Here is a 115,343-nt window from a genome sequence, read left to right as displayed (position 1 = left end):
ATACAAAGCAAATTAGCCGCTGCGTGTAAGCAATTATCGTTTGATGTGTCCGAAGAAAAACAACAATTGCTTATTAAATATCTGGAAATGGTTCATAAGTGGAATAAAGCCTATAACTTAACGTCAGTACGAGATCCATTGGAAATGGTGACGGTACATCTTGTTGATTCAATAGCTGTGTCACCATTACTTGAAGGTAAACGTTTTATTGACGTTGGAACTGGAGCGGGATTACCCGGTGTTCCGCTAGCTATCATGAATCCTGATGCCCATTTCGTATTGCTAGATAGTCTAGGGAAACGTATTCGATTCTTAAAACAAGTTGCTTTTGAATTAAAACTTGCCAATATAGAGCCAATTCAATCGCGTGTGGAAGAACATGTTCTAGAAGAACCTTTTGATGCTGTTATAACGCGCGCATATGCTTCTTTAGAGCAAATGATAAGCAGTTGTCAGCATTTAATTTCTTCAGATGGACAATTCCTAGCATTGAAAGGGGTTTATCCTGAGCAAGAGCTAGAAGCAATTGTGGAACCATTCGCTGTTGCTGAATCAGTTCCGTTATCTGTGCCGGGACTAGATGCCCAGCGACATGTAATTCGAATTAAGAAACACTAATTTTTGGAAGGCTTACATTGGGCAAGGTAATCGCGATCGCAAATCAAAAGGGGGGAGTGGGGAAAACGACCACTGCCGTCAACGTTGCGGCATCGATGGCTGCGACAAAACGCAAAGTTCTGTTAATCGATCTTGATCCTCAAGGCAATGCCACGATGGGAAGTGGCATCGACAAATACGAAGCAGACGCAACGGCTTATGAATTGTTAATTGAAGAAAAGCCCGTCCAAGAAGTGATTGTCAATTCACCCACTGCTAAATATGATTTGGTTGCTGCCAACGGGGATGTTACGGCGGCAGAAATTAAATTAATGCAAGTTTTTGCTCGTGAACTGCGCTTAAGAAATGCATTGCAGCCCGTTCGCGACCATTACGATTATATTTTTATTGATTGTCCACCTTCCTTGAGTCAGTTGACGGTTAATGCGTTAGCTGCTGCGGATTCCGTAATTGTTCCTATGCAGTGCGAATATTTTGCCTTGGAGGGATTAACAGCATTGCTTGATACAATCGAAAAGCTTGCCTCTGTTGTAAATCCATCTTTACGTGTTGAAGGTGTACTTCGCACTATGTACGACCCAAGAAACCGTTTAGCCAATGATGTATCTGAGCAACTTAAACGTCACTTTGGTGATCAAGTGTATCGAACGGTCATTCCCAGAAATGTTCGACTAGCAGAGGCTCCAAGCTTTGGCACGCCTGCCATGTACTATGAAAAGTCATCTACCGGTGCCAAGGCGTATCTAGCTTTAGCAGGTGAAATACTTCGCCGTGAGAAAGCTAACCAAACAGCATAATTAATTAGAATAAGAGACAAATAGAGAGTAAGCATGTCGGCGAAAAAACGAGGTTTAGGAAGAGGTTTAGATGCATTGTTGGCAACCAGTCAACGGGATCCTGCATCTACGGATGCTTCTGAAACTGCGGCTCCGAAGGGAGAATTGCAAAAGTTACCCATCGAATTTTTGCAACCTGGAAAATATCAGCCTCGTAAAGACATGGTTTCAGAAGCATTAGAGGAACTTGCCGCATCCATTCGCTCACAAGGTATTATTCAACCTATCGTGGTGCGTCAAATCGCGACTGAAAAATACGAAATTATCGCAGGGGAACGTCGTTGGAGAGCCAGTCAATTGGCAGGGCTAGATGAAATTCCTTGTTTGATAAAAGAAGTGCCGGATGAAGCTGCCGTAGCTATTGCGTTGATCGAAAATATTCAGCGTGAAGATTTAAATGCTATGGAAGAAGCGCAAGCCCTCCATCGGTTAATGAATGAATTTGAATTAACCCACCAAGAACTTGCGGAAGCCGTAGGGAAATCAAGAACCGCTGTGACTAACTTGCTGCGTTTAAACAACTTAAATGATGATGTTAAGTTGATGCTTGAGCGTGGTGACATTGAAATGGGTCATGCTAGAGCGTTGTTATCTCTTGAAGGAGAAAAGCAAAGCGATGCCGCAAAAATTGTTGCCCAAAAAGGTATGACGGTTCGCGATGCTGAAAACATGGTTCGGAAGTTACTTCAACCCCCGCCGAAAAAAGAAAAGCCAAGTATCGATCCCGATGTTAAAAAATTAGAAGGATCATTATCAGAAAACTTAGGTGCTCCTGTCTCTATCAGCCACAATGCCAAAGGTAAGGGCAAGCTGGTGATCAATTTCGCTGACTTAGATCAACTCGACGGAATATTGGAAAAAATTCAACGCGAAAGATAAATTTTTTATCAATCTCCATTTCCTACAACTTAAATACTGATTATTGAAATCGGAAATACGCTTTTTTGTTGAAAAGCGACTATAAAACAGTATACTTTTCGCGCCTTGAGTCTCGTTTGGATTAGAGTGGGGAATTTGGTGCCATCAAAATTGGCTATGCCGGGAATTAAATTTGCCAAAAAAGTGCTGGCATTGCAATCTTTGATTGTTATTTTTTGCACCGTAGTAGCATTATTTTTTGGAGTAACCTCCGCGTTATCTGCGCTACTCGGTGGATTGGCGGCTGTTTTGCCTAATATCGTGTTTGCAGTCCTCGCCTTTCGCTTTGTTGGCGCTAGTAAAAATCAACTCGTCTACAACAGCTTTAAAACCGGATCCAAACTTAAACTCATATTAACGATAGTGATATTTTTATTGATATATCGCTGGCCTGATGTGCAGGCTGGTCCGTTATTTATAACTTTCGTTATTGCGTTGCTTGGTCATTATGTAGTCGGTGCTAAAAACCACTACTCTGTGTAAGACTTGTTCACCATGACAAGCAACAGTTGGACGTAAAGCTCGTTTCGAATAAAGAATTCTAAAATACACAACTTGGGTAAATAAATGGCTTCTGAACTATCAAGCACTGATTATATCCTGCATCACTTGACTAATGCTGCCATGTGTACGACCGAAAATGGTATTGCCTTTAACAAGGCTTGTGCCGACGCCGGTTTTTGGACATGGCATATTGACACATTGGCATGGTCTATAGCGCTAGGATTATTATTCCTTTCTATCTTCCGCTCAGCCGCAAAAAAGGCTGATACAGGTGTTCCTGGCAAATTCCAATGCTTTATCGAAATGGTTATTGAATTTGTTGATGGCACGGTTAAAAGCACATTCCACGGCAAAAGCCCGGTTGTTGCACCTTTAGCCTTAACGATTTTCGTTTGGGTATTGCTCATGAATGTCATGGACATTATCCCTATTGATTGGCTTCCGTGGTTAGCGGGCCAAGTTGGTTATCACGGCTTCGGCGTTGATCCTCATCACGTCTATATGAAAGTCGTACCAACAACCGACTTAAATTTAACGTTTGCACTGTCTCTTGGTGTGTTTGCGTTAATGATTTACTACTCATTTAAAATCAAAGGTTTTGGCTTCGTTAAAGAGCTTTCAATGAATCCGTTTAACCATTGGTTATTTATTCCAGTAAACCTTGTGCTTGAATTAGTGACATTGTTCGCAAAACCACTATCTTTAGCATTGCGTTTATTCGGTAACCTTTATGCAGCTGAGCTTATTTTCATTTTGATTGCAATGATTGGTGTATTCCAATTGCCATTGCATTTTATTTGGGCGGCGTTCCATATTTTGGTTATTCCGTTGCAAGCATTCATTTTCATGATGCTAACCATTGTTTACTTAAGCATGGCGCACGAAAAACATTAATTTTTTGTCACGATTTCAATCGTATTGCGCTTTGCAGTACCTGAGAATTTTAAACTTTTAACTTTAACTTTAACTTTTAACTATAAGGTGAAATCAAGTGGGTGAATTATATATTGCCGTTGGTATTTTGATTGGTTTATGTGCTTTGGGTCCGGCTATCGGCTTCGGTATCCTAGGTGGTAAGTTCCTAGAAGCTTCTGCTCGTCAACCAGAATTGGCTCCACAACTTCAAACTCGTATGTTCATCGTTGCTGGTCTTATCGACGCAATCGCGATGATCGGTGTTGCTATCGCGCTATACATGTTGTTCGTTCTAGGTGCTAACTAATTTTAGACTGAACTATTTAGTGTAACGAACAGAGGAGATGGCATTGTGAATATCAACGCTACTCTAATTGGACAAACGATTGCTTTTGCGGTTTTTGTACTTTTTTGTATGAAGTATGTTTGGCCGCCATTGTTAGCTGCAATCGAAGCTCGTCAGAAAGCGATTGCCGATGGCTTAGCTGCATCTGAACGTGCTGAGAAAGATTTACAACTAGCGCAAGAAAGTGCCTCTTTAAAACTTAAAGAAGCTAAAGCTGAAGCAGCAGATATTATTGAGCAAGCTAAAAAGCGCGCTTTGCAAATCGTTGATGAAGAAACTCAACGAGGTCATGAAGAACGTGAAAAGATTGTTGCCCAAGGTCATGCTGAAATTGAAGCTGAACGTAATCGTGCAAAAGAAGATCTTCGTAAGCAAGTTTCTGCATTGGCAATTGCTGGCGCCGAAAAAATTCTTGAGCGTGAAATCGATGCTGCTGCACAAAGCGATATCGTTGACAAACTCGTCACTGAACTATAAGGGAAAGAGCTATGTCTGAATTGACAACCGTTGCTCGCCCTTATGCTAAAGCTGCATTTGACTATGCACTTGAAAACAGTGCCGTAGAAAAATGGCAAGAAATGCTGTTTTTCTCTGCTGAGGTTGCAAAAAACGAGGCCGTTGGCGAATTGTTATCCGGTTCGCTAGCCGCGACGAAACTCGCGGATTTGTTCATTAATATCTGTGGAGAGCAGGTTGATGACAAAATACAAAACTTTATCAAAGTTTTAGCCGAAAATGGTCGTTTAGCAGCTTTGCCAGCAATTTTGGCATTGTTTAACGAGTTAAAAGCGACGTATGACAAAGAAGTTGATGTGGACGTAACGTCTGCCGCGGAATTGTCTGCTAAGCAGCAAGAAGAACTTGGCGCTTCTCTTGAAAAGCGTCTTGCACGAAAAGTTAAGCTGCATTGTAACGTTGATCCCTCATTGGTAGCAGGTCTAGTCATTAAGGCTGGCGACACTGTTATCGATGGCTCGGTCAAGAGTAAATTGGGCCGTCTATCAGACGCGTTACAAGCATAACGGGGAAAAGAGCATGCAACTGAATTCCACTGAAATTGCCGAACTGATCAAAAAACGAATTGAACAGTTCGAAGTAGTAAGTGAAGCTCGCAACGAAGGTACTATTGTTAGTGTAACTGACGGTATTATCCGTGTTCACGGTCTTGCAGACGTAATGCAAGGTGAGATGATTGAGCTTCCAGGCAATCGCTACGCTATTGCTTTGAACTTGGAACGTGACTCCGTTGGTGCGGTAGTTATGGGTCCTTACGCTGACTTAAAAGAAGGCGTAAAAGTTAAATCTACTGGTCGTATCTTAGAAGTACCAGTTGGTCGTGGTTTATTAGGGCGTGTTGTTAACACCCTGGGTGAGCCAATCGATGGTAAAGGCGCTATCGAGTCTGACGGTTTTGAACCGGTAGAAAAGATCGCACCTGGCGTAATCGAGCGCAAGTCGGTCGATCAACCTGTACAAACAGGTTATAAGTCTGTTGACTCAATGATTCCAATTGGTCGTGGTCAGCGTGAGTTGGTTATCGGTGACCGCCAAACGGGTAAAACTGCGTTGGCCATCGATGCTATCATCAACCAAAAAGGGACAGGCATTAAGTGTGTGTATGTTGCTATCGGTCAGAAAGCTTCTACTATCGCAAACGTTGTGCGTAAGTTAGAAGAGCACGGTGCAATGGATCACACTATCGTGGTTGCTGCATCAGCTTCTGAATCGGCTGCACTGCAATACCTGTCGGCCTACTCTGGTTGTACTATGGGTGAATACTTCCGTGACCGTGGTGAAGACGCGTTAATCGTATACGATGATTTGTCTAAGCAAGCTGTTGCTTACCGTCAAATTTCATTGTTGCTACGTCGTCCTCCTGGTCGTGAAGCTTATCCTGGTGACGTTTTCTACTTGCACTCTCGCTTATTAGAGCGCGCTGCACGTGTTAACCCTGACTACGTAGAAAAGTACACTAACGGTGAAGTAAAAGGTAAAACTGGATCTTTAACCGCGTTGCCTATCATTGAGACTCAAGCAGGTGACGTTTCTGCATTCGTACCAACAAACGTAATCTCCATCACAGATGGTCAGATCTTCCTTGAAACTAACTTGTTTAACTCGGGTATTCGCCCAGCGGTTAACGCAGGTATTTCAGTTTCTCGTGTTGGTGGTGCAGCACAAACTAAGATTATCAAGAAACTGGGCGGTGGTATTCGTCTAGCCTTGGCTCAATATCGTGAATTGGCGGCATTCTCTCAGTTTGCTTCTGATTTGGATGATGCGACTCGTGCACAGTTAGAGCATGGTGAGCGTGTTACCGAGCTAATGAAACAGAAGCAATATGCACCTTTATCTATCGCGGATATGGCTGTGTCACTATTTGCAGCGGAAAAAGGCTTCTTGAAGGATATTGAGTTAAACAAAGTTTTAGACTTTGAATCAGCTCTACATTCTTACATGAATGCTGATTTTGCTGACTTAATGGCTCAAATCAACGACGGCGGTAATTATAACGGCGAAATCGAGAGTGCATTGCAAGCGGCGTTGGAAAAATTCAAATCAACGCAAACTTGGTAATGGCATTCGCCTCTTTATGAAAAGGGGCGATTAAGCTGTAAACGCTGGAGAAGAGTATGGCTAATGGCAAAGAGATAAAAGGCAAAATTGGCAGTATTAAAAATACGCAAAAAATCACCAGTGCTATGGAGATGGTTGCGGCTTCTAAAATGAAGCGTGCACAAGAGCGTATGTCTGCTAGCCGACCGTATGCAACGAATATGCGTAAGGTAATTAGTCACCTAGCTCATGCAACACACGAATATAAACATCCTTTCCTACAAGAAAGAGAAGTAAAGCGTGTGGGTTTCATTCTTATTGCAACAGACCGAGGTCTTTGTGGTGGTTTGAATACCAATGAGTTTAAGGAATTGGCTAAATCTATCCAAGCATGGCAGAAAAAAGGTGTAGAGCTCGACTTTGCAGCCTTGGGCGCTAAAGCAGTTGGTTTTTTCAACCGCTTTGGTGGCAACATGGTTGCAGCCGAATCTGGCCTTGGTGATACGCCGGCATTAAACGATATTATTGGTGTTGTTCGAGTGATGCTTAACGCCTTTGAAGAAGGCAAGCTGGATCGCTTGTATGTGGTTTACAACAAGTTTGTCAATACCATGTCACAAGAACCTATAATCGAACAATTATTGCCTTTGCCAAAATCCGAAAGCGATGAATTAACACACCACTGGGATTATATTTACGAACCCGACGCGAAGCCAATTTTGGACGCTTTGCTGGTTCGCTTTATTGAGTCTCAGGTGTATCAGGGCGTGGTAGATAATATCGCCTCTGAACAAGCTGCAAGAATGGTTGCAATGAAAGCTGCGACAGATAACGCAGGTGGCTTAATTGACGAGTTGCAACTGATTTACAACAAAGCCCGTCAGGCAGCAATTACACAAGAAATTAGTGAGATTGTTGGCGGCGCAGCAGCGGTGTAGGCAAAGGTTTAGAAATTAATGAGGACTAATTATGAGTCAAGGTAAGGTCGTCCAAGTTATCGGTGCGGTTGTGGATTTTGAATTTCCACAAGAAGATGTACCGGCAGTATACGACGCTCTTAAAATCACCGAAGGTGATTTAGAGGGTTTGACCCTAGAAGTACAACAGCAGCTTGGTGGCGGTGTTGTAAGGGGTATCGCGCTTGGTACTACAGACGGTCTGCGTCGTGGTACTTTGGCACAAAACACAGGTGAATCTATTAAAGTTCCAGTTGGTAAGGCTACTCTTGGTCGTATCATGGACGTATTAGGTAATCCAATCGACGAAGCGGGTGAAATTGGTGAAGAAGAAAGAATGTCAATTCACCGCGAAGCGCCTAGCTACGAAGACCAATCTAGCTCGGTTGAGCTATTAGAAACGGGTATCAAAGTAATTGACTTGGTTTGCCCATTCGCGAAAGGTGGTAAAGTCGGTCTATTCGGTGGTGCCGGTGTAGGCAAAACCGTAAACATGATGGAGCTTATCCGTAACATCGCTATCGAGCACAGTGGTTACTCTGTATTCGCAGGTGTTGGTGAGCGTACTCGTGAGGGTAACGACTTCTATCACGAAATGAACGACTCTAACGTACTTGATAAAGTATCGTTAGTTTACGGTCAGATGAATGAGCCTCCAGGTAACCGTTTGCGTGTTGCTTTGACAGGTTTGACAATGGCAGAGAAATTCCGTGACGAAGGTCGCGATGTACTTTTCTTTGTTGATAACATCTACCGTTATACATTAGCAGGTACAGAAGTATCAGCACTTCTAGGTCGTATGCCGTCTGCGGTAGGTTATCAGCCTACTCTTGCAGAAGAAATGGGTGTACTTCAGGAGCGTATTGCGTCGACTAAGACAGGTTCAATCACTTCAATCCAAGCGGTATACGTACCTGCGGATGACTTAACTGACCCATCTCCGGCAACAACCTTCGCTCACTTGGATGCAACAGTTGTACTTTCTCGTGACATCGCTTCTTTGGGTATCTACCCAGCGGTTGACCCACTGGATTCTACTTCTCGTCAGCTAGATCCATTAGTCGTTGGTCAAGAGCACTATGACGTAGCGCAAGGCGTTCAAACAACGCTTCAACGTTATAAAGAGCTTAAAGACATCATTGCTATCCTAGGTATGGACGAATTGTCAGAAGAAGATAAGCAAACCGTATCTCGCGCGCGTAAAATTCAACGTTTCTTATCTCAGCCATTCTTCGTTGCAGAAGTATTTACAGGCTCACCTGGTAAGTACGTTTCTTTGAAAGACACGATTGCTGGCTTTAAAGGTATTCTTGCGGGTGACTATGATGATCTGCCTGAACAGGCCTTCTACATGGTTGGTTCTATTGATGAGGCAGTAGAGAAAGCAAAATCTATGTAATATTTTGGGTCGTATTGTCCCGTAACGTAGGGCTCTGCTCTTGTATGACTTATACAGTCCGCGTAGCTTTCTAATTACAAAACAATGCGACCTCGAAACGATATTATATTGAGGAATTGGTTTTCTCCTGATTTTTGAAACAACCTTTGGAGGGTACTATGGCGGCAATGACGGTACACCTAGATGTAGTAAGCGCAGAGCAAGAGATTTTCTCTGGTCGCGTTGAAACTATTCAGGTGACAGGTAGTGAAGGTGAACTTGGGATCCATCCAGGTCACGCTCCTTTAATCACTACGCTTAGGCCCGGTATGGTGCGCTTGGTAAAACAACATGGCCATGAAGAGCTTATCTACATCAATGGTGGTGTGTTGGAAGTCCAACCCGGCACTATAACAGTGTTGGCAGATACAGCGATTAGGGCTGAAGATTTGGATGAGCAAGCGGCTCAAGATGCGAAGAAACGCGCTGAAGAGCATATGGCTAATCCAGGTGCGGACTTCGACTATGCTGAAGCAGCACGTGAATTAGCAGAAGCGATTGCACAGCTAAGGCTTATTCGAAACCTTCGTAAGTAAGACATAAAAGCAAATTAATAAAAAACCCCAGTGTAGGCGACTATACTGGGGTTTTTTGTATTTAGTTAACTAAAAGATTAGTTGTTGATTTTCATGCCGATGTTATCAGTAATGAAGGTTGCAGGTGCAATCGGCATTACTTCTGGATTTGCATCATCCAATAGGTGGAAACTAATTTTATTGTTCCAGATGAACTTTAAGAAGGTCTTGAAAACACCGATTGTCAACAATTCACCCGGGCAACGGCGATAACCAAAGCCAAATGGTGAGAAGCCAGCAGTTTCAATTACAGGGCAAGCTGTACCATCTGACTTTCTGGCGTAATCAGTACCATAGAGATTATTTTCAATGGAGCGGCCATCAGACGTATGTATAGCACTTTTAGTGAATGGGCAGCGTGCTGAGCCAGATACCTGCTTAAAGGCTTCTACATCAATTGAATCGCTCTTAGGTGCAGTACGGAAGCGATCAGGATTAAAGTCGAATGGGTCATCCCAGTGGTGCGCGCTTAATGCTAACGGTTTGTGAGCGTGAGCATTAATTTCATCCACTAATTCACTGTATTTTCCGGTTGCATAATACCGAGAAATACTGCCGCCATTGGGTACGATTTCACGGAAAAACTCAAGTGCTAGGTAGTCTAACGGAGAGAATCCACTGCTATCGGTGGCGTTATAATCGCTACTCATGATGTTTTGATACTGTGTTTTAACGCTCTGCGCTTTATCAGATGTGTTGTCGTCACGTAACAAATTCATCATTTTGTAGATAGTGTGGCCCCATTGACTCAATGCCAAATAGTTATGGAAACACTCAAAGGTAATATCAACGTCGCGGAATGCACCTTCTCCATCGCCTGCGTTTTCCAACCAATGATATACAAAGGTATCTTTAAATTGGTCTGGATTGCTTCGAACTTCCTGTACTCGTGACGAAATCCAGTCGATGAGCTTGGCTCGATTTGCGCGAACGTATTCGTAGCTTGTTTTAAAGCTCAAAGATTGTTCTGGATTATCAAGATTAAGCGGCGTGAAAATCGCCCAGCAATTAATAAAATCTAGGCCAATTTGTTTGGCGTAATCAGGAATGTCTTGAGGTGCAACTTTTAAATGTAAAGACCAATACAAATCTAGGTAGTGGTCACGATAAATATCCATTAATGGGCTGTTGGTGTTTGCAGGTGCAAACATGCACTCAAAAAAGGTTTGCACTTTTGGCTCATAGTTTTGAGCGTAGAGATCTGGAGTTAAGCCAGACACATAAGCCTTTTTCTTGAGATTGTTGGCGCCTCTATCCTCATAATTCTGAAGGAAAACAGTCGTACCATCAGATTCATTCCTTGCCCATTCATCCCATAAAAGCCCTTGCATATATTTAGGTAATGCGTCTTTCTTTTGTAGATCTTTTTCGATCATTGGGAGTGTGAGCGTGAGGTTTTGGCTTCGAAGAAGGTTAAGTGACTCTAGGATAACTTTTTCGGTGTATTCGGGGTTATCAAAAAGTTCAAAAGGTAGGTTAGATTCGAGGTATTGTGCAATTTGAACGGTGTCATCAGCTCTAACGCTTTGTTTCACCTTAGTTGATACTTTAATGACTTCATCTAACTTCTTGTGGTCTAACATAATCCCTATCTCCATAAAGGTTAGTTTAAAAAACAGCGGAAGGTCCAATTAAATCCACTGCGTATTTATTAGACCATAATTCAATTGCTATGTATCTTACTCAGGCGAAATTACGGAGTTAGAAAAAAGGAATAAAAAATACGTTTAGATTTCTTAAATGAGGGGGGATTGATGAAGGATTTGCACTTTTGGGAAAAGGTAAAAGAAGTGATTAATTTACTTTTTGAAACAAAATAACGTAATCGCTTCAGGAGAATTTGAATTTATTAAATCGACCACATACCTGTTCCAAACTAGCAGTCACCCCATAGAGAATTAGGAGCAACCCTTAGCCGCAGAGAAAGCAGCCGTGGGGCCTTTCATGCAAGTGTCCACGGCGCGTTTAGGGGGGACTGACAATTAAACAGCGCTATTTAGAGCTTCTCGTAAAGTTGAGCCATTTCAGATTCAAACTGAGAAAACTTGGTATCTAAGCGCTGTTTGTTTTTAGCTTTATCTTCTTTACTCATAAAAGAGTATTTAATGCTGTTATAAACATAGTCTTTTATTTCTTCATAATTGGGCTTGTAGCGAGTAGCTAACAAAACATACTCATTTGTTAGGTTATTTCTTGAAACGCCTGAGTCATCTGTAGAAATGACCATCGGTACACCATAATCTTCATAAATGAGATAAGGGTGTTCTTCATGGGATACGCCTAAAATAAACTCATTACTGGTCAAGTTTATCTCTACAGCCGCGTTCTCTTTTAAGTCTTGCAATTGAGCTAATGCGTCCTGTTCGTATGGGATATCGATGCCGTGTCCAATTCTATTTGCCCCTGCAATTTCTCGTGCTTGTTTCATATGAAACAATAAGTCCTTTGGACGAACCATGCCTAATGTTAGCTCTCCTGCGTGCAATGCCTTTTTAACATGTGGATATTTTGCTGATAGGTAATTAAACATATACATATGCAAGGTATAGTCACGAAGCGCAACATGATTGTTTTCAGGGGCTACAATGTTGACACCGACAAGTAATTCCGATTTATCAGTGGCTAAAAAACCTGAGTATAACTCTGTGAATACTTGTAATGGATCCTGCACTCTGGCGGTGTAAGTTTGATACCGCATGGTGAAATTTTCATCATCAATGCCTTCATGTAGTGCTCGAACCTCTTCAACAAAGTCATTCACGCCTTGATTAAAGTGAGAAGTTTTAGCGTAAGCTTCCACGATGCTATCAAAAGTGGCATTGGCGTCTTGTTGGTTATCTACCTTTAAAAGTGTGTTAATAAATTGCTGGCGTTCAGAATCCGATAATAAATGCTTGCTCTTGACGCCTGTGCGGCTGTACTGAGTTTCAATGTAGCTAACATTCTCGGCTAACGCTCTAGCTTTAATGATTTTTACGCCGATATTTTGGTTCACGTTAGCCGCGGCACCAAAATAACCAAAAGTGTTGAAAAAGTTTGAGTCTGGTGGGACTTGCTCATGAAAATGGTTGCTGAAGTCTTTGTCTGACCATAGCGTCAGCAGTTTACGGTAAAGGGGATCTTGTTTGAGTAGCTCATCGACAGTCAACGTCTGGCATTTTGGATCTGCTTTTGATGCGTCGGTGATAATTTTGAAGTTACAACTATCAATATGCCAGCCCTTTTCTTTTACCCAATCTAAATAAGTTTCGGCATAGATTGTCCCGCTATAGTGATGATGTAAATCCCCCCCTTTGGGCATCCGTGTAAGGAAGAGATTAAGCTTGGATATTTCTGGTTTTTCATGTTCACTACCGACAATATCTTCAAAAAGCGCTTTGGTTTTACTGAAGTTATCATTTAATGCTGGAGAACGTGCGTTTGTGCTCATATTGGATGCACAACCAGCCATGAGTGAAGAACAGAGTAAAAGAGTGGTTAGCTTTATTTTTATCATTTAATCTCCTAGCAAAAGCGCTTTCATTTATTTGTCTTATTTTTTGCTTTCCATAGCGTGTTTTTCATATTGAGTTTTTTAATTTTATCTAAAGACTATAGATCAAAATCTTATGGTTCGAATACCTATTTACGGCGAAATTGATGTGAGAATCCTATTTTAATTCAATAAGCTAATACAAACTCAAGGAAATTTCGTTTATCGCCCGACTATTTTTATAGATAAAAAAAATCCCCTACAGAGTAGAGGATTTTCGTGTAAGTATACGGGATTTGTTTATTGGCAGCTACCTAGATACCAAGTAGATCCATCGTCGGAATGCAGGGTGTTATTCCCGTAAGTGGAACCCGGCATGCTATCGTTAGAGCCATTTGCGAAGTAATCTGGCGCCAATGCGTTTCCTTCACTGTAAGCTCTACCAGCAACTTTATGGTAGTAGTTCAATGTCGTAACCTCTTCACAGTTGGGGCTTGTACCACCACCAGTGTCACCGCCGCCTGTGTCGCCACCAGAACCACCTCCGGTGCTTCCGCCAGATGAACAAGCTACTGCTGGGCCTCTACAAGAAGCATCATTATCCTGCCATACACATTGACCCTGTCCTGTAGGTTCTTCGTTAAGCTTAAATGCTGCGGTACCGTATTCGAGGTAACAGGTAGAGTATTCCACATAGCTCAGTCTGCCCGCCGTGATATGTTGATCTAATGTTGCCACTTGACCAGCGTCGATATTAAAGCTCACGCTATCTTGGCTGGAAAGGTTTGTGCTATCTGTTGCTACTACGGTTGCGCTGTTGTTTCCTCCCGGTAAATTACACGCTTCAGCAGAGAAACTTGATTGGTTCATTTGTGCGTTCACATTGCCATTAGCAAATTGAACAACCACCGAACTCAAGTTCTGATTAATATCAGCAACGGAACCCGATACTGTGGCGCATTGTTGATTAACCGCTACGCTAACATCACTAATGGTTGGTGCTGTATCAGGTGGTGGTGGGCCAACATAAACTGACTCGACAATAAATTCGCTGTCCTTGCCTTCGTTGTCTGTTGCGCCAACTGTGACAAAGTAAAGTCCATCCGGTAGTGCATCACTGTAAATGGTAAAATTACCACTTGCATCAACGGTGCCTGACTTAGCATTTGTTGTACCGTTTCTGTCATCAAAAATGGCATTGACGGCCACAACCGAACCTTCAGCATCTTGTGCATTACCAGTGAGCACAATAACATCGCTATTTGTACTGACATTGATGTTGCTTAATTGTGGGCCTTGGTTACGATCAACACGATTGTTGTTTTCTTTAAAATACTGCCCTAAATAATCTGCATAGTTGATGCTCGCAGAAGAAATATAGGAGCCACTCGCACCTGCGCCACCTGACCAAGCATGATCCGCGTTTGTTAATACTAGTTTAGATACTCGTCCATCTTCCCAAAGCGTTTCTACGGCACTACGAGAACCATCAGAAATAGTATTAGTGCCAGCGAGTCTATCAACACCATAAACCGCTGCCATGCCCTGCGAGTTTTGATCGTTGTAGCAAAGGTTTACTGTTGTGTCTCTATCACCTTGTGCGATGGAAGCAATTTGCGTATCGAAATGGTTGGCATAGCTGCCAGCATAAGAAACGCATCGTGAACGCACGTCTGCTTGTTCGCATGGGCCAAGTGCTCCGCTAGAACTCGTACCTATACTTGGTCCGGCGCTCACACCCATCCCAGCGAAAACATCTGGGGCTAAACAAGCCGTTGTGTTGGCAAAAGCTGCACCAGAAGATAACCCTGCGATATAGACTTGGTCTGAATCGATGCCATAACTTGAATCACTTTTTAATGCATTAGCTAAGGAAATTAGGTTTTTGTAATCGCCGGCACTGCGCGATTTTGTTCCTTGCCAGTAAGACCAACAACTGAATCCTGCTTTGTTTACTGCATCGGGAACGGCAATAACCATTCCGTGTTTATCTGCTGCTGCCTCCAAGTTGGCTGTAAGGTAAGCGTCAATTGATTGTGTACAACCATGCAATACAATCATCAAAGCTTTTCCGTTTCCAATATCCGATGTGGTATCGGGAACGTATAAATTAACTTTATTAAACCCACCTACCGCTAAACCTCTCTGCCAGTCGGCAGCGATAGCATTTTGTCCTGCAAGAGCTAGACCGCAAAGGAGAGATACCTTTGCTAGCTTCATTGGTAATGTTGTTTTCATTTTTCACCCCTCTAGTTTATTGGTGGGAATTGCTGTGATGATGTCTGGTTACTAACATTCCCATGAAACTACGGTATTAATTTTTTTGTTACATATCATTAACACTTTAGTACAGCGAGGGGTTAAATATTTACTCTTGCAGTGTTTTCTAGAGATGTGGTTGAAGACGTATTATTAATAAAATTAGTGTGTTAGCAGAAAGTTGGTTGGAGTCGAGCACAAAAAAACAGTCCCCAAAATGTGGAGACTGATTAATTCTATTGATTAGAAATGAGAAATAATGAGTTGTTAAATTGCTGTTATTTATTCAGCTTCATGTAATCAATAGTTAAGTTAGTGAGTAATTCAACACCCAATTTCATACCACTATCGTCAACATAAAACTCGGGGGTATGGTGTGCAGGCGCATCACTCATCGGTGTATCTTTGGGCTTGCCACCAACAAAAAGATATAATCCGGGGACTTCTTTTTGGAAGAAGGAGAAGTCTTCTGCGCCAGTCGTTGCTTTCGTATTGATAACATTTTCCTGCCCCGCCGTTTTGACTAATGTGGGTAGCATTGTATCCATCAAACTAGGTTCATTAAATGTCACCGGATAACTGTAATCGAGTGGTAGCGTGACCTCGGCTTTTGCTCCCATGCTTTCTGCAATTGCATTGACTTTACGCGGTAGTGACTCGTAAATGTGTTCTCTAGAGGCATCACTCAATGTACGGATAGTGCCAACCAGCTCAACTTCATTAGGGATAATGTTTGATCTCACACCACCATGAATAGAACCGACAGTGACAACGGCTGCTTCATCAACTAGTTGAATTTCTCTGCTAACGATAGTTTGTAAGCCCATAACAACTTGAGCAGAAGTAACAATGGGATCGACGCTTAGCCACGGATAAGCGCCATGAGCTTGCTTTCCTTTAATGACGACTTTGAATGGATCGACCGCTGCCATAATGCCGCCGTGTCGATACTTTACTTTGCCAACATCGGTTCGAGAGTTAATGTGCAGTCCGAAGATCACGTCAACTTCAGGGTTCTTCAAAACACCTTCTTTGACCATAACTTCCGCGCCGCCAGTTTCGCCCTCTGGTGCGCCTTCTTCTGCAGGTTGGAAAATGAATTTAATTTTACCGCGAAGCGATTCTTTCTTTTCATTTAGAATCGTTGCGGCGCCCATTAGCATTGCCATATGAGTATCATGGCCGCAAGCGTGCATGACGGGCACTTCTTTACCGTTAAACTCGCCTTTTTGGGTGGATTTCCAAGGTAAGTCAACTTGTTCTGGAACGGGGAGTCCGTCCATATCTGCACGTAATGCAACAACAGGACCGGGTTTACCAGAGTCAAGAATGGCAACCACCCCAGTTTTTGCGACACCTGTTTGCACATCCATTCCCAAGCTTCGCATGTACTTTGCAATGTACTCAGCCGTTTTGAATTCTCGGTTCGAGAGTTCAGGGTTTTGGTGGAAGTGATGACGCCATTCTATGACTTTTGGTTCCAGTTGAGTCGCCATAGAAGCAACGTCAGTTGCTGCGAGTGAATAAGCGGTAGGCAGAGTTGCGAGCAAACCCACGAGATATTTATACTTCATATTATTATTTCCTAGTTCTCGGTTTATTGGCTAAATCAATATTTCCTAGGCACGGCTGCGTACCTGCTAACATCATCGCAAATTGCTAAAAAATCGCCAACTGCATTTAGGTGGAAAACCCAGCAGCAGAGGTAAAGAGCGGATACTTTTATTTATTGATAGATATGTATTTAACCGAAAACGCTGATCATCCATGTTAAACCGAATTGATCCGTGACTTCGCCGTATAAACCGCCCCAGAAGCTGGATGCAAGCGACGTGGTAACTTTCCCACCTTCTGACAGGCCTTTAATAATGCGCTGTGCTTCCGTTTCTGACTCCGCATTAAATGATAAAGAAAAACCAGAAAAGTTCGGTTTACCGGTACATCCTCCATCCGAAGCCATAAACGCCGTTTCCCCAATTTTAAAATTAGCGTGCATAACTTTATCGCCAAAACCTTCGGGACACAGAGATTGGTCGGGGGACTCGCGATATTTCATTAACATGGAAACTTCAATACCGAGAAGTTTTTGATAAAAAGTAAGTGCTTGCTCACACTTCCCTTCAAAATTTAAATGGGTTTCTACTTTCATTAAGGCAACAACGCGTGAAGTTATTTTAGTTATTAGAAATTGTGTGTCATCCTAGCTTTGACGTTTTCAAAAGAAAAGAGTAGGCCAAGAAGAAAAATGAGTATGACTATTCGAGAATTGTTCGACAACAATATCACTTGGGCAGAGAAAATCGATAAGCGCGATCCCACTTTTTTCGATCAGCTTTCCAAACAGCAGTCTCCCAAATTTTTGTGGATTGGGTGTGCGGATAGTCGAGTGCCTGCGAACGAAATTGTTGGTTTATTACCGGGCGAACTGTTTGTGCACCGAAATGTAGCTAACATGGTTGTACATACGGACTTGAATTGCTTGTCGGTGATGCAATATGCCATTGATGTGCTTCAGGTCGAGCATATTATTGTATGCGGTCATTATGGATGTGGCGGTGTGGTTTCTTCGTTAAAAGATGAATCATTCGGCTTAATCGATAACTGGTTGGAACATATTCGCGATGTGATTGCGAAACACAGTGATGAGCTATCGACTTTGAGTGGTCGTGAAAAGGAAGATAGGCTGTGCGAAATAAACGTGTTAGAGCAAGCTGAAAATGTTCGACGGACTTCTATCTATAAAGCGGCTATAGAGCGAGGTCAAAATTTAACAATCCACAGTTGGATATACAGTATTCAAAATGGGCGCTTAAAGGATTTAGGTTGTTAACTGCTCAAATTCACACATAAAAAAGGGATGGCACCTAAGGCTATCCCTCATATTTATTTAGTCACTATATTTGTAAAAATTCAGACTATTCAAACTTCATTTGTCTGCCCAATAACGCCATAGTGGCTTCTTTAATGGGTTTATTTTCGTAAAGCACTTGGTAAATTTGCTCGGTAATAGGCACTTCAACCCCAAAACGTTGTGCAAGTACGTACACTTCCTTGGTATTGCGATACCCCTCAACCACTTGACCAATAGCTTGCATTGCCTCTTCAACGCCTTTTCCCTGCCCTAACGCTAAACCAAAACGACGGTTTCTAGATTGGTTGTCGGTACAGGTTAAAATTAAGTCACCTAAGCCTGCCATTCCCATAAAGGTTTGTGGATCCGCGCCCACTTTGGTGCCCAGACGCGTCATTTCAGCCAGACCTCGGGTAATCAGCGCGGTTCTTGCGTTGGCACCAAAGCCAACACCATCAGAAATCCCAGCACCAATAGCCACAACATTTTTGACTGCTCCGCCAAGCTGTACACCGATAACGTCGTTACTTTTATACACTCTAAAAGATTTCTGACAGTGTAGTTTGTTGGCGAATTGTTCCAGAAAGTCGTTATTTTGAGAAGCCAGAGTAATAGCGGTTGGCATACCTGCGGCCATTTCCTTCGCGAAAGTTGGACCTGATAACACTGCCATAGGCATGTGATCGCCTAATATTTCTTGAGCGACTTCTTGAAGTAAACGCCCTGTTTCTGGCTCAAGCCCTTTCGTGGCCCAAATTAAACGATGCTCAGAGCGAACATAGGGTTTAATTTGTTTTAAAAGATCAGAAAAAGAGTGACTGGGTACGACCACAAGTAAATCTTTACTGGCGCTAACAGCTTTTTCCAGATTGTGCTCAATGGCCATATCTTCTGGAAATTCATACCCTGGTAGGTAATGCTCATTTTGGCGAGTTTGACGCATGTTTTGCATTTTTTGCTCATCTCTTCCCCACAGTAACGTAGGGACTTGATTGCGAGACAAGCAAAACGCAAGAGCCGTTCCGTAAGAGCCGGCTCCGAAAACAGAAATGCGTTCTGATTGCGTTGTTGAGTGCTGCATTGACGATTATGCGTTTAGGGTTGGCGCTTCAGCCGCTTGCGCTTGTTCTTCCTGACGCTTTTGCACATAGGCTGCGAAGATAGCATCAAAGTTTACTGGCGCTAAATTAAGTGGAGGGAAAGTACCACGGTTCACTAAGTTAGAGATGCACTCGCGGGCATAAGGGAACAACATATTCGGGCAGAAAGAACCTAAAGTATGGGGTAATTGCTGTTCTGGAATGTTGTCGATAGTGAAGATACCTGCTTGTTGAACCTCACATAGGAATGCGGTTGCACCATCTAATGTTGCAGTAACAGTTACAGCAAGAACCACTTCGTAGTTAACGTCATCTAATTTGTTGCTGCGCGTATCAATGTCGAGTTTGATTTCAGGTTTCCATTCTTTTTGGAAAACTAAAGGCGAGTTTGGCGTTTCAAAAGAAAGATCTTTTGTATAAATGCGTTGTAACGCAAATTGCGTGCCTTGCTGCTCTGCTGCCGCAGCTTCGTGGTTATGTTCTTCAGCCATAATTCTGGGTCCTGTTACTGGTTTGATGCTATTGAATTAAGCCAACAGCGAATCAAGTTTCTTTTGTTTTTCAAGTGCCATCATATCGTCACAGCCACCTAAGTGCTGATTATTGATAAAGATTTGAGGCACAGTGTAACCACCATTCGCTCGGTCGATCATGGTGTCGCGCAACTCGGGTTGCAAATCAATTTTATACTCTGTGTATTCAATGTTTTTGCTGTCAAGGAGCGACTTAGCGCGTGTGCAAAATGGGCAGTAGCCCTTTGTATAAATCTCTACTTTTTTCATCAGTTTCACTTTTTAATTGGTAAACCTTCGCCTTGCCAAGTATTCATACCACCTTTTAAAACTGAAGCCTTAGCAAAACCCGCTTTTAGCAATTGCATTGCTGTACGCTTTGCTGATACACCCATAGCGCAGACCACAATAATGGGTTTGTTTTTTTCGTTTTCAAGTTTACTGAAGTCAGCTTTCGACACCGCTTCTTGTCCTATTTGCCTCGCACCTAAAATATGCCCTTTCTTGAAGTCACCGGCATTGCGGATATCCAAGATCACAGCTTCTTCTTTATTGATGAGCTGCGTTGCCTCTAGAGTAGAGACATATTTTAAGGGGGAAATAATGGTTTCGATGTAGCTATAAATGAGGAATATAGCCAAAACAACCCATAAGGTTGCCAAATACGGATGATTACCGATAAACTCGACAAGCTGTTGCATAAATCAATATAGCCTTACGTTAAAGTCATCTGAAAAAAGTCTGCAAAGTATATAGAAATTGTACACAGACGCTAGTTTAAAAAGGCCGTTAAGCGCTTTTTCCCTGTACCCAAACAAGAATAAAATGCGACAACGTAGTGGTGCAAAGGTGTTTGAAACCTAATCAAACATGTGCGACGACATGTCCGAAGTTAAATTGAAGTACGAAAAGAATTGTTTGGAGAAACGTGTTCATGAATCCAGTTAAAAAACCTTTTGTGTTAGTCATTTTAGATGGATGGGGTCATCGCGAAGAATTGGAGAATAATGCCATTGCCAACGCGAAAACGCCTGTCCTTGATCATTTATGGGCATCTTGCCCTCATACTCTAATTTCAGGATCGGGATTGGATGTTGGCTTGCCAGATGGGCAGATGGGTAATTCCGAAGTGGGCCATGTTAATTTGGGCGCTGGTCGTGTGGTGTATCAAGATTTCACGCGCATTACTAAAGCCATTCAAGACGGTGAATTTGCAACAAACCCTGTTATTGAGTCGAATCTACAAAAAGCCGTCGCGCAAGATAAGGCGGTGCATATCATGGGATTGCTTTCTCCAGGTGGTGTGCATAGCCATAATGATCATATTTTTGCTTTGATTAAAGCGGCTGCTGAAAAAGGTGCAAAGAAGATCTTCTTACATGCCTTTCTAGATGGGCGAGATACGCCACCACGAAGCGCTGAGGCGTCCTTAAAGCAAGCTGATGCATTGTTTGAAACCCTAGGCGTGGGTAAGACCGCATCGCTTATTGGGCGTTATTATGCAATGGATAGAGACCAACGCTGGGATCGCATTCAAAAAGCTTACGATATGTTGACGTTAGGTAAAGCTGATTACACCTCAGCGAGTGCAGTGGAAGGATTAAGTGCAGCGTATGAGCGCGATGAGAACGATGAATTTGTGAATGCGACGCTTATCGGTGATGCTGAGCCAATCCAAGAAGGGGATGTGGTGTTCTTTGCTAATTTTAGAGCGGACCGTGCCCGACAAATTTCTCGCGCCTTTACCGATGCAGATTTTACTGGCTTTAAGCGTGAAGTCGTGCCTAAGCTTACGGGCTTTGTGTCACTCACTCAATACGCTGCGGATATCCAGTCTCAGGTTGCCTTCCCTCCAGAAGAACTGAAAAACGTGTTGGGTGAATGGCTTGCCAATCATAAGCGTACTCAGTTGCGTATTTCTGAAACCGAAAAATATGCTCACGTAACCTTCTTCTTTAGTGGTGGACGTGAAGACACTTACGAGGGCGAAGAGCGCGTTTTGGTTTCTTCTCCTGATGTTGCAACTTATGACTTGCAACCGGAAATGAATTCTGAAGAACTCACTAATAAGCTGGTGGATGCGATTAAATCTCAAGAATATGACTTTATTGTGTGTAACTATCCCAATGGCGATATGGTTGGTCACACAGGGGTATATGAAGCTGCTGTGAAAGCATGCGAAGCTGTAGATACCAGCATTGGCCGCGTTGTTGAGGCGCTAAAAGACGTGGGCGGTGAGTGTTTAATTACGGCTGATCACGGTAACGCTGAGCAAATGTTAGATACTACAACTGGTCAAGCGCATACGGCTCATACTAGTGAATTAGTGCCTTTCATATATGTTGGTCGGGATGCTCAGTCTCGTGAAGGAGCTACTTTAAGTGATGTTGCTCCCACAATACTGCATTTAATGGGAATGGAACCACCAACGGAAATGACCGGAAAACCAATCATGATCTTGCCTAGCGCATAACCTGCTGGACTACATTCTTTGAATATGAAGTGGCTAAAACAGAACTGGACAATGAAGCAAGCAAGGCCGCTTAGCTTCACTGTTTTAGTCACTTTATTTCTTTCACTATTGGCCTTTTTGTTGGGGCCTCATTTTGCCTTTGCTCAAGAAGATGATTCTGAACAACCCGAAAAAGCTCTTCAAGAAATTCAATCTCAAATAAAAAATCGCCAATCTCAATTACATGCTCGACTAAACGAAGCTAAACGTTTGCAACAACGTTTGAGAAAAGCTGAATTAAGTATCTCCTCATTAACGCAAGATATTGTGGTGAGTGATAGGCGCATAGAAGACAATTTGTCGGAACAAAAACAGTTAGTGAAGGAAAAAGCGTTATTGCTCAAGCGTAAAAATAACCAGCAAAATTTACTGGCGAAGCAAATGCGCAGTGCGTATATGAGCGGTAACAACGATTACACTAAAATGCTTTTGAATCAGGAGGATGCGGGTAAGTTTGAGCGTATGTTAGTGTACTATCGTTATCTAAATTTTGCGCGCCAAGATCAAATTAAACAATTCGAAGCACTCGTGTCAGAACTCCTAGATGTCGCCAAAAAGTTAAAAGAATCTAACGAAAAGCTGCAAGCAGAAAAAGAAAAACAACTACAACAAAAGCAAACCTTGCTTGCACAGCAAAAAGAAAGAGAAGACACGCTCGCCGCTCTTAACAATGTCATCGATAATGAAGCGGCTCAGATAGAGCAATTGCAAATTAATGAGCAAAATTTAGTTCAAGCACTGGAGGATGCTCGTAATGAGTTGGAACGAAATGCCCAAGAGTTAACGGGCATCGAGCCGTTTAGGGGAAAATTGCTGAAACCTGCGGATGGTCGCTTAAGAAAATTGTTTGGTAAACGCAGGCAAGGACAAGTGCGTTGGAAGGGGGTTTTATTCTATGGTGACTCAGGAAATCCCATCCGTGCTATTCATCATGGGAAAGTGTTGTTTTCCGATTGGTTACGAGGCTTTGGTTTGATGACAATTTTAGATCATGGCGACGGTTACATGAGCCTTTACGGACATAATCAAGCCTTGTTAAAACAAGTGGGTGATTATGTTGAAGCGGGCGAAACTATTGCTTTGCTAGGTCAAAGTGGTGGTCAAAACCAACCCTCTTTGTACTTCGAGATCCGGCATAAAGGACAGCCTGTTAATCCATCAAAATGGCTACAGAAATAATTGCAAAGATTAGTGGATTATATGATCTGTTTATCTATAATGAGGCCAAGGTTGATACTAATTCTTATCAACGATAATCAAAGCCTAAAAAAATAATAGAGCTTAATAAAAGCCGTGCGCAACAATAATATCTGTAAGGCAGTTGTTTCTGTTTGGAAGCAACTTGTTGGAACAGAAAAAGTCACGTTTAAATGTGAACTTAAAAAAACGCTTTCTGTTCGGCTGGATAGTAAATTATTCCGGTCACAGTGGGCGTTTATCTTTTTTTTAGCCGCCTCCTTCATTTGCCATCAAGTAAAAGCCGCAGATATTGCATTAATCATCGACGATATTGGTTATAAATCCGAAGACATCAATGCATTTACATTGCCGAGTGAAGTGACTTTTTCCATTTTGCCTCATACCCCCTACTCCATCTCATTTTCTCAATTGGCAGAGCAACAACAACGCGAAGTGATGATGCATGTTCCTATGGAAGCATTATCGGGTAAATCCCTTGGACCGGGTGCATTAACAGCAAATATGTATCCTCAAGATATTAAGTCGAGCTTAGCGGCTGCTCATGAAAGTGTCCCAAATGCGATTGCAATTAATAATCATATGGGCAGCAAATTGACGCAGTTAACATTGCCGATGACAGCAACAATGGAATATCTCCACGATACAGGTTTGTATTTTGTTGATAGTCGCACAACGAAGTACAGTCGCGCTGAGAATATCGCAAACAAGATGGGAGTGCCGAGCCTGCACCGACATGTGTTTTTAGATCACATCCCAGAGCCACGTCATATTGCTATGCAATTTAAACGACTACGTCGTATTGCCAATAAATACGGTCAAGCAGTAGGCATTGCCCATCCACATCCGCAAACATTGTCTTACCTTAAACAGCACTTACCTGAATTAGCTGAGGAGGGAGTAAGGTTAGTACCTCTTAGTGAATTGATTCTTGGCAAGCACGGTCAGCTAGCGATGAATCGGTATCGGGAAAATGCGCGTTTTTCTAAGCTTCCCGAGTCGCAAGAATAAACCCTTTAGAACATTGTTTTATTCATATCTGCATTTTTCTCATGTTTTTTATTTGTACGATCTTGTATCTCAGACTAAATGTTATATTATATCATCCCGTTTAAACTCATGGTTTGTTCAATTTAATAGAGCTATGCAAATTAAAACACGCATTCTAGATAAATTTGGTATTTGGGCTTCCAGCCTTTGTGCTGCTCATTGCCTGTTATTACCTGTGTTGTTGCCACTCATTCCATTAATGAGTGCAAGCTTTGTCGCACAAGATTGGTTTGAACGTAGCATTTTGATTATTTCGTTGATTGCTGGTTTTTGGGCTGTCTTCTCAGGCTTCTATCGTTATCACAAGCAAGTTTACCCCATTGTGAGTATTGCGTTAGGTGGCATGATTTATTGGAATAAAGATGTATTTGGTGAGACTTACGAGCCCTTCACAATAGCTGTGGGCGCAATGCTCATCATTTTTGCTCATGTCGCTAATTTGAAGCTTTGCCAACGAGCTAAACAAATCAATTCTTAATATCTCCGCTGTGTTTCCGTGACATCTAATGCCGTAAATACCAAATTAACCCAGTCTATTGGTGAACTAATTTTTATTGAGTGAGTCAAAATAGCAGTAGTTAACTGTTTGATTTTGTAGTGCTTAACGTTTCCATCTATCCTCCACCTGCGGCATTGCGCCGGACTCCCATCTCTAAACCTTTCCCGTGGGGATATGTCTCAGTTGCGATTATTTTCCATATTTTTATCGTCTTATTGCTACAGTATGAGCGAGATACCACTCAGGGTAATGAGCTTTCAAATTCGTTACCGGTGCAACCTATTCAGAGTTACCTTGTTGATGCAGCGTTGTTTAAGCAAACCTCATCATCGGATAATCTGGAACCTGAACAGGTTTTGGAACAAGAAAAAACTAAAGCCTCATTGCCAGCGATTGAATCCACAAAGGAAAAAAACACTATTCAAAAGCGTACTGATGAAAAGACTAATCAAGAGTCGCCGAGTGCCGAAATGCAAAAGCCTGTTCAACCCCAAACTCAAGCGGACGCTACAAGTTTGCCGTCGAGACCACCTGCCGAGTTATTTAAGCAATTTTCTGGTGCTACAAATACCGGTAAGTATCTGGAAAATCTAAATCGAAATGCACTAAATGCATTGTCGCAAGCAAGGATAAATGAGTACTTCACTAACAAAGACACGGTTAGACTGCCTGATAGGAAATATGAACCTAAAAGGTTTGGTATCGGACGACCAAAACCTGCTCGGGTGAATTGTGATAGCAGGATCAATAAGACTATCGCGGTGCTAGGAGGGATAATGGGTGGGCAAGTAAGTTGTTCAAAGAAAGATGATTATCAGAAGTATATCGATGCGAGGTTGAAAGGCTTACCTCAGGAGGACATATTAAAGGCTCAACCTGAGGCTGCTAATCCAAACACACTAAAGTTGCCCAAGTATCATCGGAAAATCGGTGATAGTAACCGTTAACTTCACGCCCAACTTGTAAGGTGTCACAGAGCTTTTCCGCGATTTTAAAGGTAATACGCCTTTCGTTCACGTCAAATTCGACAACATTTACCGCTTTAAAATCAAAGAAGCGTTGAACACGAGGGTAAGCGGCTTTGTAAAAGCTTTCTTTCACGGAAAAAATTAACGTGAATACTTCCTGAGGCAGCAATGCCTTTGTGTGCAAAATATCAAGGTTTTCTAACGGCATGATATGTTTGCCGATTTTGTCCATTGTATCGGGCTCAACAGTTAATTCGACATCAATACCTAAGCCTGTCACATTTGGGTCGTTGCTCACAATTGCGGTGGCAAGTCCGGTAGTATGACTTATTGCACCCATAATACCTTGTGGCCAGATAGGCTCACGGTGCTGACCTATCCGTATAATTGGAGAATCAAGTTCAAGTTCTTCAAGGGCCTTTTGAGCACAATAACGCCCAGCCAAAAACTCCGAGCGTCTCTTGACGACCGATTTCTTGACTGTCTCGGGGCATCTAACTTTAAACATATCAAAAAGATGGTCCTGATAAGCTTCTTGATTGAATTCGCAAAAATGTTGCGACAGGCTTGGATGTCCCCACCAGTTAGCTTGACCATGATTAATTAAAAAGGGCAAGCTTGATATGTAATTTTGTCTGCTATTCATTGTTAATATCCTTACACCATCTTGACAAACCATTATGGTTTTTGAGCAAGACCGATACCACAATCCCTAAAGCACTTATTTGTTGCTTCCTGAAACACATTTAGGCACTCAATTGGGTTAATAAATTTAACCTTGTAGACGTGGCTCAACTTAACACGAATTGCGCTGTTTAGTAAAACCGCATTTGCCTTAAACGCATCCTATTGTTTTGCAAACACTGGAATAACACTTGCTAATTTATTTAAGTCTTTAACGTTATCGGTTGCAACGGCATCTATTGCGACCGCAGAACCGGGCATTCCCCATACTACACTTGATTCTTCATCTTGTGCGTAAGTATGTCCACCCATTTGTAGTATTTTTAACAAACCAACTGCACCATCTTTGCCCATTCCCGTAAGAAGAATGCCTAAAGCATCTGCTTTGGCTTGTTCTGCAACAGACTCAAATAATACATCAACACTCGGGCGATGTCGGTTTACTGGGTCAGATTCTTCTAATTTACACTGATACCCGACCGCCCTTCGTTTAATTTTTAAGTGCTTACCACCTGGGGCAATATACACATGACCGGGTAAAATACGTTCTCCTTCCTCAGCTTCTTTTACCGTGACAGGTAAATACTCGTTTAAGCGCCTAGCGTATGAAGCCGTAAAACTCCCCGGTAGATGTAAAGCAACCACGATAGACTCGCATCCGGTAAAGCGTGTATTCGATAACATAGCTCTTAATGCTTCTAATCCACCCGTTGAACCACCTATAGCAATAATTTTATTACTGGGTTGAGAGGGAATATTAATTGCCATTGCGCGCTGAATGTCAATGGGTTTAATTTTCGCTTTTTCTTCAGCTGTTAGTCGGTTTTGAAATCGTAATAATTTACTTTTGGGAACCGAAGCCGCAGTCATGACTTTGCTGATAATTGTATGTTTATATTCTTCCAAAATTTTATTGAGATGAACTGGTTTTTCAACAAAGTCGATGGCACCTGTCTCTAGGGCTTGCATGGTAATTTGTGACCCTTCTGATGTGAGTGTCGAAATCATCACAACGGGCATCGGGCGCAGCCGCATGACATTTTTCAAGAAGGTAATACCATTCATGCGAGGCATCTCTACATCCAAGGTGAGTACGTCTGGGTTAAGATCCTTAATCATTTGTCGGGCTTCGTGGGGATCGTTGGCACAACCTACAACCTTAAGGCGGTTATCCGAACTAAAAATGGTTGTTAGGAGCTCTTGTATTAGCTGAGAGTCATCAATGATGAGAACTTTTATTTTTTTCATTATTTAGTCAAACAGGTCGATATCACCTGCAACCTCCTCTTGTTTGCTCAGCTCGTTTTTATATCGGTTTTCTCGAGCTAGGATCGTATCGTTGTGCATATGTTGCAAGCGTTTCACTTTCACCGTGCCTTCTAAAGGAAAGAACATCACTTTTCTTGGATGGGGGCCTCCTAAATCCGATGCCGCCAGTTTATACCCCTCCATTGTCATAAATTTATGTAAAAAGCTGATGTTGCGTTGCCCTATAGATGTCATATTTTTGATAATTTGTCCCCCGCCAAAGGCTTTGAAAACAAGCCGATTTTTATCTCCGCCATTTCGTAAGATGTCGTTGACTAAACGCTCCATTGCAACATCACCATATCGGAATGAATCACTTAATAAATCCATATTCGAACCACTTGGCAACATGAAATGGTTCATTCCACCAATGCCAAGTGTCGGGTCGCTAACACACACTGAAATGCAAGAACCCAAAACGGTTGTAATCACTTCATTTTCTTTTGTGACGTAGTATTCCCCAGGCAGTATCTTGGCGACTTTAGATTTATTTTGTCTGTCAAAGTAACGATTAATGTGTTCAAAGCCAGGTAAGCAAAGAGGTAGAGAATTAGATGAATTAAGCATGTACCACCCCTTTTAACGTTTGCGATAAATCGTCTTACCGACGTTATCAAAGTCGGTGTTATCTTTACCGATAGATTCGGAGTGTCCCAAAAATAACAAACCTGAAGGAGCTAAGTGATCAGCGTACTTTTGGATGATTTTCTGCTTAGTTTCATTCTCGAAATAAATCATCACATTGCGACAAAATATAATGTCGAAGGTTTTATTGAGGCGCCAATTTCTTATCAAGTTGAGTTGTTGATATTTAACCAGATCGCGATAGCAGGATTTGATGCGACAAAATCCATCGTTTTTTCCCGTACCTTTAAGAAAGAACTGACGCTTAGTATTCTTGTTGTAGGTTTCGATGGATTTTAGAGGGTAAATAGCATTACTGGCTTTCGAGAGTACATCGGTATCCAAATCGGTTCCCAAGATACTAAAAGGGAGTTGATATTCTTTGGCCAAATTGAATAAGTTAATGATGATGGAATACGGTTCTTCGCCAGAGGAACAGCCTGCCGACCATATGGATAAGCTTTCTAGATTTCGCTCTTTGATTTGTTGTTTGAGGTACTCGAAGTGGTACGGCTCTCGATCAAATGAAGTGACATTCGTGGTAATCGCATTAATAAACTCCTTAAACTCAATAGGATCGTTTTCAACGCGTTGTAAATACTCGGTAAAATTCGGTAAATTAAGTTTGCGCAAACGTTTAGCCAAACGGGCGTAATACATTTCGTACTTATCATCTGTAACGTGAATACCTGAATACTCATGCGCCAAGCTGCGTAGCCGATTAAAGTGTTGGCGACTAAATTGAAACCCTTTTTCTTTTTCAAATGGTGTATTAACTGGCATTGGCACACTTCTCAAACAAATCGTCCAACCCTGCAACATGAAGGACAGACAACAAAGTGTCAGTAGGCTCGATTAAATCAACGCTTCTTTGAGTTTTTTGCAAGTGAACAGCCAAGGCGTAGAGTAGTTGCACGCCTGTGGTATCGATATTTTCTATGTTTCTTGCATCAATATTGAGGTGTTTCAGCGCTTCAATTTTCACTATGGCACATAAGTCAGCATGGAAACTTTCTGCCATTTGCACTAGCAGGCGCTCTGGCAGCATCAATGTTCCAATATCTGCATCGAGTGAAAAATGCTCAATATTGAGGTGAGGGCTGTCAGTTTGCTCCGGCTCGGTAGCTTCTTCCTCTTGAAGACTGTGTTCGAGCCACTCAAGGGGATCATGCCCCAAGCGATTCTCTGGATGTTGATCCTTGTTTGTCATCAATCTTTTCCCCACGTTGAATAATATGCTGAGCAAGGGACGCAAACTCGCGACTCGAAGAGCTGGTTGGTGCGTAAGCCATAACAGGTTTGCCATAACTGGGTGACTCCGCTAACACTGCGCGTTCGGCGATATGAATAGGGACTAGGTCATCATCAAAGTAATGTGCCAACTTCTTCAGAACATCTTCGCTTAATTTGCGTTTTTGTAGTCGGCTGACGACGAACCACTTCCGTTTATATCGCCCAAGAACCCGCTCAAAGTTCTGTACGGTCGACATCAACATCGACAAACCAGACATGCCGAAATAATCTGCGGTGACAGGCACGACTAATTCATTCGCCGCCGCGAGCGCGTTAACGACCAAAAAACCCGACGATGGTGGGCAATCCATTACTATAAAATCATAGTCATTAACTGGCTGATGTATGGCTTTTTTTAACAACAATCCTCGCCCCTTTCCTTTTGGCATCGATTCTAATTTTTGAAGCGTTGGTCCAGCGGGAATAAAGCTCAGTGTGTCTGATAACGAAATAGTGACCGCTTCTAAGGAGGCGTCGTCTTTGAGCAGGGCATCGATGCCCGGGCGGTTATTGTTGAAAAACCCAAAACTTTGTCCTAAATGACCCTGCGGATCGATGTCGAGCACAAGCACTTTATAATCTTGTTTTGACAGCGCATAAGCTAAGTTGGCACAAACAGTTGTTTTACCAACGCCTCCTTTTTGATTCACGCAAGCCAGAACTCTCATGAGCTATGCCGATGTTGAATCAGTAATCACCATGTCGTTCAATTCAGAGAGTTCTTGCTCTTCTAGAATTGATTCCAAGGTGAGAATGATGATGATGTGGTCGTTATATTTAAACATTCCTTGTATAAAACTGGTGTCAACCTTAGTTCCTAATGTAGGAGAGTGTTTTACTTGTGTCGGCTCCACGGAAATAACATCTGACACTGAATCAACCACTACGCCTATCAACAAGGTTTCTTGCTTGTTTTCAATCGACATCACGACGATAACCGTTTGTGAGGAAATGTCGCTATGGGCGTAAGCAAACATTTCTCGTAGGTCAATCACTGGCACCATCGTGTTTCGGAAATCAATCACGCCAACACAATGTTTTGGCATGTTTGGCAAGCGCCGGTGTTTACCGAGCGCTCTGATTTCTTGCACTTTAGTGATGTTCAGACCGTACTGCTCATCGGAAAGTGTGACGCAAAGCAACTGTATGTCATCTTGATTCATAGCGTATACATCACTCTATTTAGAATTCTTGCCACTCATCATCTGAATCGCCTTTTGAAGAAGCGGAGATGTCACTGGGTGAAACTTGCTTCTCATTAGGTGCAGGACGACTACTTGGTGAATGCGCTATCGGTTTTGGACGAGAGACAGGGCGATGGCTACTGGCATCGTCATCTGTTCTGAAGAAGCTCACAATATCCACCATTTCATCAGCTTGTTGCACGGATGACTGGCTTGCGGAAGACGCCTCTTCTGCTAATGCCGCATTTTGTTGTGTAATGTCATCTAATTCAGCAACCGCTTGATTGACCTGACCAATTCCAGCCGCTTGTTCATTAGTAGAGTTTGCTATATCGGAAATGAGCGTGGTGAGTTCTTCTACATGGTTCAATATATCTTTCAGCGACTCACCACACTTGTTCACTTGTTCGCTACCCGTGCTGACTCGATCGGAGCTGACATCAATTAACTCCTTGATTTCTTTCGCTGAGATGGCAGAGCGTTGTGCAAGATTACGTACTTCGTTGGCAACTACAGCAAAGCCTCGTCCTTGTTCCCCTGCTCTTGCGGCTTCAACGGACGCGTTAAGCGCAAGTAAATTGGTTTGGAAGGCGATGTCGTCAATAACACTGATGATCTCCACAATCTTATTGGAGCTATCAGTAATTGCAGACATTGATTGCACCGCTTCGCTCACAATGGATTCGCCTATTTGCGCTTGCTGTTTGGCGCTGCTTGCTGCTTTGTTAGCGGTACTTGCGTTATCTGCTGTATTGCGGACGTTACTTGTTAGCTCCTCTAAACTGGCGGCTGTTTCTTCCAGATTCGACGCTTGTTTTTCTGTTCGGCTAGACAACTGATCGTTACCAATCGAAATTTCATGATTTGATGAACGAATCGAATCAGTGGATCGTTTAATGCTTGTTAAAATATCATTGAGCTTATCAATGGTGTTGTTTAATGCGGCTGAAACTTCACCAAAATTACCTTGGTAATGATTCACAATTTTGCAGGTTAGTTCTCCTTCAGAGAGTTTCTTGACCGTTGCACTGATGTCTTTAATAAAGGCATTAATGGTTTGCGATAAATTATTCAATCCTTCAGAAATCGTCAAAAAGAAGCCTTCTTTGTTACCGGTATCAATGAGGGATCCAAGATGACCAATACTGACGTCTTTGACTAAGCGCTCCACTTCTTCTTGAATGTTGATTTGCGATGTAATATCGCTCCATTCAACTACGGTGCCTAGGCGTTCACCGCGGTTATCTTTAACCGGGTTTGCAATTAAGTTGAAAGCGCGCCCGCCAACGGAAATTTGCGCTTGGTAAGTGGACTCTAAACGGGATAATAACGATTTTTGATGCTCGGGGTTTTTGTGGAAAATATCCACGTTTTTACCAATCAAGTTATCAGGGTCGAAGTGTGGTAGGTCTTTGCGTAAGTCACTTGCTGCATTACGCAGCATGGCCAAAACTGACTGGTTGATGTAAACAATATTGTTTTGATTATCAGCCACCATAACGTTTGTTGTAACGTTGTTTAATGCAACCCGAATTCGCACATTTTCTTGTGCTTGAACTTCTGCATGTTTTTCATTTGAAATATCTGCCCACTCAAGTGTAGTGCCAAGGCGATTGCCTTTTTCGTCAATAACAGGATTCGCAGTAAGCTGTAAATACAGTCCTTCGAGGTTTATTTCGGTTGTGTAAGACTGACTGAGTTTATCCAACAATCCTCGCTGGTGGCTTGGATCTTTGTGAAAAATATCAATGCATAAACCTTCGAGTTTTTCTGGGTCAAAATCGGCTCGAATAGTCTTAAATTTATCAACATTAGTCCGCATCATGTTGCGTAAACTGTCGTTTAAGTAAACGATTTTGTAATCCGCGTCCGCAAGCATCACATTCGTTGAGACTGAACCTAACGCTGTACTAATACGCAGGTTTTCCTCAATTAACTTTTTACGCTCAGCTCTATCTGATAAATCTGTCCACTCAACTATAGTGCCGGTACGCACCCCTTCTTCGTCATAAACGGGGTTGATACATAGCCCGAAAGTTAAGTTACCGACAGTTATTTCAGAACGGTATTCCGTTGTTAGGCGGCTAAGCAATTGGCGTTGGTGACTGGGGTCCTGATGGAAAACGTCAATGTTTGTGCCGACTAAGTTTTGTAAGCTAAAGCCGGTGAAGTGCTGCGATAGCGTATGTTCATGTTGTTTGAGCATCGAGCGCAGGCGGCTATTGATATAAACAATGTTGTAGTCAACGTCGGCAAACATTAAGTGTGTATTTGCTTTGTCGACCGCTGTTTGCGCTGAAAGCAACGAATGTTTCGTATCTTGTGCTAACACATCACTTTCTGAAAGAGAGACTTTTACGGTTCGAATAAGATCACTAAATGCTCGATGCGCTTGAATAAGTTCTTCATTATTGGAATCAATGGCCCTGACTTTAACTTCTTGCAATTCGCCTATTTCGATTCGGTTTACGATGTCGCGAATTTGTTGTGTTAGTTGCTTCCAGTGTTGTTGAGCACCTGTGTTAGACATTTGACTATGCCAAACGGCTACTACAATACCTATCATTGATATGACCATGATATATATTGGCATTTGTGGGTTGGCACCTATGCTCCAAGCGATCGCAATATTGACGAGAAAGGCTAGAGCAATTAAAGCTGTTGCGACCATGGTTTTATTCCTCATAATGTTCAATTAGTGGCTGCTTGCGTTCATTTAGTTATTCGTTTGCGATAGTTCTAAATCCAAAAGGGTATCGATATTCAGCAAAATCAACATGTTAGAGTTGTCATCGGCAATACCCGCAACAAAGCGCTTATCGATGCTTAAATCAAACTCAGGATGAAATTGACTATTGTTGCTATCGGTTTCGATGACTTCGGAAATTGCATCAACAACAATCCCAATGGTTTTGTGTCCTTCACTCAATTCGACATCCATTATCAGAATCACGGTTTCTGCGTCATGGGCCTTTGCGGTCATGCCTAGCCGAGTGCGTAAATTCACAATCGGTACAATTGCTCCGCGTAAATTTATCAATCCGGTGACGTAATCTTGCGCGTATGGTATGCGAGTACATTGCTCCCAAGTCCGAATTTCGCGAACTTTGAGAATATCCACAGCGTAGTCTAGGTCGCCAAGTTTGAAGCTAAGCCATTCCGCTTTTTGCGTATCTTGCAGGTCGTTAAAAGCGTCTTTGGGGGCTATATCCTGTTCAGTTGACATGTTCATTAGTGCATCCTCACGCGCTGAATTAATGCTCCAACGTCGATAATGAGGGCGACAGAGCCATCACCTAAAATAGTGGCACCTGATAGCTCTTCCACCTTGGCGTAGTTTGCTTCTAGAGACTTCACAACCACTTGCTGATGATTAGTTAATTCGTTGACAACGATGCCACACTGCTTACCATCACTTTCCACAACGACGATGAGATCTTGTTCAACTTCTTGTTGCTCACCAATGGGGCAGCCGAAGGTTTCAGCGAGGTGAATAATAGGGATAAAGTTGCCACGCCATTTAAAGGAAACCCCTTTATCTCCGACTTTATTAATGTCTTCAGGTTTGGTTTGAATGGATTCAATAATCGACAACATTGGGATGATGTAAGTCTCTTGATTTACCTTCACGAGTTGACCGTCCAGAATCGCGAGTGTGAGCGGTAGGCGTATCGTGAAAGTTGAGCCTTGCTCGGGCACCGAACGCACATCGACTGTGCCTCCAAGCGCCCTGATATTACGTTTGACCACATCCATTCCAACACCACGTCCTGATAGGTCAGTTACTTCTTGCGCGGTTGAGAAGCCCGGAGCAAATATCAATTCATGAATAGCCTGATCGTTTAGTTGGTTATCCGGTGGAATGATGCCGTTAGCGATGGCTTTTTCACGGATGCGCTCGGTATTAAGTCCTGCACCATCATCAGATATTTCAATAATGATATTGCCAACTTGATGAAAAGCTCTGAGGGTAATGGTTCCGCTCTCTGGTTTGCCTTTTTCTTGTCTGATTTCTGGGGGTTCTATACCGTGATCGACACTATTGCGTACTAGATGCACAAGTGGATCGGTAAGCTCCTCAATAACGGTTTTATCAACTTCGGTTGTTTCTCCGATGATCTTTACGGCAATGGATTTATTTAATTTCTTAGCCACATCTCTGACCATTCTTGGAAAGCGGCTAAAACAAAAATCAATGGGCAACATACGGATACGCATGACCCCTTCTTGAAGCTCCCGAGTGTGTCTTTCTAGTTGTGAAAGCCCTTCGGAAAGGCGATCGAATTGAGGGTATTTTTCGGCATCGCCGTAAATACTCAGCATTGATTGCGTAATAACTAACTCCCCCAATAAGTTGATCAAACTGTCGATTTTCTCTAAATCGACACGAATTGATTGGGAGGTCCGTTTTTTATCAGCGGGTTTGCCATTTTCCGAGTTCCGGGGGGCTACATTGCTAACCGACTTTTGTGGTTCCAATGTTGTTGATACTTCTGTTGGAGTGTCGCCTGATGTAGTTTCTACTGTAGCCTGAACACGGTTTTCTGTTGCTGAAGGGATGGCAATTTCCGTAGAGCTATTTTCACTATCCTGAGTCGCTTTGATGGGGTCGTACTTGAGATCCGCATCAACATCTATCCACAAGAAAATATCATCAAAGGTTTCCGTGGTGACTGTTTCGTTTGGGGTTAACGTTAGGTCCCAAGTGAAGTAAGAGGATACAGGGTCTAGTTCCAGTAAATCTGGGATGTTTTGTGTATTACACTTAGGGTTGAGTTCGCCAAGTTCAGCTAATTCTTCCAAGTAACGAATGGGATCATTCCCTGATGATAGGATGTCGGCGTGAGGTCCAAAATAAATACTCCATTCCCCGGTTTCGGTAAGTTCAGAGGATGCATCTGCGATGTCTGCTTGAAGCGTAATATCGTCGATGTCACCTTCAATATTGAGCAGCCTAACCAATTCCTGCTGAACAACCTGCATTTCACTTGCATTAATTTCGTCTGCATATTGGTAATGTGAAACAAGATTACGAAGTACGTCCAAAGAGGAGAAAAGGCAGTCGACTAGCTCTTGTGACATCGCGATTTCATTTGCTCTTACTTTATCTAGTAGAGTTTCCATCACATGCGTGAAACGGGTGAGCGAGTCCATTCCAAAGGTAGCACTTCCCCCTTTCAGAGAGTGTGCAGAACGAAAAATATCGTCGATCATTTCTGGATCAACATCTGCTTCGGTTTCATTTAAACTCAGCAAATTCCGCTCAATGGCGTCGATGGCTTCAGCGCTCTCTTCGAAAAATACCGCTCTGAAACGCTCTAACGGATCAGACATAAACATCTATCTCCTGAGGGTGAAATTAACCACTCAAACGCTAACGTAATACCTTTTTGACAACGGCGATTAACTTCTGCGGATCGAAGGGCTTTACAATCCAGCCAGTCGCTCCTGCTGCTTTACCTTGCAGTTTAAGGTCGGTGCCAGACTCTGTAGTCAACATGAGTATAGGCGTAAATCGGTATTTTTCTTCTTTACGCACATTGGTGACAAATTCAATCCCATTCATAATGGGCATATTGACGTCCGAAATAATAAGGTCAAATATGTCAGCTTTGGCTAAGTCTAATCCTTCTTTACCATTGACTGCTTCTGACACCTCATATCCTTCACCTCGGAGTGTAAATACAACCATCGCTCTCATTGAGGCAGAGTCATCAACAGTGAGAATTTTCTTCATGTATTTTCCCTCGATAGTCACTACAAGATTTCTCGGTACTTAACCGACTATTAATTAAAGGTAGCACAAAGATATTTTTTTTATTAATTACTCAGATTAAGTTGATTGATCGCATTGTTTGACTATTTTTTGTTATATGGTTCCAGAGATGTTAATTAATTTCGGAAATTTATTTTCTCCAAAAATGGTTGGTTAAAAGGACTCAAAATATAAATTTTGAGAGAGGGTAATAGTTTGAAACATGATATTTTAATAGCAGATGATGACGAACATTTAAGAGAAGTGCTTGACGTAATGTTTCGCGATAGTTTCAACATTTATTTCTCAGAAACTGGGCAAGAAACCATAGAAATAATTAAGAAACATAATTTTCATTTTGTCATTTTAGATATACATTTGCCCGGGAAATCAGGGATTGAAATTTGCCGTGAAGTGTCGGTTTTAGAGATTGCAAAACAACCACAAATTGTCATTTTAAGTGCTGACTCTAACGAGAATTTGGTGCGCGAAGCCTATGAATTAGGTGTAGGGGATTACATTTGCAAACCCTTCAACGTTACCGCCTTCAAAGAAAGGATGCTACGTTTCTCACGAGACATTGACAAAATCCGCGAACTTGAAAGTAAAGATAGTGACATCAAGGGGATAGCAGAAACGGTGATGATGCAATCGGCTTCTTATGGCAGCGGATTAGAACTGATTGCTCGAATGAATAAATGCCATTCAGCTCGTACTTTAGCAAATGAATTAATGATGTACATGCTAAATCAAGGTTTTCATACGGCTGTTCAATTACGATCTAAAACTCGGCTATATAGTTATGATGCAGATGTAAATGAATGCAGTGATATTGAAATGCAAATATTTGACCTATTGAAAAGTCATGGACGGATTTATCACTTTGGTAAGCGTTCAATTTTTAATGATAACCATGTTTCTGTGTTAGTTAAAAATATGCCATTGGCAGGAACTCGCTCTTACGATAATCTATTAGATTTATTAGCCAAAATGGTGCCGGCAATTGATGCAAGGTTTATTGCAATCTGCGAACACCAAGCGTTAATAGAGGCAAAAAAATCACTCGATGGCGCGGTAACATTAATTGGCGAAAATTTAGAGTCGATGGACAAAGAACAACGCGAAATACTCATTAATATTGAAAACAAAGTGTCACAAAGTTTTCATCAATTACATTTAGATGAAGAACAAGAAGCATACTTTGTTAACCTAATTGAGACAGAAATTACAAAGCGTGAAGCTACGGACAGTTTAGAGAAGGTTCAAGAAACCTTAGGTAAGTGCCGTGAAGCGTTAAATGTTGTTGAGGAAAAACAAGAACAGCCAGTGGTTGAGGAAGTCAAAGATGCCGATGTTGAGCTTTTCTAGTCTAGCGATTCAGTTTGTACTGATTTTCCGCAATTAGCTGTTTAGCCCGCTTGGGGAAGTTTGAAAAAATCGCGTCGACTCCCCACTTCTGCAACATTTCAATGTCTTGCGGTAAATCTACCGTATAAACGCGCACCGCTAGCCCAAACTGATGTGCATCTTCTACCAAAGATGGTGTAAGGGCGTTGACGTCAGCATGAACGGCATTCGCCCCCATATTGACTGCGAAACTGGCTAGGTCCAAATACAAAGATGATGTTAGCGCGGCGATCTCCACTCCCAGATCCCATTCCTGTATGACTTTCAAAATATGATGATTGAATGCAGAAACAATAATTTGCTCTGGTGCAAACTGATATTCGTTGATGGCTGACGTAAGCAAATGTTTAAAAGCATCAAATTGAATGAGCGTTTTCAACTCTATATTTACCGCGCAGCGCCCACTAATACATTGCATAACTTGCGTTAACGTTGGAATAAATTGGTTTTCAGGCAAAGCATGCTGTTGTAATGCCTGCATAGGAGTGGATGCAACGGAGTGATAATCATCCCCTGATTTGTAATACCTATCGTGTGTGACGGCTAAATCATCAAGCGCTTGTTGGACATCAAGCTCAATACCGTCAGCCCCTTGTTGTATAGCTGCTTCTATCGCCAGTAATGTGTTTTCTGGAAATTCACCGCTTGCGCCACGATGTGCAAAAACCTGCATAGTTACTTCTCTTGGCTTTTCTTGTGAAGTTTGTGGGTGTTGACTGTTTCATATATAGCAGCACTGAGCACAAAAAGCCCGCCTGCGAGGGTTTGCCATGTAGGGTTTTCGGAAAGCACTAAATAAGCAAACACAACGCCGTATAAAGGCTGAATACAAGCGATTAAGGAAAAGGTTTTGGCTCTGATATGCGTTAAGCTAGATGCGACTAAAGCGTGAGGAGCGGCGGTACATAAAGTACCAAGCAATAATAGTAAAAAGTAATCGTAAGGTTTGGCTTGGGTCAATGAGCCAGACGCAAAAGCGACGAGGCTAATCGCCACCACCAAACTTTGCATTGCCATCGCATGTGGACCTGAGTATTGAGTAAAATGTTTACGATGCAAAATGTTTCGAAGCGCGTAGAAAAAAGCGGAAAAGATACCAAGCAGAATGCCCCAAGTGACTTCGTTACCAAGGTCGGCTTCGGGCACGATAAGCACAATACCAATAAGTACAACAATAGCGCTCATAATATCTTGCCAAACTAACTTAACCGGCTCGAAAAAAGGCTCGATAAAAACCGTTATCATAGGAAAAGTAAACAGGGCGATCATGCCAATAGCAACGGTGGAGTATTGCATGGCAGCGAAATACGTAACCCAATGCACGGACATCAGCAGACCTAGCCCAATCGCAATGCCATAATCTTTATAGCTAAAAAGTCGTAGTGATTTTTTGGTGATTTTCAGTAGTAGCGCTAACGCAATAAACGCAATAACGGAACGTGCGAAAACAATATCTGTAGACGAAAGTGGAATCAGTTTTGAAAATAAAGCGGTAATTCCAAGAAGAAAGACCCCTAAGTGGGCGGAAATTAGCCCTTTTTTAACATCTTCCACTTTCTATCACCGTTATTTTAAGGTGCCGCAGCGTTCGCCTAAACGTGTGCTATCACCGGGTTGATGGTTACTAAACTCAATTTGATTCGGTTGATACAGCATGACAATAGTTGAGCCTAGTTTAAAGCGACCCATCTCTTCGCCCTTCTTCAATTTAATTTTTTCCACATCATTCGTGTATCGCGTGTGAGAAACGGCTTGGTTGCGCGGTGCAACTGTACCTGCCCAAACCGTTTCAATACTGGCAACAATCGTGGCTCCAACCAAAACCATTGCCATTTTCCCGTGTTCTGTTTCGAAAATGCTGACAACTCGCTCATTACGGGCAAATAAACCCGGTACATTGTCTGTTGTTAGCGGATTAACGGAAAACAGTTCTCCGGGAACAAATGTCATGTCGGTGAGTTCGCCATCTAATGGCATGTGGATTCGATGGTAATCTTTTGGCGATAAATAGATGGTCATAAACTCACCATTATAGAACTCCTTGGCGAGTGATTTATTTCCCCCTAGCAAAGCTTCTACAGAATATTCGTGACCTTTCGCTTGGAAAATTTGGTTGTCATCAATTTTACCATATTGGCTAATTGCGCCATCAACAGGAAAAATGAGCGCATCTTTGTCTTCATCGATAGGACGAACATCTTTTTTTAGTGGGCGGGTGAAAAACTCGTTAAAGGTGGCGTAGTCTTCTGCTTTTTCCTTAACCGCTTCTTGCATATTGACGTTGTATTGCTTGATAAACAACTCTATCAAGCGAGTGGTTAACCATCCTGCTTTGGCGCTAGCAAGGAAGCCCACTAAACGAGAGAGTAAATGCTTAGGTAAAATATACTGGAGTTTGACTTTTAGCGTATCAGGTAACACGTTCTTTCCTCTTTATTGCAGTCGTACATTGCGTGCTAGCGTGAACTGCATATCCTCATAATTTACGTTTACTGATGGAATAAGATGGGCGTTGTTCATCCATCGATTCCAAAATTCGGTGGTAGCTATCGTAACGGCTTGCATCTATTTTACCTTCTTCTACTGCTTCACGAATGGCGCAACCGGGATCATCTTTGTGTTTGCAGTCGCGGTACTTGCAGCCGCCAATATAGTCACGGAACTCTTTGAATCCCCAAGTTACCTTTTCATCATCAAGATGCCAAAGTGCAAATTCGCGCACACCGGGGGAGTCGATCACCTGCCCACCTAATGGAAAGTGTAGAAGTTTAGCTGCCGTTGTTGTGTGTTGGCCTAAACCGGAGTTTTCCGACACTTTGCCCGTTGCTTCTTCTACGTCGGGTAAAAGTTGGTTAATTAAACTGGATTTTCCGACGCCGGACTGACCAACAAAAATACTGGTTTTATCAACGAGCTGATTTTGCAGTGCGGTTAGCCCTTCTTGGGTTTTGCAGCTTGCAAAAATAACGTCGTAACCAATGTCATGATAGGTCTGCATCGCTTCTTCAATCAGTGGCAAGTGTTCTTCATCAGCAAGATCAATCTTGTTCAATAGAATAACGGGCGTGATGTTGACGTCTTCAGAGGCTACAAGATAGCGATCGATAATATTCAACGATAACGCAGGCAGCAGAGAACTGACAATGATGATCTGATCAATATTGGCGGCAACAGGCTTTATTCCGTCGTAGAAATCTGGACGTGTAAGGATACTGCGCCGTGGTTGCACGGCTTCCACCACGCCTTTAATGCTGCTGGATTCATCTTTGGTTGGGCGAAATAGCACTTCATCGCCACAGACTAAACTGTCGATGGTGCGACGAATGTGACAGCGGTACACTAACCCTTCGCTATCTTCAATATCAGCATGTTGACCAAAACGGCCAACAACAATGCCTGAAAGCTCTTTTAGCAATGCGCCATCTTCAGGTAAATCTTCTGTAGCTTGCGCGCGCTTTCGCAAGTTTTTGCCAACTTGCCGCTTTTGCCGATGTGTGAGTTTGTTTCTTTTTGCCACTTTACTGTTAAATTAAGTAATATTACGCATGTTGGAAGTTAAGGCATGAAAGCCGCCTACTTCAAACTCTTAGCAGAGTGTTGCGCTGCCCTCAAATTGAGCGTTGAAATTTGAGAGTGCATAGTAACCATTGGAACAATATATTGCACTCTTAAAATGGGTGTGAACATCAATCAAGGTATTCTAAATGTCGTACAGTGAAAGCAATTTGGTGTGGGTGGATATGGAAATGACAGGGCTTAATCCCGAAACGGATAGAGTCATTGAAATTGCCACAATTGTAACTGACTCTCAGTTGAACATCGTTGCTGAAGGACCTGTATTAGCCATTCACCAAGATGAGGCGGTTTTTGAGGCCATGGACGATTGGAATACCAAGACTCATGGTGAGTCGGGTCTTGTTGATAAGTGCTTGAAAAGTCACATTACCGAAGAGGAAGCGGTAAAACAAACAATTGCCTTTCTAGAGAAATATGTGCCAAAAGGTAAAGCGCCATTATGCGGCAATAGCATTGGTCAGGATCGCCGTTTCATGATTCGTCACATGCCGTTATTAGAAGATTATTTTCACTATCGCGTGGTTGATGTGAGTACCGTAAAAGAATTGGTGCGTCGTTGGAAACCAGAAGCGCTCGATGGCTTTAGCAAAAAAGGCACGCATACCGCTTTAGAAGATATTCGCGAATCAATTCAAGAGCTAGCTTACTATCGAGAGAATGTTTTTTGCATTTGATGGATTTCTCGTCAAACGCAATATTATTTAAAAATAATGCTTGATTCTCTGAATTAACTTCGTAAAATGCACATCCGCTGTCGGGGATAACTGCCCAAGTTAATCAAACTCGATGGCGCGGCTAACCAAGCCACTCATCTTTATGCGGGAATAGCTCAGTTGGTAGAGCACAACCTTGCCAAGGTTGGGGTCGCGAGTTCGAATCTCGTTTCCCGCTCCAAATTTCTTCTCTAAAAATGCTCAACAACATTAATTTTTTGGTTGATTATTCGTCATTTGTGTTTATATTTTGGTAAATAAATTACCTACTTGGTGTTTTGTTTATCGCTATGAGCGAAGCAAATTTCTTGGGTGATTGAGATACTTGATTGACCGAAATGCGTGTTATTGCACTCAAGATAATCAAGTCAGAAACATTTCTGAGCAATTCGTCTAAAAGCACATTTTAATTGTTGACTAACGGCGAATTTAAAACTAAAAGTTTGCACAGAATTGGAAGCTTCATAAGCCTAATTGCAAGCTTGAAGCAGAAGCGATTTTTTTAATGGACGGGTGTGAGTTTCGAAGCCTTACACCTAAATGTTAAGTGATTTCTTTTGTTGAGATAAACACTATGGCGAAAGTAACTAGAGAGCAATTGCTCAATTCCGCTTTTAATGACCCCCGCAATTACCCTTATGGTTTCGCACGTTCGGGAGACTTTTCGATTTCAGAAAGCCAAGCCTTGAGTCAATACGGTCGTCTGATTTCAGCGTTAGTCTCTGGACAACTATCTTGTGCAAATGAAGAAGATGAGAACCTACTAGCGGTAGCGCAAGGGGAAAAGAGCCCTTCAACGGTTGTAGAAAGAGCTTGGGTCAAATATCAATCGAGAATCAACCGTCCAAAAGCCGGAAGCATTTACGGTACAAACCGCAATAATTCTCCGGCGAGCGATGATTCTGATGAGTCGGACTTTATCGACGACGATGTGGTAATGGATGAGGATTAATCGAAATTAAAATAAGTCGTTCATAATAAACAAGGTCTCATTAAGAGACCTTGCTAACTTTCCTACTCACCGACAGTAATCGGCGGCGGTAACGCTTTTTTAGGCGGTTCAGTCTTTATATTTTTTGATTCCAATGCAGATTGGGTTTTTTGCCATTTTTCCAAATCGTTTATGCGCTTCAACAAAGCGTTGTTCACTTTATCCATCGTGGCTAATTTCTGGTTTAACGCCGAAATGGTCTTGCCTTGGGAAGTGACCTGTTGCTTATTGGTACTAACTTCGGTACTAAATTGTGAAATATCCTTACTTTGTCGATTTATTTGCTCTTGCACCAAATCTAGGTTCGTCATACTCGTGCCAATCTCTGATTCAAGCGACTTGATCTGCTTTTCAATATCCCCATCGTTAGCGACTAAGGTATCAATTTTGCCGCCCATTTCCTTAATTTCAGATTGGTTTCGGCGCCAAGCGGATGCCCAGAGTTTGTCCATCTGGTCCCATAACTCTTTAGTTTTAGCGTTAAGTTGGTTCACTTTTGTTTGAATCGCTACTGCTGACTCTCCCATTTCCTCACCGGTGGCTGAAAGCTGCTTTTCGAGTTCAACAATGCGCTCTTGGGAATTAGCAAGCGTTTGTTTGAGAACAACTTGTTGCTGGTAAAGCCAGTAGCTACCACCAAACCCCGCAAATATCAGCAAAACTAAGATGGTAATGAGAACAGGTGATGAGCCTCCAGAAGATGTCGGTGCGCTCTGTGGTACTGGTGGAATGCTCGTTTCGGAACTGGTTGCAGAAACGGAAGCACTGTAATTCCCTTTACTCCTAGATTGACGAAAAGCCTCTCTGTCCTCTTTGTCCAGAGTAATTTTCGGCATGTCGTCATCGAATCTGTTTGAAGGCATAGTATTTCTCTATTAATTCACTGTTCGCTGGAATATTAGCCTTTTAGCAATTGTGCTGCTTGTTTGGCAAAGTAGGTTAGGATGCCATTGGCCCCTGCCCGTTTGAATGCTAACAAAGATTCTAATATAACCGCATCTTCCTGCAACCAACCATTCGCAAAAGCAGCTTTATGCATAGCGTATTCACCACTAACTTGATAAGCGAAGGTAGGGATTTGAAGCTCACTTTTGCAGCGGCGCACGATATCCAAATAAGGCATACCTGGCTTAACCATGACCATGTCAGCGCCTTCTTGAATATCAAGGGCAATTTCCTTAATCGCTTCGTCTGTATTGGCGGGATCCATTTGATAGGTTTTCTTATCCGCGCCTTTTAAGTTAGCAGCCGAACCAACAGCGTCACGGAAAGGCCCATAATAGCTCGATGCATACTTTGCAGAGTACGCCATAATACAGGTGTTGATGTATGAATTAGTTTCTAATGCATTGCGAATAAGGCCGATACGGCCATCCATCATATCCGAAGGAGCGACAACATCCGCCCCAGCTTCCGCATGAGACAACGCCTGTTTGATGAGCACGGCACAGGTTTCATCGTTTAACACATAACCGTTAGCGTCAATCAAGCCGTCTTGACCGTGAGAAGTGAATGGGTCGAGTGCAACATCGGTAATCACGCCAAGCTCCGGGAAGGAGGCTTTTACTGCACGAGTTGCTTGCTGTGCCAATCCTTCAGGATTATACGCTTCTTCGGCATTGAGTGTTTTTAATTCAATAGGTGTGACTGGAAATAAGGCAATTGCAGGGATACCAAGGTCCACCAGTTGGGCGCACTCTTCTAAAAGTAAATCGATAGATAACCTTTCAATGCCGGGCATCGACGCTATGGTTTCACGTTGGTTGTGCCCTGGTAGTACAAACATTGGGAAAATGAGGTCGCTGGCATTTAGGTGGGACTCTGCCATTAAATCTCGGGTGAAAGGTTGTTTGCGCATTCTGCGCATTCGGGTGTTAGGGAATTGTTGCAAGGGGTTAACCTCTCTCAAAAATTTTCGTAAAAATCGGGATGCTCATCGTTTAAAACATTCAGACTGTTAAATTATGAGCCTTCCGCATCTTTTGAATATGTTTTGTAAACGACGCGATTACGTCCTGCCTGCTTTGCTTCATAGAGTGCTTTATCAGCCGTTTCTAACAATTGGGTTTGTTCGTCATCGCCTGTGTGAATGGCGCTGCATATCCCCGCACTGACGGTTAGCTGGATCGTATCTTCCTCATATACTACCGTGTGTTGAGCAATTTGTTGGCGAATTTTTTCAACAAGTTGTGTCGCTCCTTTCTCATCGGTTTGTGGTAATAGTAGAGCAAACTCCTCTCCTCCAAATCGACAAGCTTCATCTCCCGGCCGCTTAAGACTGTTTTTTATCATTTGAGCAACATGATGTAAGCAGACATCGCCCGCCAAATGTCCATAGGTATCGTTGATTTTCTTGAAGTGATCAATGTCGAGCATGACCACTGATAATTCAGTTTGATTACGTCGGCTAAGGCGCAATTCCGCAGGATATTTTTTGTCGAAGAAGCGGCGGTTTTTGATACCAGTTAACGAGTCTATGGTATTGAGTGCCTCTAGCGCCTGATTCTTTTCTTCCAATTCGCGCAAAGTTATTTCTAGCTCCAGCGTGCGCTCTTGCACTTTGTACTCTAGTTCTACATTAGCTTCTTCTTGGACTTCAATAATCCGCTCCTTGGCTAATCTTGCTTCATGCTCTTGCTTTAAAGCGGTTTTCTGTGCATCGACCAATTCGCTGGCTTGTTGACTAAAGCTTCTAGCCAATAGTAGCGCTAACAGTAATGTTTCGATCAGTGTGCCCGCCATTAGAATATAACGGATGGCGAAGTCGCTGGTATACAGTTGAAGCCCGTGGACGGAGGCAAAAAGTGCGGTCATCAATATGGTAAACCAAGCCAGCGCATAAACACGGCTAACTTTAAGCCCTGCTCGCCAAAGCCAAATACCCGCACCAATAATATAGAAAGAGGTCACGGTAACAAATAGCATGAGCACATTGGCGGCTAAGCGGGAGTCAGTTGTAAAGCTGACGATTAAGCATATTAGGTAAACACCACAAAGCACTTCCAAGGAGCGACTAATTACGCGGCTATATTTGGCTATATCGAGAAGTTGCCTGATAAACAACAGGGCGAATAATAAGCTTGAACTCGCAAATATGCCGATGCTGTGATTTTGCAGCCAGATGTTTCCGGGCCAAAAATATTTGTATCCTAATCCATGCATACTGATCAACATCAGTGTTACGGAAATAGCATAACCGGAATAAAGCAGAAAGTTTGTGGAACCAGAACTAATAAAGAAGAAAAAGTTACTGACTGCCATCGCCAGCATGAAACCAAAAAATAGGCCGAGTGCTAAGTTATGCTCACCATTAAAAACGAGATAACTCCTTTCTCGCCAGAGATGGATAGGCAGTTGCGAGGGCAATTCATTACTGAGCTTTATAAAAACGGTTAAATCGCTTTTCTCGTGTTGAGGAATCGGGAACAAGAAACGCTCATGGGCGATACCTCTTGAACGGAACGGCATTTGGTCGCCAGTAAAGTAAGAGGCGAGAATATTGTTGTTTTCTAAAAACCAAATATTGAGAAAATCCAACTGTGATTGATCAACCTCTAAAAGCCAGTTGTCCATCGGATCAAGCGCGGGCAAATTGAATTTAAGCCACAAGGTTTGATTGTCTATCGGGCTGAATAAGGAGTCGTTCTGTTGGCTGGTCCATTGTCGGTCAGATAAAGAAAATACAGTGTTGATGCTGGTTTCTTCAGAATCCGCAACATAGTAACTGACGCCTCTATCGATAGTTTGATCGGGTAAAGGCGTTGTTCTTGGATGGAAGCTTGTAAATAGTCCCCAAAAGCTAAAGCAAATAATCACACCCATCAACCAAGTGGGGATTTGTGATAATACTTTGTTGATATGACGGGGAGCCATCATGGCACATTACTCCAAGTTAAATAGGCTCAAACTATTTTGATAACTTATGTTGGCAACCTGTTCTGTACTTAAGTTTGCCGGGAGCAGCGAAGCTACCTCTTGTAAAATATACGGTAAGTTTGCTGGATCGTTGCGTTTCGAGTTCGCTTTTAACGTTTTTGGCATGAGATAAGGTGCATCTGTTTCCAATAAGAGTCGCTCTACTGGCAGATGAGATACCGCGTCTCGCAACGCTTGCCCTCGTTTGGGATCGCATAACCAACCCGTAATTCCAATATATAATCCGAGTGCTAAATATGCCTGCATTTGTTCAGTGTTTCCCGTGAAACAATGTGCAACACCACCCACTAAATGAGGGCGGTAGGCTTCAAGCAATCGAATTTGCTCATCAAAAGCGTCCCTTTCATGCAAAAATACAGGGAGTTTGCATTCGCAGGCTATTTCCAATTGTGCTTCGAAAACCGCCAATTGTGCCGTTTTTGGTGAGAAATTACGGTTGAAATCTAAACCGCACTCTCCTACTGCAACGGCCTTGTTATCTGACAACATCTGCCGCATTTGTTCAACAAATTGCGGTTTGCCTAAGCCGTCGATGGCCTCTTTTGCATAATGAGGGTGAATACCCACTGTGGCATACAGGTGTTCAGGCAAAGTATGCGCCTGAGTTAGCGCATCTTTGCTTTCCTGCATATTTGTGCCGGTGATGATGAGTTTACTAACCCCAACTGCCGCGGCGGTATGTACAGTTTCTTGCCAATCGTCAAGATAACGATTGTTGGTTAAGTTAACCCCAATATCACACAGTTGCATAAATAGGCTCGGTTATGATTTACGTTCAACACGAATGCGGTTTGTGCTTGACGATTCTTTCAAGAAATAAGCCCCTAAAAGCCCTTTTTCTAAAACGACACTGTTGCCTTTACGCAGCAAAATACTTTTTGAATCCGTCTGTTGCCAAACTTGACCGTTATCGAGTGTAATCGTCAACTTTCCGCGGCGATCTTTTTTAATTTCAGTCACCTGTGCTGACAAAGAATCCAAGTCTTCACGTTTAATGGTTTCGAGAATGGGCTTACCGAAATTATCTACGGGATCGTTCGCTTGGTTTGAAGCGTATTGAGGCACTTGCTGATAAACCTGTGCGCTTTGATTTCGGCCTTGAGGCGGCCCTTGACGGTTTACCTGTGTAGGGAGTTGGCTATCCTGATAACCGTTTGCTTTTTGATTGAGCTGATCGTAACAAACAAGGCGTTTCAGGCTGTTATCAACCTGACTGCATTTTTTCATTGCTGTTGCCAAAGATTCCGCAAAAGCGACATTTGAAAATGCACATACAAGCGCCAATGCATACAATTTTAACTTCATAACGTTTCTTGTTCCTCTTCTTCTTGAGTTTTGGACTTTCCGTATAGACTTCCAGCATAAACACCAAGTTCAAATAAAAGCCACATTGGGATTGCTAGCAAAGTTTGAGAAATTGGGTCCGGCGGTGTCATCAACATACCAATGACAAAAACAGAAACGATTACGTAGGGTCGTTTCTCTCGTAAGCTTGCTGGTGTTGTAAAACCGCTCCAGCATAGTAAAAAGATGGCTATGGGGATTTGGAATGAAATACCAAAGGCGAAAAACAGCTTGAGCACAAAATTAAGGTAGCTATTTATATCAGTGTTAATTACTACGCCTTCTGGGGCAACGCCCACAAAAAAGGGAAAGGCGAGAGGAAATATGACGAAATAGGCAAATGCAATCCCGCCGTAAAATAGCAAGCTGGAAAATAACATCAGTGGGCCAACAAGGCGTTTTTCGTTTTTATATAAACCCGGCGCTATGAAAGCCCAGCATTGATACAGCACGAAAGGGATTGCGATAAAAAAGGAAAGCACTAACGTAAGTTTAAAAGGCGCAAAAAACGGCGACGCAACATCGGTAGCTATCATTTGTCCACCCTCGGGTAATGCCTCAATGAGTGGCTTTGACAGTAGCTGATATAAGTCTTGCGCAAAATAAGCGAGTGAAAGAAAGATAACAAGCACACTCAACACCGCGCGCAAAAGGCGAGTGCGTAATTCAATGAGATGAGCTATTAAGGGTTGGGGCTGAGTCACGAACCTTTATCGTCTTTCTTATAGGGTTTTTGCACCGATTCGGCAGCGGCTTTGAGTTCTTCAACTGAGGCTTTGACGTCTGGAGACAAATTCTCAAATTGCTGCTCTTCTGCTTTTTTCAAGTTGTCGTGCAATTCTTGAATACGCAATTGTTGCTCGATTTCGTTTTGAAACCCGGCTGCCATATTACGCACTTTGCGTATGGTTCTAGAAGTGCTTCTAATGGCTCCTGGCAAACGCTCAGGACCAAGTACCAACAAGGCAATGATGGCGACAATAAACAACTCCCAGAAGCCAATATCGAACATGGTTAATCTTGTTTCTGCTGTGTATTTTCTTTGTTTTGCGTCGTTTCAGCGTTTTGTTTATCTTCTACTTTGCCCTGAAAGTCTGCGTCTTTGTTATCTTCATCGGAAACAGCTTTTTTAAAGCCTTTTACCGCTGAACCTAAATCTCCACCCAGAGTGCGAAGCTTCTTTGTGCCAAATAATAAAACTACAATTACAAAGATGATTAGCAGTTGCCAGATACTGATTCCGCCCATCACAAACTCCAAAAAAATTAAGTGTCGCTATTATACGTAGCTATAAAAAAAGGTCACTGCATTTAGTGTATTGTTGGCTTTTTCTCCTAGATTTTATCTGTTAAGGTGAATCAAACGGATGATTTTTAGGTCGGAACCGTAAAATAAGCATATAGTTAAGCAGTACCTTTTCGTACATGTTGCACACTCAAAAACATCGGACTCTGAAGCGTTGCTCTGCTGTATTTCTCGTATGGGCGTCAACAGAATGAGGTGAAGTTTTGAAAAAGATTCTGCTTACCACAACCTTGCTTTGCTTCGTATTTTCGTCGAATACGTTGACTGCTCAAGAAAACCCGCCACCTTACCCTTGGCTGGATGACCTTCACCTTAGTTTAACTTCTTCTGTACACGATACCGCAAATTGGCTCGATACTTTTTTTGTTAACGACTCTTTGGAGCTTGATCAAGATGCTCACGGGTACGCTCGCATTCGATTGGCTTGGGAGCCAAGAAGTCGAAATTTTGCGGAATTTGAGTCTCGGCTACGCGTAAGTTGGAAATTACCTAAATTTAAAAATCAGGTTAGCGTGGTATTTAGTGACTATGATGAAGACTTAGATCAAGCGCCAGTGAAAGCCGCGCAAAATGACGTCATTGAAGATCAAAACCGGTTCAATTTGGCACTGCGCTGGATCCGCAATACTGACAATTCTAAAATTTGGTCGCATCGTATCGGTATTGGGCGTCAACTTCAGCCATTTGTTAGAACAAGGTTGATTAAAAAGTTTGCAATGGGTGAAGGGAACAATTTACGAACGGAAGTGTCTGGTTATTACTATGCAAAAGATGGCTTTGGGTCTCATTTAGGCTTGCAGTATGAGCATGGAATCAGTGAAAATTCGGTTCTTCGGTTTGATAACCACTTGTATTACCGTGGCGACGATAACGATTGGTTATGGCGCCAAAGTCTTTATATGATGCATCAAGTTAATGAGCGCTCGGCGTTTATTCATGGTGTGTATGTTGAGGGCGAATCTGAACCTAATTATCAGGTAACAGAATATTTGGTCAGTTCTCGTTGGCGCAAGAATGCGTTGCGGGAGTGGCTGTTTTTTGAAGTGGAGCCGTTTGTGCTCTGGAGTCGAGAAGACAATTTTTCTGCATCTTATGGTGTTGCTTTGCGCGTAGAAGGATTCTTCGGGCATCTTTAGCTTCCACACGTCATGGGTTTTAATCAGCACAGGGAAAGCTGAAACTTGGCGTAACCGGACAGCGTTCAAATAATAAAAGGTGTAGTAAATACATGAGTGATTTTGAAGACATTCGTCCTTACAGCGACAATGAAGTAAGGGCAGTGTTGGATAGGCTTGTTAACGAGCCTGAGTTAATAAAAACTATTTTGGATTTTCGTTTTAGTTCTTGGCCGGGTCTTTTACGCCCTATTTTGGCTTCTGCTACCCGTTTTTCGTTAAAACGCAAAGTGAAGCGAATCAATAGTATTCGTGATTTACAACTGATTATCGAAAAGTACATGCACCACGTCATTGATACCTCTACTCATGGGATTAATGTGACGGGAGTAGAAAACCTCTCACCCGATAAACCGCATTTATTTATCAGTAACCATCGTGACATCGTACTGGATCCTGCTTTTATCAATCTTTCTTTGCACCAAAATGGTATCGATACCATGCGTATTGCTATCGGTGATAACTTATTGGGTAAAGATTGGATAGCCGATTTAATGCGTTTAAATAAGAGTTTTGTAGTGAAACGTTCGGTGAAAACAGTGCGACAAAAGCTGCTCGCAAGTAAGCAGCTATCGAAATACGTATATGTTTCAATGACAGAAGAAAACGCCAATATGTGGATTGCACAACGTGAAGGCCGAGCAAAAGATGGTAACGACTTCACTAATTCAGCGGTGATCTCCATGTTACTTTTGAATAAACCCAAACCGCAAGTGGTGGAGGAGTATATTCATGCGTTACGCATTGTGCCGGTGTCGATCTCCTATGAATACGATCCATGTGATGTGTCTAAAGCATTGGAGTTGTATGAACGTAAGGCTTCTGGACAATATGAGAAACAGCACAATGAGGATATTCTCAGTATTGCGAGTGGTATTCAGGGTGAAAAAGGTCGTGTCAATGTTCACTTTGACAAGGTGCTGTCTGCATCGGAGGTATTTTCGTTCGAAAATGCCAAAGCTGTTGCCTCGGAAATTGAGCGTTCTATTATTGGTCACTATGTCTTGATGCCAACCAATATCGCCGCCGCTATGTTAGTGGACAACCCATTAACGGAATCGCAACTGCAAGAGGTAAAAGGCACGATAACGAATGCTGAAATTGAAAAGGCGAAAGCTTATTTAATTGCGCGTTTTGCTCCCTATCCAGAAGCAGTGAAGCAAGAAGGCTACAGCGCATATGCTGCGCCAGTGTTTAATCAAATCGCGGTAAAAAATGGCGAGGCGCTAGCACCTTTTGTGGAGCTAGAAGGCGATATCTAGCCGTTATTTACGGGTCAAGAAAGCCTTGGCCCAACAACCAAAGCCAATACCAACGGTGACAGCGGCATACACGATATGTAATCCGTGTAACGGTAGGATCAAACCACCAATACAAAAAGTGGAGCCTATGAGCGTGTAAAACTGTGTTTTGCGGCTCAAACGTTCAATTTTGGCTTGCGTTTCAAACCAAACTCTTTGCTTTTCAGGCAGCAACTTTACTTGTTTTAATGAGTCGTAAAGTAGGTCCGGTACTTCTGGCATTTTTTCCGTCCAATAAGGAAAGTTCGCCTGAACCTTTTTAAACATAGCGCTAAATCCAACTTGCTCTTTCATCCAATTTTCAAGGAAGGGTTTGGCGGTTTGCCACAAATCTAATTGTGGATAAAGCTGACGTCCAAGTCCTTCAATGTAGAGCAGGGTTTTTTGCAGTAGCACTAACTGTGGCTGCACAACCATGTTAAAGCGTCTTGCTGTGTTGAATAGTTGCAATAGTACATGACCAAATGAAATTTCGGCCAAGGGCTTGTGGAATATTGGCTCACAAACGGTACGGATAGCAATTTCGAATTCGTCGATGTTAGTGTCGTAAGGCACCCAACCTGAGTCGACATGTAGCTCTGCTACTTTGCGATAGTCACTGTTAAAGAAGGCCACAAAGTTTTCTGCTAAATAGCGCTTGTCTTCACGGTTTAATGTACCAACAATGCCAAAATCAATAGCGATATATTTGGGGGCATCAGGGTTGGATGCATCCACGAAAATATTGCCAGGATGCATGTCGGCATGGAAGAAACTATCGCGGAACACTTGTGTGAAAAACACCTCTACCCCACGTTCAGCCAACACTTTCAAGTTGACATTTTTACTAATGAGCGTGTCTATGTCGGAAACGGGGACACCTTTAATGCGTTCCATGACGATTACGTCTTTGGTGCAGTAATCGGCGTAAATATAGGGGATATGCAACGATTTTGAGTTTTCGAAATTACGTGCTAATTGAATGCCATTGGCAGACTCTCGCATCAGATCGAGTTCATCAATAATGGTTTTACGGTATTCTTCCACGACTTCTATTGGACGCAAGCGCTTGCCATCGGGCAGTAATTTTTGCGCTATCACCGCAAAGGAGCGCATTAGTTCAAGATCCGCTTGTATGGTTTTGGCAATGCCCGGTCGAGTTACTTTCACGACGACTTTTTCAGCATCTAAGCGCAAGGTTGCTGCATGTACTTGCGCAATAGACGCTGACGCTAGCGCTGTTGTATCGAATTCGGAGAAGATTTCATCTAATGAGTTAATGCCGAGAGAGCGCAGAATAATACTAATGGCCTCATCACCGCTGAATGGCTCTACGTTGTCTTGTAAAATCGCGAGTTCAGTGGCGATGTCGGGGGGAAGAATATCGCGTCGTGTTGATAGCATTTGACCAAATTTGACGAAAACTGGCCCTAAGGTTTGCAAAGCTAAGCGCAAACGTTGCCCGCGGTTGTGCTCTGGATAACGATTACGCATCCAAAACAACATCACTTTTAAATAGCGGATATACCAAGGGAGAAAGCGCTTAGGGATCCATTCATCTAACCCGTGTTGTAATAACGTTTTTGCAATGGTGTAAAAGCGCTTAATTCTCACCGCTTGTCCTTCTCAATATTAGTTTTGGGTTTTGGCTTGATTAACTAAGTGTTCGATGCGGGCTTCAAGTCGGCCGACTTGTCCGCGAAGCGAGCTTATATCCGATACAAACTGTTCAATCTCTACCGCATGAGGAATCAGCTTTTTTTCTTCTATCGCACCTTCTTTGAGCATGGTCGATATGTGTTGTAATCCATGTGATAAACGGACTTTTGCTTTCTCTGCCATCAAGAAAAACTGGTGTGCAGCGACATCCCCTACATAACGTGAAAGGTGCTCTTCCCAGTCAATATTGAGGTCTTTAACCAGTGTACTAAAGTGTTGGGCAACGTGAATATCGCCTTCTAGATCTAAGCGTTTTTCTTGGATGAGGCGTGTAATTTGGCTGCTATCTTTTAATTCGCTGAGCGTACCCATTTGTAAGCTGATATGGCAATCAGCCGAGGGTTCAAGTTTATTTGTGCTTTGAGCTGCATCAACTTGCGTTAACACATCAACACGATCAGAAAAGGCAAATGTTAGCGGCCAAGGAAGCTCTTTGATACTGACTTTCAAGCGCTTATCCTGCAAAGGTTGTAGGCGTTTCGCAGAAATTGGATCGAGTTTTATGATGGTGTTTAACAGCGCTTCTATTGCGCCACCGGCAAGTTGTTTAGCTGGCATCAGAATTTAAAGCCTCTATGTAAAGCAACGATACCGCCGGTTAGATTGTGATAACTTGTTTGTTCGAAGCCGGCGCTATCCATCATGGATTTAAGTGTTTCCTGATCAGGATGCATTCGGATGGATTCTGCCAGGTATTGATAGCTTTCGGCATCATTCGCAATGACTTTACCCATATTGGGCAATAAGTTGAATGAGTACCAGTCATAGATTTTACTGAAGGTTTCGCTTTCAGGCTTTGAAAACTCAAGTACCAGCAAGCGACCACCGGGCTTTAAGACTCGATACATAGAACGTAATGCTTGGTCTTTATCGGTAACGTTGCGAAGACCAAAGGCAATGGTAACTAAATCAAAATGGTTTTCTGGAAAGGGCAAATGTTCTGCATCGGCCTGAACCCATTCAACGTTGCCAACGATGCCTTTGTCCCGCAGTCTATCGCGGCCAACCTGCAACATACTGGCATTAATGTCGGCTACAATGACTTGCCCTTTAGGGCCTGTTAAACGAGAAAATTTAGCGGCGAGGTCGCCGGTTCCACCAGCAAGATCTAATACCTTTTGTCCGGGGCGAATACCACTACAGTCAATCGCATAACGTTTCCATAAACGGTGAATACCCAATGACATTACATCGTTCATCACATCGTATTTATCCGCCACTGAATGAAATACTTCTGCCACCATTGAGGCTTTGTCTGTTTTCTCTACCTGTTTAAAGCCAAAGTGAGTTGTATTTTCGGGGATATTTTCATTGTTCATGCAAAATTAGCCTGGAAATTCGTTTAACAAACGGTGGCATAGTGTAACAGAAAAACAGATACCACAAGCACGGATTTAAAGGGAAGGTCGCTGTTTGATTGGAATTAAGTATAAGGCGACAAATCAATAATCTCGACTACACTCATTTATAAGATTTATCCCTTAGGTATTTGCTACAACCTCATCTAATTGAGTCTGAAGTTGTATTCTGGAGAATTAATTTATGGCGGATTGTGCAATCTGTATTTTGGAGCCTAACGATATTGAAAGGGAGATTTTGGAAGGCATCCTAGCGGAAGAAAAAGATCTTCATTTTTTCAACTCTGGAGAGGCATTGTTAAGCTCCCTTAAAATGCATTTGCCGGCGCTTGTGATTACCGAAACACAAGTTAATGGTGAGAGTGGCTATGACATATGCAGAGTCATAAAGAGGGATTTCGAAGCCTACAATACAACGGTGGTCTTTTTGTCTTCCCATACATCCGTTGATGAGCGCTTGAAAGGCTTGGAGGCTGGAGCAGATGACTATATTTTTAAACCCTATGATATCATTGAGCTATATACCAAGATTAAGGCAGCAAGGGAGCGAATCACTAATCAGGTTGCATTAAAACAGCAGCTTAGTTTAGCCAGTGACACGGCGATGCAGGCAATGTCGGCGCAAAGTGAAATGGGCTGTGTATTGCAAGCTGTGCGCGATATGAATTGTTCGAGTAACTTTGACCAACTATGTGACGCTCTGTTTTCTTGTTTAAAGAAATTTGATTTAGGTTGCACAGTCTTTTTCTACAAAATTAAAGAACCTACCTATGTGCCAACCCCTGGACGCCAAGTCACGCCTATTGAGAGTCAAATTATTACAATGGTGAGAGAGCAAGGTCGGATATGGGAGCGAGGATCAAGAGCTGTTTTTAACTTTCAACGTGCGTCTTTGTTAGTTTTGAACATGCCGGAGGATAGCGATAAGGCAGGAAGACTAAGGGATAGTTTATGTGTATTAATGGAGGCGTTTGATGTTCGAGTTGACAACTTAAATAAACAACAGCAGCTTGTTAATGCGCGTGAAAGACAAGATGCCGTGCGGGAAATATGCAATTTATTAAGTAATGCTTCTAGTCGCCTACGCGACAGTGTGAGTAATAGCCATGTTGCGCTTCGGGAACTTGTTAACGATTTTTGGGAGCTTGTACCTCGTCTTGGTTTAGAAGAGGATCAAGAAACTGCCATGCACAGGTTAATGGATAGAGCGTTGGAGGATATTAACCGAGGCTTTGAGGAGTCTGAAGAAACATGTGCCATTGTGAGCAGAGTGATTGATCGTTTACAAAAAATTTAATGTGAGTGCTTTTGTATTAGGGCTCGAACGACGCCGAGCCCTAATCAAGGTGAGATAGTTGGTTATTGCACTGAGCTAGCCCTATTGAATGCCACTGTGACGTAGCAGAGGATCAATACTCGGTTCCCTACCTCTGAATGCTTTGAATAAATCCATAGGTTCTTCGCTACCTCCTTGTTCCAAAATGTGATGTAAAAACGCGTCACCCACTTCTCGGTTAAAAATACCTTCTTCTTCAAAGCGACTATACGCATCTGAAGATAAGACCTCTGCCCATTTGTATGAGTAGTATCCAGCAGAGTAGCCACCACCAAAAATGTGAGTAAATGCATTTTGGAAACGGTTGGAAGCCGGAGGGATATTTACAGCGACTTCTTTTCTAACCTCATCTAATACGGCCTGTACATTTGTGGATGCATCGTAGTGTTGGTGTAACCGGAAATCGAAAATGGAAAACTCAAGTTGTCTTACCATCTGCATTGCCGATTGGAAGTTTCTGGCGCGGAGCATTTTTTCTAATAGATCATCAGGCAGAGGTTCCCCTGTTTCGTAGTGACCTGATAGGAAAGATAGGGTGTCTTTCTCCCAACACCAATTTTCTAAAAACTGGCTGGGCAGCTCAACTGCATCCCAAGGCACACCATTAATACCGGAAACGGCCATCACATCAACTTTGGTTAACATGTGATGGAGCCCATGCCCAAATTCGTGGAATAAAGTAATGACTTCGTCGTGAGTAAATAAGGCGGGCTTGCCATCAACGGGACCACTAAAGTTGCAGTTTAAATAAGCAATTGGGAATTGTAGTGAACCGTCCATTTTGATGTGGCGAGTGCGGCATTCATCCATCCACGCACCGCCGCGCTTTTTCGGTCTGGCGTAGAGGTCTAGATAGAAGCCTCCACGTAACTCGTCGTTGTCATCTGTAATTTTGTAGAAGCTAACGTCTTTGTGCCAAACATCCACATCAGGCACTTTCTCTATCTTCAATCCATACAAGCGAGAAACGACTTCAAACATCCCGTTAACCACTTTTTCTTCCGGGAAGTAAGGACGGAGCATCTCATCTGAAATATTGTATTGGGCATGTTTCAGTTTTTCAGAATAGTAAGGCATATCCCAAACTGCGAGATCACTCACGCCAAATTCGGCCTGTGCAAAGTCGATGACTTCTTGGCGTTCTTTTTGTGCTTGTGGTTTAGAGCGCACGGCAAGATCATGCAAGAAGCTGTTTACCTGCTCAGTGCTTTCTGCCATTTTTGTTGCAAGTGACAATGCTGCATAGTTGTTAAAACCAAGTAGCTCAGATAACTCCGCTCGCAGTGCCAGTATTTCGTCAATAAGAGGTGCGTTATCCCATTTCCCCGCATTTGGGCCAACGTCGGAAGCGCGAGTGGTGAAAGCGGTGTACATTTCTTCACGTAAGGCGCGATTGTCGCAATATGTCATGACAGGCAAGTAACTCGGAATATCTAGAGTGAAAAGCCAGCCTTGTAAGTCTTGTTGTCTCGCGGCTTGAGCTGCTGCGGCTTTAGCTGAATCAGGTAAGCCTGCTAGTTCAGACTCGTCAGTAATATGTTTATTCCAGCCTAGCGTCGCGTCCATTACCTGATTGCTAAATTTAGAACTCAGCTCCGAAAGTTTGGACTTTATTTCTCCATAGCGTTGTTTCTTTTCATCTTCTAAGGCAACACCAGAAAGCTTGAAATCGCGAATAGCGTCGTTAACAACTTTTTTCTGTGCAGTCGTTAGGTCATTGAATGATGCATCTTCTTTAATGGCAACATGAGCTTCGAATAATGCTTTATTTTGCCCTAGCCAAGTACCGTATTCAGATAATAGGGGTAAACAAGCGTCGTGCGCTTCGCGTAACTCCTCACTACTTACGACAGAATTCATGTGGGAAATAGGCGACCAAAACTTGCTGAGTTCATCTTCAGCAGCGTCAACAGGGGCGATGAGGTTGTCCCATGTAAAATGGGATTGTTTTAACTTTTCTTCAACGGTTAATTTGCAGTTGGCGATAAATTGCTTTAGCTGTGTTTCGATTTGATCGGGTTTAACATCTGAAAACTTAGGTAAATCGAATTGGCTCATAGATGAGTATCCTGTCGGCGTTGTCTTGGTTATTACCATTAAATAAGACGTAAACAGTAAAACTCAAGTGGAATCGTGATTCTTTCTGTAAAAAGCAAAGTTAATGATATTCAAAAATGTATAGAAAACTTACCTGTTGAGTGGTAGTGTGACACTAAGAAAATTATTTACCGCATGTTAAGTCATCGCCAAAATGGTCGATAGTCTATTTAGAGAATGAAAATAGGTAAATAAAATTCTCTGTTGGCATGAATTCTGCACTATGCAGCGAGTAGTAGTGATAGCAGTCAAATTTTGGGCATGACAAAAATATCTCATACGGGAGCGTTAGAATGTTGGCTTTTACTTTTGATATTATTACCGTTGTTGTTAGTAGTTGGGCTGAGCGTCGTCAGGCGCAAGCAAAGCCATTACCAAACGGCCATTTTTTAGCTTAAGAAGAGTGCTTATTTTTAGTGTATAAGTGTCTTTTTTGACATGATATGTGCTGAAAATGTCACAAAAGAGGTTTGAGCGTTAAACGGACCTCTTTTGCGACAAGGCACTGCTTAAGTTGAGTGTGTTTTTAAAGTTCTATTTGATTTCGACTTTTCGTTGGTTTTCCACCTGTTTGGCGGGTTTATCAACCGTTACTGTAAGTAGTCCATTGTTATAATTAGCATGAACAGACTCATCGCTTGTAATTTCATAAGGTAACGGAATGATGCGCTTGAACGCCCCATATGAGCGTTCTACCAAATGGTACCCTTTCTCTTTCTTGTCTCCTTTTTCGAATTTCTTTTCGCCTTGAATAATCAGTGTATTACCTTGCACTTCAATATGAATATCGTCCTTATTCATGTCAGGCAATTCAGCTTTAATCTCAAAGTGTTCTTTGGTCTCTGCAACGTCGACAGCAGGCTTGACAAAGTCACTTGAGCGTTCATCAAACGGGTTAACCATAGGCCAATCTGCCATCCAATTATCGAATACCTTATCAACCTGCTTACGCAGCTCTGACGGTTGGCTTTTTGAATGATGATGAAAAATGTTAGGGAAGAAACTCATAATTGTTACCTCAATAAAAAATGAAATATCGGTTTAAGTTCCAAGGTTTTATCTTCAAGACCAGTAAGATAAGCATAGGCTTGGGTTGATTTTTTACAAGACAACACAAGATACTCTTTTGCTTTAGATCAATAATTTGGTTTTATCAGCGTGTAATGAGTAATTGGTAAAAAATATTGCAACAGGTGTTTCTAATTTATTGAATCTATCCTATGAAAAAACCAATTTGCATTTTTGACTGAAAAGTTCAAAGTAATGCCCGAACCAACAACGAAGAGATAACAATGGCTGATTTTGATTATATTTGTATAGGCGCAGGTAGCGGTGGTATTGCTTCTGCAAATCGTGCAGCAATGCGTGGCGCAAAAGTTGCCCTTATAGAAGGTAAGGTCGTCGGCGGTACTTGTGTGAACGTGGGTTGTGTGCCGAAAAAGGCCATGTGGTTTGGCGCACAAGTTGCTGAAGCGATCAATTTATATGCGCCGGACTACGGTTTCGATGTCACTGTTAACAACTTTAGTTGGAAAACCTTAGTTGAAAATCGTGAAGCTTATATTGATCGTATCCACGGCTCATATGATCGTGTTTTGGCGAAAAACGGTATTACACGCATTGAAGGTTATGCCCACTTCGTTAATAACAATACTGTTTCTGTGAATGGCAAAGAGTACACCGCCGATCACATCTTGATTGCAACGGGAGGAAAGCCCGTTTTCCCAGATATTCCGGGGGCAGACCTTGGTATTGATTCAGATGGTTTTTTCGCGCTTAACGAGCAGCCCAAGCGTGTTGCCGTTGTCGGCGGTGGTTATATTGCGGTAGAGCTTGCTGGCGTATTGCATTCATTAGGGTCTGAAGCCCATTTGGTTGTTCGTGGTGATAAACCGCTCCGTAATTTCGACGAAATGTTAAGCACAACGTTAGTTGAAATGATGGCGGAACATGGCCCGACACTTCATAAAAACAGCGCACCTGAAAAAGTTGAAAAGAACAGTGATGGCAGCCTAACGTTAACGTTTGTTACTGGTAAATCGGTAGTTGTAGATAAAGTCATTTGGGCTATTGGCCGTTCTCCTTTAACGGAAAATCTAGCGTTAGAAAACACTGACGTTGAGCTAAATGAGCGCGGTTATATTAAAACCGACGAGTTTGAAAATACCACAGCACCAAATATTTATGCGTTGGGTGACATCAACGGCAAGATTGAGCTTACACCAGTGGCAGTAAAAGCAGGTCGTTTGCTTTCTGAAAGACTATTCGGCGGCAAGCCTGAAGCCAAAATGGATTACGACTTAGTGGCAACAGTCATGTTTAGCCATCCTGCTATTGGCACAGTTGGTTTAACTGAAAAAGAAGCGATTGAGCAATACGGGGAAGACAATGTAAAAGTGTATAACAGTGGTTTTGCTGCAATGTACACAGCCGTGACCCGTCATCGCCAAATGACAAAGATGAAGCTAGTGTGCGCTGGCGAAGATGAAAAAGTAGTTGGCCTGCACGGAATTGGCCTCGGCATGGATGAAATCCTGCAAGGTTTTGCCGTTGCTATGAAAATGGGTGCCACCAAAGCCGACTTTGATGCCTGCGTAGCGATTCATCCAACATCAGCGGAAGAATATGTAACTATGACCTAATATGGCATAAGTCACCCGCTTGTTTTGAAAAACCGCTTTTGGTGAAGACTAAAAGCGGTTTTTTGTTTTTAGCTCTAAGCCACTTACTACCGTAGGGACTTATTGTTCATGGAGAGGCTTTTTTCGCAGCCCTCTCATGGTATTAGATGCCTAGATTCTGAAATTGATGAGGGTTCTTTTCTTCTATGTATGATTGACATGATGCTTCATAGCGCATGTCCGATCTCGCTGATGACGCCCTGTGCAATCTGATCCCATAGCCACCACACAATTCTGAGTGATACACTCGCCTAACGAGATCTAAAAACTAATCGTTCAGATAAAATTGAGGCGAGTAAACATGAAAAAAGTGGCAGTAATTCTTTCTGGCTGTGGCGTATTTGATGGTGCTGAAGTTCATGAGTCTGTGCTGACGTTGCTTAATATTGCAAAAGCGGGGGCGAGCTATGAATGTTTTGCGCCTGATATTGAGCAAATGCACACAATCAATCACCTAACGGGTGAAGAGATGCAACCTAACCGTAACGTGCTGGTGGAGTCGGCACGCATTGCGCGTGGTGAAATTAAAGCGATTACTGAGCTAAATGTGGCTGATTTCGACGCGCTAATTATTCCCGGTGGTTTTGGTGGTGCGAAAAATCTGTGTAACTTTGCGGTAAAGGGGGCGGATGCAGAAGTACAGGATGATGTTTTAGCGGCATGTAAAGCGTTTGCCGATGCGAGTAAACCGGCGGGGTATATTTGCATTGCTCCGGCGATGATCCCAGTGGTGTATGGTAAAGGAGCGAAAGCCACGATTGGCACAGATGAAGAAACCGCTTCTGCGTTAACCGCAATGGGTGGTGAGCATGTAAGTTGTCAAGTAAATGACATCGTTGTTGATGAAGAAAGAAAAGTGGTGAGTACACCTGCGTATATGTTGGCGGGTTCTATTTTGGAAGCCGATGCAGGCATTAGTAAGCTCGTGGCGAAAGTGCTTGAACTAGCTTAAAGCAAGTAAAAGCCTTGCTTCCTATGTTTAAAATCGAAAAAGGCGCTAGTGAATAATCATCAGCGCCTTTTACATTTCTTGGAGCAGGTATGTGGCGAGTTTGCGGTAAACCACTGAATCCATAAATCCCTATAAGTCACTAACAATAAAACACCGCTATTTAGTTAAGCTTTTTGGGCTGTTTTTCTTGGCAGTCTTTTGGATTAAAACCTTTCAAACTTTTTACCGACTTAAAGCCTGCTTCTACTGCGCGTGACAGTTTTTCCGCTGGGATTTCGTAAACATGGATATTACCTGTGCCGTGTCCGCACATTTGAGGACGCATCATGCCATCATTTGATGAATAGGAGCACATAACCGGAATGCCAATTTCGCGCAGTGACTGCCCCATTTCAGCATTGCTCATGCCACTAAACTTTTCGCACTGCTTAGAGCCATCGTATTTAAAAACCTGAACAAATTCAGGGGCATCGTGATGATGAGTGTGTTTTTTATCTGTTCCATCGTGTGCTTGAGCGCATGCAATGGTGAACAAAGTACAAGTTGCGATGATGAGTCGACGCATAGTAAATACCAGAGTGTAAGAAGTAATTGAACGACTAATATGCCATTAGAAAAAAGGCTGTCAATTGCGACAGCCTTTTAGCCATGTTGGGTTCAGCTAAACTTGCTCATAAGCCCAGCCTATCCACTGCATTAAGCAAGCGACATCGGAAGCTTCCACCGTTGCTCCACCCCAAATACGGATGCCGATAGGTGCATCTCGATAAGAGGCAATATCGTAGGCGACACCCTCTTCTTCAAGTAACTTAACAAGCGCTTTGACTTTGGCTTCTCCACCATCAAGGCTCAAGCAAATGCTGGTTTCGCTTAAGGTTGCAGGGTCTTCCGCGAGAAAGTGAATCCAATCGTGTTGATCGACAAACGCTTTGACTGCTTTTAAGTTGGCTTTACAGCGCGCAATTGAAGCATCAACGCCACCCATTTGCTCAACCCAATTAAGAGCATCAAGGTAATCTGCAACACACAGCATGGAAGGTGTGTTGATGGTTTCACCTCGGAAAATACCTTCAATAAGCTTACCGTTTTTGGTCATGCGGAAGATTTTCGGCAATGGCCACGGTGGAGTGTAACTTTCCAACCTAGCTACGGCTCTAGGACTTAAAATCAACATGCCGTGCGCGCCTTCGCCACCAAGCACTTTTTGCCAAGAGAAGGTGACAACATCGAGTTTTCCCCATGGTAATTCCATGGCAAATACCGCAGATGTGGCGTCGCAAATCGTTAATCCTTTACGATCATCCGGTATCCAGTCACCATTTGGTACTCTCACACCCGATGTTGTGCCATTCCATGTAAACACAACATCGTTATCAAAGTTGGCTTGCGATAGATCAGGCAACACACCATAGTCAGCAATAAATTCCCGAACACCTTCCAGCTTGAGCTGGTTTTTGATGTCGGCGACCCATGTTTTACCAAAGGTTTCCCATGCCAGAATATCCACGTTGCGCTCACCCAACATCGACCACAAAGTCATTTCAACTGCGCCAGTGTCGGAAGCAGGAACAACCCCAACTCGGTAATCCTCAGGAAGTTTTAAGAGCGCTTTGGTTTTTGAGCAAGTTTGCCCAAGCGCTTCTTTACCAATGGAAGAGCGGTGTGAGCGACCCAATGTTGAAATATCAAGGTTATTCACATCATAACCCGGGCGCTTAGAGCACGGCCCAGATGAAAAGTGTGGATTAGATGGCTTAATGCTCGGTTTCATGCTGCTCCTCTTAACGCCTAATGTACCACATAATTAGTCTTTCTTAGCTTTGGTGTGATATTCCAAACACACTTCCACTTCTTGTTTCGAGCCCATAATCACAGGGACTCGCTGGTGGATTTCCGTTGGCATGATTTCCATGATGCGTTTTTCTGGTGTCCATGCCATACCGCCTGCTTGTTCAATTAAGAATGACATCGGATTTGCTTCATATAGCAAACGTAATTTGCCCGGTTTGTTTGGCTCACGGTTATCGTATGGGTAGGTGAAAATACCACCTCGCGTTAGCACTCGGTGAATGTCGCCTACCATGGCGGCAATCCAGCGCATATTGAAGTTTTTACCTCGGGGGCCATCTTCGCCTTTTAACAAGTCGCCAATGTAATCTTGCATGGGCTTTTCCCAGTGACGCTGATTCGAAGCGTTAATGGCAAATTCCTGTGTTTGCTCTGGAATTTGAATATTGCCTTTGGTGAGTAGGAATCCACCGTGGGTTTTGTCTAACGTATAAAGGTGCGTACCGCGACCGGTAGTAAGCATCATCACTGTAGACGGGCCGTACAGTACGTAACCTGCGGCAACCGTTTGTGCACCTGGTTGTAAAAAGGCTTCTGGATCGTCGGCATCCATCCATTGCGGTGCGTGTTGGATAGAAAAGATTGTGCCGATAAGGCTGTTTATGTCGATGTTCGATGAACCGTCGAGAGGGTCGATGCTGACAAGGTATTTACCTTCAGGATGACATGGCACAACGGTGTCTTCTTCTTCCGAGGAAAGTGCCTTAACATAGCCCGACTCGCTTAAAATATCCTTTAGGATTTGGTTGGAAATAACATCGAGTTTTTTCTGCGTTTCACCCTGCACGTTTTCACTCAATGTGGAGCCTAACACGCCTGCTAATTCCCCTTGACCAACACGGAAAGAGATTTCTTTACAGCCCGCGAGTAACGTTCGAATCAACAGGATTAGTTCAAGAGGGCAACCATCTTCTTGGAGTTGTGAGTTCAATCGCTTCATAAAATCATACAGCCTTTATATTAGTGAAGTTCTTCTGTGTAGAGGGGCTACCAATATTATTGTTATTATTTTCAATTTCTGCTCGGTAACTGGCGTTCAAGCTGATATTGTACTGCATCTGAACGGTTAACTCACGCAGTGGGAAATATTTCAAAAGAATTTTTATGCATATCCACATACTTGGAATTTGCGGCACCTTTATGGGGGGGATTGCCGCATTGGCAAAGGCGTTAGGGCACAAAGTCACAGGCTCTGACCAACAAGTTTACCCGCCAATGAGTACGCAACTTGAAGCGCTCGGTATAGAGCTACATACCGGCTACGACATCCAACAATTTGAGCCTCGGCCTGATATGGTCGTTGTTGGTAATGCTATGTCTCGCGGTAATCCTGCCGTTGAATACGTCCTTGACAATAAACTGCCATATACCAGCGGGCCACAATGGCTACTTGATAACCTGCTTAAAGATCGTTGGGTCTTAGCGGTTTCTGGTACTCACGGCAAAACAACCTGTAGCAGCATGTTGGCTTGGATTCTGGAATATTGCGACATGAAGCCCGGTTTTTTGATTGGAGGCGTGCCTGAAAACTTTGGTATTTCTGCTCGCTTAGGTGACTCGCCTTTCTTCGTTATTGAAGCCGATGAATACGACACTGCGTTTTTTGATAAACGCAGTAAATTCGTACACTACCGCCCTAATACGCTGGTGATTAACAATCTCGAATTTGATCACGCCGACATTTTCGACACCATTCACGATATTCAACGCCAATTCCATCATCTGCTCAGAATGGTACCAAGCAATGGTTTGGTATTAACGCCACAAGGAAATAACAATGTTGATGCGGTTTTAACACAAGGCTTGTGGTGCGCTAATGAGCAAATTGGTCGTGAATGGACAAGCAAACATAAAAATGACGCTGGCAGCGAATTTGATGTGTACTTTAATGGCGAATTGCAAGGGACTGTAAATTGGGAGCTAATTGGTCAGCATAATGTTGATAATGCCCTGATGGCGATTGCTGCGGCGCGCAATGTGGGGGTGAAACCCGATTTTGCGATTGAAGCTTTGGCAACGTTCAAAAGTGTAAAGCGTAGAATGGAAATGTTAGGTGAAGCCAGTGGCGTGACTCTTTATGATGATTTTGCTCATCATCCTACCGCTATTCAAACTACTCTCGATGGATTACGAGCTAAGGTTGGTAGCGAACGCATTGTTGCGCTATTGGAATTGCGATCCAATACCATGAAATCTGGGTATCATAAAGACACCCTAGTCGACTCGCTTGCTAAGGCAGATCATACGTTCATTTTTAAACCCGGTGATCAGGATTGGTCATTAGCTTCGCTCAATCAAGAAGCTAACGAAGTTTTTAATGATATGACACTGCTGAAACAAGCTGTGAAGGATTATGTTCAACAAGGTGACCACTTACTCATTATGAGCAACGGTGGCTTTGGCGGCATTCACAAGCAGTTGCTAAATGAGTTACAAGAAAAATAAACGAGCTTCAATAACATAGGTGAGTTTCATGGCTTCAAAAGACATTACCTTAGCGTTTACTGGTGCATCGGGAGCGCCTTATGGAATAAGGCTTCTTCAGGCGCTTGTCGCAGCAGAATATAACGTGCATTTGTTGGTATCGTCCGCAGCTAAAGTGGTGTTTAAAACCGAGCACGACATTTCCGTTCCCGGAAGCCCAGAAGCGATGCAAACCTTTTTTTCGGAGTATTGTGAAAGTCGAGAAGGGCAAATTCGCGTTTATGGGAAAGAAGAATGGTTTTCCCCGGTCGCTAGCGGTTCTGCGGCACCTAAAAAAATGGTAATTTGCCCCTGCTCCACTAGCACTCTGTCTTCCGTTGCCACTGGCGCCAGCAATACGTTAATTGAGCGCGCTGCGGATGTGGTCATTAAAGAGCGTGGTCAGCTTATTATGGTTGTGCGTGAAATGCCGCTTTCTAGTATCCATTTACAAAACTGTCTAACGCTTAGCAATTTAGGCGTAACCATTATGCCTGCTGCGCCGGGCTTCTATCATCAGCCAAAATCCATCGACGATATTATTAACTTTGTAGTTGCCCGAATTTTGGATCATATCGGTGTAGAACAAGACCTAATGATGCGTTGGGGTTACGATCATAAGAATTAGTTCTACACTTAGTTTTATCTCTCATTTCAGGCGTTTTTCGGTTTTTATTCTAAGCTGAATCCCGCCTTAGCCGTTTATTCAAACTAGCTTTACACAGGAAAAACAATGCAACGTTTTATTTTATGTTTCTTGCTTAGTATTTGTGCAAGCAGCCATGTTTATGCGTGGGGATTAACAGGGCACCGAGTTTCAGGGGCGATTGCTGAAAAGTACCTCACGCCTGAAGCTAAGCAATTTATTAGCGAATTGATGGGGCCTGAAAATTTGGCTCAGGCATCCACTTACCCAGATGATCAACGCTCTAATCCTGCCGAATTCTGGCAGAAAACCGCAAGTCCTTGGCATTATGTCACTGTACCAAAAGGCAAGTTGTACAAGGAGGTTGAGCATCCGAAAGAAGGTGATGCAGTAACCGCATTAAACTCGTTTAGCAAAACACTGATCGACCCTAAAGCCTCAAAAGAAGACAAGCAGCTTGCACTGCGTTTTATCGTGCATTTGGTAGGTGATTTACACCAGCCACTTCATGCTGGTAACGGCACGGACCGAGGTGGTAATGATGTTAAACTTGAATTTTTCTGGAAAGACTCCAACTTACATAGGGTGTGGGACAGTGAAATGATTGATAGAAGACAACTGTCTTATTCAGAGTGGACAAACTGGCTCACGAGAGCGATTACCGAAGAACAGCGTAAAGAATGGGAAGAAGTTAACCCTATGGTGTGGATTAAAGAGAGCACCGAAATTCGTGATCAAATTTATCCTGTTCCGCCAAAAGATAACGGAAAAATCAAGTTAAATTGGCAATATGCGTATGATCACGCTCCACAAATTCAACGTCGCTTGTCACAAGCTGGTGTGAGATTAGCCGCTTATTTAAATAACCTTATTTCTACTCAGCAAATACAATAATCCTCACTGTAAGCCATTTGCCTACAGCAATGTAAGACATGTCCTACATTGCTGTAGGATAAGCGGTGAAATTCGTGTCTTCCTAGTATTTTTCATAAATCCTATCTAATTGAAATATAAAAATAAATTTTTGTTTTTGGTTTTGGTGGTTAAGTTATTGACCGCTTCATTTCTTTGCCTTTTATAGAAAAGAATCAGGAAAAAACTATAGTTATAACCGTCACAAGGAAACACCGAGGTCAGGAAGAACTTAGGACAACTTCAGGAAGAAGATTACAACTTAAAGGAATGAGTTGTTTGTAGGAATAAATCAGGGAGTGATAATGGACACACCGTCAAGGTGCCCCAATCAGGAAGATTGGGAATAACGGAACTAAGACATTGTTCAAGGATGAATGTTTCCTTTAAGGATTAAAGGAAGCGTAAATGGAAAAAAGAATGTCAATAGCTAGCTTAGGGAAGGTTAGCGCAAGGAGCAAAAAGGATAATCAAGGAGGATAGTTAAACAGGATGTTTAATATGCGAAGGAACACATTCTGGGATGAATGCCCTAGTCAGGAAGATTAGGTTAAATGGACTAAGCCAACAATGGAATCGTTGGTGTCAGGATAGAAGTGACGTTGTCACTGTGTCGAAAGGAAATCGGCAATGGAGTTTTAAGAGAGGGAACTAATACAATGCGATTGGCGTGGCAAATGCTACGCCAGCAGCATTAAATTCGCATTAGCCTGCGCTTACATAAGCACATGACGTTCCCACTTTTCATTTCTGTCTTTTATCAAATAATCCCGATTAAACTTTTAGTTTTTCTGCAAATGTTTTTTTGAATTTTGCCAATTTTGGGGCAACGACCATATTGCAGTATTGGTTTTGAGGGTTATTGGTAAAGTAGTCTTGGTGGTACCCTTCTGCTGGATAATAGTTTTTGATTTCAACTACTTCAGTTACAACAGGTTCGTCCCAAATTCCGTCTTCTTCAATTTCCTTGATGATGTCTTGTGCAATTTGTTTTTGTTCTGCGCCATGATAAAAAATCGCACTTCGGTATTGCGGACCAATATCATTTCCTTGTCTATCCACTTGCGTGGGGTTATGCAGCGAGAAGAAGATTTCAAGTAGCTGGCGGTAACTTAGCTCTTCCGGGTTAAATTCAACACGTACAACTTCTGCATGACCAGTATCTCCCTTACACACCGCTTCATAAGACGGGTTTTCGACATGACCTCCTGCATAACCAGAAATAGCCTCTTTTACACCTTGAATACTATTGAGTGCTGCTTCAATGCACCAAAAGCAGCCACCCGCTAACGTGGCTTGTTGTGTTTTCTTCATTTGATTTTGTTAACCATCAATGCGTTGTAATCTGGAAGGTAGTTCTAACAAACTTCCTTAACTGAGTAAATGAGAAGCAGAAATAAGGCATAGAATGAATGGGTTTGTTATATTTCGAATAATAAGAAAATAATCCTTGTTGAACGTAACGCTATGCTGTGAACGGGGGTTCGACAACGACCTTGCCCAACGAATGCCATCAAATAATCCTTTTTTAACAATGCCTGTAAGGGCTCAACTCCTTAGAGCAACAAAACACTCTTTATTGGGAACGCTTTCCATTGTGTTATTCAATTTGGCCGATATGTGGTTTATTGGCCGCCTTGGCTTAGATGAACTCGCAGCTTTGGGTTACGTAGGGCCGATTCTGCTTATTTTAATTTCTGTATTGATTGGCTGTGAGTTAACCGCCTCAATTCTGCTTTCTGAAGCATTAGGAAAGTCGAAGCAAGTTGAAGTGCGAAGTACCCTTGTTGGCGTCTTGTCTTACGGGTTGACGATAACGCTTGTTTTATTGCTTGTCGGCATATTTTTCTCTGAATGGATAGTACAGGCACTTGGCGCCCAGACAAGTATTCTAGAGTTGGCAAATACTTACTTACAAGTTTGGTTGTATGGTTATCCTGCTTTAGCGGTCTGTCTGATTGGCACTAGCATTCTTCGGGCTGGTGGAAAAACTAAACTTGCAGGTTACATTCTACTAAGTGCGACATTAAGTAACACCGTACTCGATCCCGTTTTTATCTTCGGAGTCGGAGATTGGGTAGGTTGGGGTATGGAGGGCGCCGCTTGGGCCTCAGTGTTGACGCGTGTCGTTGCGGCGATATTTGTTATTTATTATTTAAATCTGCATTTCGCTTTAAGAGAGTATAACTTCTCCAAATTGGCATCTTTATATACATTGTGGAAAAACATTGTTGGCCTAGCGTCAACGATAACGTTTAATCGTTTAATTATTCCTTGCGCCACGGCGATTGCTACTGCATACATTTCGCAGTTTGGTAAGGCTTCGGTCGCGGCATTTGGAGTAATAAATGTACTGCAAACACTGCCTATCGCGTTTATCTTAGCGTTAAATGGGGCGCTTATTCCTTTTTTAAGACAAAATGCCAGCGCAGGTAATATAAGTCGTGCAGCACAGTCGGTTAGATTCTCCCTGTTTTTCATTGCTGTTTGGGCAGGTGCTCAGGCTGGCCTGTTTTTTGTTCTGTCTGATTGGATAGCAAGTCACTTCACCACAGAAAAAAACGCCACCACGTTACTGCATTTTTACTATCAATACATTCCTATCTCCATGATAGGTATCGGACTTTTTCTTGTGAATAACTCTGTGAGTTACAGTTTTAAGCAAGGACCTCGGGTGTTGAAGTTGAATCTCATAAGAGTGCTATTTTTGTACTTGCCTTGCATATTTGTGGGAGGCGAATTAGGTGCCGATAAAGGGGTGTTAGTGGCGTTAGGGGTCGCGAATGTAGGGATGGGAATTGTTGCGCTAATTTCTATTTCACAGCATTTTAAAAAAGGCTGTTTACGTATTGCACGGGTTTAGCATTTTCTGTTTCTCCATAGCAATCCAAACGCTTAACGATGGCGTATATACTCTGAATCAAGGTGGACAAAGACAATGCAAACTCAATCACAAGCTATGCCAGAATTAACCGTCTTCTATGATGGAACTTGCCCACTATGTGTTTCTGAAATGAAAAGTCTTACGCGTCAGGATACTCGCAATGCGCTTAGGTTAATTGATGTTCAGAAAGAAGGTGCTCTATCCGATTATCCATTTATCAGTCGGGATGCTGCGTTAACAGTGTTACACGGCATTGATGCAAATGGACATTTGGTCAAAGGTCTTGATGTAACTTATTTGGCATGGAAAGCCATTGGTAAAGGCTGGATGATTGCACCGTTGCGTTGGCCAATAGTGAGGCTTGTTGCAGATTGGGTATACGTTAAATTCGCGACGCACCGTTATCGTATTTCGGCTTTATTGACAGGAAAGGCGCGCTGTGAGCAATGTAGGCTGAAATAGTCTTGGGAGGAACATGCATCAAAGTCAGCAAAAAAATGCCTTAGTCATCGGGCTGGGAGGTATTGGACAAGCAGTCGCCCAAGCGTTGATTGATTCCAAAGTTGTGGGGGCGGTGTATGGCGTTTCTCGCCGAAGCTTGCCTGAAGCGCATGCACTACAACAAGCATCGTCCTACCATCCTGTGCTTGTAGAGGACTATGAAGAAAGCTCAATTGAAAATGCTTGTGCTGCGTTGCCCCAAGGTCAGTTTTCATTGGTAGTGTGTACGTTAGGCATTCTGCACGATTCGGTAACGCAATTATATCCAGAAAAAAAGCTTGAAGATTTAACTCCCTCCCATCTATCTCAATACTTCTTAGAAAATGTCACCATTCCAGCTATTTGGCTGAAACATGTTGTGCGTCTATTGGCCCCAAAACATCCTAGCCAGATTGTCTTTTTAAGTGCAAGAGTTGGCAGTATATCGGATAATCGGTTAGGCGGTTGGTATGGTTATCGATCTGCTAAATCGGCTTTAAATATGCTGGTGAAAACAGCGCAAATTGAAGTATCGCGACGTTATAAGCAGTGTGCATTAGTGCTTTATCATCCTGGCACGGTTGATACAAGACTCTCTGTTCCTTTTCAACAGAATATCCCTCAAGAAAAACTGTTTACACCGGAATTTACCGCTCATCAGTTGCTCTCTTGCTTGCCAAACTTGGCGGCACATGATGCGCCCCATTATATCGATTGGTCTGGCCAGACGATTCCTTGGTAAACATAATTTTCCAAGTATTTATATTCATTTAAAAAGACATTTTGTTAGGCAATTGTTAACATCAGCCTCCAAGTGTAATGCCACGGTGTTTGGTATTTAGCGAAAGTAAAAAAATAATAATTTAATGAAGGGAGAGGGTATGAGTGCACCTCGTGAGCAGTTTGGCTCAAAACTCGGGTTTATTCTCGCAGCAGCCGGTTCAGCCGTAGGTATCGGTAATATGGTGGGCTTCCCTGTTGCTGCAACAAAAAATGGTGGGGGCGCATTTTTGCTCATTTATGCCATTTTTGTTCTTGTGATCTGTCTTCCCGTAATGCTTGCGGAAATGGCAGTTGGTCGTCACTCCCAAAAAGATCCTCTTGGTGCTTACAATAAATTATCAGGTGGTGCTGCTGGGTGGCGTCTTGCTGGTTGGTTATCCATTATTACCCCGTTTATGATTGCGGTATTTTACATGGTCATTACCGTTTGGATCTTCGGATATTTATTCCATTCCGTTACAGGAGATCTAAACATGCTTGCTGACCCAAGTACCTTTGGGAGCTTTATTAATTCGCCAAGTGTGTTTATTTTCCTCGGTATTGTAACCGCTTTGGTTTATTTGATTCTGCTGGGTGGTGTACAGGAAGGAATTGAAAAAGCCGCTAAGTTACTCATGCCAACGTTGTTTTTCATGCTTATCGGCATGGTTATCTTTGTTCTAACCTTGGACAATGCGTTTGCGGGTGTTGAATATTATTTAATTCCAGACTTTTCTAAAATAACAGCCTCCACAGTTAGCTCTGCTTTGTCTCAAGCGTTTTTCTCATTGAGCTTAGGGATGGGGATTATGATTACTTATGGCTCTTATTTGAATCGGAGTAATGGCGTTCCCGGAGCAGCTAAAATGGTTGCGCTAACCGATACAGCAGTCGCGTTTATCGCTGGATTAATGATTATTCCAGCGGTGTTTTCATTCAATCCAGATACAAATACCAGCGAGCTAAGTGATTCGTCAGTGAGTTTGATTTTTTCCTTCTTACCTAAGATCTTCTTAGCGTTGCAAGCAACTATCGGCTACCTCGGCGCAAGTATTGTCGCGTCTGTTTTCTTCTTATTAGTGTTCTTTGCCGCAATTACCTCGCTTGTTTCAATTTTGGAAGTACCCAATGCCGCTTTAATGGATGAGCGAGATATGACTAGAAAGTCATCTTTGATGGTTTTAGGTGTGGCAATGCTTGTATTAGCGCTGGTTTCGATTACCTCTTTTGGAATGGTGGACTTCTTTACGCAATTCGTGGGTTATGCGGGTCAAAGTAAGTCTTTCTTCGATGTGTTGGTTGATGTGTTTTACGATACCATTTTGCCTTTTAACGGGTTCCTGATTTGTATTTTTGTTATTTACCGTTGGAAGAAAGCTAATTTTAATGCAGAACTTGATCACGGTGAGCCAAGTTACGAAGGGAGTTTCTTCGAGAAGTATGTCGATTTCTCGGTTGGTACTTTTATCCCTGTTATTCTTCTCCTTATTTTTATCAACACAGTTGCCTTGAAGTTTTTTGGTCAAGGATTGATTGGGTAAGGTCAACCTAACTGAGTAATGAATTGAAAAAAGCCCTGTTTCTTCAAGAGCAGGGCTTTTTCTTTGTATTCGCCAAAACTTACGTGAGAGGAATCATGTCAAAAGGGCTCGGATACACCAATTTCACATTCAAACGAGAAAGCGTATTTTGGCAATCTATTTGCCTTGGGTTTTCTGGAATCGGCGTCTCAACGAACTGCGGTGGTTTAAGCGATAACTGAGTTGCCGCCCACGTATAGTATTCCTGTTTAGTTGGGTGCTCTGTTGAGCATAATAAGAAAGTTTCGCCCCAAGCGTCCTTATCTAAAATAGCGTTTATTGTGTTAATCACGTCTTTCCTGTGTACTAAATTCACTGGTTGATAAGGTTGAGCGATATTGGTTTTTCCAGCCAAGGAATTAATCGGATGGCGTGTACCCCCTACTAAACCTGCAAGCCGCAAGATGCTGACTTGGTGGGGGTAATGTTGTAATAGGTGATGCTCGATGTTGACATGGGCCTTGCCTGAGTCTGTTTTAGGAGAAGTTGGGCTTGTGTGATCGATGATGCCTGGTTGTTCGCCATAAACGGACGTTGTGCTGATAAACAGTATGCGTTGTGTCCCTTTTTGCATCAATTCGTCACACAGCAAACAAACGTTTCGGAAGAAAAGAACTGGGTCAACAGTGCGTCTTCTAGGAGGAATATTAATAATCGCTATTTCGGAAACGAGGGTATCCGGTAGCGATTGTCCCAAGCTAAAAGCCGCTGCTTCCCAACCTTGAGCTTTCAAGGTGTTAACATCGTCTTGCGTTTGTTTAGAAAGCCGAATTGAGTTGCCGGTCGATTGAAGCTGTTCAGCTAGTGCAAAGCCTAACCACCCTGCTCCTAATATGCTAATTGAACGCATGATTGATCTCTCATTTATCAAATTGTCGTGTGTGGTTGGTAGTTAAATACGGTTTACAACGTGAAAAATATCTCCTAAGCAGCTATTTTCCGCTATTTTTTTGATCTGATCCCCTAGGAAAATTGTGATATTCCGTCATAATACCGCCTATGTTTTCAAAGAAGGTATTTGTTATGGGCGATTGGGGTATAGCCATTGTTTTTGGTTTAATGGTAGCAGCGTTTTCTTTGGGTTTAACCAGCATTATTACTGGATTCTTAAAGCCTTCTGAAGGTGTTGCAGCTATTCAACATCGAGTCGAATATGGCTTTTTTGGAGCTGCTGGCTTGGTTGTGGCTGCGGTACTTGCCTACGCTATTTTAACCGCGTAAATTTCTCCATTCTTACAAAGAAGCCGAATCAGATGGGCGAAACTGATTCGGCTTAGTTCAATGAAGCAGGAACGCAACATCCTGCTGCGACCCCCATTATTGCAATTCGGTGCAGCTAATGCACGTAAAAAGCACTAATTCTGTATTGCAATAAGTTGATTAGCTTTGATTTTTTCTACTTATAGGGTGTTTCTAGAACGGGGCTTCCTTGTATTGAAGGAAAGTAAAATTCGTTTATTTGATATGTCAAAAATAGCGGATAATTATTTCTTTATATAAAGTTTTTCTGGATTAAACATCCGCTGAAGGACGTATTTAATCGAAAAAATAGGCAGATAACGACATCTTCTTCGGCACATCATGCCGACTCTCGTCAAATGGGCGCGTCCCTGCCTTGACCTCCGTAATAGAAACTATTTCGCGTGGTAGGTATCAATACCTAACATTTTGTAGATAAAACACGTGCCGGTTGCACTTGTTAACCAAAGCCCTGCGCCAGCTATAAGAAGGACCACGCTGACGCTATCTGGCAAAATTTGTTCTACTGCTACGGCCAGAAACAGACAGGCCAAAATAGAGCGGATGGCAGTGTCTAAAATGCCGACATTATCTCGATCAACCATGTTTCTTCTCCTACAATTGAGTACAGGAAGATTATTCCAGAATACTAAATATAGAAGCTTGATTAAGATCAAGAAAGTAATCTGTTTAATTAATAATCAGCTTGGTGCGTATCAATGTAATCTGATGGTTAACTAAATACGCTTAGAACTCGGTGAGTATGATGAGGTGTGAGCGTGTCTGAAAAAGCAAGCATGAACGCTAATATTATATTGCTCGATGATGAAGAGTTAACTCAAGAACTTATCAAACATATGCTAACGGATATTGCTAGTGGAGAAGTCGCTCAATTTGGGACCAGCCAACGAGCACTCAAAGCGTTACAACAACGTCCGGGCTTTTTTGATTTGGTTATTAGCGATTGGGAAATGCCTGAAATGAATGGGCTTGATTTTCTACGCGCATTTCGTCAGTTTGATAAGAAGACACCTGTGTTAATGGTGACCGGAAATACCTCCCGAGAGTTAGTGATGGAGGCCATTAAAGCTGGGGTGAGCGATTTTCTTGCGAAGCCTTTCACCACAAAGGATTTACTGGCTAAAGTAGTGAAGTTAGTGGGTCCAAAAGAGTAAATATATTTTATAGCTAACTGTCGCTATGTTTTACTTTGAATTTCATTACAATCGACACTTCATCCTTTGTTAATCATTAACCAGCAGGTGTCGTAACGCATGTCTTTTTCTCACGTAATATCCAGAGACAGTTCCTATTCTTTAAAATGGCAAAAGTATGCAGGCAAAGACATCTTACCGATGTGGATTGCTGATACCGAGTTTCGCTGTGCTCAACCTATCCTCGACGCAATCGCTAAGCGAATCGATCACGGTATATTAGGGTATACCTTACCTGCTAACCATGAAGGCGCTAACCAAGCCGTTCAAGGCTGGTTATCTAAGCGTTATGATTGGAAAATTGAAAAGAATTGGATTGTATGGACTCCCGGTGTTGTGCCTGCATTTAATCTGGCGTGTAAGGCTTTTTGTGAACCGGGTGATAAGGTTTTGGTGCAAGTGCCGAATTATCCTCCAATGTTAGCGGCTCCCGCTATTAACCAATTGGAACGAGTTGATGTGCCAACGATTCGAGAAGGCCATCGCTGGACGATGGACTTTGAGCAGCTAGAGACTTTGGCGAAAGACCCAAAGTGCAAAATGTTCATTCTGTGCAACCCAATGAATCCGGTTGGTTCCGTGCTATCAGAGACAGAATTAAAGGAAGTAAACCGAATTTGTCGAGAAAACGGCGTATTTGTTTGCTCTGATGAAATTCATTGTGATCTCATACTAGATGAAGACGCGATACATTTGCCATTCTCCAAAATGGACAATATGGCTGATCAAAGTGTGACGTTAATGGCTGCAAGCAAAACGTTTAATATTGCCGGACTAGGGGTTTCGTTTGCCATCATTCCTGATGCCAAAGTACGCGCAAAATATCAAAGTGCAGCGATGGGACACATGCCTTGGGCAAACGTACTTGGCTTAACGGCGACCGAAGCCGCATTTACCTTGTGTGATGAATGGCACCAAGGGTTAATTACCTATTTAAGAGATAACCGAGACTATTTGCATCGCGAGATTAATGCGATTGATGGATTAGAGTTTCTGTTACCACAAGCGACTTACTTGGCTTGGGTTGATGCGTCTGGATTAGGGGTTGAGTTGCCACAGGCTTATTTTGAGTCTAAAGGGATTGGTCCTTCACCCGGAGCTGATTTCGGTGAAAAACAATTTGTTCGTTTAAACTATGGATGCCCGCGTAGTCATTTGGAAATGGCGATTGAGCGTTTAAAGGCTTAATAAGTGAATGTTGAGGTTGTCAGTAGCTCCTTGTTTGGAACTACTGATCCTCTGTTTAAGTCTACTCTTAACGTTGAGGAACTTTGTATTCCACCCGTTTTGCCAATGACATTGCTAGATTATTGTCGTAGTAAGCTGCTTCATTAATAAAATGTGGATAGGCGACATAATTGCCTTCCCACTTTAGCTCCTCGCCCGTAAATAGTGTGAAAATAGGGTCGCCCGGATTTAACGCCTTAAAATCTTTATCCTGTACATTTTTATGAACCATTCCGATGCGCTCACCCTTCTCATTCATGGGGAGCTTCAGGGTTTCTGTGTAGTAATACATACTGACGCTCTCTGGCAAGTCAAGGTCCGTACCCGCGTTGTAGGCATCAACAAAGTCCAATACATGCTGTGTTAGTGTTTCCATCCATTCCATAATATCTTGGCGTAAAACGGATTGAGGCTGAGGGCCAACTTCAACGATGATGCCTTGTTTGGCAACCGAACAAAGGTACGCCTGTTCTTCTAACGGAATTTGGTCTTCCATTACTATAATGGCTTCGGGCATGTGCTGTTTTACATAAGCTGCCATTTGCAGATTAAATGTATCTGACTGTAGCAAAATAAGTGAAGGACCCATATTGCTAGTGGTGTTGTGTAGATCAATGATGAAGTCTGTTTTAGCCTCACCTTTGGGGCCAATCTGCGCATTAATCGCTTTGGCCCGACTTTCCTCGTAGTTACTTAATGCTGTGTTGGTTAAATCAGGAACTCGGAATTGACGGTTAAGATCGCAGTCTAAGTAGCGGCGGTTATCTCGAAATGCATTGGTGTTGGCAAATATCGTTTCCGTAGAAAAACTACTTCTTTCAATAAGCTGTGGAGATTGTTGCCATTTTCTTAATAAATAAATGCCGGTGTACTCGTTGCCATGAGTACCGCCTACAATGGTGACTGAGTTGATCTTATTCAATGGTAATCCTTATTATCGCTTTATAGGGTTTATAGATAGCTTCGGTTGAGGGAAGCGTCAGGGTTAACATAGTCGAAAATACACTCACATATTATCTTATTTTGCTATAAACCATGCCAGTTGCATGAGTTATTATTTCAATTGACTATAAATTGAGGGCAGACATTATTTCATTCAAGAAACTTGAACAAATTTGTGCGTCGCCACAATGGCGACATGTACTTCATCCTTGTTTGTATATTGATGGGGTTTTGTTTGCGGTGAGTGCAGCACCTGAAATCCCCATGCCAGAAGTATGGCTTCCTTGGGTGGTTAAGAACCAAGGTGGTATCCAGCAAAAGCATATTGACCAACTTATGGGCGTCTTGTTAGAGCGCTTGAAGTCCCGCTTATCATCCATGCGAGATGAGCGTTTTTATCTGCCCGAGCGTTGTCAATTTGAAGCTCAATCCAGCAACCAAGATTTAACCGATTGGTTGACAGGGTTGCTTGTTGGTCATCAACAATTAGAGTCTGTGTGGCAAGATGCATGGCAGCATATGCTAAAGGGGGCTCCAGAAGAACAGGCCGCCTTGAGGCGAGATTTGAGTCATTGTTTAAGGATGTTCAGTACCTTTGCCGATCCTACATTAGCCATTCAACAGGCAAAAGAGACAGGAAATTTAAGCTTAGAAGGGAAGTTGGCGCAGATCTTTTTATCTTTCCCGAAAGCACTACAGCAATATGTTGATATATCAGGGAAATTGGTCAGCTATTTGCCAAACCAATTTGAATTGTATCAGGAACCCATTGCCCCTGTAGCCACCCCAAAAAAGCCCGGTAAGAAGTAGATGATCAGCGATGTCACCTACTTCCCTACGAAACTATTTTGTATTATTTGCCGATGAGGCGTAAAAACTCTGTACGAGTGGCTTGAGATTCACGAAATGAACCTAACATCACAGATGTCACCATTGACGAATTTTGCTTCTGTACGCCCCGCATCATCATACACATGTGTTTGGCTTCCATTATTACGCCAACACCTTGTGCGCCGGTAACTTCCTGTACGGCTTCTGCGACTTGCTTGGTTAACCCTTCTTGGATTTGTAAACGACGAGAGAACAAATCCACAATACGGGCAAACTTGGATAACCCTAATACTTTCTTATTCGGAATATACGCAATATTACAGGTTCCGATAAAAGGTAATAAATGATGTTCACAAAGCGAGTAAAACTCAATTCCTTGGACAACGACCATTTCATCTGTGTCAGCTTCGAAGATGGCGTTATTAACAACATCTTCAATTGACATGTTGTAGCCATCAGTTAAGAATTGCATCGCCTTCGCGGCTCTTTTTGGGGTGTCTAGTAAGCCATCTCGGGAAACATCCTCTCCCAATATGGTGATAATTTCGCTGTAATGTTCGGCTAGTTTATCCGTCATTGATTGTCTCTAAACTGAAAAAATAGGCTTCAACCCCAAGTTTAAGCGGGGCGATATGGCTTTAAGGTCGCGCATGATAGCATAAAAATTATAGCCCTTTATATATCCCAAACAGCATCTGATAATGGGCTTTATCTGTACTAACTATTAAAGTAAAGAAATTCGAACATGAACAGTCAAAAATGGGCGAAATGGTGGCATACCGATTGTCCTGTATGTCGGCGATGGCGATTTATTGTGTTATGGGCGGTCCTAATGTTTTTTCTTGCGTATTTTTTCTGGATATAGGTGAACGATTGGAAGACGTAATTTTAATTAAGGCGCAATCTAAAACAGGTGGTTTGTTTACCATGCTGGTTGGCGGCTTAATTGTTGTTTTGGGAAGCATTATTTTACTTTGGCTGCCGGATATTCTGCGTTTAGGCGGGATTTTCATTCTGAGTGGTGGGATCGTAGCAATGTTAATAGGGTGGTTTAAGTTACGCGAGCCCGAGCATAGTATGCATCTCAGCAAAACGGCTATTAATTATCACCATCGTCACGGTGGCTGGTTGTTAAACTGGAACAACATTGCGCGTATTGATACCCCAAAAGTGTATCGGAACATGCAGCATGAACCATTGGCCATGGTAGGCATCCGTATAAAAGATTACGATGAGTTTCTGGGCTCTATTTCGCCTCGCTTAATGAATAATATCCTTGTTGAGCAAAGAGCATTATTGGTGCAAACCTTTAAAGAGCAATATAAAGCTGGAGATGCCTCTCTTGATCAATACAGCGACTACTTAATTGAAGATACCGCTTTTACTTCTGAAAAAGGGCGCAAATACACAGGATTGCAAGCGATGTTCGCAAACAGAATGCAGCGCTTGCGTGAAGGGCTAGGTTACGATATTTACATTAGCGTAACTGAATTAGATAGATCCGCGGATGCATTTGTTGGTTTATTAAAGCAATGCCATTCTTCATCCAATAGTTAACTTTGCTCCTTTATTTTTAATAATTCAGAAACCGAGTCTTCCATTGTTGGTAAATACATACAAGCTGACTCGTATTGCCCCAGTTTTAACAAAGTTTCACATTCGGCACATAGGTACTGGAGTCTTGGCACGCCAGTGTAGCAACTGGCACCGTGAAGCCGATGTACTTGATGTTGTAACGCTTTCCAGTCACTTTCTTCTGCCGCTGTGCGAATGGCCGACATTGACGTGGGCAGTTCAGCCAGAAACTCAAAGAATAAATCGTTTGCGATGGTTTCATTGCCGTTGGCTTTTTGTACTGCGAGTGCCCAGTCGAAGTCCATTAAATCCGAGCGAATGGGTGCGGGTTTATCTTCTGAGCCAACACTCCAACGCTTGATGGTGTTAATTAAACTGCCTAAATCTAGTGGTTTTGATAAATAGTCATCCATGCCTGAGTTTAATAAACGCTCTTTTTCTTCCTTAAAAGCATGAGCGGTCACGGCTATGACAGGCGTGCCTTTATTTACCTGAGTCTTTCGTATTCGCTTAGTTGTCTCAACACCGTCCATATCTGGCATTTGCACATCCATCAAAATAAGGTCGAAATCGACATGTTCACATAAGTTTAATGCTTCCATGCCGCTGCTGGCGAAAACTAAATTGATAGGACTATCTGAAAGCCACGTTTTCAGGAGCTTGAGGTTGAGTTCCATGTCATCAACAGCAAGTACATTTAACTCGGGAAGTGAAGCTAAGCGGTGTTGCCAGAGATTCGCATCTTCCTTCTCATCTTCTTCTAACAAGTCTTGCAAACGTGAAAGTGGAATGGGACTTTCAACGAATCGGCTGAAGGTGTCTCTGATGGCTGGCAACTTATCTAATCCTTCGCTGTTCTTGTATATCAAGAGCTTTTCTTGGCTAGGGAAATCTTGGCAAGCTTTGAGCACCAACAAAGGATCACTCCGAGTACAACTAAAACAATTAATGTCTACAACTAAATAATCGAACTCTTGTGTTTGTTGCTGTAAGTATCCAAGAGAATCGATGCTGGTAACTTGGGCGCCAAAGCCTGAGAAAATATTGCTTTTGGCCCGACGCATATAGTGATTGCAATCATAGACGGCAATTTTCTTGTTATTCCAAGTCGCATTTTCTGCTAGATCAAGTTTAGCAACGTCGATGTCGCAAATGATGTGCGCTATAAAGGTGCTGCCAACACCGTGTAGGCTATTAAATGAGATACCGCCTTGCATCAGGTGCACCAATTGTTGACTAATCACTAAACCCAGCCCTGTACCTTGGTAAGAGCGAGTGAGCGCTTCATCTAACTGAGAAAATGCTCTGAATAGTCTTACTTTGTCTTTAGTGGCAATGCCTATTCCACTGTCTTCAACCTCAAAAGTAAGTTGTATCTGGTTTTTGCCAACAGGTTCACTTTTAACATAAAGAGCTATGTGGCCTTTTTCAGTAAATTTGACAGCGTTGCTAATCAAGTTTGTTAATATTTGCTTGATGCGAAGTGGATCGCCGAGCAGCTTTAAAGGCAGGGCATTTCGATGGAAACTAAATGTTAAGCCTTTCTTAGCCGCAGTTTTTGCGTACAAAAACACAATTTCTTCAAATAACTCGGTGGGGCTGAAGCTTTCGCGGTTGATTTCTAACTTACCCGCTTCAATTTTTGAGAAATCTAAAACATCATTCACGATGGCTAGTAGATTTGATGCAGAAGTGTTGATGATTTGAATATGTTCTTGCTTCTCCTTAGGGAGTGCCAAATTAGCAAGCTCTTTACTAAAGCCAAGAATTGCATTTAGCGGGGTACGGATTTCATGACTCATGTTTGCTAAGAACTGTGACTTGATCTGGCTGGCTTTTAGCGCCTCTTTTCGGGCAATGTCTAAGCGAACGTTTTGCTCTTCTATGTACTCCATATTGTTGCGTAGATCGTCAGTTACTGTTTTAACATCGACCTCAAGCTCATATTGTTTTTGTTCCAGCAACGCGACAGCAAACAAAGCCGATTCGAAGAACACAACGACTTGGAAGCAGTAAGTTGTAAACGCATTCGTTGGGATGATCCCCAGTATACTTAAGATGCCAATGGTAGCGGCAGAGAGCAATAACCCCCAAGCAAAAACAAAATAACGCGCGGGCTTAAAGGGCTTTCTGTAGCTTTCTGTTCCCGCTGCGAATAAGAGTATGGTGGCGAGTAGGCTGACAAAATAGACAAAAATGTTAAGTGTTCTAGTATCAAGTAAATCGAAAATTGATATCAAGGATAACCCTGCTACCGAGATGAGTAATATCTTGATAGTTCTAGCGACTTTGGGAGTTTGTTTGGAAGATTCTAGGTATTTCAAAGTGAAATAACCGGCGGCAATAGTCACGAAGTTAAATGCCAAACCCGAGTGATTACCAAACCAGTGTGATAGGTCTGTTTTTAGAAATAGGTTTAAATGTCCGCCCCAAATGAGCTCGAAGAAAATAGCGGATGAAACATAAATAGCGTAGGCGATAATGCTTTGTTCTCGACGCGTTAGATATAGCATGAGCGTATAAAGGAGCAGCATGATCAGGCCACCGTAATAAATTCCCCAAAGAATTTGATCCACGGCCATCGCATGTAGAAAAGTTAGATCTGAGCTTATTTCGATTGGAACGATCTTGTACTGATTTGGCGTGAATACGCGGACCATGAGCTCATACTGTTGCCCTTGCTCAAGAGTGACCGGAAAAGAAGGATAACGATAAAATTGATTGTCGCTGCTTTTTCCCTGTTTATCTGAGAACAATATTTTATTGTTTTGGATTAGGTAGAGTTCGATTTCATCGTTTTGTGCAAAATTGACAGAGATCACCCACTTCTCGTACTCGGTGCGATTTGTGATGGTTTGATATATCCAGACGGCTTTGGCACTTAAGCCATAATTGGGGTTACTCGATGTAGCCGGTTTGAATTCGCTTTTGTGTTGTATAATCTGTTCAATACTGGAGGCAGACAAGGGTTCCGTTAGTAGCAACGGGGATTCATTTAATGAGTACACTTCATTTTTGTGTACAAGTGAAATGCCTGAAAATGATGAATTGGAAAGCGAGCTGACCGATTGAGCGTAAGCTGCGGGCAGAAACATAATTAACCAAACATACAAACAGAAAAAACTGCGAAACAGATTGTTGTTTCCCATTCTACCCTTACCCTTTTGATTTTTGTCCAATCCAATTCGGACTTTTTATTGGCTCAGTTTGTTGTGATTAAATTTAACACTCTCCGCAAGTGGTGTGAAGAACTTATCAGGGGGGATGCAATCTGAAAGGGTTAAAAACCACTTGTTTATTGGTTACGGTCTAAGCAAAAATGACCGCACTTAAAATTGTCTTAGTGCTAACCCTGTTAGCGAAATTACTCAAGGACATACTATGAAAATGTACGCGTTACTCTCGGCATTTATGTTTAGTGGCATTGCTCAATTGGCCCATGCTGATGATGCAGTGCCGTTGCCTTTAAATAAACTGAGTTTGCCTGATGGATTCAAAATCGAAACGTATGCAACTGAGGTTAAAAACGCAAGGCAAATGGCTTTGGGAGATAAAGGTACCGTATTTGTGGGTAGCCGCAGTGCTGGCGTCGTTAACGCGGTAGTGGATACAAACGCGGATGGTAAAGCTGATCAAGTGATTGAAATAGCGTCAGGCTTGAATATGCCCTCGGGTGTGACCTTCAAAAACGGCGCTTTATATGTGGCAGAGGTGCATCAGATATTGAAGTTTCCCAATATCGAGGAGAATTTAAAAAAGCCACCAAAACCAGAAGTAGTCGTCCCAAATTTGCCTAAAGAACGCCATCATGGATGGAAAAACATCGACTTTGGCCCTGATGGTTGGTTATATGTTCCGGTGGGGACGCCATGTAATGTCTGTATGACAGCAGGTTCCGAAAAGTTTGATGATCCGCGCTTTGATTCCATTTTAAAGTTCAACTTGAAAACGGGAGAGCAGAAGTGGGTCGCAAAAGGCGTAAGAAATAGCGTAGGCTTTGACTGGCACCCGAAAACAGGGGATTTTTGGTTTAGCGATAATGGGCGTGATTGGCTAGGTGATGACCTACCTCCGTGCGAAATCAATCATGTTTCCGAACATGGACAACACTTCGGGTATCCTTATTTCTTCGGTAGCGATGTTGCTGACCCTGAGTTTGGCAAGGGCAAAAAAGCCAGTGATTTTCGCGCACCCGCACTCGACCTACAAGCTCACGTTGCGCCATTAGGAATTCATTTCTATGAAGGCAACATGTATCCCAAGTCTTATAAAAACAGGCTTTTTGTTGCAGAACATGGATCGTGGAATAGAAGTTCAAAGGTAGGCTACAGAGTAATGATGGCAACATTGGACGGTAACAAGATCACCAAGTACGAGCCATTTATTCAAGGTTGGCTACAAGACGGGGATGAAGTCTGGGGGCGTCCTGTTGCGTTGCTTCCTTTGCCTGACGGGAGTTTGCTAGTTTCCGATGACTTTGCGAATGCCATTTACAGGATCACTTACCACCAGTAACATGAGCGATTAGTCAGGTAATAGCGCGACATCCAGACGTTGTGTTCACTGAAGTTAATGCCTTAATGGGCTAGAAGTTACTAATACACAGGGCTTACTGCTAGAGTCACTATGAGTCAAGATATCACCATTAGCGCCGATGGCGTAGAGCAACTCCCAATTCGGAAATTCACCGAAGATGCTTATTTGAACTATTCCATGTACGTCATTATGGATAGGGCTTTGCCAAACATTGGCGATGGGTTAAAGCCAGTTCAGCGTCGTATTATTTATGCGATGTCAGACTTAGGTTTAAGTGCGACTGCAAAATATAAAAAGTCGGCGCGTACCGTTGGTGATGTGCTCGGTAAATTTCACCCTCATGGCGACTCTGCCTGCTACGAAGCCATGGTTCTCATGGCGCAACCGTTTTCTTATCGTTACCCGCTGGTGGATGGGCAAGGTAACTGGGGAGCACCGGACGATCCTAAATCATTCGCAGCAATGCGTTACACTGAAGCGCGACTTTCCAAATTCAGCGAAATATTGCTGCAAGAGTTGGGTCAAGGCACGGTGGATTGGGTGCCTAATTTCGATGGCACATTGCAAGAGCCGAAGGTGTTGCCTTCTCGCTTGCCTCACATCTTATTAAATGGCGTTACCGGTATTGCTGTTGGGATGGCAACGGATATTCCTCCGCATAATGTTAGAGAGCTAGCGAATGCATGTGCTCACTTGCTTGATAATAGTAAGGCCGAACTGAGCGATATTCTTGAATATGTTCAAGGGCCAGATTTCCCCACCGAAGCGGAAATTATCACGCCGAAAAAAGACATCCAAAAGATGTATGAAACTGGTAAAGGTAGCATCAAAATGCGCGCTGTTTACCACACCGACGCTGGAGATGTTGTTATTACAGCGTTGCCTCACCAAGCTTCGGGCGGCAAAATTCTAGAGCAAATTGCCGCACAAATGCAGGCCAAGAAATTGCCAATGGTGAGTGATTTACGAGATGAGTCAGACCATGAAAATCCGACTCGTCTAGTTATTACACCACGCTCTAATCGAATTGATGTAGAGCAGTTAATGCAGCATCTATTTGCCACAACCGATCTAGAAAAGAACTACCGCGTTAACCTAAATATGATCGGTTTGGATGGCCGTCCTCAAGTCAAAGATTTGAAAACGATTTTAAAAGAGTGGTTGGTGTTTAGAACAGGCACCGTCACTAGGCGTTTGCAATACCGACTCGACAAAGTTTTAGCTCGCTTGCATATCTTGGAAGGTTTACTGATTGCCTTCCTTAATATTGATGAAGTGATTGCCATTATCCGCAGCGAAGATAAGCCAAAGCCGGTGCTAATGGAGCGTTTTGGTTTAAGTGATAAGCAAGCGGAAGCCATTTTAGAATTGAAATTGCGCCATTTAGCGAAACTCGAAGAAATGAAAATTCGCGGCGAGCAAGAGGAATTAGAAGAAGAACGCAAAAAGTTAGAACAACTACTTGGTTCTGAGCGTCGTTTGAAGACCTTAATTAAGAAAGAAATTCTGGAAGATGCCAAAATCTATGGCGATGACAGACGGTCGCCGCTGGTGAAACGTGGCGAAGCCAAAGCGTTATCTGAAAAGCAACTGGTTCCATCAGAAGCGGTAACAGTGGTTCTTTCAGAAAAAGGTTGGGCGCGTTGTGCAAAAGGCCACGATGTGGATGTTGAAGGGTTAAGTTACAAAGCCGGAGACAAATACCAAAGCGCCGCTAAAGGTCGCAGCAACCAACAAGTTGTATTCCTCGACTCATCAGGGCGCACATTTGCGTGTGATGCGCACAGTTTACCTTCTGCCAGAAGCCAAGGAGAACCGTTAACGGGGCGCTTTAATATCGTTGCAGGTGAACAGTTCGATCACGCGATTATGGCAGAAGATGAGCAGAGTTATTTAATCGCTTCCGATGCGGGTTACGGTTTCATTGGGCGCTTTAATGACATGGTGAGTAAGAATAAGGCTGGTAAAGCCTACCTATCGTTGCCTCGCGGTGCGAAAGTCATTAAGCCTGAACCCGTTAAGCGTTTGGATACAGACCTTTGCCTTGCCATTTCTAACGAGGGGCGAATGCTTATGTTCCCGTTACGAGACTTGCCTGTTTTGGGTAAAGGAAAAGGAAATAAAATTATTAATGTGCCAAGTGGACGAGTGCAAACGCGCGAAGAATACGTGAAAATTTTGGCTGTCGTCCCTGAAGGAGCATCGGTGAAGCTCACCGCGGGCAAACGTTCAATGACTCTCGCGCCAAAAGATCTTGAGTACTACCGTGGAGAGCGTGGGCGTCGAGGCAGTAAACTTCCGAGAGGTTTACAGCGTATCGACGTTATCGAAATTGATGCAAGCTCCGCGTACTCCGAAGAAATTGAGGCGTCAGATCCAGCTCATGATCAGTCGCAACAGTCCCAAGGGCAGCAAGTTAATATGCTCGATCTTGATAATCCCAGTGAATAAACACAAGGGGGATGTTGGAAGTTAGTGTTTACCAGCATCCTTTTCCAAATCTATTTATGCCAGAAGCAACTTACATAGCCAGCCCTTTCAATTCTTAAAAACTCCCTGTTAATAATTGCAACCTTATGAATAATAAGGTAAAACCCTACATGACACAGAGTCAAGCTGCGTAAAATGTTTGGCTATTGAGGGATAACATAAGGTTATCTTTTGAGGTAACATTGTGTCTTAAGGTAAAAAATATACAAATTTTTCCTTGGGAAAAGCAGCTTCCTTTATATAGAATGCATGGGTCAAAAGTTTGCCAGGAATAAGACATTGAACGAAAAAGAATTTGGACAGTGGATAAAATCGTTAAGAGCTCCCCACATTACGCGGGTGGCAATGGCAAAGAAGTATGAATGCCACCCTAATACGCTTAAATCCTACGAAAACTCTGGTCGTTTACCAGACGTTGATTACTTGCTCGCATTATCTAATGAGACCGGATACGATTTCAAAGAGTTAACTAAACAGCGGGTGATTGCCCGATTTAGTTCTAACAACATCCTTGACTTAAAAACCGTATTGCAAGTTTGTGAAGGTTCAACAGATTATAGTGCGCCACATTTGCCACCTCTACATCATGATTGGCTGGCAGAAGGGGATGCGATGGAACCTACGGTTAAAGAAGGCGCGAGAGTCGTTTACGATAGCAGTGACAAAGACTTAGCTGACGGACAAATGTACTTGCTTCGCATTAATGAAACTCAGTGTATACGTCGTATTCAAATTACCATTGAAGGTGGTATAAACCTGATCTGTGACAATACGAATTACCCTGTGCAATCGCTGCCTAAAGATAAGGCTAGCATGCTCGATGTTATTGGCAGAGTGACTTCCGTCACAAATAATTTTTAAGCTTTGTCGTAAATATCTTTCCAGCAGCACTTCAATGCAATAATGTGTGTTCAGGCTTGGCAATGTTGCCCAAACCTGAACCACGTGTTCTTTTTAGAGTTCGAGTTCTTGACCCGTTGCGTTACGCTGCATTACAGCGTTCATAAGCTTGTGACAGTCTAGTCCATAGCCTCGGCATAGTTGAAGAAACTGATTAATGTTGGGGGCGCCAACGTTCTTTTCCCAATTCATAATGGTTTTACGGGTTTTTACCCCGGCAAGCTTCGCTGCTTCTGTAATAGTTAAACCTGCTCGCTTACGAATGGTTTTTAAATCTTCGCCTTTGATATACATTTCACACCTCACCAAACTAATTCTTCAATTCCACGAGGCACGTAGCTGGTTATTGCTCCGTTAATTGTGCCTGCGCGGTTAATTAATGCTTTTAAATAAAGACAACTAATTGTCACTACTTTTAAATTTGAGTTCGAAGTTCTCAATCCTGTCGTCGCTCTCTTTCTTCTTTCTCCAAGTGAATTTCTAAAGGCTAAAGCTTTTTCAAAAAAGCGTTTGATAAAGCCTTTCGGAGAAGAATCTTGCTTAATATTAAGCAATTCATTTGTGCGCTTACCCGGATTGAAGAGGCAATAGAATGTCCTCTCCGGTGATTGGATATGCATGTTTTTCCTCGTCGTTGTTATACATTGCTTGGTAACGAAAATGCTTCGTTACTGAAGTAAACAAGGTGTCGTCGAATCATATTTGTATTGATTAACCTTGCTAGTCTCGATGAAGCCATACCCACAACCGAAGTGATAAGACGTAATAAATTGGAAAAGTTGACCACAGTCGGAGGTGAGGGAGCCATCGAATCAGTTCTCTGTATATCCCTACTATTGGTACTAAACATAACCACTGGTAGATCGAATGTGTATACGCGCAAGGTGTATTGAAAGTTGTAGGTTTAACAAAATTTCATACATTTTAAGCATCTTTTCGATCTTGATATTTAAATATTGTTTAATTCTTGGTTAGTATTTTTAGCATCCATATGCTACTTTTTGCGGTCCACCACAACAAAATGTGTGCTAGAGCTAACTCTGCAAATGGAACTGATGGTTCAATAATAGAACTAATGGTTAATTTTTGTAAAGGGATTTATGCTGCTTGGTCAACATTTATCGCGACTTCAATGAATGAATGTTTGTTTGAAAGAACTTTTCATATGGTAAAAACCTTCCTGAAAGCTTTGTGTCATGGCGTAAACATGAATTTTCAATAATGGAAAATTTTTAATATGCGGTTGGGTTAACAAAGGGTAAAGGTTGGAATGTATAAAGGTGTGATTATTTTTTCTTTGAAAAAGATGCGCTTTGTCTTGACCGTAAAGACGCTCTGAAGCACTACCTTCTTTTCCTTGTTATCACGTCAGAGCCATAGAAAACCAGTTATGAAGGGATTTTGACTTTTTCTTCGTTCGTTTGTCTAACACCTAACTCTCTCACAAACGCGTGGTACATTTGTTGAGGTGATGTTGATTCCCTAAGCGATATCAAGTTGAAAACTGCGGCTTGCTCCACCGCTTCAATAAAAGCTGACTTAAGATCTTCCTTGGATAAATGAAAGCGTTCATTATGAGCCATGTGATGGCTTGGCGTTCCTGTAGCTTCTATATCGTCGAGGCCATAAATAAGATAGTTGATTGACCTTTTGGTTAACCGAACTAAGTGGATCAGATTATCCCAATCAGGAAATGATTGTCCATTTAGCCACTTGTGAAAAGTCTTCTCTGAAAGGTGAACGCCGATATTACCGTAGTGGTTTTGCAATTGTTTCGGACGTCCTCGACTTTTCCAACCTAACGAGTCGAGAGCATGATGTAGTCGCTCTGCAAATTTAACTTTTGAATTATTTTGCACCATGAGTTCCATATTAACCCTATTGGTAGAAAATGTCTGTAATTAATTTGAACCGAAAAAGAAGTGAGAATATTCACATAATTTAATTGTGAATGTATTCATCCAAAACTTTATATCAAATCGACAGTATTCTCAGAACCTTGAGCATTTTTATTTTTTAAATTAAACAAAATGCAAATATATTATCTGTGCGTACTTGCTTATAACGGTATTGAGTGTTGAGAAGTATTTCTCTATTTGGTTACAAAAATCCTTTCATTATTTGCTGCCTAAGATGAAAATAATCAACCTAACGCCACTACAGTTGTAATCAAAGCTTTGAGCTTTGAGAGGCTGCAAAGATGAGCTTTTGTAGAGATTGGATTCGCATTTCTTACTTTCCTTATTGTGTCTTTGTCTTTCATAAAAATAAAAGTATGTGACTAAATGAACACCCGTTTTAGGTGTTGATGAGTATTCATTTGCAATATGCTTCCACTTTTATCAATGAGTCTATTATGTAATATATGACTAAGCATGCTAGCTAAAATGTGAGTAACTTCTTAGATGTTGCCGGTATAAATGTCTGAAATTTGTCCTCACCATGTCTTTTGTCATGCGCTGGCATGCAACTATATCTGCGTGCGGTTACGATCATTCAATGGGAGAGTGTTAGCAAAGTGAATAAATTGTCAGTTGTCGTGGATAAATAATTATTCGTAAAATGGGTGGTATTTAAACCAAATAAAAAATTTACCGTAAAATACGTTGTAGTATTAGTGACTTAATTCAAAAACGGGGTTTTCAGTAATTCCTCCGTATTGAAACATATTTACCGTTTGTTATCCTACACCATCTTAAAAAAACCGAATTAAACAAGTTGTTAATTGCTGCTCATTGACTGAGCAATCTAAATCAAATTCCCAGAACTATTCGTTTTCTATAGCCAATGTTAAATCTGGGTTCAAAATTTACTTGTATGCCAAGTATTATTTTTTAATGTTCACATTCATTTCGAATGTTTTTCTATTAAATGAATTTTTTATAAATTTGAAAGTGAAATGTGAAAATTTCATTTTTAGGTTTATTCTTTCTTAAATGTGTTAAGTGAAAGCATCGCGTTTTGATTTTCTAGTAAATTCACTTAAAAATAACTGAAATAGGCAATGTTATGACTGATTTAGGTAGAAAACCCATCGCGGTTATAAAGGTTAGTGGTGACGCTTTATTGGATAAGTCTGAGCTGAAAGGTTTGGTTGAAAATATTAAGGAATTGATAGATAACGATTGGGATGTTGTCATTTTGCATGGAGGTCAGGAACAAATCACGGCTTGTCAGGAGCAAATGGGGTTGGAAACCCGCTTTATTGGTAAGCGTAGGATCACCAACGAAGCTGACCTAAAAGCGGTTAAAATGGCATTAGCTGGAGAGGTGAATGTTGAATTGGTGTCTGCTCTACAGGGGGCCGGCATTAACGCTTTCGGTTGTCATGGCGCGTCAGGTAAACTTATTGAAGCCAAAAAGCGTCCCCCTAGAGTCGTTGAAGGTTGTGGCTCAAAAGCAATAGATTTAGGGCTGGTTGGTGATGTCACTAAGGTCAATAGTAAGTTAATTCTAAATCTCATTTATTCTAATGTTGTCCCTGTTATAGCTTCACTCGGCATTGGTGAACAGGGTGAGGTATACAATATCAATGCTGATACTTCCGTTGTGGCTATTGCTAAGTCAATTCAAGCTGATTTACTTGTACTAACAACGACAGAAGGGGCTATCTATCGGAATCATGCTGACCCATCATCACGTATTCAGGAGTTGACCCGGCATCAGTTCCTTAACCTCATTGATAGTGGGCGTGTTGCGGGGGATATGGTGCCCAGAGTAGAAGAAGCGATGAATTTGCTCGATGATTCAGTTGAAGCTATTGCAGTGGTGTCTGGAAAAGAGCCTAATTCTTTTATCAATATTGCGGATGATAAAGGCAGAAGTGGTACTCGAATCGTTGGGTAGTTTTCAGCCAATGAATTTGACTATATGACTTTTTGCTTAAACAAAAAAACGGCTCCAAAGCGGAGCCGTTTTTGTGAGTAATGCGAGCTACATTTTTAAGCCGGGGCTTAATGTTTCAGGAAGAACGACCTCATCTAGTTGGATCGTTGCTACCGGATATGAACAATAGTCTGCTGCATAATAAGCACTTGCTCTGTGGTTGCCACTGTCGCCGATGCCTCCAAAGGGCGCTGCGCTGCTAGCGCCAGTTGTTGGACGGTTCCAGTTAACAATACCAGCTCTAGAACGCTTAACGAGTAAATCGAATAGCGCTTTATCATCGCTGATTAAACCAGCGGACAAACCGAACGATGTATTGTTTGCTTCCTTAATAGCTTCGTCCATAGAATCAAAACGAATGACCTTCAGTAATGGGCCGAAATGCTCTTCATCAGGCATTTTCTCCAGAATGTCGGTTACATCAACAATACCTGCTGTAACAAACCCTGTGTTTGCATCCAAATGCTTTAATTCCACAAGCGCTTCTGCACCAAGATCAAGTAAACCTTGTTGGGCTTTAACCATCATTTGTGCGGCATTTGAGGAGATCATTGCGCCCATAAATGGCTGTTCTTCGGCGTCATAAGGGCCAACACTTAAGTTTTTAGTCACTTCAACTAAGCGGCCCAAAATGGCATCGCCCTGTTCTGAGTTTTCAATAAACAAGCGACGAGCACATGTGCAACGCTGCCCTGTTGTAACGAAAGCGGATTGAACGATGTCGTGAACAGCGGCTTCGATGTTGGCGACATCTTTTACGATAAGTGGATTGTTTCCACCCATCTCTAATGCCAGTATTTTACCTGGATGACCTGCAAATTGTTCATGTAGCAATTTGCCTGTTCGAGAGCTACCTGTGAAGAATAGCCCGTCAATACCCGGGTGGCTTGCTAGGGATTTCCCTGTTTCCACGTGACCTTGAACGAGGTTCAATACGCCTTCTGGAATACCCGCTTTTTCCCATAATTTCACCGTTTCTTCGGCCACTTTAGGCGTCAAATCGCTTGGCTTGAAGACAATGGTATTGCCCGCAATGAGTGCCGGAATAATGTGTCCATTGGGAAGATGACCCGGGAAGTTGTAAGGACCAAATACAGCAACTACGCCGTGAGGTTTGTGCATCAGTACGGCTTTACCTGCTGGCATTGGGTTTTCAACGGTGCCAGTGCGTTCGTTATACGCTCGAACGGAAATAGCGAGCTTCCCTATCATTGCGCCAATTTCTGTTGCAGATTCCCATTCAGGTTTGCCGGTTTCTTGGGCAATGACCTTGGTCATTAATGCTTTGTTTTCACCCAATAAGTCGACAAACTTCTGAATAATAGCGACGCGAGCTTCCACGCCTAAATCTGACCAAGCTTCAAATGCATTCCTAGCGGCTTCGACTGCTTGATCGACTTGTGCCTCGCTTGCTGCGTTGGCGGACCAAATTTCTACATTTTTAGCTGGATCAACAGAGTTAATGGTATGGCCTGAACCTTCTAACCACTTACCTGCGATAAAGTGAGCGTGTGTCATGGATTAACCTCAACAGATGATGGGGGCAAAGCGAATAAAATCGCCTTCTGAGACTGACAATGCATCAGCTGCGGCTTGCGAAATCCCCACCGTTTGGTTTTCTTCATCAATTTCTACATGGAGCATAATTCCACGGAAATCACTAAGTTTTGTATTGATAGCAAAGTACGAGATATTTTCAGATTCGTTAGATTGAGAAATAACGACTGGCATTCTTCGGCTATTTCTTACTGTTCGAATGTTTTCAATCTTTGCTTCAACACTTGGCCCTGCATCGAAAATGTCGACATAGGCCGATTTGGTGAAGCCTTCCGCTTGCAATAATTTTAATGCTGGACGGGTTTTCTCGTGAACTTCACCGATGACCGCTTGTGCAGCTTTGCTGAGAAGTTTTACATAAATGGGGTACTTGGGCATCAGTTCGGCGATAAACTCTTTTTGACCAACACCGGTTAAATAGTCGGCGGTTGGGAAATCTAAAGAGAAAAAGTGCTCCTCCAACCATTCCCAAAAGGGTGATGAGCCATTTTCATCGCTAACACCTCTCATTTCGGCAAATATTTTCTCGGAAAACAAGTGGTTGTGTTCAGCAATAAATAGAAAGCGGAAACGCGACAATACTCTGCCATTGTAACCGCCTCTGGCTTGCTCTCTGAGAAATAAGGTGCAGATTTCTGAAACACCCGTGTAATCGTTACACAAGGTGAGAGTTTCTACTGTGTTGTGAACATTGAGCTCTCTGGACGAATGAACGACTTTTCCGTGATGGTAGGAGTAAAACGCGTCGTCTAATCCCACTGCTGCTTCAATGCCACTAGTGCCAACGACTTCTTTCGTGTCAGTGTCTTCCATGACAAACAAATACAGTTCAGTACCGGGCTTTTGTACATCTTCTTTTGCAAAAGACTCCACTGAGCGTTTGATTTTGCCAAGTAACAACTCGTCATTGTCAGGTAAAGAGGTAAAACCAACCCCTGATTCAACGGCGACGCACTTTAATGCGTCGAAGTCGGTTTGTTGTATTGGGCGAATAATCATCATATCAAGCGGTCCTATCAGACTGTAAAGTTTAGCCTTGAACCACTTTGGCTACGGCTTTTTCGAAGCGGGCTAGACCTTCTTTAATATCCTCATCAGGGATGATAAGAGAAGGAGCAAAGCGAATAACGTTAGCGCCAGCAACTAAACACATAAGCTGCTGCTCTGTTGATGCATCAAGGAATTCGCGCGCACGGCCGTGATATTCCTCTTTTAATGCAGCACCAAGCAATAAGCCTTGACCTCGAATTTCTTCGAAAACATTGTATTTTTCATTGATTGCACCTAATAACTCGCGGAATAGTGCTTCTTTTTGTTTAACGCCGTCTAGTAACTGACGGTCATTAACAATATCAAAAACACGTTCTGAAACTGCACAAGCCAGAGGATTGCCGCCATATGTACTACCGTGAGTACCGACCTTGAGGCTTTCTGCAATTTTTGCTGTAGTTAGCATGGCACCAATTGGGAACCCACCACCAAGTGCTTTTGCTGTGGTAAGGATGTCCGGTGTTACGTTTAAGCCCATGTAGGCATAAAGCTCACCAGTACGACCAACGCCTGATTGCACTTCATCAAAAATAAGTAACGCATTATGTTGATCGCAAAGTGCTCTTACGCCTTCAACGAATTCTTTTGTTGGGCGGATAATGCCACCTTCGCCTTGTAAGGGTTCCATCATAATGGCGCAGGTTTTGTCTGAAATGAGGGCTTTAACGCTTTCAAGATCGTTGTATGTTGCATGAACAACATCAGCAGGTTTAGGGCCGAAGCCATCAGAGTAAGCAGGTTGTCCGCCAACGGTGACAGTGAAGAAAGTACGACCATGGAAGCCTTGCTTGAATGCGATAATTTGGGACTTTTGCTCACCGTGATTATCAAGAGCCCAGCGACGAGCTAATTTTAATGCTGCTTCGTTCGCTTCTGCGCCTGAGTTACCAAAGTAAACACGCTCTGCAAAAGTGGCGTCGACTAATTTTTTGGCGAGACGAAGCGCAGGTTCGTTTGTGAAAACGTTGCTGAGATGCCATAGTTTCTCGCCCTGCTCTTTGAGTGCTGAAACCATTTCAGGGTGGCAATGCCCCAGTGTGTTTACGGCGATGCCTCCGGCAAAATCGATGTATTCTTTTCCTTCCTGATCCCAAACTCTGGAACCTTCACCTTTAACCGGAACCATGGCTGCTGGATTATAGTTCGGTACCATGACTTCGTTGAACATTTCACGAGTAACTTGCATTTGGGTCTCCAAAATTAACTCTGACTTAGGGTCAAATTTGCTTATAAAGGGCACGCATTATTCCAGAAAATGGCGGCCTTGTCTTCTGTACAATGATGGTAGGCGCCTTTATTTACGCGGCTTTCAGTAAAGTTGCAAAAAAGCTGCATAAGTATCCGCATTGGCTATGGCTGAATTCAAGGAAGAGGGCTCAAAGCCAAAGTAATAAGCGAGTGTGGAAGCGGTGAAGGTGAATGATTATTTTAAGAACAAAAAGGAATATAAGCAGTGTTTGTTATTCTTCATCTTCAGTGGAGATATTAAGTCTGGAAGTATCGATACTCTTCATCGCTTGGAGTTTGGTTGGGGTGATATGTAAACTTTTCAAGAACAATTTTGCTTCATCAGTAGTGATTAACTTAACGCTCTTTAACGCATTAAATTTGCTGTAGCCATTGCCTTGTAGTAACACTTGAGCCAATGGTGTCATGGTTTTATAGGGCACTTTATTTGCAAACTCCTGCATTGCATTTGCAATAAACACGCGCTTCATACTCATTTTTTCAATAATTTTGGCACTAAGCGGCTGAGAATGCTCCCAAATTAATGCCAGTAAATAATCGGATGAAGGAGCGATCTTTTGTAGGGCTGTATGCTCCTCTCGCTTGAGATTATCGTGCGCCTCAATGAGTGCTTCTCTATGTGTTTCATCGAAGGTTCTAAAGTACAGTTTTGCAATAGCAAGTTTGCCTAGCTCATGGAACATGCCAAGTGTAAATGCATGACTCGACTCCGCTTTGTTTAATTTTGCCATGTGTTGGCAGGAAATAGCAGAGGCCAATGCATGTTCCCAAATACGGTTCTTAAATGCAGGGAATGGGTCGGTTATCTGTGGAATCGCACGCTTAAAAATTTTTGCGGGGATGAGCATTTTTAAATTCTCAATGCCGATGAAACTAAGTGCCATTTTTAGGTTTTCTACTACAACGACCTTACCCAAGCGATCGGTTTTGCGAAATTTCGGCGTGTTAACGAGCTTTAGCAAATCCGTGGCTAGCCAACCTGTTTCTGCAATTAGCGGTTCTAACTTAGCTATTGATACGGCTCTTACGGATAATGCATCTAAAATCTCGGGTAAGTTGTCGTTTAACCCGAGCACTTTGTAGTGGACATCGTCTAAATCTTCTAATTTATTGAGTAATCGCTCTGTAACGACATCATTCAACTGGGCACTGATACCATCAATGAAGTTTTGTTCAGAGCGTTTATTCAGTTCCATATCTCGCTTGGCTAGTTTTTCGACTCTCAGTAAGGCTCGACGTGAGTCGAATTGTTCAGAGTGTTCCGCTTTGACTTTACCTTCAACATCAACACCCGCAACCTCTTGAGCATTGGATAGACCAATAAGAAGGTTGTAAAAGCGGTTATTAATTGTTTCGATGATGTTGGGTGTCGTGCTCATTTTGTTCTCGTTTTTTAGCCAGGCTGATTAACTATGGTTTACCTTAAAAATGGACTAATAAGTGTAGAAACCATGAGGCTTGATGATTGTCATACATTTAACTGTAAATGGAAGCAGTTTTTAACGATTTAGAGGGTAATTTTATAATTTACCTATATTCCCCATCAAGGTGAAGTAAAATATTTACCGTTTGTGATGACTATTGCCATTGACTCATTATCTGTTAGTTATCGTCTACGAAATAAAATTTTGTAGTAATTTGTGACCATGTTCAGTTAACAGTGACTCTGGGTGAAATTGAACGCCATATATAGGCAGGAATTTATGTTGAATAGCCATGATTTCATCTAATGCTCCGTTGTCATCTTCTGTCCATGCGGTGATTTCAAAGTGTGCTGGCAAATGGTGTTGATCTACGACTAATGAATGATAACGCGTGACTTTGTAGCGTGTTGGTAAGTTAGCAAATAGGCCGCGGGCGTTGTGCCTAATGCTTGATACTTTCCCATGCATTGCTGACTTCGCTCGAACCACTTTTCCACCAAAACTTTGTGCAATGGCTTGATGCCCTAAACACACGCCAAGCATTGGGATTTGAGGATGAAATCTATTGATTGCCTCAAGCGTAATACCTGATTCGTTGGGCGTGCAGGGGCCGGGGGAAAAGACCATGGCAGAAGGTGCAATAGTTTCTATCTCATCAAGATCAATGGCGTCATTTTTTACAACACGTACTTCCTGACCTATTTCAACTAAGTAACGAGCAAGGTTAAAAGTAAAGGAGTCATAATTATCGATGAGGAGTATCAAATTCAAACTCACAACAAAAAAGTAGGAGGGGGTGTGGGCTCAGCATTGCCCACACTAAATCATGCATTATTCTGGGCGAGGAATAAAACCAACCGCCTTATAAACACTGGCAAGCGTCTTGGCGGCTTTTTCTGATGCTCGTTCCGCACCTTGTTTCATGATAGATTCAAGCGTTGCTTTATCATTTCGTAATTCATGAAACTTTTCTTGAAGTGGTTCAAGCAGGGAAACAACCGCATCTGCTACATCAGTTTTTAGATGGCCGTACATTTTGCCTTCGTACTCCGGGACTAACTCTTCAATGCTTCGATTGGTGCAACAGGACAAAATAGATAATAAGTTCGACACGCCGGGCTTTTCTTCAACATCGTAATAAATACGAGCTTGCTCATCGGAATCTGTTACTGCGCGTTTAATTTTCTTTGCCACTTTCTTAGGGTCTTCAAGTAAGCCAACAAAATTGTTCGGGTTGTCGTCAGACTTCGACATCTTTTTCATTGGATCTTGTAAGCTCATTACCCGAGCGCCAGATTCTGGAATATACGGGTCAGGTAGTTTGAATAAATCCCCGTATAAATTGTTCATGCGAGTTGCGACGTCTCGGGTTAGTTCTAGATGCTGTTTTTGATCCTCTCCTACAGGCACCTTATCAGCTTGATAAAGAAGAATGTCTGCTGCCTGCAATGCTGGATAACTATATAAACCCACATTGATATTGTTCTGATTTTTGGCAGATTTATCTTTAAATTGGGTCATACGGTTTAGCTCACCCATTTGGGTGTAGCAATTCATGATCCAAGCAAGTTGAGCATGTTCCGGCACATGAGATTGCACAAATAAGGTGCTCTTTTCTGGGTCGATACCACAAGCAACGTAAAGTGCGAGGCCATCTAAACAGGCGTTGTAGAGTTTTTGAGGGTCTTGTCTAACGGTTATCGCATGCAGGTCCACTAGCATATATAAGCAGTCGTGATCTTCTTGCATGTTTACCCACTGTCTTAGGGCTCCCATGTAGTTGCCGATAGTAAGTTGTCCTGATGGCTGGCAGCCACTTAATACAATAGGTTTAGTCATGATTGAATTCGTATCTTATTGTGATTTCTTTTACAGTTGAGCCTTAGAAAGCTCGTTTCTCATTGCTGTGATGACCTTATGGTAATCCGGTTGGTTGAAGATGGCTGAGCCTGCAACAAACATGTCGACACCGGATTCGGCAATAGCGCGAATGTTATCGACTTTTACGCCTCCGTCAATTTCAATCCTGATATTTTTACCAGTTTTTAAGATGCGTTGCTTCAGCTGATGCGCTTTATCTAGCGTATTTTCGATGAACTTTTGTCCACCGAAGCCGGGGTTGACTGACATTAATAAAACAAAATCGAGTTTATCCAATACATAGTCGAGAATATGGAGAGGTGTGGCGGGGTTAATTGCTAGCCCGGCTTTGCAACCCGAATCAAGAATCAATTGGATGCTTCTATCCACATGCTGAGTTGCTTCTGGATGAAAACTAATATAGTTGGCACCTGCGTTGGCAAAAGAGTGAATGAGCTCATCAACGGGCGACACCATTAAATGCACGTCAATATCTGCCGTTACACCATAGTTTCGGAGCGCCTTACATACCCCCGGGCCAAACGTTAAGTTGGGGACATAATGATTATCCATCACATCAAAGTGGATGACATCTGCGCCTGCCTCTAGCACCTTGTCAACATCTTCACCAAGGCGAGCTAGGTCAGCCGATAAGATAGATGGTGCAATTAAAAACTCGTTCATGCGTATCCCCGTAAATCAGCAAATATTGTAAAAAGAGTACAGACTAAGAAGTTGTCTATAGTGCATTAAAATAGGGCAATTGAGCCTTTTTTGTGCAACTGAATGTGTGATCCCTCACAGGCAAATTATAAGAGTCATAAAGAAATGAACAAGGGGTATTGGATTTGTTGTTTTAAATCAGTGTGTTAATTCGTTTTTTTCTTCGTTTTCACTTGGTAAAGCTGCACAGGCACCACTTTTGCAGATTTCTATTTAGCTACTTGAAGCACAGCGTCTGCACTCGTCAACCACTTAAAAGCGTGCAGTACCAAAAATGATGAGGAAACACATGAAAACTATCAAATTCACCACTTTGACGTCAGCCGTTGCTGCCACTTTACTATATTCACAAGCTGCACTAGCTGATGTGTCGGCAAATATTGGCGTCGTGTCTGAGTATCACTTCCGTGGTGTCGCGCAAACAACCGATGCATCTGCAAGTGCTGGCCTAGATTACACGAATGAAGGGTTTTACCTAGGAACGTGGGCTGCGGATGTAGGTGATGGCTTAGAGGTCGACTTTTATGGTGGCTATGGATTTGATATTACGGATGGGCTTTCAAGCAGCATTGGCTTTACAACTTATCAGTACACTGGTGATTTTGATTCTGCTTACAATGAGGTTAATTTGGGACTGAGCTATGGCTTATTCTCTTTAGATTATGCGATTGGAACACGTGAAGACGATTTTGATTTAGGCATCGTCGAATCTGACTATACATTTCTTTCACTCTCTGTCGCGTATGAAGGTTTTTACGGAACATTTGGTACATATGGCGATGAGTCCGATGGCGAATATTTCGAAGCTGGTTATGGAACTCAAGTGGGCGGCTTCGATGTTGGTGTATCCGTTCTTGTTAGCGGTAGCGATCTTAATGACGATGAAACGATTTACTTTAGTATTGGTAAAACCTTCAACTTGTAACTCTTACTAACATAAATTCATTACTGACATGTTATTCGGGACAACAAAATCATAATAATAATAAGGTTGTCCTTCTTTTTCTGTGTTCCCCTTTCTATCTCTGCATTCCCAACATTCGTTTACAACCTATCGTTCCACTCTTTTCCAGCTAACGTCTTTGCACTGATTAATACAGTCGTTTAAATGTGTTTTAGAAACATAAAAAATGAAACAAAAAATTAACCTTTAAAAATTTAACCATTTTTTGCATTTCTCGTGAAAAATGATAACCTTCTTCGGCTAAAAAAATATTACCTAAAAGTTCTCAACAAAAATACATAAGGAAGACACATATGAAATTGGCAAAAATCTGTGCAGTAGCAGCGGTTTCTATTGCATCTTTAGCATATTCCCATGCTGCATCTGCTGCCTTAAAAGCAGGGTTTGGTGTTGCTTCTGAACACCACTTCCGTGGCGTAGCCCAAACAAACGATGCTTCTGCAAACATCAATATTGATTGGCAAGAAGATGGCTTTTATGTAGGTGCATTTGCAGTTGACGTCAATAAAGGCTTTGAGGTCGATGGCTACTTCGGTTACAGACACAAGTTTGACAATGGCGTTGGTGCACAAATTGGTGCAACAACTTACCAGTTCACTGGTGATCATTCTTCAACGGCTAACGAATTGAACCTTGGCTTAAGTTACGGCATCGCGACAGTAGACTTCGCTGTCGGTAAGAAAAACGAAGACATCGACTTAGGTATTCCAGAGTCTGACTATACTTTTGTTTCTTTAACGTTGGCTCACAATGGCTTCTTTGCACGTGTTGCGGGCTTAGGTAACGACTTCGAAGGTGAATACTTCCAAGGTGGTTACATGACAAATGTTGCCGGCTTTGACGTTGGTGTTACTTTAGCGTGGAGTGGTAAAGATCTGGATGACGACGAGAGCTTGTTATTCAGCATCCGTAAGACTTTTGAGCTTTAATTCAAAACGTTAATAGCCTTTATATTTCTCTTTTAGGGTAACTTTTTTATGTGAATAAGTTATCCTAAATTCACAATGCCTTTTGCATTTATCTAATTTTTTCACGGTAATAAAGATTGGCATAATTGGTATTTGACGTTTGACTTCCGTTTTTATTGTGCCTCTAATTACTCAACTATCGTTGAGAAGTTCAGTTAAGATTCAGTCGTCACCATGCAGAATCTCCTCCAAGGTTAAAGTCGTATCTAAATATTTCAGAGCCGTTTTGACGATGAGCCGCTTTTTATTTGCGATAAACTCACGTTGCTTAAACTTTGTTCAGGGCTATAATGTAACCAAATCTTACGGAGTGAGCTAATATATGCTAAGTATGAGAAAAAGCATCTTTGTGCTTACGTATACCGTTGCATTGCTGTCAACTTCATCGGCAGTATTTGCTGGCGCAACGGAGCAGCGTCGTGGTGCTGAGTGTTGCGATAACAAAGCACAAGTCGAGCGTCAAATCGTGCATAAGCAAAAGTCCAAAGCTGCTGAATGTAGTGATGACTCAGCAAAAAATGTGAGTTGGGGGTCGTGGCTGGTTGGTAATAGCCGCTCGTCTCAGTTTCATTATTTGGACTTGCTAGAATTGCTGTTCAGAAATGATGAACCGGTTGCCACTGCGGAGCCTTCATCTTATAAGTAGTATCAGAACAGCCTTAATGTTTTAAGGAGCTACTATGAGACTACTGCCTTCTCTATCATCTTCCAGCGAATTTTGGTCTGTCTTTAAAAGTGTTGCGGCTAGCATGTTTGGCGTGCAGTCCGAGCACAATCGGCAGGCTGATTTTCAGAAAAAGTCCATTCTCCCCTTCCTTCTTGTTGGGGTTTTGTTTGTTATCGGGTTTATCGGTGCAATTATGATTGCCGTTAACCTAATGATAGGAGCGACTCCTACTTAGCTTGACTCTCTGGAGTAAATATCGCGAGTAGCTCTTTCGTTTTTTTTCGCTTGTCTTTCTTTTGACTAATGTTTCTGGCTGCCTTTAGGAAAACAAGGCGAGCTTGTTCATAAATCTCGCGAGTAAACGGCGTATCATGGTTGCTGATCATCACAGGAATTCGTTTCTGAAGTGCTGCCATTGCGCTTAAATGTGCCAGCTTTTCTTGTTGCTCAGCAGAGAAACCATCTTTAGCGTAGGAGGTGAAGGAAGCGGTTGGGCTAATAGGTGCGTAAGGTGGGTCGCAATAAACAATGGCATCGTCGGGAAGGGTGCGAAACACTTCTTCGAAGTCTAAGCATGTGAAGGTCGCCTTACTCGCTTTTTTCGCGAAATATCGAAGCTCAATTTCAGGAAAGTAGGGTTTCTTATAACGTCCAAAGGGTACATTAAAAATACCTTTTGAGTTGTAACGGCACAGGCCATTATAACAAAACCGATTTAAGTACAGAAATAATACTGAGCGGTGGTAAGGATCGGTTGTTTGGTTAAATTCTTCTCGAATTTGATAGTAGGTTTCTTTGTTATTGTATTCCCCATTGAAAAACGTCTTGGTATCTTGAATATAAGTTTCAACATCGTTTGCAACGCATTTAAAGAGGTTGATGAGATCTGGATTGATGTCATTCAAGATGTAAGCATCATAATTACTTCGAAGAAAAATAGAACCGGCACCGACAAAAGGTTCGACAAGTAGCCTACCTTTGGGCAGTCTCCGACAAATTTTTTCTGAGATAGATGCTTTACCTCCGGCCCATTTGAGAAAGGCGCGGGGTTTTCGAGAAGGTTTCAAAAAAACGTATCTTGGTAACTTAGATTGAAGGTGGCGTCATTGTACCTTAGCCACAATAATAGTTAACAGAAATTGTCGTTATCGCGATCATCCGCTAAAAGATTCAGCGAATAACGGTAAAGACAATGATCCGACGCTATTTTTCAGGATAACCTTGGGCAATTTCTTGTTTTACGGTTGTTATTGATTTCGCGAAAGGCGCACTTTGTCGTGTTGTTTGAGGTAGTTCGCTAACGGAGCTTCGTGCTTCATCTAGGCTGTTGAACGCTTTGTTATAAACAACAACAAACCAGTTTCCGCCGTAGCGTTGAGTTTTATATACCCAGACACGGTCTTGAAGGCGATTATCCGCTAAATATTGCTCTAGTACACTTTGGCTACTCATTCCAGAAACTTGCAGTAGATATTGAGACTCCTTCAAATCAAGCAGATTACGCTCATTAAACAAATAAGATGGAGCAGGTGGTGTTTCGGTTTGACGCTCTAACTCTTCAACGCTAACAATATCCTCAATACGGTAATCTTCAACTTCTGTACTATTTTCACTTAGCGTCTCGCTGAGTTCATTCGCCGTTGTGACGTCTGCGATTTCAGGTTGTGGAGAGGGGGAGGTTTCCTGTGTGCTATCAGCCTGTTGCTGAGATGAGCTATTCAAATTCTCAGGTAGTGGTGGGCCTACAAACTCGACATTAGAAGTGTCAGCTTTAGCCATTCTTCCGGCTAATTCGTTGGGGATGAGTGGCTCGGCAATGACCGTTGGTTCGTTCTTCGCTGTATTGTCTTGCAGCTGTTTTAAGCGTGATTTTGGAATATCGACTATGGACTCGGCTTGAGAAAGCTCTAGCCCCCCCGAGTTGGTATTAATTGTTTCGGGTTGCTTGATGGTCTTAGCCGATGAGGCATCTGGGGCCTTCTGTACTGGTGTTTCGGGAAGGTTTACCGGGATGACTTTACGCGCTAACCGTTCGCTCTCTTCTTTCCAGTTGCTAACAAATCCTGTATTCGCTTCTTCAGTTAACGAGTTATCTTCAGTTTGCGTTTTTTGGTTGGTTTCTTCCTGCGCTTTTTGTGTCGTCGAGTCTGTTTCAGCTAAAAGAGCTTTGGCCTCTTCCCACTCTTGTGCTGGAGAGCTGGCTTCGGTTTGAAAGAGAAATTGAGCAAAATCTTTAAATGCCGATTGCGTTAAATCGAAATATTGCCAAATCAAAAGACCGCTGAAACAGATGATGAAGGTACAGATAGCGAGCAACTTTACCCACCAATTAGTTAATACTGATGCGGGGGGATCATAAGCGAGGGCTCTTGCTTTTAATCTTTCATTAAACTCTTTACGTTTAGACTTAATAAAAGCATCTAGATCGCCTTCAATTTCTTGCTCAGCTTTCATTTCAACCGTTTCACTGGTTAATAAAACGGGTTTGTCATTATTATTTGTTGGCAACCATGACTTGGTTCTTTCTGCCCATTCTTGCTCACCAAATAAGATGATATTAATTTGTTGGTGGTTTCGTGCAAACCGAGTTTGTAATACTAAGTCCCACAATTCTTGTAGGATTTGGTCTGGGATCCTTTCTGCACGAGTAACGGCAATTAAAAGTGGTGTGTTGCGTTGTTCTCTAGTGGCAACTAGCTGCAAAAGCGGTAAGTCTATACTTGGGGAGTTTCCAACGACTTGACGGGCAAATTCATGTCGAACATCTTCTTCACTGTGAAAGCTGTTACCCGTTAAATAAACAATATCTACATCGCTTTGTTTAGCCCCTAAAAATGCTTCAACGAACTTTTGTTGGTCGCCCATTTGATCGCCGCTGATAAATACCATTTGCGACGAATAGGAAACAAGATGCTCTAATCGCTCGGAGAGGTCAGTAAATTCATTTAACAAATTGTGCATATGCAAAACGACCGCCTCTCTTAGTTAGGGTTAAATTATGCTACGTAACTCGCCTTCCGAAACTTCTTTGGTGACGATGGCTTTTCCGATACCTTGCGGGATAATGAATCGAATATTTCCAGCAAGAACTTTCTTATCTCGACGCATATGTTTCATGAAATCATCGAAAACCATGCTTTCAGGCTTTTCTAACGGTAATGAAAATGCCTGTAACAACTGTACTATGCGACGGAAATCTGACTGTGACAACCAGCCTTTCTCCAGTGCTATCTTTGAAGCAAGAACGGTGCCAGCGGCGACGGCTTCTCCATGTAACCAGTTACCATAGCCTTGTTCGGCTTCTATCGCATGACCAAAAGTATGGCCTAAATTCAATAATGCTCGAATTCCTGATTCCTTTTCGTCTTGCGCCACAATTTCGGCTTTTATTTCACAGCATCGCGAAATTGCATATTGCAAAGCGTCGGCTTCAAGTGAGGATAACGCATCAATATGGTTTTCTATCCACTGGAAGAAGTCTGCATCGTATATGATGCCGTATTTGATAACCTCTGCCATTCCCGCGGCGAACTCCCTTTTAGGGAGAGTGTGTAGTGTGTTGGTATCAATAAATACGGCTTTAGGTTGGTAAAACGCACCGATCATGTTTTTACCAAGAGGATGATTAATTGCAGTTTTTCCTCCTACAGAGGAGTCGACTTGAGACAATAAGGTTGTGGGGACTTGGATAAATGGAATTCCCCGTTGATAAGTTGCTGCAACAAAGCCCGACAAATCACCTATGACACCTCCGCCTAATGCGAGAATAGTGGTGTCCCTTGACGCATTTATCTCGAGCAATTGCGTCAATGCAGACTCAAAACTATTGACGTTTTTGAATTGTTCTCCATCGGGAATTTCAATGACATGAACTTTAATATTGTCATTAAGACACGCTTTTAGCTTTTCTAAATAAAGTTCAGAAACAGTTGGGTTGGTGATGATGACCGCAAGGTTTGATTGAATGAATTGAGAAATACCAAGTGAATCGGGGCCTGAATTCAGCACCCCTGATTTAACTTCTATGGGATAGCTGCGCTCTCCCAATGCTACGTGAATGGTTGACAAGCGCATTTCTCCGGTTTGTATGGAATTAGAAGATTAGAGGTTAAAGCCCGATTTGATTAATGATTTCATTGGCTACTGCACGTGCGCTTTGATCATCTGTGCGTACAGTGTAGTCGGCAATTTCTTCGTATAACGGGTTACGTTCACCGGCTAAATCCTTCAATACTGATTCAGGATTGTCAGCATTTTGTAGTAAAGGACGTCGCTTGTCGCGCTGAGTTCTAGCGACTTGTTTATCTACCGTTGTTTCAAGATATACAACGATGCCTCTAGCTGATAGTCGGTTTCTAACGGACTTTCTGATAACAGAGCCACCACCCGTAGCGAGTACTATGCCCTGCTTTTCTGTGAGATCCGCGATAACATTTTCTTCGCGGTCACGGAATCCTTCTTCGCCTTCAATATCAAAAACCCAGGCTATATCCGCTCCTGTTCGGCGTTCAATTTCCTGGTCGGAATCGTAGAACTCCAAGTGTAATTGGTCTGCTAGGTGTCTACCAATTGTGCTTTTTCCAGCGCCCATTGGACCAATTAGAAAGATATTACGTTTTTCGGCCATTTTAAAATTACGTCACAATTTTTTGATTAGTTACTTTTAATTATAGGAGAAACAACCCCCCTCGAGATTTTCGAGGGCGGGATTATCTCAGGAGTCTGCTCAGTTATGCAAGTTCTGGCTGACAATTAACTCTGGCAGAGGTCAATAAAATTATCAAAATGCCGTTATTTTGGGCTTTTAGGTAGTGATTTACTGACATCTTCTGGGTGTTAGCGTTCAGAAAAAGAAAGAACGCACCGAAAACAGCCTTCTTATTATAGCGCTTCGGACAGAATTTTGGGTGTAACAAAAATTAAAAGCTCTCGCTTATCGTTAATCTGTTGAGAGTTCTTAAATAAACGTCCGATAGCTGGAAGATCACCTAAAACAGGTACTTTATTTTCTGTGTCGGCAGTAGTTTGTTGAAAAATACCTCCTAAAACGATGGTTTCACCGTTTTCTACAAGCACTTGAGTGCTAATCTCTTGGGTGTCGATAGCAACCGCAGGCCCTGTTGGTGTTGATACAGTTTCCCCTCGGGTATCTTGGGTAACAACCAAATCTAAAATGACTCGATTATCAGGTGTGATGTGAGGAATGACTTTCATACTTAGAACCGCCTTCTTGAAGGTAACAGAAGTTGCTCCGCTGGAAGTCGATTGCACATAAGGGATCTCTGTACCTTGTTCGATGTAAGCCTCATGTTGGTTGGCTACCGTTATTCTCGGGCTTGCAATAATTTCGCCTTTGTTTTCACTTTCTAACGCAGATAATTCTAAGTCTAATATTGTTCCGTCGATCAGTCGGGCAACGCTAATTCCTATTCTTCCCGCTGGATTATTAACGGGTAAGTTCACATTTAATCGGTCAGCGACATCGGGTATTTCGCCGCCCCCGACCGTTTCCGCGCCTTCGATAGAACCTGAAATACCATCGGAGTCTTGTTGATCAGTAAAGCCCCAACGCACACCAATTTGCTCATCTACTCCATCTCTGACGGTGACCATTCGTGACTCGATGAGTACCTGACGCACAGGAATATCTAGTATTTGAACCATGTTAATGGCGTTATCTATGGATTCTTGTGTATCACGAATAATAAGAGAATTGGTTCTTTCATCTACGGTTACAGAACCTCTCGTGCTTAGAATGCTGCTTTCTTTTGATTTTAATATAGGTGCTAATTCAGAGGCTTTGGCATAATTGATTTGAATATTATGCGTACGCAAAGGTGCCAAGTCGGCAACTTGTTTTTGTGATTGTAGTTGCTGTGTCTCTCTCGCTGCTAGTTCTTCCGCTGGGGCAATAAGCAGTATGTTGCCCTCTTTTCTCTGATCCAGTCCTTTGATTTTTAGAATCATGCTTAATGCTTGATCCCAAGGTACTTGGTTGAGATTAATCGTAACATTTCCCGTTACTGTGTCTGTTGTTACTAGGTTAAAACCATTGACCTGAGCAATGATTTGCAAAACTTGTCTAACAGGAACATCTTGGAAATCCAGTGAAATTGGTGAGCCCGTATACTTTTGTGAATCAATTTTTTCAGGGAGAACCTTGGCTTTAGGTTTTATGTCGATGATTAAGTTTTTATTTTCTTTGTTGTGATGATAATCAAAAGGGGCATTTGTTGTAATAACGACACGGCTGGCTCGTGAGTCTTCAAATGTTTCAATACTCTCAACAATCGTGCCGAAGTCCTTTACGTTGAGGCGATATAGTTGCTCTTTTGCCAGTTTTACGTTCGGAAAGTCGATGGAAAGGCTTGTATTATTTTTGCTGACAATCATTTGGAATTGAGAGTCACTAAGGGAGATCTGAGTTCTGCCTTGCTCATTGCGGAATCGTTCAAAATCAATGTTCACCAGCGACGTATTTTGTTTTTCGGATAGTATTTGCTCTGGATTGACCAGCGTTGGTAAATTCGTTTCTTGAGCAAGTAGTGTTGAAGATACACATAAACATATTATCAAAAGACAAAATGAGCTCACTGAGTATGTTCTTGATGAGTAATGATTGATATTAGACTCAAACATCGTTGTTTTCTCCAGTGCTCTGAGCGAGGCTTAGTTTGGACGCTTTGGTTTTCCAACAGCCAGTGCCATCGGGTAGCAATTCTGTAAAGTGGATCGTATTGTTTGAAATGCGGGTAATTTCTCCGAAAAATAAGCCTAACCTATCTCCCAACGTTACTTTGTAAAGCTTCCCGTCGGACGCTGAAATAATTCCCCAAGTTTTCCCTTCGCTATTTAAAAATCCCATCACTTTTAGGGCGTCGACACCAAACCTTTCCAACGGCATCTTAGTGCGCTGAGTATTGGGTTGCAGGCAACTGGCAACAGGTTCTTTTATGACTGTTTGTTGCCCTTCTCTTTTTCGTTGGAAAGGGCTGCGTAAATGCGCTACTGAATATTGAAATGCAGGTTGTGTTTCAAAGGTTGGATAAGGTTCTATTGCTGTAGGAGGTGTATTCGCAACATCCGCAATAAATTGGTTGAGATCGTCTGTTTGAGGAGTGCAAGCCGTTAATAATATGCTTATTAACGTGGTTATGGTTTTATGGCTGGGCATCACTTACCTCCTCTAAAGTTGAGGTGCGATAAGTCTTGGCCTGTAACTGTAAATTTAGCTCTTCACCGTCTACTTTTATTTCGAAGTTATGTACGGTTACGATTCGAGGTAGTGCCGCTACCTCCGCTAAGAATTCCCCGAAGTCGTGATATTGTCCTGTCACTTCCATTTGTATAGGCAGTTCGGTGTAAAATTCTTTGGGGATCTCTTGTTGCCAATTCAGCAATTTAAATGTGAGCCCCGCAGAGGTGCCAACAAATGTAATGTCATCTAGTAATCCTGGAGTTTCGTTGGAAGTAGGCAATGACTTAAGCATGGATTTAAAGTCTGCTCGTAACTGTTCTAGTTGTTCTTGGTAAGCTTCTAAGTTCGCTGCGAAAGCATATTTTGAACGGTAACTTCGTTTTAGATCGAGTTCGGTTTTTTTTGCCGATTCGAGGGTGGGAAGCTTGTCTTTTACGATTAGGAAGTAACCTAAAACGGAAACAAGAATCGCCACAAAGAGCGCCACCACAACTTTGACTTCAAATGGCCATACCGCCATCTGTTCGGGGTCAAGGTCGTTCATATCCTTTAGCTTTTTGAAGTCAAAACGCATTACTTTTTGCCTCCCTTTTCTGATGAAATGGCTGGAAGAGGCATAAGCTCAGGGCTAATTTCGAAGTTTAATTTAAATTCGCTACCGGCGTCAGTTGACCCTGTATTGGCAACAATGGATGTAAGCTCTCCATTAATAAATAGGCTTGATGCTTCCAGTTTTCGCATGAATTCTGAAAGGTGATTATTGGACTCGCTTCTGCCTAACACTTCAATTTTACGATTCGTTCGCTTTAAGCTGGAGAAGGAAACGCCACTAGGGGTTAATTTAACTAACTCGTTGACAACTTTTGGTGCAACATTGCGACTATCTTGCAGTTGTTCAATCAGGGCAATTTGTTTTTCTAAAGCTTGTTTATTGTTTTTTATGTCTTTAATTTTTCCAATTTTCACATCAACAATGGCGATCTGCTGCTGTAAAAATATGTTTCTCTCATTTTGATTGGAGATCATTTTTTCAATAACCATTCCAACCAAATACATGGAGCCAATAGAAGCAAGGGCTACGACTAATAGTACGGCAATATATTGCTTCTTTTGCTTTTCCCTTAGTTTTTCTCGCCAAGGTAGGAGATTTATGTGTGGCATGATTGGGTGCTCCTGCATGCTAAACCTACGGCAATGGCATAAATTGGTCCAGATTGGCGGTCAATATGGGGAGCATTCTTTGAAAGTAAGGTAAAGGGATTAAATACCTCGAATTGTTTGTTCATATCGGTGCTGAGATCTGATACTAAGCCTTCTATTAACGTGCCGCCTCCACTTAATAATAGAGTCTTAGGTGCGTCTTTGTGACTTGAGCCTGTGTAGAGTTGCATCACTTTATTGAAGCTTTGCTGTAGATTTCCTAAAAAGTGAGGGTAAGCATCGTTCCGCCATGTTTCAGGAAGGGTTTGGTCCTTTAGTTGTTGAATCGCTGTATTTTGGTCGAGGCCGTGGAATAAGCATATGTCTTTGATGAGATGATCTGTGCCAAATGGCAATTCTTTGCTATGCATCTCTTGGTTCTCGTCAATAACGGTAAGTTGGAGTTGCGTGGCACCGATGTTAAAACAAGCGATGGCTTGACCTGAGGTTGATTGCCTAAAATGCTGTAGTGCGTTTCCTAGCGCAAAGCCTTCAATATCAATAATTTTAGGCTCAAATTCCAACTCTCTAAGCAGGGTAATTCGACTGTCTATCATGTTTTTGTGAGCAACGCTCAATAGCACATCGTCCCTTTCATCGGTTTGGGTGCCGAGTTTTTCGAAGTCGATATAAACGTCTTCCAATGGAAATGGGATAAGGCTATCTGCTTCGAGCTCTATTTGAGCTTCAAGTTCTGCGTCCGTTTGATTCGGGAGCATATACACTTTTTTGGTTAGAACGGAAGTGCCCGAAACAGCAACACTCACCTCTTTGTTTTTGAGCTTAAGTCGATGTTTGACTTTCTTAATACAATGGCTAATTGCGTCAAAATCTTTCACTTCTCGCTCTGCAAACGCTTCTCCCAAAATAGGTTCACAAGCGGCATCTGTTATTTCGAACACACCGTTAGAGTGATTCAGCAAAACTGCTTTTACAAACCGGGTGCCTATATCTAGGCCAAGCAAGGGCTTTTGTTTTGGTTGCAAAAGTTTTTTTAGCACCATGCACTCCGGTTTACGTGTTTAGTTACATTTATCGACATTATTACCGAATTAACTTAACTCTTTGTTTTGTCTGGCTGTACTTAAGTATATTTAAAGATGATTTTATTCGGCTAAGCTAATGGGCCTGTTCTGCTTCAATGCTTTATCTAATAGGCTTTAAAGGGATTTTATTAGCATAGAAACGAATTTGGAAAGGGGCAAAAAAGAGAGGTATTTCATACCTTTTTAGGTATTAATATAGGAATAAATGAGAAAAATGCCGCATAATTTAACGGTAAATTCCCCTTTTATAAAAGGAATAGACATGGCAACCAGCGTAATGTTGGTTACAATAAGACAGCTTACTACCATAACTTCAAAAGAGTATCGTTTTCAGCAGTGAAATATTTTAAACGAGTTATCAGTTTGGCCGCGATTGCAATGGTGATGGGGCTTTGTTCTGTAGCTGGTCTTTATTTTTATATCAAGCCTGACCTACCGAGTGTTTCAGTCCTTAAAGATGTGCGTTTGCAAACGCCGATGAAGGTGTTTACGCAAGACGGTAAGCTCATCTCCCAATTCGGAGTTAAGCGACGCATCCCTCTTGGGCTTGATGATGTACCCCAAACGCTTATTCACGCGATTCTTGCTACTGAAGATAGCCGCTTCTTTGAACATCCTGGGATTGATCCGATAGGCATTCTCCGTGCGGCTTTTAATTTGGTACTGACTGGAGAAAAAGGCCAAGGTGGAAGTACATTAACGATGCAGCTTGCTCGTGGATTCTTTTTAACGCGTGAAAAAACATTTTTACGTAAGTTTAAAGAAATCTTCATTGCTTGGCATATCGAGCGGGTTCTCACGAAAGAAGAAATCCTAGCGCTATACATAAACAAGGTTGAGCTTGGACATCGCTCATTCGGCTTTGGTGCAGCCGCGCAGGTATACTATGGGAAAGACATCAAAGAGTTGACCCTCGCACAAATTGCGACTTTGGCGGGTCTGCCAAAAGCGCCGTCTACAATGAATCCAATCAGTCGTCCAGAACGCTCTTTAATGCGTCGAAAAGTTGTTCTCTCGAGAATGAAAACGGAGGGCTATATTACGGATGAGCAATATATGGTTGCGGCCAACGCAGCCGTGACAGCCGAAAAACATGGAGCTGAAATCGAGTTAGATGCGCCTTATTTAGCTAACGTTATTTATGAAGAAATGATTAGCTTATATGGTAAAGAGGAAGCAGAGACCGGTGGTTACAATGTTTATGCAACCGTGCCATCGCATTTACAATTGGCTGCTAGGAATGCCGTTGTTCAGAACCTCCATGATTACGACGAAAGACATGGTTATCGTGGTCCGGTGGCAACACTTTGGAACCAAGAAGAAGATGTGCCTTGGACAGAACAAGACATGCTTGACTATTTATCACCAGTTCCAAGCTACAAGCCTCTTGAGCCCGCCATCGTGACACAAGTGTATGAAAAAGCGATCACCGTGCTAAGTAAAAGTGGCGAATATCATTACATTGATTGGGATGGATTGGCGTGGGCTCGTCCATTTTTGAGTGATACCAAACAAGGCCCTGAACCTGAGGTGGCAGCAGATGTTGCGAAAATAGGTGAACATGTTTGGATTCGTCGGATGCAAGACGCAGATGTGTGGCAACTTAGCCAATTCCCCGATGCCTCAGGAGCGCTTGTGGCTCTTGACCCTAATAATGGTGCAGTACGCGCTATTGTTGGTGGCTATAGCTTCTATCAAAGTCAGTTTAATCGAGCTACACAAGCCAAGCGACAAGTGGGTTCGAACATTAAACCTTTCTTGTATTCCGCAGCTTTAGAAAATGGTTATACCTTGTCTTCTATCATTAATGATGCCCCCATAAACCAGTGGGACCGAGGGTCAGGTAATGCATGGCGCCCTAAAAACTCCCCCGCAATTTACGATGGTCCAATTCGGATGCGCATTGCTTTAGGGAAGTCTAAAAACGTGGTTTCAGTCCGTTTACTTAGAGCCGTGGGTATTGATAACGTGCGCCAATACATGCGTCAGTTTGGTTTCGATTTGAGTGACTTACCACGTGATGAGTCTTTATCCTTGGGAACCGCTTCGCTTGCGCCGATAGAGGTTGTCACTGGCTTTGCAACATTTGCCAATGGTGGTTACGCCGTGACGCCGCACTTTATTGAACGAATAGAAGGGCAGTTTGGTGAGTACGTTTGGCAAGCCTCTCCACCAACTGCGTGTCCTGCTTGTGCGTTAAGTGATGGCTCAATTGCTCAAGTGA

112 protein-coding genes and 1 tRNA gene (2 of these 113 cut by a window edge) are annotated in these 115,343 nt (G+C 42.5%); 48 read left to right on the top strand and 65 right to left on the bottom strand.

Annotated elements, in window-relative coordinates; translation table 11 throughout:
- From rsmG to HJG39_RS08220, 12 genes are all read left to right on the top strand, one after another.
- Positions 1 to 618, top strand: partial view of a 16S rRNA (guanine(527)-N(7))-methyltransferase RsmG gene (gene rsmG, locus HJG39_RS08275; RefSeq protein ID WP_268408433.1) — the 3' portion only. It extends 21 nt beyond the left edge of the window; only the last 618 of its 639 coding nucleotides appear in the window; its start codon lies beyond the left edge, outside the window; the stop codon is at positions 616 to 618.
- A 17-nt stretch (positions 619 to 635) separates the two neighbouring features.
- Positions 636 to 1,415, top strand: coding sequence for a ParA family protein (locus tag HJG39_RS08270; RefSeq protein ID WP_268408431.1), 780 nt, complete (start codon positions 636 to 638; stop codon positions 1,413 to 1,415).
- 33 nt (positions 1,416 to 1,448) lie between these two features.
- Complete coding sequence (locus HJG39_RS08265) at positions 1,449 to 2,333, top strand: ParB/RepB/Spo0J family partition protein (protein ID WP_268408430.1); 885 nt, start codon at positions 1,449 to 1,451, stop codon at positions 2,331 to 2,333.
- A 138-nt stretch (positions 2,334 to 2,471) separates the two neighbouring features.
- Complete coding sequence (locus HJG39_RS08260) at positions 2,472 to 2,855, top strand: ATP synthase subunit I (RefSeq protein ID WP_268408429.1); 384 nt, start codon at positions 2,472 to 2,474, stop codon at positions 2,853 to 2,855.
- Positions 2,856 to 2,939: 84 nt separating this feature from the next.
- Positions 2,940 to 3,770, top strand: a complete 831-nt coding sequence (atpB, locus tag HJG39_RS08255; protein WP_268408428.1) for a F0F1 ATP synthase subunit A — start codon at positions 2,940 to 2,942, stop codon at positions 3,768 to 3,770.
- A 97-nt stretch (positions 3,771 to 3,867) separates the two neighbouring features.
- Positions 3,868 to 4,098 carry a F0F1 ATP synthase subunit C gene (gene atpE / locus HJG39_RS08250; RefSeq protein ID WP_268408427.1) on the top strand — a complete coding sequence of 77 codons (231 nt, stop codon included), beginning with the start codon at positions 3,868 to 3,870 and terminating at the stop codon, positions 4,096 to 4,098.
- A 45-nt stretch (positions 4,099 to 4,143) separates the two neighbouring features.
- Positions 4,144 to 4,614 carry a F0F1 ATP synthase subunit B gene (gene atpF / locus HJG39_RS08245; protein ID WP_268408426.1) on the top strand — a complete coding sequence of 157 codons (471 nt, stop codon included), beginning with the start codon at positions 4,144 to 4,146 and terminating at the stop codon, positions 4,612 to 4,614.
- Positions 4,615 to 4,625: 11 nt separating this feature from the next.
- Positions 4,626 to 5,159, top strand: coding sequence for a F0F1 ATP synthase subunit delta (gene atpH / locus HJG39_RS08240; RefSeq protein WP_268408425.1), 534 nt, complete (start codon positions 4,626 to 4,628; stop codon positions 5,157 to 5,159).
- A gap of 13 nt (positions 5,160 to 5,172) precedes the next feature.
- A complete protein-coding gene (gene atpA / locus HJG39_RS08235) occupies positions 5,173 to 6,714 on the top strand; it encodes a F0F1 ATP synthase subunit alpha (RefSeq protein ID WP_268408423.1) in 1,542 nt (513 codons plus the stop codon).
- Positions 6,715 to 6,770: 56 nt separating this feature from the next.
- A complete protein-coding gene (atpG, locus tag HJG39_RS08230) occupies positions 6,771 to 7,631 on the top strand; it encodes a F0F1 ATP synthase subunit gamma (RefSeq protein WP_268408422.1) in 861 nt (286 codons plus the stop codon).
- 31 nt (positions 7,632 to 7,662) lie between these two features.
- Positions 7,663 to 9,048: a F0F1 ATP synthase subunit beta gene (gene atpD / locus HJG39_RS08225; RefSeq protein ID WP_268408421.1), complete on the top strand. Its 1,386-nt coding sequence runs from the start codon at positions 7,663 to 7,665 to the stop codon at positions 9,046 to 9,048.
- A gap of 158 nt (positions 9,049 to 9,206) precedes the next feature.
- Positions 9,207 to 9,623 (top strand): F0F1 ATP synthase subunit epsilon, encoded by a 417-nt coding sequence (locus tag HJG39_RS08220; protein ID WP_268408420.1) that lies wholly within the window; start codon positions 9,207 to 9,209, stop codon positions 9,621 to 9,623.
- 77 nt (positions 9,624 to 9,700) lie between these two features.
- Here the strand turns inward: HJG39_RS08220 and HJG39_RS08215 are convergent, their stop codons facing one another.
- The 5 genes from HJG39_RS08215 to HJG39_RS08195 form a co-directional block, all read right to left on the bottom strand.
- Positions 9,701 to 11,245 carry a hypothetical protein gene (locus tag HJG39_RS08215; RefSeq protein WP_268408418.1) on the bottom strand — a complete coding sequence of 515 codons (1,545 nt, stop codon included), beginning with the start codon at positions 11,243 to 11,245 and terminating at the stop codon, positions 9,701 to 9,703.
- 413 nt (positions 11,246 to 11,658) lie between these two features.
- Entirely contained in the window at positions 11,659 to 13,158 is a 1,500-nt protein-coding gene (locus tag HJG39_RS08210) for a hypothetical protein (protein WP_268408417.1), read from the bottom strand.
- Positions 13,159 to 13,434: 276 nt separating this feature from the next.
- Positions 13,435 to 15,372 carry an extracellular catalytic domain type 1 short-chain-length polyhydroxyalkanoate depolymerase gene (locus tag HJG39_RS08205; RefSeq protein ID WP_268408416.1) on the bottom strand — a complete coding sequence of 646 codons (1,938 nt, stop codon included), beginning with the start codon at positions 15,370 to 15,372 and terminating at the stop codon, positions 13,435 to 13,437.
- A gap of 299 nt (positions 15,373 to 15,671) precedes the next feature.
- On the bottom strand, positions 15,672 to 16,889 hold the full coding sequence (locus HJG39_RS08200) for an amidohydrolase (protein WP_268408489.1): 1,218 nt from the start codon (positions 16,887 to 16,889) through the stop codon (positions 15,672 to 15,674).
- Between the two features lie 248 nt (positions 16,890 to 17,137).
- On the bottom strand, positions 17,138 to 17,542 hold the full coding sequence (locus HJG39_RS08195) for a VOC family protein (protein WP_268408415.1): 405 nt from the start codon (positions 17,540 to 17,542) through the stop codon (positions 17,138 to 17,140).
- A gap of 96 nt (positions 17,543 to 17,638) precedes the next feature.
- On the opposite strand from HJG39_RS08195, the gene can reads away from it, so the two are divergent.
- Positions 17,639 to 18,223 (top strand): carbonate dehydratase, encoded by a 585-nt coding sequence (gene can / locus HJG39_RS08190; RefSeq protein WP_268408414.1) that lies wholly within the window; start codon positions 17,639 to 17,641, stop codon positions 18,221 to 18,223.
- A gap of 85 nt (positions 18,224 to 18,308) precedes the next feature.
- Here the strand turns inward: can and gpsA are convergent, their stop codons facing one another.
- The 4 genes from gpsA to HJG39_RS08170 are packed head-to-tail and all read right to left on the bottom strand — an operon-like array spanning position 18,309 to position 20,557.
- On the bottom strand, positions 18,309 to 19,325 hold the full coding sequence (gene gpsA / locus HJG39_RS08185; RefSeq protein WP_268408413.1) for an NAD(P)H-dependent glycerol-3-phosphate dehydrogenase: 1,017 nt from the start codon (positions 19,323 to 19,325) through the stop codon (positions 18,309 to 18,311).
- 6 nt (positions 19,326 to 19,331) lie between these two features.
- The gene (secB, locus tag HJG39_RS08180) at positions 19,332 to 19,835 is read right to left on the bottom strand and encodes a protein-export chaperone SecB (protein WP_268408412.1); all 504 of its coding nucleotides are present in this window, start codon (positions 19,833 to 19,835) and stop codon (positions 19,332 to 19,334) included.
- A gap of 36 nt (positions 19,836 to 19,871) precedes the next feature.
- The gene (gene grxC / locus HJG39_RS08175; RefSeq protein WP_268408411.1) at positions 19,872 to 20,126 is read right to left on the bottom strand and encodes a glutaredoxin 3; all 255 of its coding nucleotides are present in this window, start codon (positions 20,124 to 20,126) and stop codon (positions 19,872 to 19,874) included.
- Between the two features lie 5 nt (positions 20,127 to 20,131).
- On the bottom strand, positions 20,132 to 20,557 hold the full coding sequence (locus HJG39_RS08170) for a rhodanese-like domain-containing protein (RefSeq protein ID WP_268408410.1): 426 nt from the start codon (positions 20,555 to 20,557) through the stop codon (positions 20,132 to 20,134).
- A gap of 233 nt (positions 20,558 to 20,790) precedes the next feature.
- Between HJG39_RS08170 and gpmI the strand changes: the two genes are divergently transcribed.
- From gpmI to HJG39_RS08145, 5 genes are all read left to right on the top strand, one after another.
- The gene (gene gpmI / locus HJG39_RS08165; protein WP_268408409.1) at positions 20,791 to 22,329 is read left to right on the top strand and encodes a 2,3-bisphosphoglycerate-independent phosphoglycerate mutase; all 1,539 of its coding nucleotides are present in this window, start codon (positions 20,791 to 20,793) and stop codon (positions 22,327 to 22,329) included.
- A gap of 24 nt (positions 22,330 to 22,353) precedes the next feature.
- Positions 22,354 to 23,547, top strand: a complete 1,194-nt coding sequence (locus HJG39_RS08160) for a murein hydrolase activator EnvC family protein (RefSeq protein WP_268408408.1) — start codon at positions 22,354 to 22,356, stop codon at positions 23,545 to 23,547.
- Between the two features lie 114 nt (positions 23,548 to 23,661).
- A complete protein-coding gene (locus HJG39_RS08155) occupies positions 23,662 to 24,576 on the top strand; it encodes a divergent polysaccharide deacetylase family protein (protein ID WP_268408407.1) in 915 nt (304 codons plus the stop codon).
- A gap of 133 nt (positions 24,577 to 24,709) precedes the next feature.
- Positions 24,710 to 25,093 carry a MerC domain-containing protein gene (locus tag HJG39_RS08150; protein ID WP_268408406.1) on the top strand — a complete coding sequence of 128 codons (384 nt, stop codon included), beginning with the start codon at positions 24,710 to 24,712 and terminating at the stop codon, positions 25,091 to 25,093.
- Positions 25,094 to 25,212: 119 nt separating this feature from the next.
- Complete coding sequence (locus tag HJG39_RS08145; RefSeq protein WP_268408405.1) at positions 25,213 to 26,061, top strand: hypothetical protein; 849 nt, start codon at positions 25,213 to 25,215, stop codon at positions 26,059 to 26,061.
- Here the strand turns inward: HJG39_RS08145 and HJG39_RS08140 are convergent.
- From HJG39_RS08140 to HJG39_RS08090, 11 genes are all read right to left on the bottom strand, one after another.
- Positions 26,000 to 26,728 carry a 4'-phosphopantetheinyl transferase family protein gene (locus HJG39_RS08140; RefSeq protein WP_268408404.1) on the bottom strand — a complete coding sequence of 243 codons (729 nt, stop codon included), beginning with the start codon at positions 26,726 to 26,728 and terminating at the stop codon, positions 26,000 to 26,002. The two genes, HJG39_RS08145 and HJG39_RS08140, sit on opposite strands and share 62 nt — an antisense overlap.
- Positions 26,729 to 26,928: 200 nt before the next feature.
- Complete coding sequence (locus HJG39_RS08135; RefSeq protein ID WP_268408403.1) at positions 26,929 to 28,014, bottom strand: protein-glutamate methylesterase/protein-glutamine glutaminase; 1,086 nt, start codon at positions 28,012 to 28,014, stop codon at positions 26,929 to 26,931.
- 3 nt (positions 28,015 to 28,017) lie between these two features.
- The gene (cheD, locus tag HJG39_RS08130) at positions 28,018 to 28,641 is read right to left on the bottom strand and encodes a chemoreceptor glutamine deamidase CheD (RefSeq protein WP_268408402.1); all 624 of its coding nucleotides are present in this window, start codon (positions 28,639 to 28,641) and stop codon (positions 28,018 to 28,020) included.
- A 12-nt stretch (positions 28,642 to 28,653) separates the two neighbouring features.
- Positions 28,654 to 29,481, bottom strand: coding sequence for a CheR family methyltransferase (locus HJG39_RS08125; protein WP_268408401.1), 828 nt, complete (start codon positions 29,479 to 29,481; stop codon positions 28,654 to 28,656).
- On the bottom strand, positions 29,471 to 29,908 hold the full coding sequence (locus HJG39_RS08120; RefSeq protein WP_268408400.1) for an STAS domain-containing protein: 438 nt from the start codon (positions 29,906 to 29,908) through the stop codon (positions 29,471 to 29,473). The genes HJG39_RS08125 and HJG39_RS08120 overlap by 11 nt, the downstream gene beginning before the upstream one ends.
- Positions 29,865 to 30,659: a ParA family protein gene (locus tag HJG39_RS08115; protein ID WP_268408399.1), complete on the bottom strand. Its 795-nt coding sequence runs from the start codon at positions 30,657 to 30,659 to the stop codon at positions 29,865 to 29,867. Before HJG39_RS08115 ends, HJG39_RS08120 begins: the two co-directional genes overlap by 44 nt.
- Positions 30,660 to 30,662: 3 nt before the next feature.
- Entirely contained in the window at positions 30,663 to 31,154 is a 492-nt protein-coding gene (locus tag HJG39_RS08110; protein ID WP_268408398.1) for a chemotaxis protein CheW, read from the bottom strand.
- 19 nt (positions 31,155 to 31,173) lie between these two features.
- Positions 31,174 to 33,846, bottom strand: coding sequence for a methyl-accepting chemotaxis protein (locus HJG39_RS08105; protein ID WP_268408397.1), 2,673 nt, complete (start codon positions 33,844 to 33,846; stop codon positions 31,174 to 31,176).
- 45 nt (positions 33,847 to 33,891) lie between these two features.
- Positions 33,892 to 34,407, bottom strand: a complete 516-nt coding sequence (locus tag HJG39_RS08100) for a chemotaxis protein CheW (protein ID WP_268408396.1) — start codon at positions 34,405 to 34,407, stop codon at positions 33,892 to 33,894.
- Positions 34,407 to 36,509 carry a chemotaxis protein CheA gene (locus HJG39_RS08095; protein WP_268408395.1) on the bottom strand — a complete coding sequence of 701 codons (2,103 nt, stop codon included), beginning with the start codon at positions 36,507 to 36,509 and terminating at the stop codon, positions 34,407 to 34,409. Before HJG39_RS08095 ends, HJG39_RS08100 begins: the two co-directional genes overlap by 1 nt.
- A 40-nt stretch (positions 36,510 to 36,549) precedes the next feature.
- Positions 36,550 to 36,912, bottom strand: a complete 363-nt coding sequence (locus HJG39_RS08090; RefSeq protein WP_268408394.1) for a response regulator — start codon at positions 36,910 to 36,912, stop codon at positions 36,550 to 36,552.
- Between the two features lie 234 nt (positions 36,913 to 37,146).
- Here HJG39_RS08090 and HJG39_RS08085 point away from each other — a divergent pair, with 234 nt between their 5' ends.
- Positions 37,147 to 38,298, top strand: coding sequence for a response regulator transcription factor (locus HJG39_RS08085; protein ID WP_268408393.1), 1,152 nt, complete (start codon positions 37,147 to 37,149; stop codon positions 38,296 to 38,298).
- Position 38,299: 1 nt separating this feature from the next.
- Here the strand turns inward: HJG39_RS08085 and HJG39_RS08080 are convergent, their stop codons facing one another.
- Genes HJG39_RS08080 through rsgA form a run of 4 tightly spaced genes read right to left on the bottom strand, consistent with a single transcriptional unit; the run spans position 38,300 to position 41,854 of the window.
- The gene (locus tag HJG39_RS08080) at positions 38,300 to 39,010 is read right to left on the bottom strand and encodes a glycerophosphodiester phosphodiesterase (protein WP_268408392.1); all 711 of its coding nucleotides are present in this window, start codon (positions 39,008 to 39,010) and stop codon (positions 38,300 to 38,302) included.
- A 2-nt stretch (positions 39,011 to 39,012) separates the two neighbouring features.
- Positions 39,013 to 39,891 (bottom strand): DMT family transporter, encoded by an 879-nt coding sequence (locus HJG39_RS08075; RefSeq protein ID WP_268408391.1) that lies wholly within the window; start codon positions 39,889 to 39,891, stop codon positions 39,013 to 39,015.
- Positions 39,892 to 39,903: 12 nt separating this feature from the next.
- The gene (gene asd / locus HJG39_RS08070) at positions 39,904 to 40,758 is read right to left on the bottom strand and encodes an archaetidylserine decarboxylase (protein WP_268408390.1); all 855 of its coding nucleotides are present in this window, start codon (positions 40,756 to 40,758) and stop codon (positions 39,904 to 39,906) included.
- Between the two features lie 55 nt (positions 40,759 to 40,813).
- Positions 40,814 to 41,854, bottom strand: a complete 1,041-nt coding sequence (gene rsgA / locus HJG39_RS08065) for a small ribosomal subunit biogenesis GTPase RsgA (RefSeq protein ID WP_268408389.1) — start codon at positions 41,852 to 41,854, stop codon at positions 40,814 to 40,816.
- A gap of 187 nt (positions 41,855 to 42,041) precedes the next feature.
- Here rsgA and orn point away from each other — a divergent pair, with 187 nt between their 5' ends.
- The 3 genes from orn (at position 42,042) to maoP (ending at position 43,578) form a co-directional block, all read left to right on the top strand.
- Positions 42,042 to 42,587, top strand: coding sequence for an oligoribonuclease (gene orn / locus HJG39_RS08060; protein ID WP_268408388.1), 546 nt, complete (start codon positions 42,042 to 42,044; stop codon positions 42,585 to 42,587).
- Between the two features lie 144 nt (positions 42,588 to 42,731).
- Positions 42,732 to 42,807, top strand: a tRNA-Gly gene (locus HJG39_RS08055).
- A gap of 393 nt (positions 42,808 to 43,200) precedes the next feature.
- Positions 43,201 to 43,578, top strand: coding sequence for a DUF413 domain-containing protein (gene maoP / locus HJG39_RS08050; protein WP_268408387.1), 378 nt, complete (start codon positions 43,201 to 43,203; stop codon positions 43,576 to 43,578).
- 62 nt (positions 43,579 to 43,640) lie between these two features.
- On the opposite strand, the gene HJG39_RS08045 is transcribed toward maoP, so the two are convergent.
- The 8 genes from HJG39_RS08045 to tatA form a co-directional block, all read right to left on the bottom strand.
- Positions 43,641 to 44,480, bottom strand: coding sequence for a hypothetical protein (locus tag HJG39_RS08045; protein ID WP_268408386.1), 840 nt, complete (start codon positions 44,478 to 44,480; stop codon positions 43,641 to 43,643).
- A 35-nt stretch (positions 44,481 to 44,515) separates the two neighbouring features.
- Positions 44,516 to 45,508 carry a porphobilinogen synthase gene (hemB, locus tag HJG39_RS08040; RefSeq protein ID WP_268408385.1) on the bottom strand — a complete coding sequence of 331 codons (993 nt, stop codon included), beginning with the start codon at positions 45,506 to 45,508 and terminating at the stop codon, positions 44,516 to 44,518.
- Positions 45,509 to 45,579: 71 nt separating this feature from the next.
- On the bottom strand, positions 45,580 to 47,493 hold the full coding sequence (locus HJG39_RS08035; RefSeq protein ID WP_268408384.1) for a sensor domain-containing diguanylate cyclase: 1,914 nt from the start codon (positions 47,491 to 47,493) through the stop codon (positions 45,580 to 45,582).
- Positions 47,494 to 47,499: 6 nt separating this feature from the next.
- Entirely contained in the window at positions 47,500 to 48,303 is an 804-nt protein-coding gene (locus HJG39_RS08030) for a TatD family hydrolase (RefSeq protein WP_268408383.1), read from the bottom strand.
- Positions 48,304 to 48,315: 12 nt separating this feature from the next.
- Positions 48,316 to 48,858, bottom strand: a complete 543-nt coding sequence (locus HJG39_RS08025; protein WP_268408382.1) for a hypothetical protein — start codon at positions 48,856 to 48,858, stop codon at positions 48,316 to 48,318.
- The gene (gene tatC, locus HJG39_RS08020; protein ID WP_268408381.1) at positions 48,855 to 49,601 is read right to left on the bottom strand and encodes a twin-arginine translocase subunit TatC; all 747 of its coding nucleotides are present in this window, start codon (positions 49,599 to 49,601) and stop codon (positions 48,855 to 48,857) included. The genes HJG39_RS08025 and tatC overlap by 4 nt, the downstream gene beginning before the upstream one ends.
- Entirely contained in the window at positions 49,598 to 49,909 is a 312-nt protein-coding gene (gene tatB / locus HJG39_RS08015; protein ID WP_268408380.1) for a Sec-independent protein translocase protein TatB, read from the bottom strand. The genes tatC and tatB overlap by 4 nt, the downstream gene beginning before the upstream one ends.
- A 2-nt stretch (positions 49,910 to 49,911) precedes the next feature.
- Positions 49,912 to 50,145 carry a Sec-independent protein translocase subunit TatA gene (gene tatA / locus HJG39_RS08010; protein WP_268408379.1) on the bottom strand — a complete coding sequence of 78 codons (234 nt, stop codon included), beginning with the start codon at positions 50,143 to 50,145 and terminating at the stop codon, positions 49,912 to 49,914.
- 260 nt (positions 50,146 to 50,405) lie between these two features.
- On the opposite strand from tatA, the gene HJG39_RS08005 reads away from it, so the two are divergent.
- Positions 50,406 to 51,338, top strand: coding sequence for a hypothetical protein (locus HJG39_RS08005; protein ID WP_268408378.1), 933 nt, complete (start codon positions 50,406 to 50,408; stop codon positions 51,336 to 51,338).
- 92 nt (positions 51,339 to 51,430) lie between these two features.
- Positions 51,431 to 52,639, top strand: a complete 1,209-nt coding sequence (locus tag HJG39_RS08000) for a 1-acyl-sn-glycerol-3-phosphate acyltransferase (RefSeq protein ID WP_268408377.1) — start codon at positions 51,431 to 51,433, stop codon at positions 52,637 to 52,639.
- A gap of 3 nt (positions 52,640 to 52,642) precedes the next feature.
- Here HJG39_RS08000 and ubiB read toward each other — a convergent pair whose 3' ends face one another.
- From ubiB to ubiE, 3 genes are read right to left on the bottom strand one after another with little or no spacing between them, the layout of a single operon-like run.
- Positions 52,643 to 54,271 carry a ubiquinone biosynthesis regulatory protein kinase UbiB gene (gene ubiB, locus HJG39_RS07995; protein ID WP_268408376.1) on the bottom strand — a complete coding sequence of 543 codons (1,629 nt, stop codon included), beginning with the start codon at positions 54,269 to 54,271 and terminating at the stop codon, positions 52,643 to 52,645.
- A gap of 18 nt (positions 54,272 to 54,289) precedes the next feature.
- The gene (locus HJG39_RS07990; RefSeq protein ID WP_268408375.1) at positions 54,290 to 54,934 is read right to left on the bottom strand and encodes a ubiquinone biosynthesis accessory factor UbiJ; all 645 of its coding nucleotides are present in this window, start codon (positions 54,932 to 54,934) and stop codon (positions 54,290 to 54,292) included.
- Complete coding sequence (ubiE, locus tag HJG39_RS07985) at positions 54,934 to 55,695, bottom strand: bifunctional demethylmenaquinone methyltransferase/2-methoxy-6-polyprenyl-1,4-benzoquinol methylase UbiE (protein WP_268408374.1); 762 nt, start codon at positions 55,693 to 55,695, stop codon at positions 54,934 to 54,936. The genes HJG39_RS07990 and ubiE overlap by 1 nt, the downstream gene beginning before the upstream one ends.
- Before the next feature lie 223 nt (positions 55,696 to 55,918).
- Here ubiE and HJG39_RS07980 point away from each other — a divergent pair, with 223 nt between their 5' ends.
- On the top strand, positions 55,919 to 57,031 hold the full coding sequence (locus tag HJG39_RS07980) for a response regulator (RefSeq protein WP_268408373.1): 1,113 nt from the start codon (positions 55,919 to 55,921) through the stop codon (positions 57,029 to 57,031).
- Positions 57,032 to 57,112: 81 nt separating this feature from the next.
- Here the strand turns inward: HJG39_RS07980 and prlC are convergent, their stop codons facing one another.
- Both prlC and HJG39_RS07970 read right to left on the bottom strand, forming a co-directional pair.
- The gene (gene prlC / locus HJG39_RS07975) at positions 57,113 to 59,128 is read right to left on the bottom strand and encodes an oligopeptidase A (protein ID WP_268408372.1); all 2,016 of its coding nucleotides are present in this window, start codon (positions 59,126 to 59,128) and stop codon (positions 57,113 to 57,115) included.
- Between the two features lie 573 nt (positions 59,129 to 59,701).
- Positions 59,702 to 60,175 (bottom strand): Hsp20/alpha crystallin family protein, encoded by a 474-nt coding sequence (locus tag HJG39_RS07970; RefSeq protein WP_268408371.1) that lies wholly within the window; start codon positions 60,173 to 60,175, stop codon positions 59,702 to 59,704.
- A gap of 284 nt (positions 60,176 to 60,459) precedes the next feature.
- Between HJG39_RS07970 and gorA the strand changes: the two genes are divergently transcribed.
- Both gorA and elbB read left to right on the top strand, forming a co-directional pair.
- The gene (gorA, locus tag HJG39_RS07965) at positions 60,460 to 61,809 is read left to right on the top strand and encodes a glutathione-disulfide reductase (protein ID WP_268408370.1); all 1,350 of its coding nucleotides are present in this window, start codon (positions 60,460 to 60,462) and stop codon (positions 61,807 to 61,809) included.
- A gap of 340 nt (positions 61,810 to 62,149) precedes the next feature.
- Positions 62,150 to 62,800 (top strand): isoprenoid biosynthesis glyoxalase ElbB, encoded by a 651-nt coding sequence (gene elbB / locus HJG39_RS07960; RefSeq protein ID WP_268408369.1) that lies wholly within the window; start codon positions 62,150 to 62,152, stop codon positions 62,798 to 62,800.
- A 160-nt stretch (positions 62,801 to 62,960) separates the two neighbouring features.
- Here the strand turns inward: elbB and HJG39_RS07955 are convergent, their stop codons facing one another.
- The 3 genes from HJG39_RS07955 to HJG39_RS07945 form a co-directional block, all read right to left on the bottom strand.
- Entirely contained in the window at positions 62,961 to 63,365 is a 405-nt protein-coding gene (locus HJG39_RS07955) for a hypothetical protein (protein WP_268408368.1), read from the bottom strand.
- Positions 63,366 to 63,461: 96 nt separating this feature from the next.
- Positions 63,462 to 64,571, bottom strand: coding sequence for a phosphoserine transaminase (locus HJG39_RS07950; RefSeq protein ID WP_268408367.1), 1,110 nt, complete (start codon positions 64,569 to 64,571; stop codon positions 63,462 to 63,464).
- A 33-nt stretch (positions 64,572 to 64,604) separates the two neighbouring features.
- Positions 64,605 to 65,588 (bottom strand): class 1 fructose-bisphosphatase, encoded by a 984-nt coding sequence (locus tag HJG39_RS07945; RefSeq protein WP_268408366.1) that lies wholly within the window; start codon positions 65,586 to 65,588, stop codon positions 64,605 to 64,607.
- A 164-nt stretch (positions 65,589 to 65,752) separates the two neighbouring features.
- On the opposite strand from HJG39_RS07945, the gene mpl reads away from it, so the two are divergent.
- The 3 genes from mpl (at position 65,753) to HJG39_RS07930 (ending at position 68,651) form a co-directional block, all read left to right on the top strand.
- Positions 65,753 to 67,093 (top strand): UDP-N-acetylmuramate:L-alanyl-gamma-D-glutamyl-meso-diaminopimelate ligase, encoded by a 1,341-nt coding sequence (mpl, locus tag HJG39_RS07940; RefSeq protein WP_268408365.1) that lies wholly within the window; start codon positions 65,753 to 65,755, stop codon positions 67,091 to 67,093.
- Positions 67,094 to 67,121: 28 nt separating this feature from the next.
- Positions 67,122 to 67,739 (top strand): flavin prenyltransferase UbiX, encoded by a 618-nt coding sequence (locus HJG39_RS07935; RefSeq protein WP_268408364.1) that lies wholly within the window; start codon positions 67,122 to 67,124, stop codon positions 67,737 to 67,739.
- Positions 67,740 to 67,844: 105 nt separating this feature from the next.
- Positions 67,845 to 68,651 carry a S1/P1 nuclease gene (locus HJG39_RS07930; RefSeq protein ID WP_268408363.1) on the top strand — a complete coding sequence of 269 codons (807 nt, stop codon included), beginning with the start codon at positions 67,845 to 67,847 and terminating at the stop codon, positions 68,649 to 68,651.
- A 792-nt stretch (positions 68,652 to 69,443) separates the two neighbouring features.
- On the opposite strand, the gene msrA is transcribed toward HJG39_RS07930, so the two are convergent.
- Positions 69,444 to 69,983: a peptide-methionine (S)-S-oxide reductase MsrA gene (gene msrA, locus HJG39_RS07925; RefSeq protein WP_268408362.1), complete on the bottom strand. Its 540-nt coding sequence runs from the start codon at positions 69,981 to 69,983 to the stop codon at positions 69,444 to 69,446.
- Positions 69,984 to 70,119: 136 nt separating this feature from the next.
- Here msrA and HJG39_RS07920 point away from each other — a divergent pair, with 136 nt between their 5' ends.
- The 4 genes from HJG39_RS07920 (at position 70,120) to HJG39_RS07905 (ending at position 74,336) form a co-directional block, all read left to right on the top strand.
- Positions 70,120 to 71,532, top strand: a complete 1,413-nt coding sequence (locus HJG39_RS07920; RefSeq protein ID WP_268408361.1) for an MATE family efflux transporter — start codon at positions 70,120 to 70,122, stop codon at positions 71,530 to 71,532.
- 75 nt (positions 71,533 to 71,607) lie between these two features.
- Positions 71,608 to 72,015 carry a thiol-disulfide oxidoreductase DCC family protein gene (locus HJG39_RS07915; protein WP_268408360.1) on the top strand — a complete coding sequence of 136 codons (408 nt, stop codon included), beginning with the start codon at positions 71,608 to 71,610 and terminating at the stop codon, positions 72,013 to 72,015.
- A gap of 13 nt (positions 72,016 to 72,028) precedes the next feature.
- Positions 72,029 to 72,775, top strand: a complete 747-nt coding sequence (locus HJG39_RS07910) for an SDR family NAD(P)-dependent oxidoreductase (protein ID WP_268408359.1) — start codon at positions 72,029 to 72,031, stop codon at positions 72,773 to 72,775.
- A 139-nt stretch (positions 72,776 to 72,914) separates the two neighbouring features.
- A complete protein-coding gene (locus HJG39_RS07905) occupies positions 72,915 to 74,336 on the top strand; it encodes a sodium-dependent transporter (RefSeq protein ID WP_268408358.1) in 1,422 nt (473 codons plus the stop codon).
- A 79-nt stretch (positions 74,337 to 74,415) separates the two neighbouring features.
- On the opposite strand, the gene HJG39_RS07900 is transcribed toward HJG39_RS07905, so the two are convergent.
- On the bottom strand, positions 74,416 to 75,225 hold the full coding sequence (locus HJG39_RS07900) for an oxidoreductase (RefSeq protein WP_268408357.1): 810 nt from the start codon (positions 75,223 to 75,225) through the stop codon (positions 74,416 to 74,418).
- Between the two features lie 173 nt (positions 75,226 to 75,398).
- Between HJG39_RS07900 and HJG39_RS07895 the strand changes: the two genes are divergently transcribed.
- Positions 75,399 to 75,596 carry a hypothetical protein gene (locus HJG39_RS07895; protein ID WP_268408356.1) on the top strand — a complete coding sequence of 66 codons (198 nt, stop codon included), beginning with the start codon at positions 75,399 to 75,401 and terminating at the stop codon, positions 75,594 to 75,596.
- A gap of 413 nt (positions 75,597 to 76,009) precedes the next feature.
- Here HJG39_RS07895 and HJG39_RS07890 read toward each other — a convergent pair whose 3' ends face one another.
- Positions 76,010 to 76,219: a YgaP family membrane protein gene (locus HJG39_RS07890; protein ID WP_268408355.1), complete on the bottom strand. Its 210-nt coding sequence runs from the start codon at positions 76,217 to 76,219 to the stop codon at positions 76,010 to 76,012.
- 174 nt (positions 76,220 to 76,393) lie between these two features.
- Between HJG39_RS07890 and HJG39_RS07885 the strand changes: the two genes are divergently transcribed.
- Together HJG39_RS07885 and HJG39_RS07880 are read left to right on the top strand one after the other, a co-directional pair.
- Positions 76,394 to 76,789, top strand: coding sequence for a response regulator (locus HJG39_RS07885; protein ID WP_268408354.1), 396 nt, complete (start codon positions 76,394 to 76,396; stop codon positions 76,787 to 76,789).
- 99 nt (positions 76,790 to 76,888) lie between these two features.
- The gene (locus HJG39_RS07880) at positions 76,889 to 78,016 is read left to right on the top strand and encodes a MalY/PatB family protein (RefSeq protein WP_268408353.1); all 1,128 of its coding nucleotides are present in this window, start codon (positions 76,889 to 76,891) and stop codon (positions 78,014 to 78,016) included.
- Between the two features lie 67 nt (positions 78,017 to 78,083).
- Here the strand turns inward: HJG39_RS07880 and HJG39_RS07875 are convergent, their stop codons facing one another.
- Entirely contained in the window at positions 78,084 to 78,977 is an 894-nt protein-coding gene (locus tag HJG39_RS07875) for an aspartoacylase (protein WP_268408352.1), read from the bottom strand.
- A 152-nt stretch (positions 78,978 to 79,129) separates the two neighbouring features.
- On the opposite strand from HJG39_RS07875, the gene HJG39_RS07870 reads away from it, so the two are divergent.
- The gene (locus HJG39_RS07870; RefSeq protein ID WP_326849249.1) at positions 79,130 to 79,807 is read left to right on the top strand and encodes a UPF0149 family protein; all 678 of its coding nucleotides are present in this window, start codon (positions 79,130 to 79,132) and stop codon (positions 79,805 to 79,807) included.
- 43 nt (positions 79,808 to 79,850) lie between these two features.
- Here HJG39_RS07870 and folE read toward each other — a convergent pair whose 3' ends face one another.
- Entirely contained in the window at positions 79,851 to 80,405 is a 555-nt protein-coding gene (gene folE, locus HJG39_RS07865) for a GTP cyclohydrolase I FolE (protein WP_268408351.1), read from the bottom strand.
- A gap of 296 nt (positions 80,406 to 80,701) precedes the next feature.
- Between folE and HJG39_RS07860 the strand changes: the two genes are divergently transcribed.
- Entirely contained in the window at positions 80,702 to 81,385 is a 684-nt protein-coding gene (locus tag HJG39_RS07860; RefSeq protein ID WP_268408350.1) for a DUF2982 domain-containing protein, read from the top strand.
- Here HJG39_RS07860 and HJG39_RS07855 read toward each other — a convergent pair.
- A complete protein-coding gene (locus HJG39_RS07855) occupies positions 81,382 to 84,552 on the bottom strand; it encodes a hybrid sensor histidine kinase/response regulator (RefSeq protein ID WP_268408349.1) in 3,171 nt (1,056 codons plus the stop codon). The two genes, HJG39_RS07860 and HJG39_RS07855, sit on opposite strands and share 4 nt — an antisense overlap.
- Before the next feature lie 232 nt (positions 84,553 to 84,784).
- Here HJG39_RS07855 and HJG39_RS07850 point away from each other — a divergent pair, with 232 nt between their 5' ends.
- The 3 genes from HJG39_RS07850 (at position 84,785) to HJG39_RS07840 (ending at position 89,290) form a co-directional block, all read left to right on the top strand.
- Positions 84,785 to 85,918 carry a PQQ-dependent sugar dehydrogenase gene (locus HJG39_RS07850; RefSeq protein WP_442781012.1) on the top strand — a complete coding sequence of 378 codons (1,134 nt, stop codon included), beginning with the start codon at positions 84,785 to 84,787 and terminating at the stop codon, positions 85,916 to 85,918.
- A 111-nt stretch (positions 85,919 to 86,029) separates the two neighbouring features.
- Positions 86,030 to 88,390 (top strand): DNA topoisomerase IV subunit A, encoded by a 2,361-nt coding sequence (gene parC, locus HJG39_RS07845; protein WP_268408348.1) that lies wholly within the window; start codon positions 86,030 to 86,032, stop codon positions 88,388 to 88,390.
- Between the two features lie 318 nt (positions 88,391 to 88,708).
- Positions 88,709 to 89,290: a LexA family transcriptional regulator gene (locus HJG39_RS07840; RefSeq protein ID WP_268408347.1), complete on the top strand. Its 582-nt coding sequence runs from the start codon at positions 88,709 to 88,711 to the stop codon at positions 89,288 to 89,290.
- A gap of 93 nt (positions 89,291 to 89,383) precedes the next feature.
- On the opposite strand, the gene HJG39_RS07835 is transcribed toward HJG39_RS07840, so the two are convergent.
- The 3 genes from HJG39_RS07835 to HJG39_RS07825 all read right to left on the bottom strand — a co-directional run bounded on the left by HJG39_RS07835 (position 89,384) and on the right by HJG39_RS07825 (position 91,188).
- Positions 89,384 to 89,623 (bottom strand): helix-turn-helix transcriptional regulator, encoded by a 240-nt coding sequence (locus HJG39_RS07835; protein WP_268408346.1) that lies wholly within the window; start codon positions 89,621 to 89,623, stop codon positions 89,384 to 89,386.
- 8 nt (positions 89,624 to 89,631) lie between these two features.
- Positions 89,632 to 89,949 carry a hypothetical protein gene (locus HJG39_RS07830; RefSeq protein ID WP_268408345.1) on the bottom strand — a complete coding sequence of 106 codons (318 nt, stop codon included), beginning with the start codon at positions 89,947 to 89,949 and terminating at the stop codon, positions 89,632 to 89,634.
- 768 nt (positions 89,950 to 90,717) lie between these two features.
- Positions 90,718 to 91,188, bottom strand: a complete 471-nt coding sequence (locus HJG39_RS07825; protein ID WP_268408344.1) for a hypothetical protein — start codon at positions 91,186 to 91,188, stop codon at positions 90,718 to 90,720.
- A 1,150-nt stretch (positions 91,189 to 92,338) separates the two neighbouring features.
- Between HJG39_RS07825 and argB the strand changes: the two genes are divergently transcribed.
- Positions 92,339 to 93,175 carry an acetylglutamate kinase gene (gene argB / locus HJG39_RS07820; protein WP_268408343.1) on the top strand — a complete coding sequence of 279 codons (837 nt, stop codon included), beginning with the start codon at positions 92,339 to 92,341 and terminating at the stop codon, positions 93,173 to 93,175.
- A gap of 87 nt (positions 93,176 to 93,262) precedes the next feature.
- On the opposite strand, the gene astD is transcribed toward argB, so the two are convergent.
- From astD to rpe, 7 genes are all read right to left on the bottom strand, one after another.
- Positions 93,263 to 94,732 carry a succinylglutamate-semialdehyde dehydrogenase gene (astD, locus tag HJG39_RS07815; RefSeq protein ID WP_268408342.1) on the bottom strand — a complete coding sequence of 490 codons (1,470 nt, stop codon included), beginning with the start codon at positions 94,730 to 94,732 and terminating at the stop codon, positions 93,263 to 93,265.
- 9 nt (positions 94,733 to 94,741) lie between these two features.
- Positions 94,742 to 95,773, bottom strand: a complete 1,032-nt coding sequence (gene astA, locus HJG39_RS07810) for an arginine N-succinyltransferase (RefSeq protein ID WP_268408341.1) — start codon at positions 95,771 to 95,773, stop codon at positions 94,742 to 94,744.
- Between the two features lie 28 nt (positions 95,774 to 95,801).
- Entirely contained in the window at positions 95,802 to 97,007 is a 1,206-nt protein-coding gene (locus HJG39_RS07805) for an aspartate aminotransferase family protein (protein WP_268408340.1), read from the bottom strand.
- A gap of 274 nt (positions 97,008 to 97,281) precedes the next feature.
- Positions 97,282 to 98,448 (bottom strand): HDOD domain-containing protein, encoded by a 1,167-nt coding sequence (locus tag HJG39_RS07800; protein ID WP_268408339.1) that lies wholly within the window; start codon positions 98,446 to 98,448, stop codon positions 97,282 to 97,284.
- 234 nt (positions 98,449 to 98,682) lie between these two features.
- Positions 98,683 to 99,258 (bottom strand): anthranilate synthase component II, encoded by a 576-nt coding sequence (locus tag HJG39_RS07795; RefSeq protein ID WP_268408338.1) that lies wholly within the window; start codon positions 99,256 to 99,258, stop codon positions 98,683 to 98,685.
- Between the two features lie 66 nt (positions 99,259 to 99,324).
- Positions 99,325 to 100,332 (bottom strand): tryptophan--tRNA ligase, encoded by a 1,008-nt coding sequence (gene trpS, locus HJG39_RS07790; protein ID WP_268408337.1) that lies wholly within the window; start codon positions 100,330 to 100,332, stop codon positions 99,325 to 99,327.
- Positions 100,333 to 100,362: 30 nt separating this feature from the next.
- Positions 100,363 to 101,037 (bottom strand): ribulose-phosphate 3-epimerase, encoded by a 675-nt coding sequence (rpe, locus tag HJG39_RS07785; protein WP_268408336.1) that lies wholly within the window; start codon positions 101,035 to 101,037, stop codon positions 100,363 to 100,365.
- 328 nt (positions 101,038 to 101,365) lie between these two features.
- Between rpe and HJG39_RS07780 the strand changes: the two genes are divergently transcribed.
- From HJG39_RS07780 to HJG39_RS07765, 4 genes are all read left to right on the top strand, one after another.
- A complete protein-coding gene (locus HJG39_RS07780) occupies positions 101,366 to 102,001 on the top strand; it encodes a TorF family putative porin (RefSeq protein WP_268408335.1) in 636 nt (211 codons plus the stop codon).
- A 332-nt stretch (positions 102,002 to 102,333) separates the two neighbouring features.
- Complete coding sequence (locus HJG39_RS07775; protein ID WP_268408334.1) at positions 102,334 to 102,969, top strand: TorF family putative porin; 636 nt, start codon at positions 102,334 to 102,336, stop codon at positions 102,967 to 102,969.
- A gap of 361 nt (positions 102,970 to 103,330) precedes the next feature.
- Positions 103,331 to 103,654 carry a hypothetical protein gene (locus HJG39_RS07770; protein WP_268408333.1) on the top strand — a complete coding sequence of 108 codons (324 nt, stop codon included), beginning with the start codon at positions 103,331 to 103,333 and terminating at the stop codon, positions 103,652 to 103,654.
- Positions 103,655 to 103,688: 34 nt separating this feature from the next.
- Positions 103,689 to 103,910, top strand: a complete 222-nt coding sequence (locus tag HJG39_RS07765; protein ID WP_268408332.1) for a DUF2970 domain-containing protein — start codon at positions 103,689 to 103,691, stop codon at positions 103,908 to 103,910.
- Here HJG39_RS07765 and HJG39_RS07760 read toward each other — a convergent pair.
- The 9 genes from HJG39_RS07760 to pilM form a co-directional block, all read right to left on the bottom strand.
- Complete coding sequence (locus HJG39_RS07760) at positions 103,903 to 104,742, bottom strand: Dam family site-specific DNA-(adenine-N6)-methyltransferase (RefSeq protein WP_268408331.1); 840 nt, start codon at positions 104,740 to 104,742, stop codon at positions 103,903 to 103,905. The two genes, HJG39_RS07765 and HJG39_RS07760, sit on opposite strands and share 8 nt — an antisense overlap.
- A 136-nt stretch (positions 104,743 to 104,878) precedes the next feature.
- Positions 104,879 to 106,636 (bottom strand): SPOR domain-containing protein, encoded by a 1,758-nt coding sequence (locus HJG39_RS07755; RefSeq protein WP_268408330.1) that lies wholly within the window; start codon positions 106,634 to 106,636, stop codon positions 104,879 to 104,881.
- Between the two features lie 30 nt (positions 106,637 to 106,666).
- The gene (aroB, locus tag HJG39_RS07750; protein ID WP_268408329.1) at positions 106,667 to 107,743 is read right to left on the bottom strand and encodes a 3-dehydroquinate synthase; all 1,077 of its coding nucleotides are present in this window, start codon (positions 107,741 to 107,743) and stop codon (positions 106,667 to 106,669) included.
- Between the two features lie 40 nt (positions 107,744 to 107,783).
- Positions 107,784 to 108,302: a shikimate kinase AroK gene (gene aroK / locus HJG39_RS07745; RefSeq protein ID WP_268408328.1), complete on the bottom strand. Its 519-nt coding sequence runs from the start codon at positions 108,300 to 108,302 to the stop codon at positions 107,784 to 107,786.
- Positions 108,303 to 108,556: 254 nt separating this feature from the next.
- Complete coding sequence (locus HJG39_RS07740) at positions 108,557 to 110,314, bottom strand: type IV pilus secretin PilQ (protein ID WP_268408327.1); 1,758 nt, start codon at positions 110,312 to 110,314, stop codon at positions 108,557 to 108,559.
- Positions 110,307 to 110,849 (bottom strand): pilus assembly protein PilP, encoded by a 543-nt coding sequence (locus HJG39_RS07735; RefSeq protein WP_268408326.1) that lies wholly within the window; start codon positions 110,847 to 110,849, stop codon positions 110,307 to 110,309. Before HJG39_RS07735 ends, HJG39_RS07740 begins: the two co-directional genes overlap by 8 nt.
- Positions 110,836 to 111,447: a type 4a pilus biogenesis protein PilO gene (locus HJG39_RS07730; protein WP_268408325.1), complete on the bottom strand. Its 612-nt coding sequence runs from the start codon at positions 111,445 to 111,447 to the stop codon at positions 110,836 to 110,838. Before HJG39_RS07730 ends, HJG39_RS07735 begins: the two co-directional genes overlap by 14 nt.
- Entirely contained in the window at positions 111,447 to 112,034 is a 588-nt protein-coding gene (locus HJG39_RS07725) for a PilN domain-containing protein (RefSeq protein ID WP_268408324.1), read from the bottom strand. Before HJG39_RS07725 ends, HJG39_RS07730 begins: the two co-directional genes overlap by 1 nt.
- On the bottom strand, positions 112,022 to 113,074 hold the full coding sequence (gene pilM, locus HJG39_RS07720; RefSeq protein WP_268408323.1) for a type IV pilus biogenesis protein PilM: 1,053 nt from the start codon (positions 113,072 to 113,074) through the stop codon (positions 112,022 to 112,024). The genes HJG39_RS07725 and pilM overlap by 13 nt, the downstream gene beginning before the upstream one ends.
- Before the next feature lie 381 nt (positions 113,075 to 113,455).
- On the opposite strand from pilM, the gene HJG39_RS07715 reads away from it, so the two are divergent.
- Positions 113,456 to 115,343, top strand: partial view of a penicillin-binding protein 1A gene (locus HJG39_RS07715; protein ID WP_268408322.1) — the 5' portion only. It continues 686 nt past the right edge of the window; the window shows 1,888 of its 2,574 coding nt (coding positions 1-1,888); its start codon is at positions 113,456 to 113,458; its stop codon lies off the right edge, out of view.

The organism is Alteromonas sp. a30, assembly GCF_026788005.1.
GTDB lineage: Bacteria > Pseudomonadota > Gammaproteobacteria > Enterobacterales > Alteromonadaceae > Paraneptunicella.
Note: the sequence above shows the minus strand (reverse complement) of the source record. Positions and strands in the feature narration are given on the sequence as shown.

Excerpts from the sequence above, each read along its gene's own strand:
- HJG39_RS08265 (WP_268408430.1), top strand. The coding sequence starts at position 1,449 with ATGTCGGCGAAAAAACGAGGTTTAGGAAGAGGTTTAGATGCATTGTTG.
- atpB (WP_268408428.1), top strand. The coding sequence starts at position 2,940 with ATGGCTTCTGAACTATCAAGCACTGATTATATCCTGCATCACTTGACT.
- atpH (WP_268408425.1), top strand. The coding sequence starts at position 4,626 with ATGTCTGAATTGACAACCGTTGCTCGCCCTTATGCTAAAGCTGCATTT.
- atpA (WP_268408423.1), top strand. The coding sequence starts at position 5,173 with ATGCAACTGAATTCCACTGAAATTGCCGAACTGATCAAAAAACGAATT.
- atpG (WP_268408422.1), top strand. The coding sequence starts at position 6,771 with ATGGCTAATGGCAAAGAGATAAAAGGCAAAATTGGCAGTATTAAAAAT.
- atpD (WP_268408421.1), top strand. The coding sequence starts at position 7,663 with ATGAGTCAAGGTAAGGTCGTCCAAGTTATCGGTGCGGTTGTGGATTTT.
- HJG39_RS08220 (WP_268408420.1), top strand. The coding sequence starts at position 9,207 with ATGGCGGCAATGACGGTACACCTAGATGTAGTAAGCGCAGAGCAAGAG.
- HJG39_RS08215 (WP_268408418.1), bottom strand. The coding sequence starts at position 11,245 with ATGTTAGACCACAAGAAGTTAGATGAAGTCATTAAAGTATCAACTAAG.
- HJG39_RS08210 (WP_268408417.1), bottom strand. The coding sequence starts at position 13,158 with ATGATAAAAATAAAGCTAACCACTCTTTTACTCTGTTCTTCACTCATG.
- HJG39_RS08205 (WP_268408416.1), bottom strand. The coding sequence starts at position 15,372 with ATGAAAACAACATTACCAATGAAGCTAGCAAAGGTATCTCTCCTTTGC.
- HJG39_RS08200 (WP_268408489.1), bottom strand. The coding sequence starts at position 16,889 with ATGGCGACTCAACTGGAACCAAAAGTCATAGAATGGCGTCATCACTTC.
- HJG39_RS08195 (WP_268408415.1), bottom strand. The coding sequence starts at position 17,542 with ATGAAAGTAGAAACCCATTTAAATTTTGAAGGGAAGTGTGAGCAAGCA.
- can (WP_268408414.1), top strand. The coding sequence starts at position 17,639 with ATGAGTATGACTATTCGAGAATTGTTCGACAACAATATCACTTGGGCA.
- gpsA (WP_268408413.1), bottom strand. The coding sequence starts at position 19,325 with ATGCAGCACTCAACAACGCAATCAGAACGCATTTCTGTTTTCGGAGCC.
- secB (WP_268408412.1), bottom strand. The coding sequence starts at position 19,835 with ATGGCTGAAGAACATAACCACGAAGCTGCGGCAGCAGAGCAGCAAGGC.
- grxC (WP_268408411.1), bottom strand. The coding sequence starts at position 20,126 with ATGAAAAAAGTAGAGATTTATACAAAGGGCTACTGCCCATTTTGCACA.
- HJG39_RS08170 (WP_268408410.1), bottom strand. The coding sequence starts at position 20,557 with ATGCAACAGCTTGTCGAGTTTATCGGTAATCATCCGTATTTGGCAACC.
- gpmI (WP_268408409.1), top strand. The coding sequence starts at position 20,791 with ATGAATCCAGTTAAAAAACCTTTTGTGTTAGTCATTTTAGATGGATGG.
- HJG39_RS08160 (WP_268408408.1), top strand. The coding sequence starts at position 22,354 with ATGAAGTGGCTAAAACAGAACTGGACAATGAAGCAAGCAAGGCCGCTT.
- HJG39_RS08150 (WP_268408406.1), top strand. The coding sequence starts at position 24,710 with ATGCAAATTAAAACACGCATTCTAGATAAATTTGGTATTTGGGCTTCC.
- HJG39_RS08140 (WP_268408404.1), bottom strand. The coding sequence starts at position 26,728 with ATGAATAGCAGACAAAATTACATATCAAGCTTGCCCTTTTTAATTAAT.
- HJG39_RS08135 (WP_268408403.1), bottom strand. The coding sequence starts at position 28,014 with ATGAAAAAAATAAAAGTTCTCATCATTGATGACTCTCAGCTAATACAA.
- cheD (WP_268408402.1), bottom strand. The coding sequence starts at position 28,641 with ATGCTTAATTCATCTAATTCTCTACCTCTTTGCTTACCTGGCTTTGAA.
- HJG39_RS08125 (WP_268408401.1), bottom strand. The coding sequence starts at position 29,481 with ATGCCAGTTAATACACCATTTGAAAAAGAAAAAGGGTTTCAATTTAGT.
- HJG39_RS08120 (WP_268408400.1), bottom strand. The coding sequence starts at position 29,908 with ATGACAAACAAGGATCAACATCCAGAGAATCGCTTGGGGCATGATCCC.
- HJG39_RS08115 (WP_268408399.1), bottom strand. The coding sequence starts at position 30,659 with ATGAGAGTTCTGGCTTGCGTGAATCAAAAAGGAGGCGTTGGTAAAACA.
- HJG39_RS08110 (WP_268408398.1), bottom strand. The coding sequence starts at position 31,154 with ATGAATCAAGATGACATACAGTTGCTTTGCGTCACACTTTCCGATGAG.
- HJG39_RS08105 (WP_268408397.1), bottom strand. The coding sequence starts at position 33,846 with ATGGTCGCAACAGCTTTAATTGCTCTAGCCTTTCTCGTCAATATTGCG.
- HJG39_RS08100 (WP_268408396.1), bottom strand. The coding sequence starts at position 34,407 with ATGAACATGTCAACTGAACAGGATATAGCCCCCAAAGACGCTTTTAAC.
- HJG39_RS08095 (WP_268408395.1), bottom strand. The coding sequence starts at position 36,509 with ATGTCTGATCCGTTAGAGCGTTTCAGAGCGGTATTTTTCGAAGAGAGC.
- HJG39_RS08090 (WP_268408394.1), bottom strand. The coding sequence starts at position 36,912 with ATGAAGAAAATTCTCACTGTTGATGACTCTGCCTCAATGAGAGCGATG.
- HJG39_RS08080 (WP_268408392.1), bottom strand. The coding sequence starts at position 39,010 with ATGCAGGTTTTTGCACATCGTGGCGCAAGCGGTGAATTTCCAGAAAAC.
- orn (WP_268408388.1), top strand. The coding sequence starts at position 42,042 with ATGTCGTACAGTGAAAGCAATTTGGTGTGGGTGGATATGGAAATGACA.
- maoP (WP_268408387.1), top strand. The coding sequence starts at position 43,201 with ATGGCGAAAGTAACTAGAGAGCAATTGCTCAATTCCGCTTTTAATGAC.
- HJG39_RS08045 (WP_268408386.1), bottom strand. The coding sequence starts at position 44,480 with ATGCCTTCAAACAGATTCGATGACGACATGCCGAAAATTACTCTGGAC.
- HJG39_RS08035 (WP_268408384.1), bottom strand. The coding sequence starts at position 47,493 with ATGATGGCTCCCCGTCATATCAACAAAGTATTATCACAAATCCCCACT.
- HJG39_RS08030 (WP_268408383.1), bottom strand. The coding sequence starts at position 48,303 with ATGCAACTGTGTGATATTGGGGTTAACTTAACCAACAATCGTTATCTT.
- HJG39_RS08025 (WP_268408382.1), bottom strand. The coding sequence starts at position 48,858 with ATGAAGTTAAAATTGTATGCATTGGCGCTTGTATGTGCATTTTCAAAT.
- tatB (WP_268408380.1), bottom strand. The coding sequence starts at position 49,909 with ATGTTCGATATTGGCTTCTGGGAGTTGTTTATTGTCGCCATCATTGCC.
- tatA (WP_268408379.1), bottom strand. The coding sequence starts at position 50,145 with ATGGGCGGAATCAGTATCTGGCAACTGCTAATCATCTTTGTAATTGTA.
- HJG39_RS08000 (WP_268408377.1), top strand. The coding sequence starts at position 51,431 with ATGAGTGATTTTGAAGACATTCGTCCTTACAGCGACAATGAAGTAAGG.
- HJG39_RS07990 (WP_268408375.1), bottom strand. The coding sequence starts at position 54,934 with ATGCCAGCTAAACAACTTGCCGGTGGCGCAATAGAAGCGCTGTTAAAC.
- ubiE (WP_268408374.1), bottom strand. The coding sequence starts at position 55,695 with ATGAACAATGAAAATATCCCCGAAAATACAACTCACTTTGGCTTTAAA.
- HJG39_RS07980 (WP_268408373.1), top strand. The coding sequence starts at position 55,919 with ATGGCGGATTGTGCAATCTGTATTTTGGAGCCTAACGATATTGAAAGG.
- prlC (WP_268408372.1), bottom strand. The coding sequence starts at position 59,128 with ATGAGCCAATTCGATTTACCTAAGTTTTCAGATGTTAAACCCGATCAA.
- HJG39_RS07970 (WP_268408371.1), bottom strand. The coding sequence starts at position 60,175 with ATGAGTTTCTTCCCTAACATTTTTCATCATCATTCAAAAAGCCAACCG.
- gorA (WP_268408370.1), top strand. The coding sequence starts at position 60,460 with ATGGCTGATTTTGATTATATTTGTATAGGCGCAGGTAGCGGTGGTATT.
- elbB (WP_268408369.1), top strand. The coding sequence starts at position 62,150 with ATGAAAAAAGTGGCAGTAATTCTTTCTGGCTGTGGCGTATTTGATGGT.
- HJG39_RS07955 (WP_268408368.1), bottom strand. The coding sequence starts at position 63,365 with ATGCGTCGACTCATCATCGCAACTTGTACTTTGTTCACCATTGCATGC.
- HJG39_RS07950 (WP_268408367.1), bottom strand. The coding sequence starts at position 64,571 with ATGAAACCGAGCATTAAGCCATCTAATCCACACTTTTCATCTGGGCCG.
- HJG39_RS07945 (WP_268408366.1), bottom strand. The coding sequence starts at position 65,588 with ATGAAGCGATTGAACTCACAACTCCAAGAAGATGGTTGCCCTCTTGAA.
- mpl (WP_268408365.1), top strand. The coding sequence starts at position 65,753 with ATGCATATCCACATACTTGGAATTTGCGGCACCTTTATGGGGGGGATT.
- HJG39_RS07935 (WP_268408364.1), top strand. The coding sequence starts at position 67,122 with ATGGCTTCAAAAGACATTACCTTAGCGTTTACTGGTGCATCGGGAGCG.
- HJG39_RS07930 (WP_268408363.1), top strand. The coding sequence starts at position 67,845 with ATGCAACGTTTTATTTTATGTTTCTTGCTTAGTATTTGTGCAAGCAGC.
- msrA (WP_268408362.1), bottom strand. The coding sequence starts at position 69,983 with ATGAAGAAAACACAACAAGCCACGTTAGCGGGTGGCTGCTTTTGGTGC.
- HJG39_RS07915 (WP_268408360.1), top strand. The coding sequence starts at position 71,608 with ATGCAAACTCAATCACAAGCTATGCCAGAATTAACCGTCTTCTATGAT.
- HJG39_RS07910 (WP_268408359.1), top strand. The coding sequence starts at position 72,029 with ATGCATCAAAGTCAGCAAAAAAATGCCTTAGTCATCGGGCTGGGAGGT.
- HJG39_RS07905 (WP_268408358.1), top strand. The coding sequence starts at position 72,915 with ATGAGTGCACCTCGTGAGCAGTTTGGCTCAAAACTCGGGTTTATTCTC.
- HJG39_RS07900 (WP_268408357.1), bottom strand. The coding sequence starts at position 75,225 with ATGCGTTCAATTAGCATATTAGGAGCAGGGTGGTTAGGCTTTGCACTA.
- HJG39_RS07895 (WP_268408356.1), top strand. The coding sequence starts at position 75,399 with ATGGGCGATTGGGGTATAGCCATTGTTTTTGGTTTAATGGTAGCAGCG.
- HJG39_RS07890 (WP_268408355.1), bottom strand. The coding sequence starts at position 76,219 with ATGGTTGATCGAGATAATGTCGGCATTTTAGACACTGCCATCCGCTCT.
- HJG39_RS07880 (WP_268408353.1), top strand. The coding sequence starts at position 76,889 with ATGTCTTTTTCTCACGTAATATCCAGAGACAGTTCCTATTCTTTAAAA.
- folE (WP_268408351.1), bottom strand. The coding sequence starts at position 80,405 with ATGACGGATAAACTAGCCGAACATTACAGCGAAATTATCACCATATTG.
- HJG39_RS07855 (WP_268408349.1), bottom strand. The coding sequence starts at position 84,552 with ATGGGAAACAACAATCTGTTTCGCAGTTTTTTCTGTTTGTATGTTTGG.
- HJG39_RS07850 (WP_442781012.1), top strand. The coding sequence starts at position 84,785 with ATGAAAATGTACGCGTTACTCTCGGCATTTATGTTTAGTGGCATTGCT.
- parC (WP_268408348.1), top strand. The coding sequence starts at position 86,030 with ATGAGTCAAGATATCACCATTAGCGCCGATGGCGTAGAGCAACTCCCA.
- HJG39_RS07835 (WP_268408346.1), bottom strand. The coding sequence starts at position 89,623 with ATGTATATCAAAGGCGAAGATTTAAAAACCATTCGTAAGCGAGCAGGT.
- HJG39_RS07830 (WP_268408345.1), bottom strand. The coding sequence starts at position 89,949 with ATGCATATCCAATCACCGGAGAGGACATTCTATTGCCTCTTCAATCCG.
- argB (WP_268408343.1), top strand. The coding sequence starts at position 92,339 with ATGACTGATTTAGGTAGAAAACCCATCGCGGTTATAAAGGTTAGTGGT.
- astD (WP_268408342.1), bottom strand. The coding sequence starts at position 94,732 with ATGACACACGCTCACTTTATCGCAGGTAAGTGGTTAGAAGGTTCAGGC.
- astA (WP_268408341.1), bottom strand. The coding sequence starts at position 95,773 with ATGATGATTATTCGCCCAATACAACAAACCGACTTCGACGCATTAAAG.
- HJG39_RS07805 (WP_268408340.1), bottom strand. The coding sequence starts at position 97,007 with ATGCAAGTTACTCGTGAAATGTTCAACGAAGTCATGGTACCGAACTAT.
- HJG39_RS07800 (WP_268408339.1), bottom strand. The coding sequence starts at position 98,448 with ATGAGCACGACACCCAACATCATCGAAACAATTAATAACCGCTTTTAC.
- trpS (WP_268408337.1), bottom strand. The coding sequence starts at position 100,332 with ATGACTAAACCTATTGTATTAAGTGGCTGCCAGCCATCAGGACAACTT.
- rpe (WP_268408336.1), bottom strand. The coding sequence starts at position 101,037 with ATGAACGAGTTTTTAATTGCACCATCTATCTTATCGGCTGACCTAGCT.
- HJG39_RS07780 (WP_268408335.1), top strand. The coding sequence starts at position 101,366 with ATGAAAACTATCAAATTCACCACTTTGACGTCAGCCGTTGCTGCCACT.
- HJG39_RS07775 (WP_268408334.1), top strand. The coding sequence starts at position 102,334 with ATGAAATTGGCAAAAATCTGTGCAGTAGCAGCGGTTTCTATTGCATCT.
- HJG39_RS07770 (WP_268408333.1), top strand. The coding sequence starts at position 103,331 with ATGCTAAGTATGAGAAAAAGCATCTTTGTGCTTACGTATACCGTTGCA.
- HJG39_RS07765 (WP_268408332.1), top strand. The coding sequence starts at position 103,689 with ATGAGACTACTGCCTTCTCTATCATCTTCCAGCGAATTTTGGTCTGTC.
- HJG39_RS07755 (WP_268408330.1), bottom strand. The coding sequence starts at position 106,636 with ATGCACAATTTGTTAAATGAATTTACTGACCTCTCCGAGCGATTAGAG.
- aroK (WP_268408328.1), bottom strand. The coding sequence starts at position 108,302 with ATGGCCGAAAAACGTAATATCTTTCTAATTGGTCCAATGGGCGCTGGA.
- HJG39_RS07740 (WP_268408327.1), bottom strand. The coding sequence starts at position 110,314 with ATGTTTGAGTCTAATATCAATCATTACTCATCAAGAACATACTCAGTG.
- HJG39_RS07735 (WP_268408326.1), bottom strand. The coding sequence starts at position 110,849 with ATGCCCAGCCATAAAACCATAACCACGTTAATAAGCATATTATTAACG.
- HJG39_RS07730 (WP_268408325.1), bottom strand. The coding sequence starts at position 111,447 with ATGCGTTTTGACTTCAAAAAGCTAAAGGATATGAACGACCTTGACCCC.
- HJG39_RS07725 (WP_268408324.1), bottom strand. The coding sequence starts at position 112,034 with ATGCCACACATAAATCTCCTACCTTGGCGAGAAAAACTAAGGGAAAAG.